This window comes from Kribbella hippodromi, from assembly GCF_039531045.1.
In the GTDB taxonomy this organism is placed as follows: Bacteria; Actinomycetota; Actinomycetes; order Propionibacteriales; family Kribbellaceae; genus Kribbella; species Kribbella hippodromi.
Genome location: NZ_BAAAPH010000006.1, coordinates 1 through 115343, shown reverse-complemented (window position 1 = coordinate 115343; position 115343 = coordinate 1). Strand labels below are relative to the sequence as shown.

The 115343-nt window shown below is 68.3% G+C and carries 108 protein-coding genes, 1 pseudogene and 1 riboswitch (1 of these 110 running past the window's edge); of the genes and pseudogenes, 60 read left to right on the top strand and 49 right to left on the bottom strand.

The features are described 5' to 3' along the window. The 5 genes in view from ABD260_RS11150 to ABD260_RS11130 are tightly spaced (at most 43 nt apart) and all read left to right on the top strand, a layout consistent with a single transcriptional unit that may run on beyond the window. Positions 1-1440: the 3' portion of a DNA gyrase/topoisomerase IV subunit A gene (locus ABD260_RS11150; RefSeq protein WP_344233343.1), read on the top strand. The gene continues 1008 nt to the left of window position 1, outside the view; only the last 1440 of its 2448 coding nucleotides appear in the window; its start codon lies beyond the left edge, outside the window; it ends in the stop codon at positions 1438-1440. Positions 1441-1444: 4 nt separating this feature from the next. Further along, positions 1445-2158: an LppX_LprAFG lipoprotein gene (locus tag ABD260_RS11145; RefSeq protein ID WP_344233342.1), complete on the top strand. Its 714-nt coding sequence runs from the start codon at positions 1445-1447 to the stop codon at positions 2156-2158. 8 nt (positions 2159-2166) lie between these two features. Further along, the gene (locus tag ABD260_RS11140; protein ID WP_344233341.1) at positions 2167-3831 is read left to right on the top strand and encodes an MFS transporter; all 1665 of its coding nucleotides are present in this window, start codon (positions 2167-2169) and stop codon (positions 3829-3831) included. A 43-nt stretch (positions 3832-3874) separates the two neighbouring features. Next, positions 3875-4843 (top strand): ferredoxin family protein, encoded by a 969-nt coding sequence (locus tag ABD260_RS11135; RefSeq protein ID WP_344233340.1) that lies wholly within the window; start codon positions 3875-3877, stop codon positions 4841-4843. After that, positions 4840-5337 (top strand): beta-class carbonic anhydrase, encoded by a 498-nt coding sequence (locus ABD260_RS11130; RefSeq protein ID WP_344233339.1) that lies wholly within the window; start codon positions 4840-4842, stop codon positions 5335-5337. Before ABD260_RS11135 ends, ABD260_RS11130 begins: the two co-directional genes overlap by 4 nt. Here ABD260_RS11130 and ABD260_RS11125 read toward each other — a convergent pair. Continuing rightward, on the bottom strand, positions 5321-6217 hold the full coding sequence (locus ABD260_RS11125) for a TetR/AcrR family transcriptional regulator C-terminal domain-containing protein (protein WP_344233338.1): 897 nt from the start codon (positions 6215-6217) through the stop codon (positions 5321-5323). The two genes, ABD260_RS11130 and ABD260_RS11125, sit on opposite strands and share 17 nt — an antisense overlap. Before the next feature lie 93 nt (positions 6218-6310). Here ABD260_RS11125 and ABD260_RS11120 point away from each other — a divergent pair, with 93 nt between their 5' ends. Both ABD260_RS11120 and ABD260_RS11115 read left to right on the top strand, forming a co-directional pair. Beyond that, positions 6311-6880, top strand: a complete 570-nt coding sequence (locus ABD260_RS11120; protein ID WP_344233337.1) for a GNAT family N-acetyltransferase — start codon at positions 6311-6313, stop codon at positions 6878-6880. Then, complete coding sequence (locus tag ABD260_RS11115) at positions 6880-7716, top strand: alpha/beta fold hydrolase (protein ID WP_344233336.1); 837 nt, start codon at positions 6880-6882, stop codon at positions 7714-7716. Before ABD260_RS11120 ends, ABD260_RS11115 begins: the two co-directional genes overlap by 1 nt. 98 nt (positions 7717-7814) lie before the next feature. Here ABD260_RS11115 and ABD260_RS11110 read toward each other — a convergent pair whose 3' ends face one another. Then, on the bottom strand, positions 7815-8465 hold the full coding sequence (locus ABD260_RS11110; RefSeq protein ID WP_344233335.1) for a DsbA family oxidoreductase: 651 nt from the start codon (positions 8463-8465) through the stop codon (positions 7815-7817). Positions 8466-8528: 63 nt separating this feature from the next. Here ABD260_RS11110 and ABD260_RS11105 point away from each other — a divergent pair, with 63 nt between their 5' ends. Then, on the top strand, positions 8529-8939 hold the full coding sequence (locus tag ABD260_RS11105) for a winged helix-turn-helix transcriptional regulator (protein ID WP_344233334.1): 411 nt from the start codon (positions 8529-8531) through the stop codon (positions 8937-8939). Between the two features lie 237 nt (positions 8940-9176). Here the strand turns inward: ABD260_RS11105 and ABD260_RS11100 are convergent, their stop codons facing one another. Beyond that, positions 9177-9797, bottom strand: coding sequence for an HAD family hydrolase (locus ABD260_RS11100; RefSeq protein ID WP_344233333.1), 621 nt, complete (start codon positions 9795-9797; stop codon positions 9177-9179). A gap of 79 nt (positions 9798-9876) precedes the next feature. Further along, positions 9877-11961 (bottom strand): DNA gyrase/topoisomerase IV subunit B, encoded by a 2085-nt coding sequence (locus ABD260_RS11095; protein ID WP_344233332.1) that lies wholly within the window; start codon positions 11959-11961, stop codon positions 9877-9879. A gap of 391 nt (positions 11962-12352) precedes the next feature. Here ABD260_RS11095 and ABD260_RS11090 point away from each other — a divergent pair, with 391 nt between their 5' ends. Beyond that, a complete protein-coding gene (locus tag ABD260_RS11090; RefSeq protein WP_344233331.1) occupies positions 12353-12583 on the top strand; it encodes a DUF7455 domain-containing protein in 231 nt (76 codons plus the stop codon). 166 nt (positions 12584-12749) lie between these two features. Here the strand turns inward: ABD260_RS11090 and ABD260_RS11085 are convergent, their stop codons facing one another. After that, the gene (locus tag ABD260_RS11085) at positions 12750-14234 is read right to left on the bottom strand and encodes an aminotransferase-like domain-containing protein (protein ID WP_344233330.1); all 1485 of its coding nucleotides are present in this window, start codon (positions 14232-14234) and stop codon (positions 12750-12752) included. An 89-nt stretch (positions 14235-14323) separates the two neighbouring features. Here ABD260_RS11085 and ABD260_RS11080 point away from each other — a divergent pair, with 89 nt between their 5' ends. Beyond that, positions 14324-14953 (top strand): LysE family translocator, encoded by a 630-nt coding sequence (locus tag ABD260_RS11080; RefSeq protein ID WP_344233329.1) that lies wholly within the window; start codon positions 14324-14326, stop codon positions 14951-14953. Positions 14954-14978: 25 nt separating this feature from the next. Here ABD260_RS11080 and ABD260_RS11075 read toward each other — a convergent pair whose 3' ends face one another. Further along, positions 14979-16952: an amylo-alpha-1,6-glucosidase gene (locus ABD260_RS11075; protein ID WP_344233328.1), complete on the bottom strand. Its 1974-nt coding sequence runs from the start codon at positions 16950-16952 to the stop codon at positions 14979-14981. A 23-nt stretch (positions 16953-16975) separates the two neighbouring features. On the opposite strand from ABD260_RS11075, the gene ABD260_RS11070 reads away from it, so the two are divergent. From ABD260_RS11070 to ABD260_RS11055, 4 genes are all read left to right on the top strand, one after another. Continuing rightward, a complete protein-coding gene (locus tag ABD260_RS11070; protein ID WP_344233327.1) occupies positions 16976-17479 on the top strand; it encodes a DUF456 domain-containing protein in 504 nt (167 codons plus the stop codon). 62 nt (positions 17480-17541) lie between these two features. After that, positions 17542-18066: a hypothetical protein gene (locus tag ABD260_RS11065; RefSeq protein WP_344233326.1), complete on the top strand. Its 525-nt coding sequence runs from the start codon at positions 17542-17544 to the stop codon at positions 18064-18066. Between the two features lie 86 nt (positions 18067-18152). Beyond that, entirely contained in the window at positions 18153-18854 is a 702-nt protein-coding gene (locus ABD260_RS11060; protein WP_344233325.1) for a response regulator transcription factor, read from the top strand. After that, positions 18854-20371 carry a sensor histidine kinase gene (locus ABD260_RS11055; protein ID WP_344233324.1) on the top strand — a complete coding sequence of 506 codons (1518 nt, stop codon included), beginning with the start codon at positions 18854-18856 and terminating at the stop codon, positions 20369-20371. The genes ABD260_RS11060 and ABD260_RS11055 overlap by 1 nt, the downstream gene beginning before the upstream one ends. On the opposite strand, the gene ppk2 (ABD260_RS11050) is transcribed toward ABD260_RS11055, so the two are convergent. Then, entirely contained in the window at positions 20368-21276 is a 909-nt protein-coding gene (gene ppk2, locus ABD260_RS11050) for a polyphosphate kinase 2 (RefSeq protein ID WP_344233322.1), read from the bottom strand. The two genes, ABD260_RS11055 and ppk2 (ABD260_RS11050), sit on opposite strands and share 4 nt — an antisense overlap. Positions 21277-21286: 10 nt before the next feature. Beyond that, positions 21287-22624: an MFS transporter gene (locus ABD260_RS11045; RefSeq protein ID WP_344233321.1), complete on the bottom strand. Its 1338-nt coding sequence runs from the start codon at positions 22622-22624 to the stop codon at positions 21287-21289. A 93-nt stretch (positions 22625-22717) separates the two neighbouring features. On the opposite strand from ABD260_RS11045, the gene ABD260_RS11040 reads away from it, so the two are divergent. Beyond that, complete coding sequence (locus ABD260_RS11040; protein ID WP_344233320.1) at positions 22718-23527, top strand: hypothetical protein; 810 nt, start codon at positions 22718-22720, stop codon at positions 23525-23527. A 29-nt stretch (positions 23528-23556) separates the two neighbouring features. Further along, positions 23557-23682 carry a hypothetical protein gene (locus ABD260_RS11035; protein WP_344233319.1) on the top strand — a complete coding sequence of 42 codons (126 nt, stop codon included), beginning with the start codon at positions 23557-23559 and terminating at the stop codon, positions 23680-23682. A gap of 10 nt (positions 23683-23692) precedes the next feature. On the opposite strand, the gene ABD260_RS11030 is transcribed toward ABD260_RS11035, so the two are convergent. Further along, positions 23693-24934: a coiled-coil domain-containing protein gene (locus tag ABD260_RS11030; RefSeq protein WP_344233318.1), complete on the bottom strand. Its 1242-nt coding sequence runs from the start codon at positions 24932-24934 to the stop codon at positions 23693-23695. Positions 24935-25061: 127 nt separating this feature from the next. On the opposite strand from ABD260_RS11030, the gene ABD260_RS11025 reads away from it, so the two are divergent. Then, a complete protein-coding gene (locus ABD260_RS11025) occupies positions 25062-26177 on the top strand; it encodes a tyrosine-type recombinase/integrase (protein WP_344233317.1) in 1116 nt (371 codons plus the stop codon). 671 nt (positions 26178-26848) lie between these two features. Here the strand turns inward: ABD260_RS11025 and ABD260_RS11020 are convergent. Further along, positions 26849-28345 carry an MFS transporter gene (locus tag ABD260_RS11020; RefSeq protein WP_344233316.1) on the bottom strand — a complete coding sequence of 499 codons (1497 nt, stop codon included), beginning with the start codon at positions 28343-28345 and terminating at the stop codon, positions 26849-26851. A gap of 130 nt (positions 28346-28475) precedes the next feature. Between ABD260_RS11020 and ABD260_RS11015 the strand changes: the two genes are divergently transcribed. Then, on the top strand, positions 28476-29207 hold the full coding sequence (locus ABD260_RS11015) for a TetR/AcrR family transcriptional regulator (RefSeq protein ID WP_344233315.1): 732 nt from the start codon (positions 28476-28478) through the stop codon (positions 29205-29207). Between the two features lie 19 nt (positions 29208-29226). Here the strand turns inward: ABD260_RS11015 and ABD260_RS11010 are convergent, their stop codons facing one another. The 9 genes from ABD260_RS11010 to ABD260_RS10970 form a co-directional block, all read right to left on the bottom strand. Continuing rightward, the gene (locus ABD260_RS11010) at positions 29227-30279 is read right to left on the bottom strand and encodes a Gfo/Idh/MocA family protein (protein ID WP_344233314.1); all 1053 of its coding nucleotides are present in this window, start codon (positions 30277-30279) and stop codon (positions 29227-29229) included. A gap of 1 nt (position 30280) precedes the next feature. Beyond that, a complete protein-coding gene (locus ABD260_RS11005) occupies positions 30281-31126 on the bottom strand; it encodes a sugar phosphate isomerase/epimerase family protein (RefSeq protein WP_344233313.1) in 846 nt (281 codons plus the stop codon). After that, positions 31123-32280 (bottom strand): ROK family transcriptional regulator, encoded by a 1158-nt coding sequence (locus ABD260_RS11000; protein WP_344233312.1) that lies wholly within the window; start codon positions 32278-32280, stop codon positions 31123-31125. Before ABD260_RS11000 ends, ABD260_RS11005 begins: the two co-directional genes overlap by 4 nt. A 71-nt stretch (positions 32281-32351) precedes the next feature. Continuing rightward, positions 32352-33029, bottom strand: a complete 678-nt coding sequence (locus tag ABD260_RS10995) for a YidC/Oxa1 family membrane protein insertase (protein WP_344233311.1) — start codon at positions 33027-33029, stop codon at positions 32352-32354. Positions 33030-33092: 63 nt separating this feature from the next. Continuing rightward, positions 33093-33359 (bottom strand): DUF6412 domain-containing protein, encoded by a 267-nt coding sequence (locus ABD260_RS10990; RefSeq protein ID WP_344233310.1) that lies wholly within the window; start codon positions 33357-33359, stop codon positions 33093-33095. 3 nt (positions 33360-33362) lie between these two features. Next, entirely contained in the window at positions 33363-34679 is a 1317-nt protein-coding gene (locus tag ABD260_RS10985) for an RNA polymerase sigma factor (RefSeq protein WP_344233309.1), read from the bottom strand. Positions 34680-34884: 205 nt separating this feature from the next. Next, positions 34885-35505 carry an HhH-GPD-type base excision DNA repair protein gene (locus ABD260_RS10980; protein ID WP_344233308.1) on the bottom strand — a complete coding sequence of 207 codons (621 nt, stop codon included), beginning with the start codon at positions 35503-35505 and terminating at the stop codon, positions 34885-34887. Position 35506: 1 nt separating this feature from the next. Further along, positions 35507-35935, bottom strand: a complete 429-nt coding sequence (locus tag ABD260_RS10975; RefSeq protein WP_344233307.1) for a universal stress protein — start codon at positions 35933-35935, stop codon at positions 35507-35509. Between the two features lie 304 nt (positions 35936-36239). Continuing rightward, positions 36240-37718 carry a glutamate-cysteine ligase family protein gene (locus ABD260_RS10970; protein WP_344233306.1) on the bottom strand — a complete coding sequence of 493 codons (1479 nt, stop codon included), beginning with the start codon at positions 37716-37718 and terminating at the stop codon, positions 36240-36242. A 130-nt stretch (positions 37719-37848) separates the two neighbouring features. On the opposite strand from ABD260_RS10970, the gene ABD260_RS10965 reads away from it, so the two are divergent. Both ABD260_RS10965 and ABD260_RS10960 read left to right on the top strand, forming a co-directional pair. Then, on the top strand, positions 37849-39216 hold the full coding sequence (locus tag ABD260_RS10965; RefSeq protein WP_344233305.1) for a DNA polymerase IV: 1368 nt from the start codon (positions 37849-37851) through the stop codon (positions 39214-39216). After that, positions 39209-40147, top strand: a complete 939-nt coding sequence (locus ABD260_RS10960) for a tetratricopeptide repeat protein (RefSeq protein WP_344233304.1) — start codon at positions 39209-39211, stop codon at positions 40145-40147. Before ABD260_RS10965 ends, ABD260_RS10960 begins: the two co-directional genes overlap by 8 nt. Before the next feature lie 72 nt (positions 40148-40219). Here ABD260_RS10960 and ABD260_RS10955 read toward each other — a convergent pair whose 3' ends face one another. From ABD260_RS10955 to ABD260_RS10940, 4 genes are read right to left on the bottom strand one after another with little or no spacing between them, the layout of a single operon-like run. Continuing rightward, positions 40220-40612 (bottom strand): YccF domain-containing protein, encoded by a 393-nt coding sequence (locus tag ABD260_RS10955; protein ID WP_344233303.1) that lies wholly within the window; start codon positions 40610-40612, stop codon positions 40220-40222. After that, positions 40609-41460, bottom strand: a complete 852-nt coding sequence (locus ABD260_RS10950; RefSeq protein WP_344233302.1) for an alpha/beta fold hydrolase — start codon at positions 41458-41460, stop codon at positions 40609-40611. Before ABD260_RS10950 ends, ABD260_RS10955 begins: the two co-directional genes overlap by 4 nt. Next, positions 41432-42568: a saccharopine dehydrogenase family protein gene (locus ABD260_RS10945; RefSeq protein WP_344233301.1), complete on the bottom strand. Its 1137-nt coding sequence runs from the start codon at positions 42566-42568 to the stop codon at positions 41432-41434. The genes ABD260_RS10950 and ABD260_RS10945 overlap by 29 nt, the downstream gene beginning before the upstream one ends. Beyond that, entirely contained in the window at positions 42565-43449 is an 885-nt protein-coding gene (locus ABD260_RS10940; RefSeq protein WP_344233300.1) for an SDR family oxidoreductase, read from the bottom strand. The genes ABD260_RS10945 and ABD260_RS10940 overlap by 4 nt, the downstream gene beginning before the upstream one ends. Before the next feature lie 73 nt (positions 43450-43522). Between ABD260_RS10940 and ABD260_RS10935 the strand changes: the two genes are divergently transcribed. The 8 genes and pseudogenes from ABD260_RS10935 to ABD260_RS10905 all read left to right on the top strand — a co-directional run bounded on the left by ABD260_RS10935 (position 43523) and on the right by ABD260_RS10905 (position 50438). Next, the gene (locus ABD260_RS10935; RefSeq protein WP_344233299.1) at positions 43523-44107 is read left to right on the top strand and encodes a TetR/AcrR family transcriptional regulator; all 585 of its coding nucleotides are present in this window, start codon (positions 43523-43525) and stop codon (positions 44105-44107) included. 5 nt (positions 44108-44112) lie between these two features. Further along, entirely contained in the window at positions 44113-44577 is a 465-nt protein-coding gene (locus ABD260_RS10930; protein ID WP_344233298.1) for a DUF2269 family protein, read from the top strand. A gap of 9 nt (positions 44578-44586) precedes the next feature. Beyond that, positions 44587-45390, top strand: a complete 804-nt coding sequence (locus ABD260_RS10925; protein ID WP_344233297.1) for an exodeoxyribonuclease III — start codon at positions 44587-44589, stop codon at positions 45388-45390. Positions 45391-45556: 166 nt separating this feature from the next. After that, positions 45557-45700 carry a hypothetical protein gene (locus ABD260_RS10920; RefSeq protein ID WP_344233296.1) on the top strand — a complete coding sequence of 48 codons (144 nt, stop codon included), beginning with the start codon at positions 45557-45559 and terminating at the stop codon, positions 45698-45700. Further along, positions 45697-47037: an IS607 family element RNA-guided endonuclease TnpB gene (gene tnpB / locus ABD260_RS10915; RefSeq protein ID WP_344233295.1), complete on the top strand. Its 1341-nt coding sequence runs from the start codon at positions 45697-45699 to the stop codon at positions 47035-47037. The genes ABD260_RS10920 and tnpB overlap by 4 nt, the downstream gene beginning before the upstream one ends. A gap of 26 nt (positions 47038-47063) precedes the next feature. Beyond that, a complete protein-coding gene (locus ABD260_RS10910) occupies positions 47064-49148 on the top strand; it encodes a S9 family peptidase (RefSeq protein ID WP_344233294.1) in 2085 nt (694 codons plus the stop codon). Positions 49149-49510: 362 nt separating this feature from the next. Then, positions 49511-49585, top strand: a pseudogene (locus ABD260_RS37790) (hypothetical protein); the annotation flags it as partial. Continuing rightward, positions 49557-50438 (top strand): sigma-70 family RNA polymerase sigma factor, encoded by an 882-nt coding sequence (locus tag ABD260_RS10905; RefSeq protein ID WP_486327068.1) that lies wholly within the window; start codon positions 49557-49559, stop codon positions 50436-50438. The pseudogene ABD260_RS37790 and the gene ABD260_RS10905, both read left to right, overlap by 29 nt. 116 nt (positions 50439-50554) lie before the next feature. Here the strand turns inward: ABD260_RS10905 and ABD260_RS10900 are convergent, their stop codons facing one another. The 3 genes from ABD260_RS10900 to ABD260_RS10890 all read right to left on the bottom strand — a co-directional run bounded on the left by ABD260_RS10900 (position 50555) and on the right by ABD260_RS10890 (position 53560). Continuing rightward, on the bottom strand, positions 50555-51481 hold the full coding sequence (locus ABD260_RS10900) for an endonuclease/exonuclease/phosphatase family protein (protein ID WP_344233293.1): 927 nt from the start codon (positions 51479-51481) through the stop codon (positions 50555-50557). A 100-nt stretch (positions 51482-51581) separates the two neighbouring features. Continuing rightward, positions 51582-52298 (bottom strand): HAD family hydrolase, encoded by a 717-nt coding sequence (locus ABD260_RS10895; RefSeq protein ID WP_344233292.1) that lies wholly within the window; start codon positions 52296-52298, stop codon positions 51582-51584. Between the two features lie 53 nt (positions 52299-52351). Further along, positions 52352-53560: a CPBP family intramembrane glutamic endopeptidase gene (locus tag ABD260_RS10890; RefSeq protein WP_344233291.1), complete on the bottom strand. Its 1209-nt coding sequence runs from the start codon at positions 53558-53560 to the stop codon at positions 52352-52354. Positions 53561-53606: 46 nt separating this feature from the next. On the opposite strand from ABD260_RS10890, the gene ABD260_RS10885 reads away from it, so the two are divergent. The 4 genes from ABD260_RS10885 to ABD260_RS10870 all read left to right on the top strand — a co-directional run bounded on the left by ABD260_RS10885 (position 53607) and on the right by ABD260_RS10870 (position 58024). Continuing rightward, complete coding sequence (locus tag ABD260_RS10885; RefSeq protein WP_344233289.1) at positions 53607-54575, top strand: Dyp-type peroxidase; 969 nt, start codon at positions 53607-53609, stop codon at positions 54573-54575. A gap of 32 nt (positions 54576-54607) precedes the next feature. Continuing rightward, positions 54608-56179: an ATP-dependent DNA ligase gene (locus ABD260_RS10880; protein WP_344233288.1), complete on the top strand. Its 1572-nt coding sequence runs from the start codon at positions 54608-54610 to the stop codon at positions 56177-56179. After that, on the top strand, positions 56172-56945 hold the full coding sequence (locus tag ABD260_RS10875; protein ID WP_344233287.1) for a class I SAM-dependent methyltransferase: 774 nt from the start codon (positions 56172-56174) through the stop codon (positions 56943-56945). The genes ABD260_RS10880 and ABD260_RS10875 overlap by 8 nt, the downstream gene beginning before the upstream one ends. Positions 56946-57154: 209 nt before the next feature. Then, on the top strand, positions 57155-58024 hold the full coding sequence (locus ABD260_RS10870; protein ID WP_344233286.1) for a helix-turn-helix domain-containing protein: 870 nt from the start codon (positions 57155-57157) through the stop codon (positions 58022-58024). Here ABD260_RS10870 and ctaD read toward each other — a convergent pair. The 4 genes from ctaD to ABD260_RS10850 form a co-directional block, all read right to left on the bottom strand. Continuing rightward, positions 58021-59706, bottom strand: coding sequence for an aa3-type cytochrome oxidase subunit I (gene ctaD / locus ABD260_RS10865; RefSeq protein ID WP_344233285.1), 1686 nt, complete (start codon positions 59704-59706; stop codon positions 58021-58023). The genes ABD260_RS10870 and ctaD overlap by 4 nt on opposite strands. A gap of 80 nt (positions 59707-59786) precedes the next feature. Then, entirely contained in the window at positions 59787-60308 is a 522-nt protein-coding gene (locus ABD260_RS10860; RefSeq protein ID WP_344233284.1) for a type 1 glutamine amidotransferase domain-containing protein, read from the bottom strand. 70 nt (positions 60309-60378) lie between these two features. Continuing rightward, positions 60379-61179, bottom strand: coding sequence for an LLM class flavin-dependent oxidoreductase (locus ABD260_RS10855; RefSeq protein WP_344233283.1), 801 nt, complete (start codon positions 61177-61179; stop codon positions 60379-60381). An 18-nt stretch (positions 61180-61197) separates the two neighbouring features. Further along, positions 61198-62019: an alpha/beta fold hydrolase gene (locus ABD260_RS10850; protein WP_344233282.1), complete on the bottom strand. Its 822-nt coding sequence runs from the start codon at positions 62017-62019 to the stop codon at positions 61198-61200. 84 nt (positions 62020-62103) lie between these two features. Here ABD260_RS10850 and ABD260_RS10845 point away from each other — a divergent pair, with 84 nt between their 5' ends. Beyond that, positions 62104-62979 carry a LysR family transcriptional regulator gene (locus ABD260_RS10845; protein ID WP_344233281.1) on the top strand — a complete coding sequence of 292 codons (876 nt, stop codon included), beginning with the start codon at positions 62104-62106 and terminating at the stop codon, positions 62977-62979. Here ABD260_RS10845 and ABD260_RS10840 read toward each other — a convergent pair. After that, positions 62972-65011, bottom strand: coding sequence for a glycoside hydrolase domain-containing protein (locus ABD260_RS10840; protein WP_344233280.1), 2040 nt, complete (start codon positions 65009-65011; stop codon positions 62972-62974). The genes ABD260_RS10845 and ABD260_RS10840 overlap by 8 nt on opposite strands. Before the next feature lie 150 nt (positions 65012-65161). Between ABD260_RS10840 and ABD260_RS10835 the strand changes: the two genes are divergently transcribed. Then, positions 65162-65737, top strand: a complete 576-nt coding sequence (locus tag ABD260_RS10835) for a TetR/AcrR family transcriptional regulator (protein WP_344233279.1) — start codon at positions 65162-65164, stop codon at positions 65735-65737. A gap of 70 nt (positions 65738-65807) precedes the next feature. Then, a complete protein-coding gene (locus tag ABD260_RS10830; protein ID WP_344233278.1) occupies positions 65808-66995 on the top strand; it encodes a Cmx/CmrA family chloramphenicol efflux MFS transporter in 1188 nt (395 codons plus the stop codon). On the opposite strand, the gene ABD260_RS10825 is transcribed toward ABD260_RS10830, so the two are convergent. After that, positions 66982-67611 (bottom strand): phosphotransferase, encoded by a 630-nt coding sequence (locus ABD260_RS10825; protein ID WP_344233277.1) that lies wholly within the window; start codon positions 67609-67611, stop codon positions 66982-66984. The two genes, ABD260_RS10830 and ABD260_RS10825, sit on opposite strands and share 14 nt — an antisense overlap. A 40-nt stretch (positions 67612-67651) precedes the next feature. Beyond that, positions 67652-71149 carry a DNA polymerase III subunit alpha gene (dnaE, locus tag ABD260_RS10820; RefSeq protein ID WP_344233276.1) on the bottom strand — a complete coding sequence of 1166 codons (3498 nt, stop codon included), beginning with the start codon at positions 71147-71149 and terminating at the stop codon, positions 67652-67654. Between the two features lie 113 nt (positions 71150-71262). On the opposite strand from dnaE, the gene ABD260_RS10815 reads away from it, so the two are divergent. Both ABD260_RS10815 and lexA read left to right on the top strand, forming a co-directional pair. Further along, complete coding sequence (locus ABD260_RS10815; protein WP_344233275.1) at positions 71263-72234, top strand: LysR family transcriptional regulator; 972 nt, start codon at positions 71263-71265, stop codon at positions 72232-72234. After that, positions 72231-72881: a transcriptional repressor LexA gene (gene lexA, locus ABD260_RS10810; RefSeq protein WP_344233274.1), complete on the top strand. Its 651-nt coding sequence runs from the start codon at positions 72231-72233 to the stop codon at positions 72879-72881. Before ABD260_RS10815 ends, lexA begins: the two co-directional genes overlap by 4 nt. Before the next feature lie 73 nt (positions 72882-72954). Here the strand turns inward: lexA and ABD260_RS10805 are convergent, their stop codons facing one another. From ABD260_RS10805 to ABD260_RS10795, 3 genes are read right to left on the bottom strand one after another with little or no spacing between them, the layout of a single operon-like run. Continuing rightward, positions 72955-74196, bottom strand: a complete 1242-nt coding sequence (locus ABD260_RS10805; RefSeq protein WP_344233273.1) for an RNA polymerase sigma factor — start codon at positions 74194-74196, stop codon at positions 72955-72957. Beyond that, the gene (locus tag ABD260_RS10800; protein WP_344233272.1) at positions 74193-74537 is read right to left on the bottom strand and encodes a YciI family protein; all 345 of its coding nucleotides are present in this window, start codon (positions 74535-74537) and stop codon (positions 74193-74195) included. The genes ABD260_RS10805 and ABD260_RS10800 overlap by 4 nt, the downstream gene beginning before the upstream one ends. A gap of 28 nt (positions 74538-74565) precedes the next feature. Further along, positions 74566-74829: a VOC family protein gene (locus tag ABD260_RS10795; RefSeq protein ID WP_344233271.1), complete on the bottom strand. Its 264-nt coding sequence runs from the start codon at positions 74827-74829 to the stop codon at positions 74566-74568. Between the two features lie 98 nt (positions 74830-74927). On the opposite strand from ABD260_RS10795, the gene ABD260_RS10790 reads away from it, so the two are divergent. Beyond that, positions 74928-75557 carry a class I SAM-dependent methyltransferase gene (locus tag ABD260_RS10790; RefSeq protein WP_344233270.1) on the top strand — a complete coding sequence of 210 codons (630 nt, stop codon included), beginning with the start codon at positions 74928-74930 and terminating at the stop codon, positions 75555-75557. Between the two features lie 116 nt (positions 75558-75673). On the opposite strand, the gene ABD260_RS10785 is transcribed toward ABD260_RS10790, so the two are convergent. Further along, positions 75674-76114, bottom strand: coding sequence for a YybH family protein (locus ABD260_RS10785; RefSeq protein WP_344233269.1), 441 nt, complete (start codon positions 76112-76114; stop codon positions 75674-75676). 89 nt (positions 76115-76203) lie between these two features. Between ABD260_RS10785 and sigJ the strand changes: the two genes are divergently transcribed. After that, positions 76204-77097, top strand: coding sequence for an RNA polymerase sigma factor SigJ (sigJ, locus tag ABD260_RS10780; protein ID WP_344233268.1), 894 nt, complete (start codon positions 76204-76206; stop codon positions 77095-77097). Here sigJ and ABD260_RS10775 read toward each other — a convergent pair. Continuing rightward, complete coding sequence (locus ABD260_RS10775) at positions 77060-78367, bottom strand: FAD-dependent oxidoreductase (protein ID WP_425553323.1); 1308 nt, start codon at positions 78365-78367, stop codon at positions 77060-77062. The two genes, sigJ and ABD260_RS10775, sit on opposite strands and share 38 nt — an antisense overlap. 61 nt (positions 78368-78428) lie before the next feature. Continuing rightward, positions 78429-79295 (bottom strand): AurF N-oxygenase family protein, encoded by an 867-nt coding sequence (locus ABD260_RS10770; protein ID WP_344233264.1) that lies wholly within the window; start codon positions 79293-79295, stop codon positions 78429-78431. 113 nt (positions 79296-79408) lie between these two features. Between ABD260_RS10770 and ABD260_RS10765 the strand changes: the two genes are divergently transcribed. From ABD260_RS10765 to ABD260_RS10745, 5 genes are all read left to right on the top strand, one after another. Next, entirely contained in the window at positions 79409-79960 is a 552-nt protein-coding gene (locus ABD260_RS10765) for a Chromate resistance protein ChrB (RefSeq protein ID WP_344233263.1), read from the top strand. Continuing rightward, positions 79957-81105 (top strand): MFS transporter, encoded by a 1149-nt coding sequence (locus ABD260_RS10760; protein ID WP_344233262.1) that lies wholly within the window; start codon positions 79957-79959, stop codon positions 81103-81105. The genes ABD260_RS10765 and ABD260_RS10760 overlap by 4 nt, the downstream gene beginning before the upstream one ends. An 84-nt stretch (positions 81106-81189) precedes the next feature. After that, on the top strand, positions 81190-82098 hold the full coding sequence (locus ABD260_RS10755) for a DUF929 family protein (protein WP_344233261.1): 909 nt from the start codon (positions 81190-81192) through the stop codon (positions 82096-82098). A gap of 1 nt (position 82099) precedes the next feature. Next, entirely contained in the window at positions 82100-82585 is a 486-nt protein-coding gene (locus ABD260_RS10750) for a vitamin K epoxide reductase family protein (RefSeq protein WP_344233260.1), read from the top strand. A 29-nt stretch (positions 82586-82614) separates the two neighbouring features. Next, positions 82615-83223: a UdgX family uracil-DNA binding protein gene (locus ABD260_RS10745; RefSeq protein WP_344233259.1), complete on the top strand. Its 609-nt coding sequence runs from the start codon at positions 82615-82617 to the stop codon at positions 83221-83223. A gap of 3 nt (positions 83224-83226) precedes the next feature. On the opposite strand, the gene ABD260_RS10740 is transcribed toward ABD260_RS10745, so the two are convergent. Together ABD260_RS10740 and ABD260_RS10735 are read right to left on the bottom strand one after the other, a co-directional pair. Then, entirely contained in the window at positions 83227-85590 is a 2364-nt protein-coding gene (locus ABD260_RS10740) for a phosphoketolase family protein (protein WP_344233258.1), read from the bottom strand. 10 nt (positions 85591-85600) lie between these two features. After that, positions 85601-85924 carry a plasmid stabilization protein gene (locus tag ABD260_RS10735; protein ID WP_344233257.1) on the bottom strand — a complete coding sequence of 108 codons (324 nt, stop codon included), beginning with the start codon at positions 85922-85924 and terminating at the stop codon, positions 85601-85603. Positions 85925-86032: 108 nt separating this feature from the next. On the opposite strand from ABD260_RS10735, the gene ABD260_RS10730 reads away from it, so the two are divergent. Further along, entirely contained in the window at positions 86033-87322 is a 1290-nt protein-coding gene (locus tag ABD260_RS10730) for a cytochrome P450 (protein WP_344233256.1), read from the top strand. Here ABD260_RS10730 and ABD260_RS10725 read toward each other — a convergent pair whose 3' ends face one another. Genes ABD260_RS10725 through ABD260_RS10715 form a run of 3 tightly spaced genes read right to left on the bottom strand, consistent with a single transcriptional unit; the run spans position 87323 to position 93091 of the window. Further along, a complete protein-coding gene (locus ABD260_RS10725) occupies positions 87323-88411 on the bottom strand; it encodes an enolase C-terminal domain-like protein (protein WP_344233255.1) in 1089 nt (362 codons plus the stop codon). Further along, entirely contained in the window at positions 88408-90198 is a 1791-nt protein-coding gene (locus ABD260_RS10720) for a thiamine pyrophosphate-requiring protein (RefSeq protein ID WP_344233254.1), read from the bottom strand. The genes ABD260_RS10725 and ABD260_RS10720 overlap by 4 nt, the downstream gene beginning before the upstream one ends. 1 nt (position 90199) lies before the next feature. Continuing rightward, entirely contained in the window at positions 90200-93091 is a 2892-nt protein-coding gene (locus tag ABD260_RS10715; protein WP_344233253.1) for an FAD-binding and (Fe-S)-binding domain-containing protein, read from the bottom strand. A 130-nt stretch (positions 93092-93221) separates the two neighbouring features. Between ABD260_RS10715 and ABD260_RS10710 the strand changes: the two genes are divergently transcribed. Continuing rightward, positions 93222-94211 carry an SDR family oxidoreductase gene (locus tag ABD260_RS10710; protein ID WP_344233252.1) on the top strand — a complete coding sequence of 330 codons (990 nt, stop codon included), beginning with the start codon at positions 93222-93224 and terminating at the stop codon, positions 94209-94211. A gap of 16 nt (positions 94212-94227) precedes the next feature. Here the strand turns inward: ABD260_RS10710 and ABD260_RS10705 are convergent, their stop codons facing one another. Then, complete coding sequence (locus tag ABD260_RS10705; RefSeq protein ID WP_344233251.1) at positions 94228-95685, bottom strand: alpha-amylase family glycosyl hydrolase; 1458 nt, start codon at positions 95683-95685, stop codon at positions 94228-94230. 92 nt (positions 95686-95777) lie between these two features. Between ABD260_RS10705 and ABD260_RS10700 the strand changes: the two genes are divergently transcribed. From ABD260_RS10700 to ABD260_RS10690, 3 genes are all read left to right on the top strand, one after another. Further along, complete coding sequence (locus ABD260_RS10700) at positions 95778-96755, top strand: TIGR03557 family F420-dependent LLM class oxidoreductase (protein WP_344233250.1); 978 nt, start codon at positions 95778-95780, stop codon at positions 96753-96755. Beyond that, a complete protein-coding gene (locus tag ABD260_RS10695) occupies positions 96748-97206 on the top strand; it encodes an SRPBCC family protein (protein WP_344233249.1) in 459 nt (152 codons plus the stop codon). The genes ABD260_RS10700 and ABD260_RS10695 overlap by 8 nt, the downstream gene beginning before the upstream one ends. Before the next feature lie 312 nt (positions 97207-97518). Continuing rightward, the gene (locus ABD260_RS10690) at positions 97519-99573 is read left to right on the top strand and encodes a DEAD/DEAH box helicase (RefSeq protein ID WP_344233248.1); all 2055 of its coding nucleotides are present in this window, start codon (positions 97519-97521) and stop codon (positions 99571-99573) included. Positions 99574-99576: 3 nt separating this feature from the next. Here ABD260_RS10690 and ABD260_RS10685 read toward each other — a convergent pair whose 3' ends face one another. Continuing rightward, entirely contained in the window at positions 99577-100239 is a 663-nt protein-coding gene (locus ABD260_RS10685) for a transglycosylase SLT domain-containing protein (RefSeq protein ID WP_344233247.1), read from the bottom strand. Between the two features lie 176 nt (positions 100240-100415). On the opposite strand from ABD260_RS10685, the gene ABD260_RS10680 reads away from it, so the two are divergent. Then, positions 100416-101153, top strand: coding sequence for a GAF and ANTAR domain-containing protein (locus ABD260_RS10680; protein WP_425553328.1), 738 nt, complete (start codon positions 100416-100418; stop codon positions 101151-101153). On the opposite strand, the gene ABD260_RS10675 is transcribed toward ABD260_RS10680, so the two are convergent. After that, positions 101150-102097, bottom strand: coding sequence for an AraC family transcriptional regulator (locus ABD260_RS10675; protein WP_344233245.1), 948 nt, complete (start codon positions 102095-102097; stop codon positions 101150-101152). The two genes, ABD260_RS10680 and ABD260_RS10675, sit on opposite strands and share 4 nt — an antisense overlap. A gap of 232 nt (positions 102098-102329) precedes the next feature. On the opposite strand from ABD260_RS10675, the gene ABD260_RS10670 reads away from it, so the two are divergent. Together ABD260_RS10670 and ABD260_RS10665 are read left to right on the top strand one after the other, a co-directional pair. Continuing rightward, positions 102330-102905, top strand: coding sequence for a dihydrofolate reductase family protein (locus tag ABD260_RS10670; RefSeq protein WP_344233244.1), 576 nt, complete (start codon positions 102330-102332; stop codon positions 102903-102905). Between the two features lie 35 nt (positions 102906-102940). Next, positions 102941-103513 carry a GNAT family N-acetyltransferase gene (locus tag ABD260_RS10665; RefSeq protein ID WP_344233243.1) on the top strand — a complete coding sequence of 191 codons (573 nt, stop codon included), beginning with the start codon at positions 102941-102943 and terminating at the stop codon, positions 103511-103513. 47 nt (positions 103514-103560) lie between these two features. Here ABD260_RS10665 and ABD260_RS10660 read toward each other — a convergent pair whose 3' ends face one another. Together ABD260_RS10660 and ABD260_RS10655 are read right to left on the bottom strand one after the other, a co-directional pair. Next, positions 103561-103932, bottom strand: coding sequence for a hypothetical protein (locus ABD260_RS10660; RefSeq protein ID WP_344233242.1), 372 nt, complete (start codon positions 103930-103932; stop codon positions 103561-103563). 36 nt (positions 103933-103968) lie between these two features. Further along, positions 103969-105678 (bottom strand): cation:proton antiporter, encoded by a 1710-nt coding sequence (locus tag ABD260_RS10655; protein ID WP_344233241.1) that lies wholly within the window; start codon positions 105676-105678, stop codon positions 103969-103971. A 110-nt stretch (positions 105679-105788) separates the two neighbouring features. On the opposite strand from ABD260_RS10655, the gene ABD260_RS10650 reads away from it, so the two are divergent. From ABD260_RS10650 to ppk2 (ABD260_RS10615), 8 genes are all read left to right on the top strand, one after another. After that, a complete protein-coding gene (locus ABD260_RS10650) occupies positions 105789-106226 on the top strand; it encodes a VOC family protein (protein WP_344233240.1) in 438 nt (145 codons plus the stop codon). Positions 106227-106263: 37 nt separating this feature from the next. Then, a riboswitch (cobalamin riboswitch) is annotated at positions 106264-106485 on the top strand. Positions 106486-106629: 144 nt separating this feature from the next. Further along, complete coding sequence (gene metE, locus ABD260_RS10645; RefSeq protein ID WP_344233239.1) at positions 106630-108882, top strand: 5-methyltetrahydropteroyltriglutamate--homocysteine S-methyltransferase; 2253 nt, start codon at positions 106630-106632, stop codon at positions 108880-108882. A gap of 29 nt (positions 108883-108911) precedes the next feature. Further along, entirely contained in the window at positions 108912-109643 is a 732-nt protein-coding gene (locus ABD260_RS10640; protein ID WP_344233238.1) for a helix-turn-helix transcriptional regulator, read from the top strand. A 65-nt stretch (positions 109644-109708) separates the two neighbouring features. Then, entirely contained in the window at positions 109709-110077 is a 369-nt protein-coding gene (locus ABD260_RS10635) for a VOC family protein (RefSeq protein ID WP_344233237.1), read from the top strand. Between the two features lie 111 nt (positions 110078-110188). After that, positions 110189-112273: a phosphate acetyltransferase gene (pta, locus tag ABD260_RS10630; RefSeq protein WP_344233236.1), complete on the top strand. Its 2085-nt coding sequence runs from the start codon at positions 110189-110191 to the stop codon at positions 112271-112273. Beyond that, positions 112270-113457 (top strand): acetate/propionate family kinase, encoded by a 1188-nt coding sequence (locus ABD260_RS10625; RefSeq protein WP_344233235.1) that lies wholly within the window; start codon positions 112270-112272, stop codon positions 113455-113457. Before pta ends, ABD260_RS10625 begins: the two co-directional genes overlap by 4 nt. Before the next feature lie 99 nt (positions 113458-113556). Next, entirely contained in the window at positions 113557-114432 is an 876-nt protein-coding gene (locus ABD260_RS10620) for a universal stress protein (RefSeq protein WP_344233234.1), read from the top strand. Between the two features lie 6 nt (positions 114433-114438). Continuing rightward, positions 114439-115245, top strand: a complete 807-nt coding sequence (gene ppk2, locus ABD260_RS10615; protein ID WP_344233233.1) for a polyphosphate kinase 2 — start codon at positions 114439-114441, stop codon at positions 115243-115245. Positions 115246-115343 lie beyond the last annotated feature (98 nt).

Below are 115343 nucleotides of genomic sequence, written 5' to 3'. Positions count from 1 at the left end.
TCGTTCCACGTCAACAACGTCTGCCTGGTCGAGGGCCAGCCGCGGACGCTCGGCCTGAAGCAGCTGCTCGAGGTCTACCTCCAGCACCGGTACGACGTGGTCAAGCGGCGCAGTGAGTTCCGCCGGCAGAAGGCCCAGGACCGGCTGCACATCGTCGAGGGCATGCTGATCGCGATCCTCGACATCGACGAGGTCATCCAGGTGATCCGGAGCAGCGATGACACCGCTGCCGCGCGGGCCCGGCTGATCGAGATCTACGACTTGTCCGAGATCCAGGCCAACTACATCCTGGACATGCCGCTGCGCCGGCTGACCAAGTTCTCCAAGCTCGAGCTGGAGACCGAGAAGGGTGAGCTGGAGCGCGAGATCGAGGCCCTGACCGCGATCATCGAGAACCAGGACCTGCTCCGCAAGACCGTCTCCGACGAGCTCGCCGAGGTCGCCAAGACGTACGGCACGCCGCGCCGGACCGTACTGCTGGAGTCGTCCGGCGCCACCAAGACCGCGGCCGTGCCGCTCGAGGTCAGCGACGACCCGTGCTGGATCCTGATGAGCTCGACCGGGCTGCTCGCGCGGACCAACGGGGTCGAGCCGTTCGGCCCGAGCGACGCCCGGGCCAAGCACGACGCGATCGTGTCCGTGATCAAGAGCACCGCGCGTGGTCAGTACGGGCTGGTCACCAGCGCAGGCCGGTTGATCCGGCTCGAGTCGCTCGATCTTCCGGCTGTGCCGACGACGGCCAGCGCGCCGAACTTGCAGGGCGGCGCGCCGATCGCCGAGTTCGTCTCGCTGGAGCCGGGTGAGCGGGCGCTGGCGCTGACCACGATGGATCCCGAGTCGGTGGGTGTCGCGCTGGGTACGGCGGGCGGCGTGGTGAAGCGGGTCGTGCCGGATCACCTGTCCAACCGTGACTCGTGGGAGATCGTCGGTCTGAAGGACGGCGACGAGGTGGTCGGCGCGGTCGAGCTGACGACGGGCGAGGAGGAGTTGTGCTTCATCACGTCCGACGCGCAGCTCCTGCACTTCCCCGCCTCCGCCGTACGCCCGCAGGGCCGGACCGCCGGCGGTATGGCGGGTGTCCGGTTGAGCAGTGGGGCGAAGGTGGTCTTCTTCGGGGCCGTTGACACTGGTCGCGAGGCGCACGTGCTCACGATCGCGGGTACGTCATCAGCACTGCCCGGGACCGAGGTCGGCGCCGTAAAGGTGACTCCCTTCAGCGAGTACCCAGGTAAGGGCCGCGGGACCGGTGGCGTGCGCTGCCAGCGACTGCTCAAGGGCGAGGACGGGTTGCTGCTCGGCTACATCGGCGCCGCGCCGCTGAAGGCGAGTGCCAGCAGCGGTGCCCCGGTGGACCTGCCGCCGATCGACCCGCGGCGGGACGGCTCCGGCATCCCGGTCGCGCAACCGATCGCTGCCTGCGCCGCCGATCTGGCAGGCTGATCCCGTGAAGAGACTGCTCGCGCTCGGCGCGACCGTTGTCCTGGCGTTGACGCTGACGAGCTGCAACGGCAAGAAGGACAGCGGCGGTGGCGGCCAGTCGGGTGGTGGCGACGCCGTCACCCTGCTGACCGAGGCCAAGAAGTCCATCGACGACGCCGCCAGCGTGCACATCGTGCTGACCGGCCGTGACCTGCCGGACAACGCGCAGACCCTCGCCAGCGGTGACGGTGTCGCGACGCACGCACCGGCCTTCAAGGGCAAGCTGACCGTACGGTCCGGTGGCTCGCCGATCGACGCCGAGGTGATCGCCGTCGGCAGCAAGGTGTACGCGAAGCTGTCCTTCACGCCGGCGTACATCGAGCTGCCACCGTCCCAGCTCGACAAGCTGGGCGCGCCGGACCCTGCCCTGCTGCTTGACCCAACCAAGGGCTTGACCGCGGTGCTGCCTGGGCTGACCGACCCGAAGATCAAGGGCGAGACCCGGCAGGGCTCGAAGGTGCTGACCGAGATCACCGGCTCCGTCCCGGGCAAGGCGCTGCAGGGCATCTTCCCGAAGGCGCCTGCTGACGGGAAGTTCGACGGCACGTTCAAGATCGACAAGGACGCGCAGCAGCTGGTCGCGGCCACCATCACCGGGCCGTTCTACTCAGGCTCCACCAGCAGCTACGACGTCACCCTGGACAAGTACGGCGAGACGGTCGAGATCACCAAGCCGTGAGGCCGGTGGTGAGCAACCCCAGGACCCACCTCACCCTGGCGTCGATCGCGGTCGCCTTCGCGGCCGCCGACACGTACGTGGTCGTGCTCGCGCTGCCGGACATGATGTCCGGCGTCGGGCTGTCCGCGGACGAGCTGCAGCGGGCCGCGCCGATCATCTCCGGGTTCCTGCTCGGGTACATCGCCGTGCTGCCGCTGATCGGCCGGATCGCGGACGTGGTCGGGCGTACGCCAGTGCTGGTCGGCGCGCTGCTGCTCTTCGCGGTCGGATCGCTCGTCACGGCCGGCGCGTACGACCTCTCCCTGGTGGTAACCGGTCGGTTTCTTCAGGGCGTCGGCGGTGGTGGGCTGGTCCCGGCGACGCTCGCGCTGGTCGCTGATCTGTGGCCGGCTGAGCGGCGTGGACTGCCGCTCGGTGTGGTCGGTGCGGTGCAGGAGCTCGGCTCGGTGCTCGGTCCGCTCCTGGGCGCGGCGGTGCTCGCGGTGGCTGACTGGCGGTACATCTTCTGGCTCAACCTGACCGTCGCGATCGTCCTCGCGTTGCTGCTTCGCGGGCGAAGATGGCCTCCGCTGTCGGGCATCGTCGGCGTACTCGCCTGTGTCGCGCTTGGCCTGACGCTGACCGCGCCGCAGCGGCTCGCGTCAGGTGTCACGCTCGGCCTGCCGTTCGTACCGTTCACCGGCACGTCGCGGCTGTTGACGCCGATCGGCGTGGTCACGCTGGTGCTCGCGCTGGCCTGGCTCGGGCTCGTCCTGTGGCGCACTCGCGGTGTTCTGCCGGGCGTACTGGCGCAGGTCGATCTCGTCGGCGCGCTGCTGGTCGCGCTCGCGCTGGCCGGTGTCGTACTCGCCTTCGCGACGGCTGATCCCGAGAAGCACCTGATGTCGCCGGCCGGGCCGTGGCTGCTGGTCGCGGCCGCCGTCTTCGCGGTGGCGTTCGGGTTGTGGCAGCGGCGCACGAAGGCCGCGATTGTGCCGCGGGGTCTGCTCGGCGCGCGTCCGGCGTGGGGCTCCCTGGTGGTCAGTTTTCTGATCGGTTGTGCGTTGATCGCGGCGCTGGTCGACGTACCCGTCTTCGCGCGGACCACCCAAGGTGGTGGGCAGCTGGCGGCGGCGCTGGTTCTCGTACGCTTCCTGATCGCACTTCCGGTCGGTGCGGTCGTCGGCGGCTCGCTGACCCGCCGGTACGGGCTGGGGCTGATCACGGGCGCCGGACTGGGGCTGTCCGGGGCAATGTTCGTGGTGATGGCGTACTGGAGCCGTACGGCGCTGGATCACTGGCCCGCGACCGTCGTACTGCTCGCTTGCGGTTTCGGTTTCGGGCTCGCGCTTTCGCCCTTGAACACGGCGATGCTGGGTGCGACGCCGGCCGGCAGCCACGGACTGGTGAGTGCGCTGGTCGTGGTCGCGCGGATGGTCGGCATGCTGGTCGGGGTTTCGGCGCTGACCGCGATCGGCCTGCGGCGGTACTACGCGATCGCCGACCACATCAAGTCACCGAACGAACTCTGCCCGGACTCCCCCGGCACCTGCCGGCCGTTCGTGGACGCACTCCGCGACGCGGCCGTTTCACAAGTTCACGCGATCTTCGCCGGAGCCGCCGCGTGTGCGTTCCTGGCGGCTCTGCTGGCCGTGTTACTGCTCGGTCGGCGTGGTGTTGTGCACACATCCTGATCAGCATGAGGGACTGGCGTCTCACCTCGCGTACGGTGATGCTGTGCCTTCAGTGCCCCCAGCGCCCTCAGTGACCCACGCGCCCGACGCGACCGGCCGGCCGGGTCTGTGCTCGACGTACTGCCGCGTGCTGGGCGAGCCGCTGGCGGGCACCGCGGTCGTGGCCGCCGGCTGGGTCGTCGTCGAGCAGCCCGGGCCCTGGGGCGCGAAGGCACCGACGCAGAGTCACCTCGATCCGGTGTTCGGCGGGGCGTACGACGCGAAGTGCAAGAAGGCCGACGTACGGTTCGGGCTGATCCGCTCCCCTGGACGGCACGCGGACGCGGTGGAACGGGCCCATCAGGTCTTCGTCGCCTCGACCCGCCCAGGGCGTACCTGGCTGCTCGGCGGCCGGATCGCCGACCCAGCAGAGCTGACCGACCTTGATCTCGCCGCGGTGGCCCGGGGCGACCGTACGGCCGCCCTCGCCTCGTTGCCTGCCCTGCAGGTAGTGGACGAGCCGATCGTGCTGGTGTGTACGAACGGCAAACGCGACGAATGCTGCGCTCTGCTCGGCCGGCCGTTGGTGTCGGCGCTCGCGGAGCGGGCACCGGGGCGCGTGTGGGAGGCCAATCACCTCGGCGGACACCGGTTCGCGCCGACCGCTACGTACCTGCCGGCCGGCACCATGCACGGGCACCTCACCGCCGGCACCGCGGTCGAGGCGCTCGCCGCCGCCACCCGCGGCGAAACCATCCTGACCGGGCTCCGCGGTCGGTCCACCTGGACCAAGCGCGGTCAGGCCGCGGAGGTCGCCGTCCGCGCGCTCATCGGCGAGCTCGCGCTCGAGGCCTTGACCGTCACCGACGAGGGTCCGGAACTCGTCACCGTACGGCACGCCGACGGCCGGTCCTGGACCGTGCCGGTCACCAGTGCGCCCGCAGATCCACCCCGTCCGGACTCGTGTGGAAAGGAACCGTTCGCGATGTCGATCCTGCAAACCGGTACCCCAATCTCAGGTGGCGTGCGATGAGCGGCGGGTTCGACGACCTGCTCGCCGCGAACGCCGAGTACGTCGCCGACTTCCACTACGGCGGGTTCGACGGGATCGCCCACGCCGGCATCGGCCTGGTCACCTGTATGGACTCCCGGATCCCGCCGCTGGAAATGCTCGGCCTCAAACCCGGCGACGCCAAGGTCCTCCGCTCGGCCGGCGGCCGGGTCACCGAGATCACCCTGACCGGCCTCGTCCTCGGCGTCCAGCTGCTCGGCGTCCGCCGGATCATGATCATCCCGCACACTCGCTGCGCGATGGCCGCGATGTCCGAAGACGAGCTCCGCGCCAAGGTCGAACTCGCCGCCGGGAAGCCGGCCGGTTACCTGCCGATCTCGGTCATCCCCGACCAGCTGGAAGCTCTCCGCCGCGACGTCGCCGCGGTCCGCGAGCACCCGCTGATCGGCGACGAGATCCTGGTCGGCGGCTTCATGTACGACGTCGACAACGGGAAGCTCACCCAGATCGACTGACCAGCATCCCGAAGCCGTCGAGGTGCCTTGCCAGGCTGTACTCGAACAGTTCACCCAGATCGGCCACAGCGTCGCCTGGGACAGCTGCCAGCAGCGGGAAACGTCCGTCGGCGAGCAGGTCGTCGGCGCGACGTTGCTTGTCCATCCACCACCGGTCGAGGCTGACACCGGTTTCCTGTTCAGCCTCGACCTCATCAGCCATCGCCCGGGCCGCCGCGATCACCAAACCGTGCAGGCTCAGCGCTTCCCGTACCCGGTCCTCGATCGGTAGGTCCAAGCCGTCGAGGGCGCGCATGGTCCACTCGGTTTGCGCGGTCAGATTCGGTACCAGCAGCGGGCGGGTGAACGAGACTGTTGCCGCCAGCCACAAATGCCGGCGGCACAGCTCCCATTGCCGGCGGGCGATCAGCTCGAGCTTGGGCCGCCAGCCGTCCGGGCCTGGGTCGGGGAGCTCGTACTCCCCGAACACCGCGTCGACCATCTCGGTCAGCAACTCGTCCTTGCCCTGGACGTGGCGGTAGAGCGACATCGTCCCGACTCCGAGCTCAACCGCCACCCGCCGCATCGATACTGCCTGCACCCCTTCGCCATCCGCCACCGACACAGCAGCCCGCAGCACCTGCCCCTTGGTCAGCACCGCCCGTCCTTCTCGACGCGCCGGCGGCCGGCGAGGCGCTGCGACGACGGTGCCTGAACCAACCTTGGATTCGACCAGTCCGGCATCGCGGAGTACGCCGATCACTTTGGTGGCCGTTGCGATCGCGATCCCCCATCGGCGCGAGATCTCCCGCACCGAAGGCACCCGGTCTCCCGGGCGCAACTCCCCACTCAGAATCAACATCCGCAGTTCGCGGGCAACGACCTCGTACCGGGCTTCCACCGCTCAAGTGTACTAGTTCACTCGGCCTGCGTGTGGAACACTTTCGTCTTTGTGTGTAAGCGTTTTCGAGTAGTGCGTGAGTACGGTGTACGCATGATCCGCCGTGCCACCTCCGCCGAGTACGAGACAGTCGTCAACGTACTGAGCGACGCCTTCACCACCGACCCACTCACTCGCTGGCTCTTTCCCGACACCATCGAGCTCGCCACGACGTTCTACTTCCACCCGCTCCTGGCTCACCCCGCCGCCGAAGCCGACCTCACACCAGGCAACACGGCCGCCTCAATTTGGCTCCACCTCAACCGCGGCCAATCCGCATACGGCGAGCCGTCCAAGCGACCTATACCCGCCGCTGCGCACCGATTGCAGGCGCTCGGCGGGGCACTCGCACCAAGACATCCACGCGACCAGGCGTACATCTATCTCCCCTGCATGGGCGTCGCCCCTGCGCACCGCGGGACCGGCCTCGGATCAGCCATGCTCCGGCACCGCCTTGCCTGGGCCGACTCGCTCGGGCTCGGCACGTACCTGGAGGCCAGCTCACCCCGCAGCCGAGCGCTCTACCTCCGCCACGGCTTCCACGACCACAGCGAACCGATCCGCCTCGCCGACAGCCTGAGCATCTGGCCGATGTCGCGACCTACAGCAACAGGAGAACTCTGATGACCAACTTTGTCTTCGTTCATGGCACCCACTCGTCCTCGGGTGCCTGGACTGATCTCGTCAACGAGCTCACGCTTCGCGGGCATCGGTGCGTGACCGTCGACCTGCCGGGCCACGGTACGAGCGGCTACTTCCCGCCCGCGTACCAGGCGCCGCAGGACCTTCGCGCGCTCGCCACGGAGCCTTCCCCGCTCGCAAGCATCACGCTCGACGACTACGTCGACCACACGATCGCTGTCGTACGCCGAGCCCACGAACACGGGCCGGTCGTCCTCGTCGGCGCGAGCCAGGGTGGGGTCACGGTCAGCCGCGTCGGCAACGCCGTACCGGAACTGCTGCAGCGGGTCGTGTACGTGGCGGCGTACTGCTGCGTCGACCTGCCGAGCATGGCCGCGTACTTCGCCACCCCCGAAAACAGCGAGAGCCTCGTCGACCAGGTCACCAAGGCAGTCGCCGGTGATCCCGCGGTGCTCGGTGTGGCCCGGGTCAACTGGCGTACGGCCGACCCGGACCTTATCGCCGGTATCAAGGAATGCCTGGCCGACGACTTCACCGACGAGGCGATGCACAACCTCCTGAACCACTTCCAGCCCGACGAGCCCGCCGCGATCCCCCTCGCCGACGCCCGCGGCCACGCCGACACGTGGGGCCGCATCCCCCGCACGTACATCCGTTTCACCAACGACCGCCTGATCCCACCGGCCCTCCAAACCCGCTTCATCACCGAAGCCGACCGCCTCACCCCCACCAACCCCACCGACGTCCACGACCTCCCCCTCCCCCACGCCGGCCCCATGAACCACCCCGCCCTAATCCCCCTCTTCACCCACCTCTGACCTGGCAGCTTCTCCACCCGTGTTGTGGGTTCTCCACCGGTATACGGGTGGAGAACCCACAAGAGCGATGGATATCCACTCTTGTGCACGTGCTTGGGTCAGGGGGTTAGGCGGGTGAGGGTGGTGGCCAGGGCTTGGGGTGGTTGGTTGAGGTTGATGGGCTGCGGTGCCGTGGAGGCGTTTGCTAGCAGGGCGGGGACTGCGCGGATGCCGGTTTGGGTGGCTAGGTGCTGGTCGTGGTGGAGCTCGTTGGTCAGGGCGGGGCTGTTGAGGGTTCGCTCGACTTCGGTGGGGTTCAGGCCGGCGGCGGTGGCGAAGGCTGTCAGGGCGGATCGGTCCGCGATGGGGAGGCCCTCGGACCAGTACGCCTTGTACAGCTGGAGCGCGATTTCCGTGTCTCGGCCGGATTGTCTGGCCAGGTGTACGAGGCGATGGGCGTCTGTGGTGTTCCCTGGGCGGGCGAGGTCGGGGTTGAAAGGCAGTCCGTCCGCTGTCGCGATGGTCTTGATGTACTCCATCGCCGCGCGACCGGCGGCGCGGCTGCCGTTGAACTGGGCCAGGTAGTCGTACAGATCCCCCGATGGCCGCTCGGCGGCGGGGCGTGGGTCCAGCTGGAAGCTCCGGAACCGCAGCCGGTACAGCTCCGGCTTGTCGACAAGCTCGAGCGCGTCGGCGATCCGGCGGGTGCCGTAGTAGCAGTGGCCGCAGACGAAGTCCGACCATAGGTCAAGGGCGAGGTGGTTCGGCATGGGGTGACCGTAGGTTCCATGGCTAACTATTCGCTAGCGCATACCCGAGGGTAAGCTCCGGACATGAAGGAAGGCTCGCAGCTCACGGCAGACTCGGCCGACGACCCGTGTGACGTGTTCAACAGCGACTGCCCCGGCCGCGAGGTACTGAACCACCTGACCAGCCGCTGGGCCTCGCTCATCCTCGTTGCCCTGCGCAACGGCCCACTGCGCTTCCACGAGCTCCGCGGAATCGTGGGCGGGATCAGCGAGAAGATGCTCTCGCAGAACCTGCGTACGCTCGTCCGCGATGGCTTACTGTCCCGCGAGGTGCTCCCGTCCGTACCACCCAGCGTCCGCTACGACCTGACTCCCCTGGGCGCCGACGCCGTCGTCCCGCTGATCGCGATGGTCAAGTGGGTACGCACCAACACCCCCACAGTCCTGGCCGCCCAACAAAACCACGACCACACCACCATCACCCGCCGTACATGATCACTATCCTGATCACCCCCACCCAACCCCGATCAGAATCCTGACCACTTTGCCACCACCCTCCACTTTTTGGGGCCCGCCCCTGAGCTGAAGGGTTGGCCCCTGAAAATCCGAGGGGTCAACCCACCTTCTCGAGGGCTGGCCCCCGAGAAGACGGCGTGCTGGAATGTCGACTTTTCGATATTTAGGTGATCAGTTGAGTGACGATCGCCGGGCGGTGGGTGATCAGAATTGTGCTCAGTGGATCAGCGCGAAGGCCTCGACGACCGTACTGACGTGGTGGTCCGCGGGCGGGGCCGGGTGGTGGTTGCCCACTTGGACGGTTGTCAGGCCAGCCGCCTTACCGCCTGCGGTGTCGTACGCGGGGTGATCGCCGACCATCCAACCGCCGGCCAGACTGGCACCGGCTCCTTCGGCAGCGATGGCGAAGATTCGCGGATCCGGTTTGCGTACGCCGACGGCTTCCGAAATGCAGCAGTAGTCGACGGCGTCCGCGATGCCGGTGTGGGTGAGCTTGCCGGTTTGCTGTACTACCGCCCCGTTGGTGACCACCGCCAACCGCCAACCGGCTGCGCGCAACGAAGCCAGCCCGGCCAGCACCGCGTCGTCGACCCAGGTGAACGTCGGATGGTCGCGGTCGTACTCGTCCACCGAGATCCGCACACCGAACCGCTGCTCGAAACCCGCGAACAGCTCAGCGCGCGGGCGGTAGCCACCGTTGTCGTGGGCAACTAACCATTCGTACGCGTCCGCGCCGAAGCCGGCGCGGTCGGTCCACCATCGCGCCCAGCTCCGGAACGCACCATCCCGGTCGATCAGGGTGTTGTCCAGATCGAAACACACCAGCCGATTCGTCACGAACAAGCCCTTTCCACCAAGGCCCGGCCGCAGGACGAAGGCTCTTCCCCCGCTTGCAGGGGAAGAGTGGCCGGTGGCGTCAGACGTCGATGCGGGTTTCGTCCAGTTCGTACGCGCCCTGGACGATGAACTCCTTGCGTGGCGCGACCTCGTTGCCCATCAGGAGGTCGAAGACCTGCGCGGCCGCTTCGCTGTCGTCGACGGTGATGCGGCGCAACGTCCGGTGCCGTGGGTCCATCGTGGTTTCGGCCAGCTGATCGGCGTCCATCTCACCAAGCCCCTTGTACCGCTGCGGTGGCTCTTTCCAGCGGACGCCCTTCTTCATCAGCTCGGCCGTCTTCCGCTGGTACTCCGCGTCGCTGTACGTGTACAGGTACTTGTCCTGGCCCTTCTTCGGGTTCGTCAGCTCGAACCGGTGCAGCGGCGGCACGGCCGTGTACACCCGCCCGGCCTCCACCAGCGGCCGCATGTACCGGAAGAAGAGCGTGGCCAGCAGCGTACGGATGTGTGCGCCGTCCGAATCCGCATCGGCCATGAAAATGATCTTGCCGTACCGCGCCTGCTCGAGATCGAACGTCCGCCCCGACCCGGCCCCGACGACCTGGATGATCGACGCGCACTCGACGTTCTTCAGCATGTCGCCGACCGACGCCTTCTGCACGTTCAGGATCTTGCCCCGGATCGGCAGCAGCGCCTGGAACTCCGAACTCCGGGCCAGCTTCGCCGTACCCAGCGCCGAGTCACCCTCGACGATGAACAGCTCGGACCGATCCACGTCATTGCTGCGGCAGTCGGCCAGCTTCGCCGGCAGCGCCGACGACTCCAGCGCCGTCTTCCGGCGCTGCAACTCCCGGTGCTGACGGGCGGCCACCCGAGTCCGCGACGCCGCCACGACCTTTTCCAGTACGGCCCGCGCCTGCGCTTTGAACTCACGCTTCGTCGAGGTCAGGAACGCCTCGAGCTCGGACTGCACCACCTTCGCCACGATCCGCGACGCGGCCGGTGTGCCGAGCACCTCCTTGGTCTGCCCATCGAACTGCGGCTCGGCCAGCCGCACCGTGACGACCGCGGTCAGACCTTCGAGGACGTCGTCCTTGATGACTTCCTCGCCGCTCTTCAGCAGCCGGGTGCCGTCGAGCGCACTGGTGAAACTCTTCGACAGCGCGCGCTCGAAGCCGGCCACGTGCGTGCCGCCCTTCGGCGTCGCGACGATGTTCACGAAGGAGCGCAGCTCGGTCTCGTACCCGTCGCCCCACCGCACCGCGATGTCGACGTCCAGGTCGCGCTCGACGTCGGTCGGCGTCATGTGGCCGGCGTCGTCCAGCATCGGCACGGTCTCGGTGAAGTGACCGGTGCCGGCCAGCCGGACCACGTCGGTGACCTTCTGGTCGGTGGCCAGGAACTCGCAGAACTCGCTGATCCCGCCGTCGTGCTTGAAGTGCTCCTCGGTCGGCTCCTCGCCGCGCTCGTCCCGGATCACCAGCTCCAGGCCCGGCACCAGGAAGGAGGTCTGCCGCGCCCGGGTGACCAGCTCGTCGTAGTTGAAGCTGGCGTCCTTGGTGAAGATCTGCCGATCCGCCCAGTAGCGAATCCGCGTACCCGTCACGCCCTTCTTCGCCCGGCCGGCTTTGCGCAGGCCCTTCGCAGGCGTGAACGACGCGTTCGCCCCGTCGCCGTCGAACTCACCGGCGACACCGCGCCGGAACGAAGTGGTCCAGACCGTTCCGCCGCGATCCACCTCGACGTCGAGCCGCGCCGACAGCGCGTTCACCACCGAGGCGCCGACGCCGTGCAGACCACCGGAGGCGTTGTACGAACCGCCGCCGAACTTTCCGCCGGCGTGCAGCTTGGTGAAGACCACCTCGACGCCGCTGAGCTTGGTCTTCGGCTCGATGTCCACCGGGATGCCGCGCGCACGGTCCCGCACCTCGACCGAACCGTCCTGGTGCAGCACCACGTCGATCCGCTCGCCGTGCCCGGCCAGCGCCTCGTCCACGGCGTTGTCGATGATCTCCCACAGGCAATGCATCAGACCGCGGCTGTCGGTGGACCCGATGTACATGCCGGGCCGCTTCCGGACCGCCTCGAGTCCTTCGAGGACGAGCAGGTTGCGGGCGTTGTACGTCGGGTCGAGCTCGGTACTGCGAGGCGTCGGGGCGGCCACTTGGCTCCTTCACTGGTTCACGCACTGACCCGCACAGCCTATGCGGCGCCACCCCCAAAACCGTGCAGGCGGGTCCGGTGGCCACATGCGGCCGGGTACCGGAGATCCATGCCGGGACAGATATCGATCCGGACTCGATTATGAGTGGCCTCCGACACTCCGGAATCGAGCAGACGGTGACCGGAAGATGGCGCACAGTGAGAGATAGAGCACTCCACCACCGTGGCTCAGCAGAAATCCGCCTGGATCCGAAACGATTCCCTGTCAGCAAACGTCATAGCAGGACAGGTGGTTCGTCTCACATACGGACACGTTGTCCCCACCGGGAAGCGATCCGCATGTCAGGATGTTGCTATCTGGTGAGTACGGAACTAGATGAGATGAGGCCTCAATGACTACAGCACTCGCCCCGAGTTCGGCCCTGTCGGCCGCGGATCGTTGTGACCGCTGCGGTGCGCAGGCCTACGTCCGCGTCACTCTGACCAGTGGTGGGGAGCTGCTCTTCTGCGCCCACCACGGCCGGGAGCACTCGGAGAAGCTGCGCGACATCGCGATCACGATCCACGACGAGACCGGGCGGCTCGAAGCCACCCCGGCAGCCGCCGCGGAAGAAGAGCGGTAACAGCACAGGTTGTCCTAAACGCGCCAATGGCGGCGCCAAAGTCATACAGGCTTCGATGGCGGTTCACCTGGTTCGGGTGACCGCCATCCTTCTGTGTCAGGCAACGGTCACCCAGCTCAACGGTCACCCCAGCTCAACGGCCATCCAGCTCGACGGCCGGGCCGGCTCAGACGACAGGCACGTCCGGAGCCGGCCCGTGCCGCCGCAGCTCCTGCCAGGCCCGCGCCAGCCGGCCGACCGCGTCGTCAAGCACTTGCTCGGAGTAAGCAAACGGCACCCTTAAGTAGTCGTCATGGTTCCCCGACGGATCCATCGCCTGCCCCGCCACCACCTCGACGCCATGCCGCAACGCGACCTGTGCAAAGACCCGCGCATCGGTGTCCGGCAGTCTGATCCACAACGCCGACCCGCCGGTCGGTGCACTCCACTCCCACTCGGGTAGTCGCTCCGTCAGCAACTCCCCCATCAGCTTCTTCCGAGCCGTCGCCAGCCGCCCCCGCCGCGCCGTCAACTCGGTCAGCCGCGGCAACAGCCGAGCTGTCAGTGCCTGATCGATCACCGGACTCCCCAGGTCGGCCAGCGCCTTGTGCCGGGCGAGTCGCTCGGCGAGCGGACGCGACGCCCGAATCCACCCGATCCGCAACCCGCCCCACACTGCCTTCGACACCGACCCGATCGTCAGCACCTCCGCGTCATCCGGCGCGTACGCCGCGAGTGGTGGCGGGATCTCCGGACCGGCCGGATCCCACGCCGAGTACGCGTTGTCCTCGACCAGTACGACGCCGTGCCGCGCGGCGAGCTCGGCCACCTGGCGCCGGCGATTCGCCGACATGAGCAGTCCGGTCGGGTTATGGAACGTCGGCATCACGAAGGCCATTGCCGGCTGATGTTCGGCGAAAGCAGCGGCCAGCAGATCGGGGCGTACGCCGGCGTCGTCCAGCGGTACGCCGACCACCCGCCCGCCGGCCGCACCGAACAGGTCGAAACAACCAGGCCAACTGGGCCGCTCGATCACGACCGAGGCACCGTTGCGCAAGTACATCTGGGTCGCCAGCGCGATCGCCTGATGCGCGCCCGTGGTCACGACGATCTCGTCGGATGACGTCGGCAGGCCTGACTCGGTGAAATGCTCCGCGATCCGCTCACGCAGTACCGGGAGGCCGCGCGGGTGATACCCGACGTCGCCGAGCAGCGCGGGCAAGTCGGTCGACGCCAGCTCGGACAGCTCCGACGACAACTCGGGCAGCCCGGGATCGACGGCGTACGTGAGGGAGATGACCTCCCCCGGACCGACCGTGATGCGATGAAAGAGCGATTCCGCGTACCCGGTGGTCATCCGCTTGTCCGCTCGTGAACGCCCGCGACCGGCGGCGCGGGCGACCGTCGTACCGCTGCCGCGGCGGCTTTCGACCAGGCCGCGGGCGCGCAGCTCGTCGTACGCCGAGACGACTGTCGAGCGGCTGATCGCCAACGACTCGGCGAGCCGCCGCTCGGCCGGGAGCCGGGCGCCGACCGGCAGCTCGGCCGAACCGATCAGCGCGGCGATCTCGTCGGCCAGCCGCCGGTACAACCCGCCGCCCCGGCCGGTCAGCCGGTGCCCGATCAGGTCAGCCAGCGCGGCCGGATCGAAACCTTCCCCAGAACGGTCCACTTCTCCTCGGATTGGCTCGGGTGGACTGCTATTCGCCTGGCCAGACTAATGCCTGTCAGCAGTCCAGTTCACAAAGGAGACACCGGCAGATGGGGATCGGACAGGTGCTGGGATTCGCCGGCGCGACGGCGGTGGTGGCCGGGGTGCCCGGCCCGAACAACCTCTACATCTCGCTCCGCAGCCTGACCCAGGGACGGCGCGCAGGGGTCGTGTCCGCCTTGGCGATCGAGAGCGCCTCGCTGGTCTACGTCGTCGTCACCGCGCTCGGTCTCGCCACGCTGGTCAAGGCCGCACCGGCGCTGTTCACCACGATCACGGTCAGCGGCGCGCTCTATCTCGCGTACCTCGGGGTGAAGATGCTGCGAGCACCCGTCAGCGAGCAGCCCGGCGGTCTCGTCGCAGCGCCGCTCAGCCGGGTCTTCCGGGACGGCGTCGTGGTGAACCTGCTGAACCCGAAGGCGATGCTGTTCTTCCTCGCGTTTCTCCCGCAGTTCACCACCCGCGGCGCCGGACCCGATCAGCTCCGCACCGAACTGCTGCTGCTCGGCGCCGGCGCGGCAACGATCGGGCTCGTCTTCGACCTCTGCTACGCCGTCGGTGCGGACGCGATCGGCCGCCGGCTCGGCTCCGCCCGGAAGACAAGCCGGCGGCGCAACCTGGTCGTCGCCGCGATCTACCTCGGGTTGTCCGTCTTCGCCCTCGTCAGCGCGCTGCAATGAGCGCGCTGTGATGAGCTCGCTGTGATCAGCCCGCTTTGGTCACGGTCGCCTTGCCGTCGGCGAATCGCACCGACAGGACCTCGGTCCCCACGCGCAGACCGGTCAGTTCGAGTGTCCGCCACGGCGTGGACTCCCCCGGCGTGACCGTCAACGTCCCACCCGGCACGTCCGGTTCGAGGCCGAGCGACGCGATCAGCACGGCGACAGCGGATGCCGCGGCCCACGCCTGCGGTCGGCACGACAGCGGGTAGGGCGTTGGCGTACGCTCCGCGCTCACGCCCCGCCCGCCGTACAGCTCAGGCAACCGGTACTCGAATGCTTCCGCCGCCCGAACCAGACCCTCGGCGTACGAAGCAGCAACCTCGAACTGGCCCGCCGCGTACAACCCCTGCACCGTCATCGCCGTGTCGTGCGGCCAGACGCTGCCGGTGTGGTAGCCGAGCGGGTTGAACCGGGTCATTGCCGTCGACAACGTTCGGAGCCCGAAGCCGCTGTTGAGATCCGCGCCCGCAAGCACTTCTGCGACCGTCTGCTCCTCGTCCGCGTCCAACAGACCGGTGCCGAGCAGATGACCCATGTTCGAAGCACGCCCGGCGACCGGGTTCTTCGCACCGTCGAGCGCGATCGCCGGATAGCCATCCACCCAGAAGGTCTCGCGGAACCGTCCCTGAAGAGCGGCAGCCCATTCACGCCACTCGTCGCCAGACTCCCCGTACGCCTCGAGCAGTTCGGCGCCCTTGATCGCGGCCGCGTACGCGTACCCCTGCACTTCGCAGAGCGCGATCGGCGCCGTCGCCAGCGTGCCGTCCGGCCACTGCACCGCGTCGTTCGAGTCCTTCCAGCCTTGATTCGCCAGGCCGTGACCGGACTCGTCGATGTACTCCAGGAATCCGTCGCCGTCCGGGTCGGCGTACTCCTTCATCCAGTTCAACGCACGCTTCAGATTGGGCAGCAAGTCGCTGACCTGGTCGGACGGCATCCCCCAGCGCCACGCCTTGTGCAGTGTGATGATCCAGAGCTGCGTGGCGTCGTGCGTGCCGTAGTACACCGGCGGAAGGACCAGGCCGCCGCCGTGATCGGCGACTTCGGCACGCAGTTCGTGCGGGATCTTGCCCGGCTGCTCGGCCGACCCAGCATCGACCTTCGTACCCTGCCGGGCGGCCAGCGCGCGCAGCGTACCGGCGGCGAGATCCGGGTCGACCGGGATCAGCATGCCGGCCGAGATCAGCGAGTCGCGACCGAAGAGCGTCAAGTACCAGGGCGGGCCGGCGCCCAAGTAGCGGTCGTCCTCGGTCGCGAGTTGCAGGGCGCGTACGTCGTCGAGTGACCGTTCCAGCCAGCGCTCGACGCGCTTGTCGTCACAGCTGACGGTGATGTCGTACACCGGGCGATCGGTCGGCGGCTCGATCGAGAAGCCGGTGGTGGACTTCGGGAAGTCGGCGGTGACGTGGAGCGTGAGTGTGTACTCCGTACCCGGCTCGAGTTGCGGCGTCGCGACGAAACCGGGATCGGCCGTCACGACGACGCGGGTGTCGTCGCTCTCCCAGCGGATCCGGCTCGGGCCGTCCGGGAGCGGGGCGAGCTGGGGCAGGCTGGTCGCGGCGCCGCTGCGGACCGCCGCCGTACCGGCCAGATCGGTGCCGAGGGCAACCTCCAGCCGGCATTCAATTGTGGTACGGGACCGGTTGACCAGCGTGATCTGCTCGGTCATGCCATCGGATTCGACCGTCCGGGTCCGGTAGAGCATCACGGTCGGGTCGTGCCGGGTGTCGCCGAGTCCCTCGACCTGCGCGACGTACTCATGGGTGGCCGCGTCCCGTTCGTCGGCATGCACCGGGACCGGTTCGCGCCCGTCGACGGTGACGGCGAGGCGGGACAGGATCCGCCGGTCCCGCGCGTACACCCCCTCGGCGCCGGAGCCGGTGAGCTGCCCGGAGCGCGGCGAGAGGACCACCCAAGGGGCAGCGAGTGCGGTAACGAGTTCGTGCAAGCGAGACATGTCTTCACCCTAAAGGTCTGCCGATGCGGCAGAGTGGCGGTGTGCAGAGCGCGGTGACGGTACTGGCCGGGGTGGCGATCTTCGTAGGCATCATCGGGATCGTGCTGCCGATCCTGCCCGGGGCGATCCTCAGCCTGGCGGCGATCCTGGTCTGGGCGATCGTCCAGCGCACCACCACCGGCTGGGTCGTGTTCGGCATCGCGCTGGTGCTGATCGGGGCCAGTCAGGTGATCAAGTACGTCGTACCGGAGCGACGGCTCCGCGAGGCGGGCGTCCCGCGCCGATCGATGGTGGTCGGCGTACTGCTCGGCATCGTCGGGTTCTTCGTGATCCCGGTGGTCGGGATGTTCGTCGGATTCCCGGTCGGCGTGTACGTGTCCGAGCTGCAGCGACTGCGGACGCACTCCGCGGCGTGGACCTCCACCAAGCACGCACTGCGCGAAACCGGCGTCTCGATGCTGATCGAGCTAGCCGGTACCTGCTTGGCCGCCGCGGTCTGGCTGGTGGCGGTCCTGTTCTTCAGGTGATTGCCAGGCTCTTCTTAGCCGCATTGAAGCTTCGTTTCAGGACCGGCGGGCAGTGTGGTGCTATGAAACTCTCACAGAAGCAATGGCGCGTGGTCGGGACCATCGCGGCGGTGGCCGCGACGACCACCGCGGGTGGTGTCGCTTGGGCGGCCAGCAGCGCGGACCCGACACCCTCAGCGTCACCGTCCACGCCCTCGACCCCTGGGCAGCAGCAGAAGCCGAACGGTCCGGGTAAGGGCGGCTTCCGGGGCGAGTTCGGGCTCGGCGGTGCACTGCACGGTGAGTTCGTGGTGCAGAAGGAGGGCGGCGGCTACCAGACCATGGCGATGCAGCGCGGTCAGGTCACTGCCGTCAGCAAGGACTCCATCACGGTGAAGAGCAGTGACGGGTACAGCCGTACGTACACACTGACCGCCGACACGCTGGTCAACGCCGCCCGGGACGGCATCTCCGACGTGAAGACCGGTAACACCGTACGGGTGACTGCGGTCGTGACGAACGGTAACGCGACCGCCAGCTCGGTGAACGACGGGACAGTGCGCCAGGCGGCCGGCCAGAAGTGGGGATTCAAGCACGGACCGCGCTGACTGGCGCTGACCAGGGGTCCGGGACTCACAGCGGATTGCCAGGAAGCTTCCAGGATTCGCACGGAGTCCGGCTGCACACTGTGAGCATGAGTCCGCACCTGCTGGTCGTCGACGACGAGCCGAACATCGTCGAGCTGCTGTCCGCGAGCCTGCGCTTCGCCGGGTACGAGGTGACCACGGCAACGCACGGCGCCGAGGCGCTGCGCAAGGCGCGGGACGTGGAGCCGGACCTGGTCGTGCTGGACGTGATGATGCCCGGACTGGACGGCTTCGAGGTGGTACGCCGCCTGCGTGGTGAGGACCGGCATGTACCAGTGCTGTTCCTGACTGCCCGTGACGCGGTCGAGGACAAGGTGCTCGGCCTGCAGACCGGTGGGGACGACTACGTGACCAAGCCGTTCAGTCTGGACGAGTTGGTCGCCCGCGTACGCGCGCTGCTCCGCCGGTCCGGTCACCGCGAACAGATCGCGACCGAAGCCGCCGTACTGCGCTATGCGGACCTGGAGCTGAACGAGGACAGCTATGAGGTGTTCAAGGCAGGTCATGCGGTCCAGCTGTCCCTGACCGAGTTCAAGCTGTTGCGGTGCCTGCTAGAGAACGCGGAGCGGGTGATGTCCAAGGGGCAGATCCTCTCCGCGGTGTGGAACTACGACTTCGCCGGTGACGCGGGCGTGGTGGAGTCGTACATGTCGTACCTGCGCCGTAAGGTCGACACCGGCGACCAAAAGCTGCTCCACACCGTCCGCGGGGTCGGCTACGTGCTACGTACTCCGCGAGGGCCCAACTGATGCAACAGCCCCACCAGCGGTTCGCCGACCGGTATCCACTGCGCGTCACCATCGTCGTCGTACTCCTGGCGCTGGTGGCGATCGCGCTGGCCGGGTCCGGCGTACTGGCGACCACCATCATGCGTGGGTACCTGATCGACCGCGTGGATGAGCAGTTGCAACAGACAGCCGCACCGCTGTCGCACGTACCAGCGGACCGGCGGCCGCTGCCCCCTGGTGCCGGACCGGGGCGCCGGCAGCTGCCTAGTCAGTTCGTAGTGCAGTTCAGTGACTCCGGTGGGGCCAGCGACAACGGACCGGTCAACTCACGCCTCGCGGAGACAGAGCCGCTACCGAAGCTGCCGGCGCTCGACCTGAACCAGGTACGCCTACTGGATGGGCGTCCCTTCAACGTCGACGCCCAGTCCGGCGGGGCGACCTGGCGCGTACTGGCGATACCGACCGAGGACGGCACCGGTTCGGTGATGGTGGCGCAGAGCCTGAAGGACATGGACCACACCATCCAGCGGCTGATCGGCATCCAGGTCGCGGCCGGCGTCATTCTGCTGGTACTGCTGGCCGGCGTCGGCACGTATGTCGTACGCCGGAGTCTGCGCGGGCTGGAAGATGTCGAACACACCGCTGTGGCGATCGCCGGCGGTGACCTGAGCCGGCGCGTACCGCAGCGTGATCCGCGGACTGAGGTCGGCCGCTTGTCGCTCGCACTGAACCAGATGCTCGGACAGATCGAGAACGCGTTCGCGCAGCGTACGGCGTCGGAGTGGGCTGCCCGTAGTTCAGAGGATGTGGCACGGCGCTCCGAGGAGGCGGCGCGCCAGTCCGAAGAGGCGGCGCGACAGTCGGAGGACCGGATGCGGCGGTTCGTGGCGGACGCTTCACACGAGCTGCGTACGCCGCTGACGTCGATTCGCGGGTTCGCGGAGTTGGCGCGGCAGCGTGGTGACCTGACGGACAGCGACACGATGCGCCGGATCGAGGACGAGGCCAAGCGGATGGGCCTGCTGGTCGACGACCTGCTGCTGCTCGCGCGACTGGATCAGCAGCGCCCCTTGCGGATGGAGTCCGTCGACTTGCTGCCGATCGCTGCGGACGCACTGCACAACGCACAGGCCGTACAGCCTGATCGGCACCTGTCGCTGACGATCCTGCCCGACTCGCAGGCTCCTGTTGTCCAAGGAGACGAGGCCCGCCTGCGCCAGGTACTGGGCAACCTGGTCAGCAATGCACTCAACTACACGCCGGTGGATGCACCAGTCACGGTCTCCGTCGGTACGCGCGGCAACGAAGCTGTTCTTGAGGTAAGCGACACCGGCCCTGGTCTGTCCGACGAGCAGAAGGCGCGTGTCTTCGAACGCTTCTACCGGGCCGACACTGCCCGTACCCGCACCACCGGCGGCTCCGGACTGGGCTTGTCCATCGTTGCGGCTCTAGTGGCCGCGCATGGCGGACGGGTGACGACCAGCAACACCGAACCGCACGGCGCCACCTTTACCGTTTACCTTCCCCTACCCACCTAGAGCGTGGGGAACTGACGTGTAGCGGACTCGCCGTGTTCGAGGACCTCAGCGGCCGGACCGAGGATCTTCGGGTCCGGACTGCCGACCAGTTCGACGTCCTTGTCGGTGTAGTCGAACAGGGACAGCACGTGCCGCATCGCCTCCAGCCGGGCGCGCTTCTTGTCGTTGCTCTTCACAACAGTCCAGGGAGCGTGGGCCGTGTCGGTGTAGTGGAACATGGCTTCCTTGGCCTCGGTGTACGCGGACCAGTTGTCCAGGGAGGCCAGGTCAGTCGGTGAGAGCTTCCACTGCCGTACCGGATCGATCTGCCGGATCGTGAAGCGAGTCTGCTGCTCCGCATGCGACACCGAGAACCACAGCTTCACCAGCAGGATCCCCGACCGGACCAGCATCCGCTCGAACTCCGGAGCCTGCCGCATGAACTCCTCGTACTGCTCCTGGTTGCAGTAGCCCATCACATGCTCGACACAGGCGCGGTTGTACCAGGACCGGTCGAACAGCGTCATCTCACCGGCAGCCGGCAAGTGCGCTACGTACCGCTGGAAGTACCACTGGGTCTGCTCACGCTCGGTCGGCTTCTCCAGAGCGACGATGCTGGCGCCACGTGGGTTCAAGTGCTCCATGAACCGCTTGATCGTCCCGCCCTTACCGGCCGCGTCGCGTCCCTCGAAGACGAGTACTACCCGTTGCTTCGATCGCTTCACCCAGTACTGCAGTTTCAGCAGCTCGATTTGGAGCAGCCGCTTGTCCCGGTCGTAGATCTCCCGCGGCAGGCGCTCGGCGTACGGGTAGCCCTCGCGCCACGTGTCGACCGGCGTACCGTCGGCCCGGAGTAGTACCGGGTCGTCGTCCTCTTCGTCCAGCACCCGGAAGCCAAGCTCTTGGACCAGATCAGGCGTACTCATGCTCCAAGAGTCAGCCCCCTTGATGACGGACAGGTGAACTGTCCCGGACCGGCAGCGGTTCGGCTGTCCCGACCACGAACGCGTACGTCAGCGCACCGATCACCGCGACCACCCCGGCCAGCGCGAACGCGGGCAGGTACGAGCCGTGGTAGATGTCGAGCAGCAGCCCGAACACGTACGGGCTGATGATGCCCGCGATGTTCGAGGCGAAGTTCTGGATGCCGCCGATCGACGCCACGTGCCGCGAACTCGGCGCCACATCACCCGGCAGGGACCAGATCCCGGTCGCCGCGATCGCCAGGCTCGCGTAGGAGATGGCGAGGAAGAGCAGCGCGACGTACACGGACTTGGCGGGTGCCGCGAAGACGATCGCCGCTCCACCGAGCAGGCCCCCGACCATCACAGTCTTGCGTACGCGAGTCACGTCCGCGCCGGCCCGGATGCGCCGGTCGGCGACGATGCCCGCGATCCAGCCGCCGGCGATCGCGGTGATGCCGGGCAGGGTGCCGAGCGTCCCGAGCTGCGCGAGGTCGAGCCCGCGGGCGTCCTTCAGGTACGACGGGAACCAGGTCAGGAAGAAGTAGATGACGAAGTTGAGGCAGAAGAAGCCGAGCATCATGCCGCGGATCGTCCGGTACCGGAACAGGTCCCGCCAGCGCACCTGCGCGGCCGCCTCGGTGTCGTTCTCGTCCAGGCGCGCGCCGTTCGCCGCGATGTACTCCCGCTCCGCCGCGTTCGCGTGCCGGTGCTCGCCCGGGTCGCGGTAGTACCAGTACCAGACCGCGGCGAGCATGATCCCGAGTACGCCCAGGACGACGAACGAGAAGTGCCAGCTCACCAGCGCGATCAGGCCAGTCACCACCGGCAGCGAGAGGACTGTCCCGACCCGCGAGCCGGAGTCGATCACCGCGCTCGCGAACGCCCGCTCGTGCGCCGGGAACCAGCGGGACGCCGCCTTGGTCGCGCTCGGGTACGCCGGCGCCTCCCCCGCGCCGAGCGCGAACCGGAACGCGAACAGCGACCAGAACCCGCGCGCCAGCGGAGTCAGCGCGGTGACGATGCTCCACCACAAGGCGGCGAACGTGAACGCCTTGCGCGCTCCGACCTTGTCGGCGAACCAGCCGGCCGCGAGCATCGCGCCGTCGTACGCCCAGAAGAACGCGCCGAGAATCAGGCCCTTCTCGGCGTTGCTCAGCTCGAGGTGCAGATCGTCCTGGATGAACGGGAGCGCGACGCTCAGGTTCGCCCGGTCCAGGTAATTCAGGGAGAGACCGACGAACGCGAGCCCTAGGATCAGGTACCGCGTACGGCTGGCGCCCGGCGGTGCTTTCAGAGGAGTGGCGGTCACTCTGTGCCTCCGATCGATGGCGGATCGTGGCAGGGTAGTTCGGCGGATCGTATCGTGTATACCAACGTCTTAGTGAGTGGAATGAGGCCGGGGATGCTGGAGGACGGCGAGGAGATCCCGCTGCTCGGCGGCGACGTGACCGACGGTCTGGTACGCGTCGGTGGCACCGTACGGCGACCCCCTGGCGAGCGGGACGAGCTTGTCCGGGACGTGCTGCTGCACTTGGAGCACGTCGGTTTCGAGGGTGCTCCGCGGTTCCTGGGCGTCGATTCGGCGGGGCGGCAGGCGCTTACGTACATCGAGGGCGAAGTGGCGGGGCGGCCGCGGCCGGCGTGGATCGCGGACGAGGAGCGGATGGTGTCGGTCGCGCGGTTGCTGCGTGCGTACAACGATGCCGTCGAGCCCTTCGGGATCCCGGCGAACGCGCCGGCACCGATCGAGCCGCCCGGTCTGCCTGAGCTGGATGATCCCCCGGAGCTGGTCGGGCATCAGGACGTCACACCGGAGAACGTCGTGTTCCGGGCGGGGCGCGCGTACGCGCTGATCGACTTCGACCTGGCCCGCCCGGTAAGCCGGACCCGCGAGGTGGTGAACCTGATGCTGTGGTGGGCACCGTTGGGCCCCGACGAGGACCTAGACCCAGAGCTCCGCGGCCTGGACCGCCCCCACCGCTGCCGCCTACTGGCCGACGCCTACAACCTCCCGGAGCCCGACCGCCACCGCCTGATGAACCTGACCATCGCCCTCAACACCCGCGCCTGGCACACCATGAACCACCGCGCCAAAACCCTAGGCGGCGGCTGGGCCCGCATGTGGTCCGAAGGCGTAGGCGACAAGATCACCCACCGCCAAACCTGGCTGGAGTCCAACGCCAACGCAATAACCACAGCCCTACTCACCTAACCGGACTGGACAGCGAAATGGTTCTGCTCGTGAACAGAACCAGTGCGCTGGCTGCCAACCACCAGCGCCTTGCGAAGCTGGTCAGGAACCCGGCCGTGCAGGTGATCGATGCGCATGATCCCCGAGTGCTGGCCGCGGCCGTCGCGGCGGGGTAAGGCGGCTCACTCAATGTGGGCGGTCGGCTCCGTCGTGCTCCTGCGGACGCCCCGGCGCGGGATCGCCCTGTTCGGCTGTGCCACTGCCGGCCGGGTGGATCGGAGCGGGGACGGCCGGCGATGAGCCGGGCTGTGGCTGGTCGGTTTGAAGTTGGTGGGTTTTCAGTTGGTGGCGCAGGGCTTCGGCGACCTGTTCGGCTGCGTGCTGGGCGGCGGTGAGGGCGATGACACGGTCTTCGGCAGCCCTCTTCACGTCGGCCAGTTGTGCCTGGTGGTCGGTGCGTAGTTGTTCGCGGTCGGTCCGATGCTCGCTGCGTAGGGTGTCCAGCTCGGCCCGGTGCCGGTCGCGCTCCTGGCTCAGCTCGCTACGCAGCTGGTCGGCGACGGCCTGCGCGGTCTGTCGCTCGGTCTCGGCCGCTGCCTGGGCGGTCCGAGCAGCCTCGACCTCGCTCCGCGCCTGGCGAAGCTGTTCGTCGGCGGTCGCCTGAAGGCCACTGATCCGCTCCTCGGCCTCGGCGCGCACCCGCTCCAGCTCCACCGCCGCGGACTCACGGGCCGCGGCGAGCTCCTGCCGGAGCTGCTCGAGCTCACCCGCAGCACTCTCCCGGATGGCCTCGCCCTCCCGCCGAGCCTGCTCAGCCGCTTGCTCGGCAACCGCCACATCCACGCGAGCCTCGTCCAGCGCCGCCACCGCTTCCCGGGCCGCCTCGTCCGCCTCGTCGCGGGCATCCTCAGCCTCGGCCGCCTGCTGCTCGGCCTGCCGGCGGCGGTGCTCTTCCTGTCCGCGGCGCCGTTCGGCATCAGCCAGCTCTGCCCGCGACGCAGCCTGAAGCTGTTCGACCTCGGCCGCGACCGCCTCGGCATCGCCGTACGTCCGGACCGCTTCCGCAATCTGCGCCAGGTATCCCTCCAGCTCCTCGACCAGGCGCGGCAGGTTGCCCTTCATCAGCTGCTCGAGAGTCACACGGGCAGCCGTCACCGGACCGGTCACCGGCACCCCCGGCGGTCCGGAGGTCACTCCGGCACCGTCGCGGCGGACGGGCTGTCTCGCCAGCCGGTTCTTCGCGGCCCAGGCGTTCGCCTTGTTGTGCACGACCGCGTTCCCGTCGACGCCCGCTCCTTCCCTGCCGCAGTACTTCGGCGGGCGGCCCGGCGTCCCCGGATCAGTCTGCTTCGGGTTCGCACAGGTCACGCCAGGGAACTCGCACAGCCCTTGCCGGGACCGAGAGACCGGCTCTGCCTCCGTCGTCATAGTTGCCACTCTAGCCGATTTCGTCCATAAAGTTCCCCTTTGAGTTTCGTTTCCGTCAGTGTCTTTAGACTTAACAAAACCAAACCGAAATAGCGCATAATCCCTGTTATGCGCTAGGCTTCAGATTGTGGACAATCTGCCGGCGCCGTTGGTGTTCAGACCGGATGAGACGGCCGTAGAACTACCCCCGCCGGATCCGAGCACCGAAGCCGCTGTGCGACGGACGCTGGGAAACCGTCGGCCGCTGCGGGCGCCACAGAGTGCCCCGAGCGTCGACCGGCTCGATTTGCTGGCCGCCGCGCTGACACCGGAGCTGACCGCGTTGGTCGTGCTGTGGCTGGGAGGCACCCGGCGTGGCAGCCGTGACACCCGGATTGCGTACGCCGATGACCTGCTCCTCTGGGCCGACTGGGCCCGCCGGGAGCTGGGCCGCGAGCGATTCGGCCTGGACCTGCGCCGCGGCGACATCACGATGTGGCTGACCGGGCAGCAGGACGCGGGCGCGGCTGACTCCTCGATCTCCCGGCGATTGTCGACAATCTCCAGCCTGTACCGGTATGCGGCGAGCTGGGGTCTGCCGGTCGTCTCCCCCATTTCCGTGGACGACCACCGGCCGCGGATCGAGCGCGGGCGGCGGGCGACATCCGCTCGCGTACTGGTTGCCGACCAGGTGATGGCGATGCTCGCGGCCGCGAGTGATGTCCGCGATGCGCTCGTGGTCGGCTTGTTGTTCACCGACGCGCTCCGGGTCTCCGGGATCTGCGCGGCCAACGACGAGGACCGGCGTGATGAGGGCCGGCGGACCTGGCTGAAGGTCACCGTGAAGGGCGGGAAGACGAAGCTGGTCCCGCTGGAGACGACGGTCGCGGAGCTGCTCGACCAGTACCTCGCGACCCGGCCGGCCTGGAACGGACCGGGGCCGGCGCCGCTGATCGTCGACGCGGCCGGCAATCGGATCGACCGCCACGACGTCACCCGGATGCTGCGCCGACTGGCCCGGGCAGCAGGCATCCCGCGCCCCGAGAAGGTCACCCCGCACTCACTACGCGCCTCCGCCGTCACCGACCAGAAACGCCGCGGCCTGGCCGCCGAGGACATCCAGGAACTCACCATCCACGCCGACGTCCGCACGGTCATGATCTACGTAGACGACGACGGCCGCAACGAACGCGTAGCCGCCATCACCGACGACCTCGGCCGCGTTATGAAAGCCGTCCCCACCCACCTCCGCCACCCCACCTGACCCCCTCTCCCCAGCTCCACACCAGATCCGTTTCAGGGGTTGACCCCTGAGCTGCACTGAGTCGGCAGCCAGTTCGGCGGCGCGGTGGACTTCGTCAAGCAGGCGCTGAAGACCGGGGTTGCTGGTGACCCCAAACCGGTTTGGGGTGGTTCTGCACGTGGTGCGGGGAGCGTTGCACCCCTGATGCGGGCGGTTAGGTGCCCCAAACCGGTTTGGGAGGGAAACAGCTGCCCGCCGTGCGGAGCAGGCGCACCAGGGGCTGACGTGCTGGGGCCGACCGAGGTCCGGGACGCCGAGGGTCCGGGGCGCCGAGGGGCCGGGGTGCCGAGCGGGACTGCGGCACGGCGGCGTGCCTAGCGGGACTGCGGGGTGGGCGGGCCAGGGGTGCGCCTTGTGCTGGTGAGGCGAGTGCCTGGGCTTGCCGAGTGGATGTGCTTGCTGGTGGAGCCTTTTCCTGGAATGGCGCTGGAGAGGCTCCTGCCCAGTGCGGAAAACGCTCCTGCGACGGTGCAGTGTCGTGTTGTGGGCGCGGTGTGGGCTGTGGTGTTCGTTCGGTGGCTTGACTGTGCGTATATCCCCACTGCCCTGGCTCCAGTCGCATCGGGCGCCTGTGGGCCGGCGCGGTGGGCGTATACGTACTGTCGAGCTGCCGGTTTCGGTGATGCCGTGGGCTAGGGGGCTGGGATGGATTCGGGGTTGTTCTGGTCGGTGGGTGCGGGGGTTTTCTTGTCTTGTAGGAGGAGGTGGGCGATTAGGGCTGAGCCCAGGACTGCGAAGGCGCTGACGAGGAAGGTGCCGGACATGGCGTGGGTGAAGGCGGTTTTTGCGTGTTCGAGGAGTGTGCTGTCTCCGGTGGAAACTGCCACGCCGAGCGCCTGGCCGATTGACTTGCGCGCCTCCCTCGGTGCGTCGCTCGGCATTGCGGCGGTGAAGTTGTGGGCCAGCGCGCTCCCCAGGATCGCGATGCCCAACGCGGCGCCGGCCTGTTGGACCGTGTCGTTCAGCGCTGACCCGACACCCGCATGCTCGTGCGGCACCGCACTCATTAGCGCGGCAGTCGCGGCCGGCTGAGCCAGACCTGCACCGACACCGAACACCCCCAGCGCCACAGTCACCATCCCGAAGCCGTCCTCAGCCGACAGCGTCGCCAAGATCCCGAAGCCACCGGCCAGCACCACCAGACCAACCACCGTCAACGGCCGGTTCCCGATCTTCTGCCCGAGCGTCGCGCCCAGCCCGTTCACCACGATGACCGCGACAGCCATCGGCGCCATCGCCAACCCGGCCTCGGTCGGCGAGAACCCCAGAACGAACTGCAAGTACTGCGTCAGCGCCAGAATCAACCCACCATTGGCGATCTGAACCAGCACCAGCGACAAGCTGCCCCCACTGAAGTTCCGGCTGCGGAACAGATCCAGCGGCACCATCGGCACCGGCGTCCGCAGCTCCCACCAGACGAACGCGGCCAGTCCACTCACAGCCACCACGAGCATCGGCCACGAAACCCCGCGCTCGGGCAGTTCGATGATCACCCACACCAGCGCGACCAGCCCGATCATCGACAGCACCGCGCCGATCGGGTCCGGCTTCCGCGCCGGTGCCTTCGACTCGGGCATCAGGATCAGCGCCGCCGCGATCGCCAGTACGACGACCGGCACGTTGATCAGGAACACCGAGCCCCACCAGAACCGCGCGATCAGCGCGCCGCCGAGGACCGGGCCGCCGATCAGCCCGACCATCAGCACCGAGCTCCAGATCGACATCGCCTTCCGGCGCTCCTCGTCGTCGAACACGGTGATCACGATCGACAGCGTGCTCGGCATCACGATCGCTCCCCCGATGCCCATCAGCACCCGGCCGGCGATCAGGGTTTCCGGGCTCCCGGCGTACGTCGCGACCAGCGAGGCCGCGCCGAAGATCGCCAGCCCGATGATCATCACCTTCTTGCGTCCGTACCGGTCGGACAGGCTGCCCGCGGTCAGCAGCAGGCCGGCGAACACCAGGATGTAGCTCGCGACGATCCACTGGATCTGCTGCGCAGTCGCGCCGAGCTCCTCGGTCAGGACCGGGATGGCGACGTTCAGCACGCCGTTGTCCAGGACCAGCACGAGCGTGCTCAGGCAGAGCACGATCAGGATCAGCCATCTGCGCGGATGCCTGGCGGTCATCGCACACCTCCAAGAATTGAACATCGTTCAACGGACATGAACAGTGTGCAATTCAACCTGAACACCAGTCAAGTCCTGCACATCGTTCAATAAATCCGCTACGCTGGCCCCCAAAGAGGGAGGTACGACGATGGCGACCGACGAGTACACGTCCGTCTGGACCCGGCCGAAGCGGGGCCGCCGGCGCGAGCAGCCGGCGCTGACCCAGGAGCAGATCGTCACCGAGGCGATCCGGATACTCGACGCCGACGGCATGGAGGCGCTGACGATGCGCAAGCTCGGCGCCGCTCTCGGTGCGGTCGCCACCGCCGTGTACTGGCACGTGGCGAACAAGGACGAACTACTCGAGCTGGTCGTCGATCACGTGTACGGAGAGGTGGACGTGCCGGAAGTCACGGATCGCGCCGAGTGGCGACCGGCCGCGGAGCACGCGGCCCGGAGCCTGCGCGCGATGATCGTCCGGCACCCGTGGGTGGCGGCGACGCTCGCCGACGTCGGCATGAACTACCTCGGCCCCAACGTGATGCGCGGTTCCGACGCCATGCTCGGCGTGTACCTGGCCGCCGGGTTCGAGCTGAACGAGGCGGATCAGGCCTCGAAGACCGTGCTCGGCTACGTGATCGGGTTCGCGTCGATCGAGGCGGCGACGGTCAGCAAACTGAAGCGCAGCGGCCTGGACATGGCCGCGTGGCAGGCGGAGGTCTGGCCGGTCGCGGTCCGGGCCGCCGAGCCGTACGCCCGGTTGCGCGCGTTGTACGCCGCCAACAGCGGCAGTGATCTCGAGGCCGGCGGCGAGGACACCTTCAGCTACGGCCTGACCAGCATCCTGGACGGCCTGGAAGCCCGGTCGGCCTCCAGCTGAAGGCCGACCGGGGTGCAACTCAGCGGGTGATCTTCACCTCGGAGCCGGTCTTGGCCGACTCGTAGATCGCGGTCAGGATCCGGGCCATCTCCAGGCCCTGCTCCGCAGTCGCGTCGGCCGGGATCTCGCGGCGGACGATCTTCAGGAAGTGGTCGATCTGGTTCGCGAAGCCGACCTTGAAGTCGAAGCCGAGCGAGTCGATCTGCGGCTGGATGTGCAGCAGCGTGTCGTGCCGCTCGGTCACCATCAGCAGCTCGGGCTCGATCTCCGCGCCGCCCTTGTCACCGTGAATCCGGACGCTGATCTCGTTCCGCGCGTGCAGCGAGAAGGACGTGTCCACGTCCAGCACCGCGCCGTTGTCGAAGCGGATCTGCGCGGTCGCGTAGTCCTCGACCGTGTTCGGCCGGGCCGCCGAGGCAGCCTTGTACCGGGTCAGGTTCTGGATGTTGTCGCGGGCGCCGAGCGGCGCGAACGTCGCACCGGACGCGGACACCGCCTTCGGCATCCCCATCAGGTACCAGCACAGGTCGATGATGTGCACGCCGAGGTCGATCAGCGGGCCGCCACCGGACAGTTCCACGTCACCGAACCAGCCGCCGGGGTTGCCGGCCGTACGCAGCAGGGTGGCGCGCGCCGAGTAGATGTCACCGAACTCGCCGGCGTCCAGGAACCGCTTCGTCACCAGTGCGTTCGGCGCGTACCGCCGGACGTACCCGACCTGCAGCGCCTGCCCGGTCTCCTCGACCGCGCGGACCAGCGCCTCGGCCTCGCTGACCGTGACGGTCATCGGCTTCTCGACCAGTACGTCCTTGCCGGCCCGCAGCGCCGCCTCGGCGATCTGCGCGTGCACCGTGTTCGGTACGCAGACGCTGACCGCGTCGATCTCCGCGTCGGACAGGATCTCCTCGACGTTCCCGGTCGCCCGGGTGCCGTACTCGTCCGCGCGCGCCTTGGCCCGCTCCAGGTCGATGTCGCAGACCGCAACCAGCTCGGCCTGTGGGTTCTTCTGGTACGCGCTCAGGTGCTCGCCGGCGATCGAACCGAGGCCGATCACCGCAACTCGCGTGGTCATGTCAGGCCGCACCTTCCGTCAGGGCGATGATGTTGTTCAGCGAACGCTCGATCGCGTACGGGGTCGCCTCCAGGCCCTCGAACTCGAGGCTCACCGGTACGTCCGGCTTGGCCGAGATCAGCTTGATCAGCCCCGGCAGATCCACGTCGCCGTGGCCCGCGACCGTACCGAGCAGGTAGTCGCCCGCAAGGGTCTTCAGCCAGCCGTCGCCGGCCGAGCGGCGGATGTGGAAGTCCTTGATGCCGATCGAGGCGGAGACGTCGAGCAGGGTGGACGCGGTCTTGCCCGGCACCTCGCCGACGCAGAGGCCGTTGCCGAGGTCGAGGGTGACCCGGAAGTTCGGCCGGTCGACCGCGTGGACGAGGCGCGCCAGCCGCTCGCCGCCGTTCATGAAGAACCCGTGGTTCTCGATCGTGGACACGATGCCGAGCCCGGCGGCGTGGTCCGCGACCGCGCGGCAGCCCTCGACAACCTTCGCGAAGGTCGTCTCGAACTCCCCCGGGTCCTGCTCGCGCCAGGCCCACGGCGCGACGTCGTGCCGGAAGATCCGCGCCCCGAACGCGTGCGCGACGTCCAGCTGGCGACGCAACCGGTCGATCTCGGCGCTGTCGGCGGTCCGCAGATCACCGCTGACCAGGTAGTTCACGATCGGTACGTCGATCTCCGCCGAGTGCTTCGCGGCGGCGCTGACGACGTCCGGGTTCTCCACGTAGTACTCGCCGTCCATCGCGGCGACCTCGATGTGCCCGGCGGGCGACTTCGCGACCCAGTCCAGCACCCCGATCAGATCCATCTCGCCGTTCTGCATCAACTGGCGGAAGCAGTACGAGCTGACTCCTAGCTTCACCTGGTGGTCCTCTCCACATTAGTGATGCGGTGCCACGGACTGGGATAGTCGTGGACGCCGTAGATACCTGAGCTGTACCGGTCGAACGCGGTGCCGACCGCCCCGAGGACCACCGCTTCCCGGCCGAGGGCCGAGGCGACGAACGGTGGGTGTTCGGGGAAGATCAATTGCTGCCGCACGGCGGCCGCGAGTGGGCGGAGCAGTGCGTCGCTGTATTGCGTGGGTCCGCAGCGGACGACGACGATCTCGGGGTCGACGACCAGCAGCACCGCGGTGACCCGCCCGGCGATCTGGTCGCAGAAGTCGTCGATCTCGGCCTGGGCGTCCGCGTCACCGGCGGCGGCCGCTTTCAGTACCGCGGCGCCGGTCGGCTGCGACGACCAGACCAGCTGTCCGCGCTGCGCGTTGCGGGTCCAGCGCATGCCCCGCTGCGCACCGAGTTCGCCGGCGAGCCGATGCCGTCCCTGCCGGATGACGCCATTCAGGACGATCGACACCGACAGCCGGTGACCGATCTGGAGATAGACGACATCGGAGTACCCGCGCCCGGCGCCGCCGCGCTGCTCGGCCAGCGCCGCGAGCTTGATGTCGTTGTCCACCGCCACCGGACGGTCGAGCTCCGCGGACAGCACCTCCGCGACCGGAACACCGACCAGGTCCGGCAGCGCCAAGCTGACCCGCAGACTTCCGTCCGCCTCGACCACACCCGGCAACCCGACGCCGACCGCCCGGATGCGCTTCGGGTCCAGCGAGCTCTCGTCCGCCGCCGCGGACAGAGTGCGCTGGATGAGCGCGAGATCGACTGCCCCTTCGCCCGCCAGTTCCGTGTACCCGACCCGCTGACCGGCGAGGTCGCAGATCACGGCGCGGGCGCCGCGCGGGCCGAGGTCGACGCCGGCGACCAGTCCGGCCTCGCGCGCGAACCGGAACGCCTTCGCCGGCCGCCCCGGTCCGGCGATCGCCGGGTTCGTCGACTCGACCAGACCGAGGTCCACCAGGTCGTCGAGCACCGCGTGGACGGTCGGCCGGGACAGGCCGGTGTCCGCGCTGAGCGCTCCGACCGTACGCGCCGTGTCCGCGTCGGCGAGCGCGCGCAGGCAGGCAACCTGGTTCGCAGATCGCTCCGCCTGGGCGGCGCCTCGTACAGTGTCCATCGACCCCAACCCATTATGGAACCGGCTTTAATAAAGACCGTAGCAGAACGGGTCGGGCGGCGGCAATGGAACTACCTGAGCAAAACGGTGCGTTCGGCCACGGTCCACGCGGTTGTCGTCAACAGGTACAGCCCGGCCGCGAGCGGCAGGAACGCCGCGCTCAGCAACGTCCCGAACGGCAGCAGCCGCGCGATCCGGCGCGACATCGGCGTCGCCGTCTCGTCCAGCTGACGAAGCTGCAACCGCGCCGAGAAGAACGCGACCACGGTCAAGAGCACGGCAAGTACGAGGAACGCCGGCGTACCGCTGAACACCGGCCAATGCACGCCGAGCGGAGCACCGAGCAGGCTGCCGCTGATCAACCGGTTCGCCTCCCCCGCGACCGTCGGATGCGAGAACAGCGTGTACATCAGCCAGAAGAACGGCAACTGCGCGAACATCGGCAGGAACCCGGCGAACAAGGACGTACCGGACTCGGACTGTAGTTTCGCGACCTCACGCTGCAACCGCTCCGGGTTGTCACGATGACGCTCGGTCAACTGTTTCAGCTGCGGCATCAACGCCGCGCGCGCTTTCATTCCGCGTTGCGCGCGGACCGACAGCGGTACGAGACACAGCCGTACGACGACCGTGCACACGACGATCGCGATCACCGCGGCGTACGCGCCGGTGAGCGGCTGGAGGGATGAGACGAGTGCGGTGAGGACGTGATAGGCACCGGCGACCGGTGCCTCCAGGAAAGAAGGCACAGCAGGACTCCACGAGTGAGAAGGAACGGGTAAGCGAGCGCACTGCCTCAGCAGCGCGTGGCGTTACCGTCCCGGTGCTCGTGGACGCGGACGACCGGCCGCGTCGGGATCCCGCAGCCGGAGGAACCTGGTCTGCTCGTCACGGTCCCGGACCGAGGCGGCCCGGGCGAGCACCGGCGTGGCCCAGGAACCGGACAACCGCGCGGACGACCGCGCGACCACGACCAGTGCCAACAGCAAGGCCGCTGCCGTGATCACGGCAGCGGCCAAGGAGGCTGTTTCGAAGACAGGGATCACCAGCGCGACGGCGCCGGCGATCCACTGGGTCATCGGTCAGTCCAGGTAGTCCCGCAGGACCTGCGAGCGCGACGGGTGCCGCAGCTTCGACATGGTCTTGGACTCGATCTGGCGGATCCGCTCGCGGGTCACGCCGTACACCTTGCCGATCTCGTCCAGCGTCTTCGGCTGGCCGTCGGTCAGACCGAACCGCATCGAGACCACGCCGGCCTCGCGCTCGGACAGCGTGTCCAGCACCGCGTGCAGCTGCTCCTGGAGCAGCGTGAACGAGACCGCCTCGGCCGGCACGATCGCCTCGGAGTCCTCGATCAGGTCACCGAACTCGGAGTCGCCGTCCTCACCGAGCGGCGTGTGCAGCGAGATCGGCTCGCGACCGTACTTCTGCACCTCGATGACCTTCTCCGGGGTCATGTCGAGCTCCTTGGCGAGCTCTTCCGGAGTGGGTTCGCGGCCGAGGTCCTGCAGCATCTGCCGCTGGACGCGGGCCAGCTTGTTGATCACCTCGACCATGTGCACCGGGATCCGGATGGTCCGGGCCTGGTCGGCCATCGCCCGGGTGATCGCCTGCCGGATCCACCAGGTCGCGTACGTGGAGAACTTGTAGCCCTTGGTGTAGTCGAACTTCTCGACCGCGCGGATCAGACCGAGGTTGCCCTCCTGGATCAGGTCCAGGAACAGCATGCCGCGGCCGGTGTAGCGCTTGGCCAGCGACACCACCAGCCGCAGGTTGGCCTCGAGCAGGTGGTTCTTGGCGCGGCGGCCGTCCTCGGAGATCCACTCGTACTCGTCGCGGACCTTCTCCTTGAGCTTGGCCGCCTCGTCGGCGATCTGCTCCTCGGCGAACAGGCCGGCCTCGATCCGCTTCGCGAGCTCGACCTCCTGCTCGGCGTTCAGCAGCGGGACCTTGCCGATCTGCTTCAGGTAGTCCTTGACCGGGTCGGCGGTGGCACCGGCGACCATCACCTGCTGCTCGGGCTCGTCGGTCTCGTCGGCCTCGGAGACGATGAAGCCCTGGTCCTCGGTGAGCTCCTTCTCCAGCGGCTTGACCGCATCGGGGCTGAAGTCCGCCTCGTCCACGTCGTCCAGCGCGCGCGGCTTGCCGGTCTTCGGGTCGATCGAAAGACCCGCCTCGGACACTGCCTTCTTCGCCGTAGCCTTCTTGGCAGCGGCCTTCTTCGCGGGGATACCGTCCTCCTTGGTGCCGGCGGGCTTCACTGCCGCCTTCTTCGCCGCCGCCTTGTTGGCAGCGGCCTCGGTGACTCGGGCGCTGGTCCTCGGAGCCGTGCTGCGGGCGGTGGCGGCCACGGCCCGGGCCGGCTCGGCGGGAAGATTCTCGGACGAGCTGGACGACACGAATTACCTCTCGTCTGACGCAGGGTTTGTACGGCGGTACGGCGTTGTGTTGCTGAGTCTTTGGGTACTGCGGTGTGTGGCTGCTCGCTGGTCAGGCGGCGGCAACAGTCCATTGTAATCCGCGAACCAAGCTCAGGCGTCGCACGACCCCCCGCCGGGCCCGTTTCCGGAGCCGTTCGCGAGGGGCCGCCGACCGCATCGCTACTCAACCGTTACGTGTCTTCCGCAGTGGCCGCGCGACCACCCGTTGCCGGACCAGCTGCTGCTCCTGCTTGAACTGCCGGACCTTCACCAGCGACGCCACGTCGATCACGTCGGCGACGGATCTGAACGCGCCGTCCTCTCCGTACGGCTCGGAGGCCTCGCGCCAGCCGCGCGGGCGGACCTTGAGCTGTTTGCCGAGCAGCGCGACGAAGATCTTCGCCTTCTGCGCGCCGAAGCCGGGCAGCGCGGACAGCCGGGCCAGCAGGTCGTCGCCGGACTTCACGTCCGACCACAGGCCGGAGGCGTTGCCGGAGTACTGCTCGTCCAGATGCTTGGCCAGGGTCTGGATCCGGGCCGCCATCGCGGTCGGGAACCGGTGCACGGCGGGCGGGCCGGCCACGATCTCGACGAAGGCATCGGGGTCGTACTGCGCCACTGTGGACGGGTCGAAGGGGCCGGCCATCCGCTGCGCGATCGCGACCGGGCCGGCGAAGGCCCGTTCCATCGGGATCTGCTGGTCGAGCAACATCCCCACCAGCAGGGCGAACGGATCTCTGCTCAGCATCTCGTCGGCGTCCGGCTGCTGCGCCAGGCACAGCTTCCGGCTGCGTGTTGAAGTCACCTCAGTCCTCCTCCCCTTCAGACAACTCAGGCTCGGCCTTCACGGCCAGCACCGGACACGGCGCATCGAGCAGCACCCGCTGCGCGTTGCTGCCGAGGATGAGCTTGCCGACCGGTGACCGGCGCCGCAGCCCGATCACAATGAACTCCGCCTGCACCTGTTCGGCGACGGCCACCAGGTCCTCCGCCGGATCGAGTCCACGGACCAGCTGCCGCACCTCGTACGGCACGCCGGTCGAGTCGAGCTGCTCCCGTACTTCCGTCAGCGCGGCGTCGTTGGCCGCCGCCTCGTCTTTGTCGTAACCACGTCCGCCGCGGTGTGAGTTCACCACCACCAGCTTGGCGTCGCGCAGCGCTGCCTCCTCGGCCGCACGCCGAAGAGCCGCCCGGCCTTCCGCCTTCGGCACATAACCCACGACGATGGTCGTCATCGCCCTGCCTCACCTCCGGGTGTGTGTCGACCCGTCTCGAACGATACTGCTCCCGACCGCGGTCGGCATCCGCTGCATTTGCACTTGTTGTGTCGCTGTGGTGACGGAAAGCAGTGCCCGTGTACTACCCTGCCCGGGCCCTTCTAACCTTCCGGTGCGCACACCTTTGCAGGGCTGTCACCGAATGCGCCACCCCTGTAGTCCGGGTCGTTATCGAACTCGTTACCGAACCGGCGCACCGCGGGCAGCACGGAATCCCGGGCCCCGTTGCCCAAGGCAAGTTGGACGGACAGGACTAACCGGTTCAGTCGATCGGCCATTCGTGCACGGGAGTGTTCGCATGCATGTGATCGCGATAGCGGCGGAGCATTCCGCGCAACGCGTCCCGGCGGCCGTGCGACCCCTTTGTATACAGCACATGGAACTGCTCGGCCTGCCACGACGCGCCGTTGCGTCCGGACAGGCAGCGCTGCTCGATGATGCCGAGCAACCGGTCACGCACCGCGACATCCACACCCCACGCGTCCAGACCGCGAACCGCCAACGGCAGCAGGCGTCTGAGCACCAGCTCGGTCGCCCGCGCGGTCCCGACGCCGGGCCAGAACACCTCGGCCTCGATGCCGTTCCGGGCCGCGGTGTGGAAGTTCTCCTCGGCCGCGCTGAACGACATCTGCGACCAGATCGGGCGTTCGTCGTCGGCAAGTGCCCGGACCAGTCCGAAATAGAAGGCGCCGTTGGCAATCGTGTCGACGACGGTCGGTCCGGCCGGCAGGACGCGATTCTCCACGCGCAAGTGCGGTTTCTCCCGGACAACGTCGTACACCGGGCGGTTCCAGCGATAGATCGTCCCGTTGTGCAGCCGCAATTCCGAAAGCGCCGGGGTGTCGCCACGGTCCAGTACGGCGATCGGATCCTCGTCGGAGGTGACCGGCAGCAGCGCCGGGTAGTACCGCGAGTTCTCCTCGAAGAGGTCGAAGATCGAGGTGATCCAGCGTTCGCCGAACCAGACCCGGGGGCGTACGCCCTGCGTCTTCAGCTCATGTGTACGAGTGTCCGCGGCCTGCTCGAACAACGCGATCCGGGTTTCGCGCAGCAACTCCTTGCCGAACAGGAACGGCGAGTTGGCGCCGACCGCGAGCTGTACGCCGGAGATTGCCTGCGCCGCGTTCCAGTAGCGCGGGAAGGCTTCCGGCGTGACCTGGAGATGGAACTGCGTCGACGTGCACGCGGCTTCCGGCACAATGCTGTCCGCGGTCACCCGCAATCGTTCGATGCCGTCGATGGAGATCTCGACGTCCTCACCGCGGGCGGCGAAGATCTGGTCGTTCAGCAACGCGTACCGCGGGTTCGTACTGAGTGCGTCCCGCCGGATGTGCTCGGTCAGCAGTGTCGGCAGGATCCCGACGACCACCATCGACGAACCGGTCCGGGCCGCCTTCTCCTCGGCCGCGTTCAGGCTGTCGCGGATGTTCGACTCCATCGTGTCCAGCCCGAGCCCGTCGATCTGCCCGGGTGGCACGTTGATCTCGATGTTGAACTGGCCGAGCTCGGTCTGGAACGCGTCGTCCTCGATCGCGCTCAGCACTTCGGAGTTCTTGAACGCCGGGTCGCAGCGCTCGTCGACCAGGTTCAGCTCGATCTCGATCCCGGTCATCGGCCGTTCCGGTGCGAACCGGGCTTCGCGCAGCATCCGCGCGAAGGCGTCCAGGTTGCGGTGCACCTGCTCGCGGAACGCGGTCCGGTCCGCCCGGGTGAACTCGACCCGGTCGACTTCCTCACCCATCAGCGCCTCCCCTGCTGGCTCCTTCGCTCAGTGTGCCTGAAGTGCCCGCTCCCGGGCGGCTCAATCGCGTGGCTTTGCCGTCAGCAACTGTCAGCCGGCAACTGTCGGTGCGGCCTGCGAGACTGATTCGGTGCGTGGGGAACCTTCGGTGCTGCATGTCGATCTGGACGCGTTCTTCGCGGCCGTCGAGCAGCGGGACAAGCCGTCGCTGCGGGGCAAGCCCGTGGTCGTCGGCGGCGTCGGCGTCCGCGGCGTCGTCTCCACCGCGTCGTACGAAGCACGCAAGTACGGCGTCCGGTCCGCGATGTCGACGGCCGAAGCGCGATCCCGCTGCCCGCACGCCGCGTACCTGGGTCCGCGCTTCGAGGTCTACCGGCAGAGCAGCCGCGCGGTGATGGCGGAGATGCGGGCGCTGTCTCCACTGGTCGAGCCGTTGTCGCTCGACGAGGCGTTCATCGATCTCGCCGCGAGCGGGCTGACCGGGCTGACGGTCGACGACGTGGAAGCGATCGCGAACGACCTGAAGACGGCGATCCGGAAGGTGTCCGGCGGCCTCACCGCCTCGGTCGGCGCCGGGACGTCGAAGCTGATCGCCAAGATCGCCAGCGACCTGGACAAGCCCGACGGCGTGGTCGTCGTGCCGGCCGGCACCGAGGCGGAGTTCCTTGCACCGATGCAGGTCACGGTCATCCCCGGCGTCGGGCCGGCCACCACGCAACGACTCAATCTCGCCGGTGTACGTACGGTCGCCGACCTGCAGCAGCTGGACGAGGACGAGCTGATCCGCCAAATCGGATCGGCGCATGGCAGCAGTCTGTACCGGCTGGCCGTCGCGGCTGACGAACGTCCGGTGGTGAGCGATCGCGAGACCAAGTCGGTCAGCGTCGAGGACACGTTCGAGACCGACCTGATCGATCGCGCGGTGCTGACGCTGATCAGTGACCGGATGGCGCATCGGGTCGGTGAGCGGTTGCGGAAGGCGCAATTGTCCGGCCGGACCGTGACGGTCAAGACCCGGATGCACGACTTCACCACGCACACCCGCTCGTCGACGCTGGCCGGCCCGACCGACGATCCCCGGGTGATCGCGCGGGTCGCGCGCCGGCTGCTCGAGGAGAGCGACCTCGGCGGTGGCATCCGATTGCTCGGCGTAGGCGTTTCGTCACTGGCCGACTGGATTCAGGACGACCTGTTCACCGAGGAGGAGTTCGCCGCGGCTGAGTCGGCCGGGTCGGTCGAGGTGGTCGAGCTGCCGTCCCGGCCGCGCGACCAGCGCGGCTATCACCCCGGTCAGGACGTCGAGCATGCGGAGCACGGCCGCGGCTGGGTCTGGGGCTCGGGCCGCGGCCGGGTGACGGTCCGGTTCGAGACCGCCGAGACTCCCCCGGGCCCGGTCCGCACGTTCTCGGTGGACGATCCGGCGCTGACAAAAGTCGTCCACGCCGGGGCGGATGCTGACGGCGAACCCCAAACTGACCACAATGGGCCAGGTGAATGAGGAACGGCGGGGGGTCTACCCGTTCTGCGCGTCGTGTACGGCCTCCTCGGTGGCCTGGCGGGTCACCGACACGTCCGGCCCGGCGAGCGGCCACTTCTACGGACACCGCGACACGTGTCCGGACTGCGGTTCCTCGATCCGGACGCTGTACCACACCGTGCTCTGGGTGCCGGTGTCGAAGCTCGGCGAGTACCGGGTCATTTCGACCGGCGGCCGGAGCTACATCGGCCGCAAGCTGCTCGCCCACCCGGTGCAATCCGTCGTACGCGGTGAGCCGATGTCCGCGATCGCGGAGCATCCCGAGCTCGAGGCGGCGTCGGAGTACCGAACGGCCGAGGCGTACTGGGAGGACAGCGAGCCGGGTGAGGCGTTGCCGTTCTACCAGGCCGCGCTGGTCGAACGGGAGAAGGTCCTTCGCGCCGACGACCCGGCGACGTTGCGAGTGCGCTTGCGCGTCGCACAAGGCCTACTGGCGACGGCGAACTACGGCCGGGCGATCGCGTGGTTCGAGCTGGTGACGCCGGAGCTGATCGACGTGTTCGGTCCGCATCACGACCTGACCCACGCCGCGACCGAGGCGGTCACGGGTGCGCGGTTGATGGTCGGTGGTCCGCGCGCGGAGGCGCAGTTGCTCGCGAACGTCGTCGCCGCGGACGAGCAAAGCGTCGGTCCGGCTGATCCGCAGGTGCTGCGGGACCGGGCCGCGTTGGGCAAGGCGTTGCTGGCCTGCGGCGAGATCTCGGAGGCGCTCTACGCGCTCAGCCGAGTCGTCCGCGACGCGCCGCGCGGGCATCCGGACACCGCTGTGTACCGGGCCGCGCTGCTGGAGGCCTGCGAGGTCGCCGAGGCCCGCGGCAAGCGGCGCGAGATGCTCCTGGCCGAGACAGCCCGCCAAGTGCTCAGCGACGAATCCACACCAACAAACACCTAGCCAACAAGACCGGGGAGTCGTGCAGCCCAGATCAGGTGGGCAGAGCGCCCCAAACCGGTTTGGGGCGGTGGGTCAGCGAACGGCGAACGGCTGGTTGGTCGGGACGATCTCCTTGCCCAGTGGGAGCAGCGAGACCGGGATCAGTTTGAAGTTCGCGACGCCGAGCGGGATGCCGATGATGGTCAGGCAGAGCGCGATGCCGGTGGTCAGGTGCCCCAAGGCGAGCCACCAGCCGGCGAAGATGATCCAGATCAGGTTGCCGAGCAATGCGCCCGCGCCGGCGTCGCGCCGGTCGACCACGGTCCGGCCGAACGGCCACAGCGTGTACCCGGCGATCCGGAACGACGCGATCCCGAACGGGATGGTGATGATCAGCACGCAACAGATGATCCCGGCGATGGCGTACCCGACCGCCAGCCAGAACCCGGCGAGCACCAGCCAGATCAGGTTGAGGAGCGTCTTCATGTCCCCCAGCCTGCCACCTCACGGGTGTGTTTCCGGACCAGTTCGGCGACAAGTCCGGGATTCTTCCGGGGCATCCAGTGGCCACCCCTGATCACCTCGACCGTGACGTTCGGGGCCCAGCGCGTCACCTCGGTTTGCAGCGGTGTGGTGACGAACGGATCGTCCTCCGGCGATACAGCCAGCACAGGTACGTCCGTACGCCGCTCGGACGGACGGATCAGCCGGGACACGACGTTCGCGCGGTACAGCTTCATGCCGTTCACGTAGTCGCCGATCGATCGGCCGCCGGCGTCCTGCTTCTCCAGCCGATCGAACACCCGGTGCGCCCAGCCCCTCCGCCACGCGAGCTCCGGGAACCACGGCAGGTGGAAGTAGAAGATGTACCAGGAGTGCAGCAACTGCCGCAGCGCCGCCTGGCTTCGCTGCCGGAGGAAGTACCCGGCGTGATCGAGGGACGGCCCGGAGATGGACGTGAAGGACGCGATCCGATCGGTCAGAGCCGGATCGGTGACGAAGTGCCAGGCCTGGATCGATCCCCAGTCATGCGCCAGTACGTGGACCGGCCGATCGGGTGACACCGCATCGATCACAGCGCGGAAGTCTTGCTGCAAACGATCCAGCGCGTACGCGGACGTGCTGCTCGGCTGATCGGACTCGCCCGCGCCGCGCACGTCGTACGCGATCACGTGGAACTCTTCCGCAAGGAGATCCGCGACCGGTCCCCACATCGCCGCGTTGTCCGGATAGCCGTGGATGCAGATCAGTACAGGCGCCTCGGCGTTGCCGTAGTCGTAGACGGCGAGCCGGGTGCCGTCCGCGCTAGTAGTAGTCGACGTCGAGGGTGGCAAAGGTCATCCCCGCTTTCACCAGTCGCTCGCGCAGAGCGGCGCCCATCGCGGCGGCGGTCGTGGTCTGTCCTGCTGTCCGCGGCAGATCGTCCAGCGCCAGGCAGAGGGCGCTTTCGCCGAGCATCTTCGCGGTCTCGTCGTACCCGGGGTCGCGGCCGGCCACCTCGGTGATCACCTGCTTGCCGCCGCCGCGTCCGATGAAGCGCACGTTGAACCACGACCGCGCCCGCTGCTCAGCACTCGGACCGTCACCCGGCTGCAATCGGTTCAGCAACGCCTTGCGTACCGGCGGGATCTGGGCGCCGGCGATCAGCAGACCCATCCCGCCCACGCCCGCGGCGACGGTCGGGAGGCGCCTGAGCGCGGCGTAGTGGCCGTAGCGGAAGTCGGGTCCGTAGCGGTCGAGCAGGCGCGCGGAGTACCCGACGATCTGCGGATCGATCGTCGGCAGCGGAACAGCCCAGAACCCTTGCCGGCGGTGGATTCGGCCCGCGACCGCGCGCGCCTTCCGCCCCTCCGGACGCGGTTCGGCCGTACGCCGGGCGCGATGCGCTTCGAGGTTCTGCTTCGGCCGGGAGAAGGCGGTGATGGCGGTATGGAACGTCCCGCCGGACGGCCGTCCACCGGCCCGCAACAGCCCGTCGACCTGGATCGGTACGTTCTCCGGCAATTGCTCGACGGTGTACTGCACGCCCAGGTCGTACGGGATCGAGTCGAAACCACACGCATGGATGATCCGCGCACCGGTCTGCGTCGCGCGCTCGTGGTAGCGCACGTACATCCGGTCCAGGAACTCGGGCTCACCGGTCAGATCGAGGTAATCGGTACCGGCTTCGGCGCAGGCCGCGACGAGCGGTTCGCCGTGCTGGATGTACGGGCCGACGGTCGTGGCGACGACCTTCGTGGACTCGGCCAGCTCCCGGAGCGACGCCGGATCGGTCACGTCCGCATAGAGCACGTCCTTGCCGAACCGTTCCAGCTTCTGTTTGTTGCGTCCGGCAACGGCCCAGCGCAGTCCCGCCGGCGCGTTCTTCGCCAGGTACTCCGCGGTCAACGCACCGGTGAAGCCGCTCGCACCGAGCAGCACGATGTCGTACGAACGGCTCATCGGCGGCCTGCTTTCGCACTGTCCGCGTGTCCACCCGCACCGGCCGGCCGTGACGATTCCTCGGCGCCGCGGGCCTCGATGTCCGCGAGCGCGGCCGCGTCGGCCTTCGGCACGCTGAACCGCGAACCCAGCTCGATCACATGCGGGATCACCCAGCGGAACACCTTCAGCGCGCCGATCCAGCCCGGTACGTGCACGGTCCGCGAGCGCTTCGTGATCCCGTCGACGAACTTGTCCACCGCGAACTCCAGCGGGTACGTCTTGCTCGCCAGCGGAATGCCCGTCCGGACCCGGCCGAACACCGGGTGCTCGTCGGCGCCGCGCACCATGTCGGTGTCGACGAAGGTCATGTGCGCGACACCGACCCGGACGCCGAGATGCTTCAGTTCCGGCCGCAGCGTGTCCCCCATCGCCTCGACGCCGGCCTTCGCCACGTTGTACGAAGCCAGGCCGGGGATGTGCACGATCGCGGCCAAGGAGGACACGAGTAAAAGGTAGCCCTTGCTCTCCAGCAAGTACGGCAGCGTGGTGTGGACCGTACGCCAGACGCCGAGCAGGTCGACCTCGATCACCCGCTCCCAGGCGTTCGGGTCCATGCTGCGGCTGAAGCCCGGCGCGGCGATGCCCGCGTTCGCCATCACCACGTCGATCCGGCCGTAGCGCGCGACGATCGCCTCGACCGCGGCGCGCAGCGAGTCGGTGTCGGTCACGTCGGCCTCCCACCAGCCGGCCTCCGGACCGCAATCCGCGGCGACCTGCTTCAGCTCGTCCGGCTCCAGCCCGACCAGCGCGAGCGTGGCACCGCGGGCCGCCAGCTTCCGGGCCACCGCGGCGCCGATCCCGCGCGAGGCACCGGTGATGAGGACGACTTGACCACGCATCTGGACCTCCAGCTTGTTGAGTGGATACTCAACAGTAAGTGCTTGTTGACCAGATACTCAATAGACTGCCGCTATGACCCAGGCCTCCCGGTTGCGCCCCGACGAACGGCGGGCACAGATTCTCGCGGCCGCTCGCCGAGTCCTGCTCGCGGATCCGCACCGGGAGCTGACGGTCGAGCGGGTCGCGGCCGAGGCCGGCGTCTCCCCCGCGCTGCTCTTCCACTACTTCGGCTCGAAGAAGAAGTTCCGGTACGCGGTGATCGAGGAAGCCGCCGCCGAAGTCATGCTGCGGACCGCCCCGGACCCTTCCCTGCCACCGGACGAGCAACTCCGGTCGGGCATCCGCGCCTTCGTCCGCGCCGTCTTGGAGGCTCCACAGCTGTACCGGGCGACGCTGCTGATGTCCGCGGCCGGCGACCCGGAGATCCGCGCACTGCACTCCGATCTGCGGCGCGTGTTCAGCCAATGGGTGATCAGCGCGGTCGCCGAGCGTGGCATCGAGGTCACCCCGGTGGTGCAGTTGGCCTGCTATGGCTGGCAGGGTTACGTCGAACAGACCCTCCTGGTGTGGATCGACAATCCGGCTGTCTCGCCCGAGGCGCTCGAGCATCTCTGCGAGCAGTCGCTGGACGCGATCCTCTCGACGACCTCCGAGTGAGCGTGATGAACGACTTCTTCCTGACCGTCCACATCCTCGCGGCCATCCTCTGCGTCGGCCCGGTGACCATCGCGGCCAGCATGTTCCCGCCGATCGCCCGCCGCGTCCTGACCTCCGACTCCCCCGACGCCGGCGCTCTCCGGATCCTGCACCGGATCAGCCGGGTGTACGCGTGGGCCAGCCTGGCCGTACCGGTCTTCGGCTTCGCGCTCGCGGGCAGCAAGCAGATGACCGGCGAGCGCTGGCTGATCATCTCGATCGTCCTGACCGTGGCCGCCGCGCTGGTGCTCGGATTCTTGGTCGTACCGGCGCAGGCGAGTGTGCTGGCCGTTGCCGACGGCGCGGCCGAAATGCGCAACGAGGTACTGCCGAAGGCGAAGCAGCTCTCGATGACGACCGGGATCTTCTCGCTGCTCTGGCTGGTCGTCCTGGTGCTGATGGTTGTCCGCCCGGGGCACCACAACGGGTAAGGTTCCCGCGTGCTGACGGTTGCCACGGTGAATGTGAACGGGATCAGGGCCGCCTTCCGGCGCGGGATGGCGCCCTGGCTGGAGACCACCGATCCGGACTTGCTGCTCCTGCAGGAAGTCCGGGCGACCGACGAGGTACTCCGCGACCTGCTCGGTGCCGAGTGGAACCTCACGCACGCCGAGCCCACGATCGACGGGCACAAGGGCCGGGCCGGTGTCGCGGTGGCGAGCCGCCGGCCGATCAAGGACGAGCGCGGCGAGATCGGCCCGGAGCGGTTCGCCGGAACCGGGCGCTGGGTCGAAGCCGATGTCGTACTGGATGACGGTTCGACGCTGACCGCGGTGAGTACGTACGTGTTCACCGGTGAGTTCGAGACGCCGCCGCGGCAGGAGGAGAAGTACGCGTTCCTCGACGCGATCACCGCGCGGCTGACCGAGCTGCGCGCGGACGGCCGGCACGTACTCGTCTGTGGCGATCTGAACATCGCGCACCGGGAAGAGGACCTCAAGGCCTGGAAGGCGAACCGGAAGAAGAGCGGCTTTCTGCCCGAGGAGCGGGCTTGGCTGGACCGGTTGTTCGCGGCCGGCTGGGTCGATCTCGGGCGGCGCTTCGGCGGTGACGGACCCGGCCCGTACTCGTGGTGGTCGTGGCGCGGCAAGGCATTCGACAACGACGCCGGCTGGCGGATCGACTACCAGATCGCGTCACCCGAGCTGGCCGCCGCGGCGACCTCATGTGCGGTGCATCGGGCGCCCACGTACGCCGAGCGCTGGAGCGATCACGCGCCGGTGGTCGCGACGTACGGCGCCTAGTGCCGGATTGGCTCGGCAGCCCTTTCAGCAGGGGCCTGGTTCGCTCATGCCCGATGACGCGGTTTATGACGGCAGCTGGCTAGGACGAGGTCGTGGCGACCTTGGATTGATGTCCGCCGGGCGCCGCCGACCGATTTGTGTCGGTGGGGACTATGAGACTGCGTGTATGCCTGGCGATACTGTTTTGCTCGACGACCACTTCGCGTTCCTGGCGACTATCGCGGTGCGGTCCGACCTGGTAGTGCCGCGGACCATGCCCGGCGCACCGTCGCGCCCGCGTCCGACCCGGCGGTTCGGGGATCCGTCGTGACGCTGCGCGCGTACAAATACGCGCTGAAGCCCACCCGCCGCCAGGCGCGATACCTGGATGGGCACTGTGGTGCAGCGCGTAAGGCGTTCAATTGGGGCCTCGGTCGGGTCAAAGCCGTGATGGACCAGCGAGCGGCGGAAGCCACTTACGGCATCGCCGCGGAGCTGATGACTCCGGCGATCTCGTGGACGATGTACTCTTTTCGCAAGGAATGGAACCAGGTCAAGGACGCCGTTGCGCCGTGGTGGGCGGAGTACTCGAAGGAGGCCTACGCCTGCGGCCTGACCCAACTCGCCGCCGCGCTGAAGAACTGGGGCGCCTCGCGCACGGGTAGGCGCGCTGGGCGTGTGATGGGGTTCCCGCGGTTCAAGTCCAAACGCAAGGCAGTCAAGTCATGCCGGTTCACGACCGGCCCCCTGGGTTGCGAAGACCGGTACGCAGTCCTGCCGCGGATCGGCCGCGTCCGGCTGCACGAGAGACCAGCCTCGGAGCTCATCGACGGTACCGCCCGGATCGTAGCCGCGACGATCCGCTGGGAGCGTGGCCGTTGGTTCGTTTCGTTCACCGTCGAGCAGGATGCGCCCGCCCAGACTCCGAACCGGCCCGACGCTGTAGTCGGTGTGGATCTCGGGATCAAGTCCCTTGCCGTCCTGGCCGAACCTCTTGGTGAGCCACACACGCTGCCGAACCCAAGGCACCTGGAGGGTTCGCTGCGCAAGCTCGGCAAGACGTCGCGTCGCGTATCCCGCCGCGTTGGCCCAGACCGCCGGACAGGTCGGGTGGCGTCGAACCGGTGGAAGCGCGCCAACGCCCAGCGCAACAAGGTGGATCACCGGATCGCGTACCAGCGAGCCGACACTCTGCACAAGCTGACGACGGCGGTCGCTCGCGAGTACGGGACTGTTGTGTTGGAGGATCTGAATGTCGCCGGGATGCTCAAGAACCGGCGTCTTGCCCGCCGGATCGGGGATGCAGCTTTCGGTGAGATCCGGCGGCAGTTGACGTACAAGACTGAGTGGAACGGCGGGCGGCTGGTCATGGCCGACCGCTGGTTTCCTTCCAGCAAGACCTGTTCCGGTTGTGGAGTGGTGAAAGCCAAGCTGCTCTTGTCCGAGCGCGAGTACGTTTGTGACTCCTGCGGTCTATGCATGGACCGTGATGAGAACGCGGCGAGGAACCTTGCCGTACTGGCCGTCGCCGCGAGTGGTGCGGAGACGTTAAACGGACGTGGAGCCGACCAGAAGACCCGGCCTGCCGGGCAGGTGGCTGTGAAACGTCTACCCGGCAACCCTGTGCGTAAGACCGGGACCGCCTTGCCAGAGGCTGTGAGTGTATGACTCACTTGCAACGGTAGTCTCGCGGCATGTCTGAGACTTCATCTTCCGCGGTGCCACCGGTCGCCGCCCGGAAGCCGGTAGAGCGCGTCCATCACGGCGACACCTTCGCCGACGACTACGAGTGGCTGCGGGACAAGACCGACGACGAGGTCCTCGGGTACCTGCGGGCCGAGAACGCGTACACCGAGGCTCGTACCGCGCACCTGGAACCGTTGCGCGAGGCAATCTTCAAGGAGATCTCCGACCGGACGCTGCAGACCGATCTGAGCGTCCCGGCGCGGCACGGCGGGTACTGGTACTACTCGCGCACGATCGAGGGCAAGCAGTACGCGCTGCACTGCCGGGTCAAGGCCGACGGCGACCAGCCGCCCGCGACCGACGGCGCGATCGCGGGCGAGGAGGTGCTGCTCGACGGCAACGAGGTGGCCGGCGACTCCGAGTTCTTCTCGCTCGGCACCGTCGACGTCTCCCCGGACGGGCGGCTGCTGGCGTACTCGGTCGACCTCAAGGGCGACGAGCGGTTCACGCTGCGGGTCAAGGACCTGAGCACCGGCGAGCTGCTCCCGGACGAGCTGCCCGAAGTGCACTACGGCTCGGCCTGGTCCGCGGACGGCTCGACCATCTTCTACACGAAGGTGGACGACGCCTGGCGCCCGTACCAGGTCTGGCGGCACGCCCTCGGCGCGTCCGACGACGTGCTGGTGATGGAGGAGCCGGACGAGCGGTTCTGGGTCGGCGTCGACCTGACCCGCAACGAGCAGGCGATCATGATCGCCCTCGGCAGCAAGCTGACCAGCGAGGTCTGGCTGCTCGACGCCCGGAACCCGGCCGGCGATCCGGTCGTGGTCGCGCCGCGCCGCGAAGGTGTCGAGTACGACGTCGAGCACGCCGGTGACCAGCTGCTGATCACCCACAACGCCGACGCGGCGAACTTCTCGCTGGCGTCTGCCCCGCTCGACGCTCCGGGCAATTGGACGACCCTGCTGGAAGGCGACGAGACGAGCCGGCTGCTCGGGACAGACGCGTTCGCGGACCACGTCATCCTGTACCGGCGGCGTGACGCGCTGACCGAGCTGGCGATCATGCGCCGCACCGGTGACGGCTTCGGTGCACCCGAGGCGCTGGAGTTCGACGAGCCGATCTACACGGTGTCCCCCGGTCGCAACGATGAATGGCACGACACCCGGTACCGGTTCGGGTACACGTCACTCGTCACGCCAGGTACGACGTACGACGTGGAGGTCGCGACCGGAGAGCGCCGGCTGCTCAAGCAGCAGCCCGTACTCGGCGGGGTCGACCTCGGCGCGTACACGCAGTACCGCGAGTGGGCGACCGCGCCGGACGGGACGAAGGTACCGATCTCGATGGTCGCCCGGAAGGACGTGGCGAAGGACGGGAACGCGCCGGTCGTGCTGTACGGCTACGGGTCGTACGAGAGCTCGATGGACCCGTGGTTCTCGATTCCGCGGCTGTCGCTGCTCGACCGTGGCGTGGTGTTCGCGATCGCGCATGTCCGGGGTGGCGGCGAGCTCGGGCGGCACTGGTACGACGACGGCAAGATGCTGGCCAAGCGGAACACTTTCACCGACTTCATCGCGGCCGCGGAGCACCTGGTCGCGGCCGGGTGGACCAAGCCGGAACGGATCGTCGCGCAGGGCGGCAGCGCCGGCGGACTGCTGATGGGCGCGGTCGCCAATCTCGCGCCGCGGGCGTTCGGTGGAATCGTCGCCGAAGTACCGTTCGTGGACGCGCTGACGACGATTCTCGATCCGTCCCTGCCGCTGACCGTGATCGAGTGGGAGGAATGGGGCAATCCGCTCGAGGACGCCGCTGTGTACGAGTACATGAAGTCGTACTCGCCGTACGAAAACGTCACCTCGCAGGAGTATCCGCGAATCCTGGCGATCACGAGTTTGAACGACACCCGGGTGTTCTACGTCGAGCCGGCCAAATGGGTGGCCAAACTCCGCGCCACCGCCACCGGTACGCCGGACGTGCTGCTGAAGACCGAGATGGAAGCGGGGCACGGCGGCCGGAGCGGGCGGTACGACGCGTGGCGCGAGGTCGCGTTCTCGCTGTCGTGGGAGCTCGACACCCTCGGGCTGAGCTGACTGCCTGAGCTGACTGCCTGAGCTGCACGGATCGGGCCGACGGAATGGCCGGGAAACCGGCCGGGGACCGGAATTTTTGCCCCCGGAGCTGTGTTGTGCAACACATCCGGGGGCACCGGAACGTTTGATTTCTGGACAGATTCTCAGGTTCCCCGGCGCGTGTCGGGCCGAATCGCAGGCCGATCCCGGGACGAGGGGCCCGGACACCGATTTCCAGCGCGTTTGCCTGTTGGGAACTCTCAGGGAACGTTCAGGGTGTTTACACACTCGTGCTGGAATCTTGAACCCTACTCGAGCGTTGCTCTCCATGTAACGACGAAGGGAGTTTCGGTGGCTCGCATGGCTCGTGTCCGCAGCACGGACGACGGTATCGACGGCAAGGACAGTGTCGGTCTCTACCTCGAAGAGATCGCACGCACGCCCCTGCTGACGGCTGAGGAAGAGGTCGAGCTCGCTGAGACGGTCGAGGCAGGACTCCTGGCGGAGCAACTGCTGGCCGAGGGGCGGGTTGGACGCAAGAAGGGCGGAGCGCCCAAATATGCGACGGAGGATGAGCTGGAGTGGCTGGCCGCGGAAGGCCGGCGGGCTCAGCAGCGGTTCGTGACCGCGAACCTCCGGCTGGTGGTGTCGATCGCGCGCCGGTACGGACGATCCCAGATGCCCTTGCTGGACCTGGTCCAGGAAGGCAACACGGGACTGATCCGGGCGGTGGAGAAGTTCGACTACCGGAAGGGATTCAAGTTCTCGACGTACGCGACGTGGTGGGTGCGGCAGGCGATCACCCGCGGCATCGCGCAGCAGGCCCGCGTGGTCCGGCTGCCGGTGCACGTGGTGGAGCAGCTGAACCAGATCGGATCGGCGCGGCGCACGCTGGAGCGCAAGCTCGGGCGCGAGCCGGAGATCGACGAGATCGCCGCCGAGCTGAACCTGGACGAAGAGCGGGTGACCGAACTGATCCGCATCGGCCGGGACCACATCAGCCTGAACAGCCCGGTCGACGACGAGGGTGAGACCTCGCTGGGCGACCTGATCGCGGCCGAGACCGCGCCGGGTCCGGACCAGCTGGTCGCCGACGCTTCGGACCGTTCGGGCCTGTTCAGCCTGGTGGACCAGCTCGACCCCCGGTCCGCCGACGTGATCCGCCGCCGATACGGCCTGCACGACGGCCGGCAGGCCAAGCTGGCCGACATCGGCGCGGTGCACGGCATCTCGGCGGAGCGAGTCCGCCAGATCGAGCGTGAGGCGCTGGGCCGCCTGCGCCTGATGGCAGACCCGACCCTCGCCGCGTAACACCCACTCCGAAACCCCTCAGGACCCCCGAGCCACGACCTGGCCCGGGGGTCCTTCGGTTTCCCATCAGTTCAGCGGGGTCAGCGGGGTCAGCGGGGTCAGCGGGGTCAGCGGGGTCAGCGGGTCAGGGTGATCCAGGACTCGACCGGGAGGTGGTCGCTCGGGAACTGGCCGTTCTTGCTGAAGGTGTTGATGCTCGCCTTCTGGACACGCAGGCCGGGCGTGGTGAGGATCCAGTCGATCCGGTCGCCGTTCGGCGTCAGCGGCTTGTAGCCGTGGAACGTCGCGTACAGGGCACTGCGCCGCTCGGCCGTTGCCCAGCTGTCGGCGAACTTCCCGCTGGTGACCAGCTTGTCGTACACGGGCAGCCCCGGCTTGGCGGCCTCGTTGTAGTCCGCGGTGAGGATGACCGGCAGGCTCTGGTCGAAGCCGGCGATGCGCTGCAGGATCAGATCGGCGGACTTGGCGCGGGCGGGCGCGGAGTACGCCTCCAGGTGAGTGTTGACGGCGTAGAACTCCTGCCCGGTCGCCTTGTCCTTGAAGTGCACCCAGGTGACCATCCGCGGGCAGCAGCCGCCCCAGGTCTGCGAACCGACCACGTCCGGGGTGTCCGACAACCAGAAGTGGTCGTACTCGAGCGGCTGCAGCCGGCGCTGGTCGTAGAAGACCATCATGAACTCGCCTTTGCTGCCGCCCTCCCGCCCGAGCCCGATCGAGGCGTACGTAGACCCCAGATCGGCCTGAATGTCCTGCAGCTGGGAGTACAGGCCCTCCTGGGTGCCGATCAGTGCCGGCCGCGCCTTCTTCAGTTGTTCCCGCATCACCGGCCGCCGCTCCGGCCAGCTGTTGGGCGGCGTCGCGCTTGCGTACCGCAGGTTGTACGACATCACATGCAGCGGAACACCGGCGGCTGCCGTCCCGGCGGTGGTCGCGGGCGTTCCGGTTGCTTCGGTAGGTGCTGCCTGGGAGACGCCACTGGTCAGGGTCAGGCCGGCAACGGCCGCCGCGACGAGCGCGGCGAACCGACGGCGAGTGGTGAACATGTGAAAAACCTCCAAGGGCGGTTAGCAAGGAGGTAGGACGTTAACCACCCCAGGTAACCATCCGCCAACCGAAGCGAGTCGCCCACATGACACACCAGCTCTAAGCAGCCTTGTCGTTCCAGCTGTCGATCAGGGCCGGTAGCTCTGCCAGGCGCTGGATGGTGGCTTCGGGGGTGCCCTCGGTGTGGCCGATCTGTTCCAGGGGGATGGCGCTGTGGGGCAGGTGGGCGGCTCGCATGCCGGCGTTCTGAGCGCCCCAGACGTCGTCGAACAGGCGGTCCCCCACGAACAGGCAGCGGGACGGATCGGTCACCCCGACCGCGGCCATCGCCGCCAGGAACGCCTCCGGGTGCGGCTTGGTGTGCGCGATCTCGCTCGTGTACACCGCGCCGTCCAGCAACTCCAGCACTCCGTCGCGCGCGAAGATCGCCTCATGCCGTCGCCGCGACCAGATCGTGTTCGACAGCACGCCGACCTTCAGACCACGCTCTCGCAGTGCACGCAGCGTGTCGATCGCATCCGGCTCGAGCACGGTATGCGGGTCCCACTGCCGCTCATACTCCGCGAGTGCCTCCGCCGACAGCACCACCTCGGCCAGTACGCACACCTCCTCCAGGGTGCTGCTGCGGTGCTCATCCCGTGAGCGCCGCCAGACAGAACCCTCGGCCGCCACCAGGCGCGCCGCGAGCTCCTCGGCGCGGGGCTCGTCGAGGACGGTCGTCACCGCCCGCCAGGTGTTGTGCAGGTCGATGTCATGCCAGGTGGCAAGCGTCCCACCCCAGTCGAAGAGGACGGCTTCGATGTTCGCGTCAGTCACAGGCGCAACCCTGCCAGAGCCCGCCGACAGTTTCAGCTGGGTTCAGCCGGGTTTCAGCTCAGGGTCGCGACCTGTTTCCGTTTCGCCAGCCAGAGCACCGCGAACGCGTAGAACGCCAGGCACGGGATGTCGGACACCAGCAGCGTCCACGGCGCCCCGCCCTGCTCGTCCCAGCCGCCCAGCTGACCCATTGCCGCAGGCAACAGAAACGCGGACAGGTTGTTCAGCGAGTGCAGCGCGATCCCGGACTCCAGTCCCCCGGTGCGTACCGTCAGCCAGCCGACGACGACCGCGAACAGGAACACGTCGGCCATCGCCCAGCCGGTGTACCCGTGCGCCGAGACGAACGCCAGCCCACCGATCACGATCCCCGGCCACGGCGTACGGAAGATCGTCCGCAGCCACCGCATCCGCCCGTGCGGCTGATCCGGCCCGTACGCGCCGATCGCCTGGATCAGCCAGCCGCGGAACACGAACTCCTCCGCCGCGGACTGGAACGGCACCAGCGCGATGATCACCAGCGCCGGGGCGATGAACGCACCGAGGCCGACCCACGACCCGCCTTCCTGGCCGATCGCGTCGTTCGACGGGAACACCGCGTCGACCAGGATGCCCATCAAGTACGTCAGCAGGATGTACCCGAGACCGGGCAGGCAGCACCAGAGCAGCCAGCGCCAGCGAATCCGGTTCAGTACCGAGGCAACGCTCCAGAACGGCCGGCGCTGCACGATCCAGGCGACCAGTCCGACAGCCGGGGTCAGGATGCCGAGCAGGACCAGGTTGAGCGCGAGGTTCTCGGTCTCGTTCGAGAACCAGTTCGAGCCGCTCACGGCCGGCAGCGGGCCGATGAAGATCCGGTGCGCGATCATCCAGCCGACCGCCACGATGCCGGTCAGGACGATCGCCATCGCGCCGAGCAGCAGCGTCCCGGTCAGCGGGCGCCACCAGGCGTGCTTGGGGGTCCGGGCAAGGCGGTGGAAGGGGGTGCCCTGCGGTGCCGGGATGATTCGCGGCTCGCGATACCCGAACTGACCCGGGTACGACGGCGGTGCGCCCCACGGTTGCGGGTACGGTCCCGGATACTGCTGACTGTGCGGCTGCGGATACGGCTGCACGTACGGACCCGGCGGGTACGGCCCAGGCTGCTGGGGGCCCGGCTGCTGCGGGCCTGGTGGGTACGGTCCCGGCTGCTGCGGGTACGGTCCCGGCTGGTGCGGGTACGGGCCCGGCTGGGAAGGTGGTCCGGGCTGTTGCGGGTCCATGACTGGACTCTAGAAGATCGGGCCAAGTCGACGGAGGGAGAACACGGTGGTTACTGGACCGGCACCGGGGGCGGCGGCCGCGACTCGAGCTCTGCCGCAGTCGGTACTGATGCCGCTGACCGGCTCGGCGATCTTTCTGGTCGTCGCGATCGAGCCAGGCGGCGAGGAGGCCACCCGTGACCTGCTCGAGGACGTCAGCGGCCTGGTGCGCTCGGTCGGCTTCCGGGTCCCGACCGGCAGCCTGTCCTGCGTGACCAGCATCGGTGCCGACGTCTGGGACCGGCTGTTCAGCGGCCCCAAACCGGCCGAGCTGCATCCGTTCGTCGAGCTCCACGGCGGCAAGCACCACGCGCCGTCCACACCCGGCGACCTGCTGTTCCACATCCGCGCCGCCCACCTCGATCAGTGTTTCGAGCTGGCGAACCAGATCATGAACGCGCTCGACGGCGCCGCGACAGTCGTCGACGAAGTACACGGCTTCAAGTACTTCGAGATGCGCGACCTGCTCGGCTTCGTGGACGGTACGGAGAACCCGACCGGGGCGACCGCGTCGGACGCCGTACTGATCGGCTCCGAGGACCCGGCCTTCGCGGGCGGGAGCTATGTGATCGTGCAGAAGTACCTGCACGACATGAAGGCCTGGAACACGCTGAGCGTCGAGCAGCAGGAGCACGTGATCGGCCGCACCAAGCTGGACGACATCGAGCTGTCCGACGACAAGAAGCCCAGCAACGCGCACATCGCGCTGAACGTGATCGAGGACGAGGACGGCAACGAGCTGAAGATCCTCCGCGACAACATGCCGTTCGGCACGGTCGGTACGCAGGAGTTCGGCACGTACTTCATCGGGTACGCGAAGACGCCGTCCGTGACCGAGCTGATGCTGCGCCGGATGTTCCTCGGTGAGCCGGCCGGGAACTACGACCGGATCCTCGACTTCTCCACCGCGGTCACCGGTGGGCTGTTCTTCACCCCGTCGGCGGACTTCCTGGACGATCTGCCGCCGGCGCCCTGACCCCTCACGCGCTTCCGGAAACTGTCCGGGGCATGAGTGACACTGGGGTCATGTTGCTGAGTGAGGTGGTCGCGACGTCGGCGGCGCTGGCCGGGACGCGGTCGCGGCTGAAGAAGGCCGAGTTCATCGCCGGATTGTTGTCGAAGGCCACCGAATTCGGCCGGCCGGCGGTGACCGAGATCGTCGTCACCTACCTGTCCGGTGAGCTTCGCCAACGGCGTACGGGCGTGGGCTGGCGGACCTTGCAGGACGCGCCCGAGCCGGCTGCGGAGGCTTCGCTGACCGTTGAAGAGGTGGACGCGGCGTTCGCCGAGCTGGCAGAGATGTCCGGCGCCGGTGTGCAGGCGCGGCGGCGGGCGGCCGTCGACGCGCTGTTCGGGCGGGCGACGGCGGATGAGCAGTGGTTCCTCCGGCAGCTGGTCGGCGGCGAGCTGCGGCAGGGCGCGCTGGACGGCGTGATGGCCGATGCGGTTGCTCGCGCAACCGGGATCCCGCTGGTGAAGATCCGGGCGGCGACGATGCTCCGTGGAGCGGCTGCTCCGGTTGCGGTCGCGGTGCTGACCGAGGGTGAGGCGGGGCTGGCGCAGTTCGGGCTCGAGGTCGGGCGGGGCGTGCAGCCGATGCTGGCGCAGTCCGCGACCACGGTTGCGGAGGCCTTGGCCAAGACGGGTACGCCCGCCGCGCTCGAGTGGAAGCTGGACGGGATTCGTATCCAGGCGCACCGGAACGGCGATCAGGTGGTCGTGTACACGCGGACGCTCGACGACATCACGGCGCGGGTACCGGAAGTGGTCAGTGCCGTACGCGCCTTGGATGCGCAGCAGGTCGTGCTCGACGGTGAGCTGATCGCGCTGCGCGCGGACGGGCGGCCGGAGCCGTTTCAGGTGACTGGATCGCGAACGGCGACGCGCTCGGCGACCGGGCCGGACACGGTTCCGTTGACGCCGTACTTCTTCGACATCCTGCACCAGGACGGTCAGGATCTGCTTGGCCTGGAGAGCACTGCACGGCACGAGTGGCTCGCGAAGCTCGTTCCGGAAGAGCGCCGCGTACCGCGATTGGTGACCGATGACGCGGAGGCCGGGCAGGAGTTCTTCGCGGACGCTGTCCGGCGCGGGCATGAAGGCGTGATGGTGAAGTCGCTGACGGTTCCGTACGAGGCCGGCCGGCGCGGGTCCGGCTGGGTGAAGGTCAAGCAGACGCATACGCTCGATCTGCTTGTTCTCGCGGCCGAGTGGGGTCACGGGCGGCGTACTGGCTGGCTGTCGAACTTGCATCTCGGGGCGCGGGACGAGGAGACGGGCGAGTTCGTGATGCTCGGGAAGACGTTCAAGGGGCTGACCGACGAGCTGTTGCGGTGGCAGACCGAGCGGTTCCAGGAGATCGCGGCGCGACGCGACGACTGGGTGGTGTACGTACGTCCGGAGATCGTGGTCGAGATCGCGTTCGACGGGGTGCAGACGTCACCGCGGTACCCGGCCGGGATGGCGCTGCGGTTCGCCCGGGTGCTGCGCTATCGCGAAGACAAGTCGCCCGCTGACGTCGACACGATCCAGACCGTCCGCTCGATTCAGCTCGGACCTGAGAGTGTGGAGCATGGCTGAAGATCCTGATGTCGTGTCCCGCCAAACCGAAGACGCTGACGTGGCGTCCCGGCGAGCCGATGATCCTGATGTCGTGTCCCGGCGGCTGGCGCGCGAATCGCTGGACCGTGACGATGCGACCGGTTGGTTCGAAAACTTGTATGCGGCCGCGGCCGACGGCGAGGCGGTGGTCCCCTGGGATCGCGGGACCGCGCATCAACTCCTGGTCGATTGGATCGACGAGGCGCAGCCCGACGGGACCGGCAAGACCGCGGTGGTAGTCGGCGCCGGCACCGGTTGGGACGCCGAGCTGGTAGCCGACCGCGGGTACGACACCACCGCCTTCGACATCTCCCCTAGTGCGATCGAGACTGCCCGCCGGAACCACCCGGGCTCCCGCGCGCACTACCTGGTCGCCGACCTCCTCAACCCACCCGCCGACTGGCACCAGGCTTTCGACCTGGTGGTGGAGATCTACACCGTCCAGGCCCTCCCCCGCCCCCTCCAACCAACCGCCATCCACCAGGTAACCACCCTCGTAGCCCCCGGCGGCACCCTCCTAGTAATCGCCGCCGCAGCCCCAGACACCACCTCCCCCACCGCCGCACCCTCCACTCACGCCGAGGCCCAGTCCGATGCGGTGTCCGACGAGGCCCAGGGTCCGCCCTGGCCGCTCAGTCGCGCCACCATCCAGTCCTTCAGCACCCCGGACCTGCACCTGATCCAGCTAGACCGCACCCCCAGCCCCACCATCCTCCGCTGGCGAGCCGAATACCTCCGCGACTAGCCCCGCCCCACACAGCCTGCTCGACTGCGATGCCGCTGGCGGGTTGTTTCGCGGCTGGCGCGCTATAACACGTCAGCGGTGAAACAAGCCGCCAGTCCGTCGTGCGGATGGTCGACGTCGCGGGCAGTCCGGCGGCCTGTCCGTCAGCGGCGGCAAGCAGGGTGGGATTGCATGGGAACATTTGTTCGATAATGATGTAGAGTGGGGGTATGGCGGGGCGTGGGGTGGTGGGGCCGACGGCTTTGCGGATGATGTTGGGGAGTCATCTGCGGGAGTTGCGTGAGCGCGCCGGGGTTTCGCGTACGGACGCCGGCTGGGCGATCCGTGCTTCGGAGTCGAAGATCAGCCGGCTGGAGCTCGGGCGGGTCGGCTTCAAGCAGCGGGATGTGTCCGACCTGCTCAGCTTGTACGGGGTGGCGGACGCCCGCGAGCGGGAGCGTCTGCTCGACCTGGCGAGAGAAGCGAACGACCCGGGCTGGTGGCACCGCTACGGTGACGTCACCCCGGACTGGTTCGACGCGTACCTGGGGCTCGAGGTGACCGCCGACCTGATCCGCAGCTACGAGATCCAGTTCGTACCAGGCCTGCTGCAAACTGCCGCGTACGCGCGGGCCGTGGCGCAACTGACGCCCGGCGGACCACGCACCGACGCTGAGATCGAGCGCGTCGTCGCCCTCCGCACTCGCCGCCAGCGCGTACTCGACCGCGAACCGCCGCTCAAGTTCTGGGCGGTCATCGAGGAAGCCGTCCTGCACCGCCCGATCGGCGGCCCCGGCGTGCTCCGCGAGCAACTGACCGCCCTCCGCCAAGCCATCACCCGGCCGAACGTGACGATCCAGATCATCCCGCTCCACAGCACCGGCCATGCGGCGACCGGTGGAGCATTCTCACTGCTCCGGTTCCCGCAGCGCGACCTCCCGGACATCGTCTACCTGGAGCATCTGACCAGCGCGCTCTACCTCGACAAGCGCGACGACGTCGAGGCGTACACCCAAGCGCTCGCCCTGCTCGCCTCCACCAGCCCGTCGCCCCAGCGCACCAACCAGGAGCTGACGCGCCTCCTGAGCGAGCTCCCCTAAAGCTCGATCGATCGCCGATGGGCGTACGGCGCGAGCTCCGGATGGTGCAGATCGAACGCCGGCGACTCGGACCGGATCCGCGGCAGCGACACGAAGTTGTGCCGCGGCGGCGGACAACTGGTTGCCCACTCCAACGATCTCCCCCAGCCCCACGGATCGTCCACCTCGACCCGCGGACTGCGCCGCGACTTGTACACGTTGTAGAAGAACGGCAGCATCGACATACCCAAGATGAACGCGCCGACGCTCGACACCTCGTTCAGCGTCGTGAAGCCGTCCGCCGGGCTGTAGTCCGCGTACCGCCGCGGCATGCCCTCAACCCCCAGCCAGTGCTGGACGAGGAACGTGGTGTGGAAGCCGATGAACAGCAACCAGAAGTGCAGCTTCCCCAGCTTCTCGTCGAGCATCCGCCCGGTCATCTTCGGCCACCAGAAATAGAACCCGGCGAACATCGCGAACACCACCGTGCCGAAGACCACGTAGTGGAAGTGCGCAACGACGAAGTACGAATCCTGCAACTGGTAATCCAATGACGGCGACGCCAGGATCACCCCGGTCAGACCACCGAACAGGAACGTGACCAGGAAGCCGATCGACCACAGCATCGGCGTTTCGAGCGACACCGCACCGCCCCACATCGTGCCGATCCAGTTGAAGAACTTCACCCCGGTCGGCACGGCGATCAGGAACGTCATGAACGAGAAGAACGGCAGCGCGACCGCGCCGGTGGTGAACATGTGGTGCGCCCAGACCGCGATCGACAACGCGCCGATGCCCATCGTGGCGGCGACCAGACCCATGTACCCGAACACCGGTTTGCGACTGAACACGGGCAGCACTTCGGTGACGATCCCGAAGAACGGCAGCGCGATGATGTACACCTCTGGATGCCCGAAGAACCAGAACAGGTGCTGCCAAAGTATCGGCCCACCATTGGCAGCATCGAAGACATGCGCCCCAAGCGATCGATCCGCTTCCAGTACGAGCAGCGCTGCCGCCAAGATCGGGAATGCGATCAGTACCAGGATCGACGTGACCAGGACGTTCCAGCAAAAGATCGGGAGCCGGAACATGGTCATGCCCGGCGCGCGCATGGTGATGATCGTGGTGACGAAGTTGACGCCGCCGAGGATCGTCCCCAGACCGGCCATGTACAGGCCCATGATCCACATGTCACCGCCGACGCCCGGCGATCGGATCGCGTTCGACAGCGGCGAGTACGCGGTCCAGCCGAAGTCCGCCGCTCCGCCGGGGGTGAGGAACGCGCCGAGCGTGATCAGGCCGCCGAACAGGAACAGCCAATAGCTGAACATGTTCAGCCGCGGGAACGCCACATCGGGCGAACCGATCTGCACCGGCATGATGACATTGGCAAAGCCAACGAACAGCGGCGTCGCGAACAACAGCAGCATGATCGTGCCGTGCATCGTGAAGAGCTGGTTGTAGACCTCTTCGTTGACGAACTGCAGGCCCGGCTTGGCCAGCTCCGCCCGGATGATCAGCGCCATCACACCGCCGATCAGGAAGAAGCAGAACGACGTGATCAGGTACAGCTGGCCGATCACCTTGTGATCGGTTGTCGACAGCACCCGTCCGATCGCCCGCCCGAGCTGTCGCCGCTGTGGTGCGGCGGCCGGTCCGGTGCGTGCAGCGATCCCGGCCTGTCCACCCACAGTCGCCATGCGGACCTCCCGAACTACCGCAACCCTTTCGATTAGACACCTGAACCCGCGGCAGCAAAACCCCCGTCAGCCGGGAACAGTCAGCCGAGAGCCGCCAGCAACGTCTTCCCGAACACCGGCAGATCGTCCGGTTTGCGGCTGGTGATCAGGTTCCCGTCGGTGACCACGCTCTTGTCGACCCAGTTCGCGCCGGCGTTGCGGAGATCGGTCTGCAGACTCGGCCAGGACGTCATCGTCCGCCCGCGCACCACGTCCGCCTCCACCAGCGTCCACGGCGCGTGACAGATCGCCGCGACCGGCTTCCCGGAGTCCATGAAGGCCTTCACGAACCGGACCGCGTCAGCGTCGGTCCGCAACGCATCCGGATTCGCGACTCCGCCTGGCAGCACCAGCGCGGCGTAGTCGTCGACCGAGGCCTTCTTGACGACCTGGTCCACCTTCGCGGTTTCCGCGGCGGTCAGGTGATTGAACGTCTGCACCTCTCCGGCTTCCGGACTGAGCAGTACTGGTTCATGTCCGGCATCGCTGACGGCCTTCCACGGCTCGGTCAGCTCAACCCGCTCGGTCCCCTCGCCGGCGACCAGGAATGCGATCTTCGACATTGTCGGCTCCTTTCGGTGACCGCGTTCGGTACCCAGGCAGCCGCTCGCCTAACTGCTTTGGTCCGCCTGACTACTGCGGCGGGCCGGCCGTGATGATCGCGCGGGCGTCGGCGAGCCGGAGCGTCTCGGGATCGGTGTCCGTCAGCCACCAGGTCGCCCCAGCGGCGGCGTACGGGCGGGGGTCGGTGCCCTGTTCCGGCGCGATCGCGACGTCGTAGCCGTCCAGGCTGCCACGCAGCGAGCGGATCACCTCGGCCGCGTCGGCGAGTTGCTCCGCCGACGTGAGGTGCACCGGAAAGAACCCGTCATACCGTGCCGCCCGGCGGACCGGCTTTGCGCTGCCAGGAAAAGCCGCCGCCCAGATGGGTACGCGACCAGCCACCGGCCGCGGCAGGAACCGCACGTCATCAACCACGTGATGCTTGCCGTGATGCTGCACCGGCTCCCCGGTCCACCCCGCGGTCAGGATGTCCAGTGTCTCGTCCATTTGCTCGGCCCGGATCCGGTCGTTCAGTTCTTCGCCGGTTTTCGAGTACTCCTGCGCGAACCGGTCGCTGCCCAACCCGATCCCGAGGATCAACCGCCCGGCCGACAACTGATCCAGAGTCGTTGTCTCGCGCAACAGTTTCGTCGGCCGGCGGCGCGCGACCGGCGTGACCATCGGACCGATCCGCAGCCGTTCGGTCGCGGCCGCGATCGCGCTCATCGTGATCCATGGGTCCGCGACCTCGCGTACGGGCGCCCGCCACCACAACTGATCCCACACGAAGAACCCGTCCCACCCGGACTCCTCGGCCGCGGCAGCCAGCCGCGCCACCTGCACCGGATCAGCCAATTCGTCGAACAACGGCACCCAAACCGCGTACTTCATTCATCGCTCCTAGTGTCATCAACGCGTGTGCTCGAGGACCGCGGCCACGAACGCGTCCCAGTACGGCTCCGACAACCCATGCCCCATCCCAGGCATCACCAACCACCTCGCGCCCGGCACCGCGTCCCGAATCGCCGCACCGTGCGGTAGCGGAAGGAGCGGGTCCGCGTCGCCATGGATCACGAGCACCGGCTGGGTCAGCTCGCCGAACCCGCCGTGCCGCGGACCGTCGAATGTCATCGCGTAGTGGTTCGTCATCGCGGCCTCGTAATCCCGCGTCCGCGCCAGGTCCGCGCGGACCAGCGCCCGCGCCGACGCCTCGTCGAACTGTCCTGCCGCCTCCGCCTCGATCGCCCGGACGACGTACTCCTCGACGGCCGCCCGGTCGCCGAAATCCGGAGCCTCCACCCGTGGCATCGTCGGCACGGGCGGCGGCAGCCCTTCGTCGCCGGTGCTCGACGAAACGATGGTCAACGACGCGACCCGGTCCGGGTGATCGACGCCGAGGATGAGTGCGATCCCGCCGGACATCGACTGCGCGATCACATGTGCTTGCTCGACCCCAAGGGCATCGAGCAGCGCGGCGGCGTCGGCGGCCAGGTCGCTCATCGCGTACTGCGGCGCGCCGACCGGATACGAGGTCGATCGGCCGGTGTCGCGCTGGTCGTACCGGATGACGTACCGGCCGTGCTCGGCGAGCCGGCCGCAGAGTCGGTCGTCCCACCAGATCATCGAGGCGCCGGCGCCGTGGATCAGCAGGATCGCCGGGTCGGCCGGAGCCCCGAACGTCTCCGCGCACAGTTCCACGCCGTTGAGGCGGTAGAGCTTCTCAGTGGTCATGAAACGACCGTAGAAGCTGGCCAGCGATCATGAAAAGCGATTGATTCCGATCAAACCGATCGTCCACGGCGATAGACTCCGGTCATGTACGAGCTACGCCACCTCGCCACCCTCGCAGCAGTCGCGGACGAAGGCACGTTCGGGCGCGCCGCGCACCGGCTCGGGTACACGCAGTCGAGCGTCAGCCAGCAGATCGCCGTTCTGGAGAAGGCGGCGGGCGGCGCACTGTTCGATCGTCCGGGCGGGCCGAAGCCGGTCCGGATCACGCAGCTCGGCGCCGTCGTGCTGCGGCACGGACGAGACCTGTTGCGCCGCGCCGACGAGCTGGCCGACGGGATCGAGCGCTTCCGGGCGGGCGACAGCCGGATCGACATCGGTACGTTCCAGACCGTCTCGAACACCTTGCTGCCACCGATGATCCGCGAGCTCCGCGACGCGCATCCGGGCTGTGACATCCGCCTGTTCGAGGAGGAAACCGACGATCCGGACCTGTCCGGCCTCGACCTGATGTTCTTCGATGGCCCAGCCGGCGACGGCCTCGAGGACCTCAAGCTGCTCGACGACCCGTACGTACTCGTGGCGCGCCCCGGCGACTTCCCGGCCGGCCCGGTCCCGCTCAAAACCCTCCACCAGCTGTCGCTGGTCGCGCATCCGGCGATCTGTCACCAGGTCGTGGTCGAGGATTTCCTGCGTACGCGCGACATCCACCCGCGATTCGTGTTCCGTACGGAAGGCAACGAGGCACTACTCGCCATGGTCCGCGCCGGGCTCGGTGCGGCACTCGCCCCGCGGCTCGCCGTGCTCCGCGACGACCCGGCCTTGGCGCTGCACGACCTGACTCCGGAGCTCCCGCCCCGCGAGATCTTCTTGCTGTGGCAGGCCGGCCGCACGCACTCCCCGCTCGCGGCGCACGCGATCGAACTCGCGCGGAGTGCGGCGGCCGACCTCCTTATCAGCTGACTGTCAGGACCTTCGACGCCGTCTGCGTACCTTGGTGGTCGGCGTCCGCGAGCCACACCACGCGGTACGTGTATGTGCCCCGAGCCGTCGGCTTGATGCTGAACGCGAACTTCCCGTTCGTGGTGAGCTTCCCAGTTGTCACGGCCGCCCACGAAGTACCCGACCGCCGCTGCAGGTACGCGGTCATGCCCGCGTGCGGCGGGTTCAGATACCCGTACAACAACGTCGATGCGCCGAGCTTGATCGCGCCGGGCGTCAGGTACGCCGACATCGCCGGTCGTACCTCTACCAGCGTCGCCGCACTACGCGTACCGAGCAGGCCGACCGCGCCGTTGTAGCCCCACATGTAGTACGTGGACACGGCCGGCTTCTGCGCAGTCGTCACGACCCCGTTGGCATCCGACTTGAACGATCCGACCGTCGACCACTTCGTCGCGTTCTTCGCCTTCGAGTACAGCACCACCGGTACGCCGGCCAGCTTCGCGGCGCCGTCCAGCCGGGTCACGGTCGTCGACACCGTCACCGCACCCGTGTACATCACCGAGGCCGGCGTCGCACCGATCGTTGCCTTCGTACCAACGAGACGTACGTCGACACCGGGCCCGATCTTGCCCTTGCTGTCCTTCACCCACACGCGGTACGCGTAGCTGGCCGAGTTCGACAGGCCGGTCTGGGTGAACATGCTCGCCGTGCCGTTGTACACCGCCGTACCCGAGATCGGCAGCGGCGGCGGAGTCGAGCCGACCGCCCGGCGGACCATGATCTGACCCAGCGTGGTGTTGGCCGGCTTGGTCCAGCGCAGCGTGGCAGCCGCGACCCCACCGGTAACACTGGCGCTCGACACAGGCGGCGGCGGTGCGGTCAGGTTGACGTAGTTCCGGTCGATCTTCATCGTCACGCCACCGTTGGTTTCGGACTGATCGCCCGCGAACTGGTGCACCCGCTGGTGGTTGTTCCAGTACGTCGCCGGGATGTACTTGCTCGTCCCGACCGGCACCGATCCCCAGTGGGCGAACCAGATGTTGTCCGGCCGCGTGTACGCCGTGCTCGTGTACGCGCTCGCGAGATCCGCCCCACCGGACGCGGCGCTGACGTACGCCCCGCCGACATACCCACGCGAGTTGAGCTCCTGCGTCCAACCGCTCAAGTACGACAGCACAGCCGCCTTGCACGCCGCGGTGGAGGGATAGTCCTCGATGTCGCTGTAAATCGCACTGCGCTGGGCGAACCCGAGTGCCTGCGCGGCGGCGACCGAGTTGATCGCGGCGTTCCGGCCCTGCGACAGCGCGGTCGCCGCGACGGCCGACATCCGGTTCGAGGCCGAGAACCGCGTCGAGCACGGCGCTTGCAGGCCAACGTCGAGGAGCTGGAACTGCCAGCCCTTGGCCGCATTCGCCGACACCCAGGCAGGCGTCAGATTCGGCTGCGTGGCACACGTCCGGACCGAACCGCTGATGTAGATGCCGACGCCCTGGTAGGTCGGGCGCCACGCGTCCATCGTGGCCTGGGTCGGCGCGTCGCAGGCGTCGAAGCCATATCCAGCGAAGTTGCCGGTGGCAACGATTGAGGGGGTCACGGCGAGCGGCCGGGCAACCGCCGCGTGGCCCGAAGGCGTCTTGGTGACCACCCGGCCGGCGGCGAGCAGTCCGTTCGCGGCAGCCTCGGCGCCCGGCGGGTAGTACGCGGTCGCGAGTACGCCCGCGGCGGTGATCTGGCGGCGCAGCAGTCCGTCGGTCGACGGCTGCGCGGTGGTCAGTGGCTCCAGGATCAGGCCTGAGCTCCGGCCAACCAGGTGGGCGGGGCAGTCGGACTGTGCCGTGCTGCGGCCCAGGTAGACGGCCGGCCGGTCGAGCCGTACGCACGCGGTCGGGTTGGCGGCCAGGTCGACCACGGGCCACGATGCCGGAACGGTTATTTGGTAGCCGCGGTAGGAGACCGTTCTGGTCTCGTCGGCGGCCGCCGGGCCGGTAGCGGTGATTCCCGCTACCAGCGCGAGGGCGAGTACCAGCCCCCCAGGTCTGAACAACCTCACGATGCTCCCCAGTTGCTTGTCGGACAACGCCCCCGAGTGAAACCGAGCGGCGGTCCCGTTGTCGAAGAGCCGCTGCCACTCGTCTCGATGCGCAGATGCTATCGGGGGTATTTTGGATAGATCAGTCCAGAACGTGCTACGGTCGGAGACATGGCCAGACCACGGACGTTCGACGAGGACAGTGCGGTGGAGGCCGCGATGCGGGTCTTCTGGCGCACTGGCTACGAGGCGACCTCGACGCAGGACCTGTGCGAGGCGACCGGGCTCGGGCGGAGCAGCATCTACAACACCTTCACCAGCAAGCACGCCCTGTTCGATCGGGCCCTCCGGCGGTATGCCGAGCGCTTCACCGCCGTCCAGCTCGAGGCCATCCAGGACAGCACGCTGCCGATCCGGGAGCGGGTCCGGCGGATTCTGTGGTCGGCGGTCGAGCCGCTTCCGGACGACCCGGCCGGGTGCTTCGTGATCAACACCATCGTCGAGCTGGGCCCGAAGGACGCGGAGCTGACCGCGCTGATCGACCGCGACCAGGAGCTCAAGATCGACGCTCTGACCAGCGCGATCGCGGCGGCCCAGGCGACCGGCGAGCTCGACCCGGCCCAGGACGCGGCCGGCCTGGCGAACTACGTGTTCACCGTCCTCGGCGGGCTCCGGGTCGCCGCCCGCCGGAACGCGCCGCGCGCCCAGCAGCAGGCGGTCGTCGAAACGGCCCTTCGACTGTTCTGAGCTGCTGGAGCGAGCCTTGACGCTTGCCCAGGTTTTGTACTGATCATTCCACTAGCGAGAGGAGTCACTGATGCCCCGCGCTGTCTATCTCCTCGGTGCGGCGATCTTCGCCCAAGGGACCTCCGAGCTGATGCTGGCGGGTCTGCTACCCGAGATCGCCGGTGAGCTGCACGTCACGATCCCCGCCGCCGGACTGCTGATCTCCGCGTTCGCGGTCGGCATGCTGGTCGGCGCGCCGATTCTCGCCGTCACCACACTGCGCTGGTCGCGACGTGCGGCAATGCTCGCGTTCCTCGCGATTTTCGCGCTCACCCATGTGGCCGGCGCGCTCACCTCGTCGTACGGCGTCCTGCTCGCGACCCGCGTCGCCGGGGCTTTCGTGTACGCGGGGTTCTGGGCGGTCGCGTCCGTGACCGCGGTCGAACTCGCCGGTCCGGCCGCCCGGGCGAAGGCGATGAGCATCCTGGCCGGCGGCCTCACCGTCGCGACCAGCATCGGCCTGCCCGCCGGTACGCTGCTCGGCCAGCACCTCGGCTGGCGGTCGGCGTTCTGGGCAGTCGCCATCCTCTCGGTCCTCGCGATCGCCGGTGTCCTCGCCACGATCCCGGGCGGCCACGCGGAGTCGGCACCCGAACTGCGGGCAGAGCTGAAGAACATGGCGAAACCGCAGCTCTGGCTCGCGTACTCGACGACCGCGCTGTCGACCGGCGCGATCCTGGTGATCTTCAGCTATCTCGCTCCCCTGCTCACCCAGACCACTGGCCTGTCCGCGGGCTGGGTGCCGGTCGTCCTCGCCCTGTACGGCCTGGGCGCGCTGATCGGGATCACGATCAGCGGCCGCACCGCCGACGACCGTCCGTTCGGCACCCTCGCGGTGGGCCTGATCGGCCTGATCCTCGCGGCGATCGTCCTGGCCCTGACCACCAGCACACCGTGGCTGGCAATCCCCGCGATCATCGGCATCGGCACCTTCGGCTTCGCCACCAACCCCGCCGTGAACTCGCGCGTCTTCAGCATCGCCGGCGACGCCCCCACCCTCGCGGCCGCTTTCAACATCTCCGCCTTCAACGTCGGCATCACCGTCGGCCCTTGGCTCGGCGGCCTATCCCTCAACGCCGGCACCGGCTACCCCGCAGTCGGCTGGATCGGCGCCGCCCTAGCTATCCTCGCCCTCACCACCATCCCGCTAGCCCGCCGCGCAGCAGCCCGTACCACTCAGCCAACGTACGAGGCCGCCACCTCGATCACAGGCGCATAGGCGGCCCGCACAGCGCGTCCGCCACCGCTACGGCCGCAGCCCAGGACGGCGGGCGCCAATACACAGGCCAGTCGATGATCGCGGGCGGCTGCCCGTCAGCGAACATCACATTCCCCGGCAGATCTCCGTGCACCACCTGCGACCTCAGCTCCACCGGCCGCCGCGCCGCCACGAGCGGTCCGACCAGGTCGGTGTACGCCGTACTCCCACCTACTGACTGCTCGCCCCATGCAACCCGGTCGCCTGCTGCCCAGGGGTCGTTTCGGGCGTCGATGAAATCCGGCCGGCCCAACCCGGACACCGCCTCATGAAACGCGGCCCCTGCCACCAGCACCTCGTCTTGCCGTCGCACGTCGGTGGCGCCGGCCAGCAGCTCGCTCGCCTCCCAGCCGAACGCGACCCACTCGCCCGTTCGGCTGGGTACCGGTCGCGCCACCCGAAAGACCTTCGATTCCGGGAGGTCACTCAGCACACCTGCGCGCCACGTGCTCTCCAGGTCAGCCCGCTTGAGCACAACGGTGCCTGAGCACCAGGTCTCGCCCTGGCCGCCGGAGAGGCGGACGGGAGGATCGTTCAGGCCGAAGGCGGCCAGTACCTGACTCGACGGACCATCCATAGGCGCACTCTTCCATCGGTCGAGCGCCGATCGCGAACGCTTATCGGTGTGCGCGGACTGACGCGAGGTCGGCTTTGAGGTCGGACCAGAATTCTGGGGTTGGGTTGATGTGGAAGGCCAGGCGGTAAGTGGTTGTGGTTGCTGGGCCGCGGACGCGGAGGTGGACTTCGGACGAGCCGGGGTGGGCGGCGAGGATGTCGCGGAGTTGGTTGACCGTGCGGGGGACGACGTTGGCTTGGGTCATCTCCAGTTTGACGATGCCCGCCGCGGTCAGCTCGGGGATGGTGAGGTCGGAGCCGATCAGGCGCGGTACGTCGTCGCGCTTGTCGAGGCGGCCTTTGATCACGACGACTGTGTCCTGGAGTAGGCGGCCGGATATCAGTTGGTAGGTGGCTGGGAAGAACAGGCACTCGACTGAGCCGGCCAGGTCCTCGACGGTTGCGGTTGCCCAGGGGTCGCCCTTCTTGGTGATGCGGCGTTGCAGGCTGGAGATGATGCCGCCGATGGTGACGACCGAACCGTCGGGGCGGTCCGATAGCTGGGCGATCGCCGCGTCAGAGCGGTCGGCGAGTACGTGTTCCAGGCCGAAAAGCGGATGGTCCGAGACGTACAGACCGAGCATCTCGCGTTCGCGGGCGAGCAGGGTGGGCTTGTCCCATTCGTCCGGAGCGAAATGTTCATCCACGGCGAAGACGGGCGTCTCGGCCGTACCGAACAAGTCGAACTGGCCTTCGGCTTCCTTGCGCTTCACCGCGACCGCGTTCTCGACCAGCTCCTCGTGCCGGGCCAGCAAACCCTTCCGCGTATGCCCAAGCGTGTCGAAAGCACCGGCCTGGATCAGCGACTCGATCGCCCGCTTGCTGCAGCCTGCGCTGTCGACCTTCGCGAGAAAGTCCGGGAAGGACGTGTACCGGCCGCGCTCCCGGCTGCGCGTGATCGCATCGACGACTCCGGTACCCACGTTGCGGACCGCTGACAGCCCGAACAGCACCACGTCATCGCCTTGCGCCGCGAAGTTCGCCACTGATTCGTTCACGTCCGGCGGGAGTACCTTGATCCCCATCCGCCGGCATTCGTTCAGGTACACGGCGGACTTGTCCTTGTCGTCCTGCACCGACGTCAGCAAGGCGGCCATGTACTCGGCCGGATGGTTCGCCTTCAGGTACGCGGTCCAGTACGACACCAGCGCGTACGCCGCCGCATGCGCCTTGTTGTACGCGTACCCGGCGAACGGCACCAACACGTCCCAAACAGCCTGCGTCGCCGCATCCGAGAATCCATGCTTCCGGCAACCATCCCGGAACGGCACGAACTCCTGATCGAGCACCTCCTTCTTCTTCTTACCCATCGCCCGCCGCAGCAGATCGGCTTGACCAAGGCTGTACCCGGCCAGGATCTGCGCCGCCTTCTGCACCTGCTCCTGGTACACCACCAGCCCGTACGTGATCCCGAGCACCTCGCGCAGCGGCTCCTCCAGCTCGGGATGAATCGGCGTGATCTCCTGGAGCCCGTTCTTCCGCAGCGCGTAGTTGTTGTGCGAGTTCATCGCCATCGGCCCCGGTCGGTACAGCGCGGTCACGGCCGTGATGTCCTCGAACCGGTCGGGCCGCATCAACCGCAGCAGCGCCCGCATCGCCGTACCGTCGAACTGGAACACCCCCAGCGTGTCACCGCGACCGAGCAGCTGGAACGTACGAGCATCATCCAACGGCAACCGCAGCAACTCGATCTCGACGCCCCGCGTCGCCCGGACCATCTTCACCGCGTCGTCGATGATCGTCAGGTTGCGCAGCCCGAGGAAGTCCATCTTGAGCAGCCCGAGCGACTCGCAACTCGGGTAGTCCCACTGGGTGATCGTGACGCCGTCGGTGTGCCGGACCCAGACCGGCACATGGTCGACAACGGGCTCGCTGGACATGATCACGCCGGCCGCGTGCACGCCCATCTGCCGGACCAGGCCCTCGACGCCCTTCGCGGTGTCGATCACGGTCCGCACATCCGGCTCGTTCTCGTACATGGTCCGGACCTGAACGGCCTCGTCGTACCGCGGATGCGCCGGGTCGGTGATCCCGGTCAGGCCGATCCCGGCGCCGCCGACGTCGGGCGGCATCGCCTTGGTGATCCGGTCACCGGTCGCGTACGGGAAGCCGAGGACGCGCGCCGAGTCCTTGATCGCGTTCTTCGCCTTGATGGTGCCGTACGTGCCGATCATCGCGACCTTGTCCGCGCCGTACTTCTCGGTCACGTACCGGATCACCTCGACCCGGCGGCGCTCGTCGAAGTCGATGTCGACATCCGGCATCGAGACCCGCTCCGGGTTCAGGAACCGCTCGAAGATCAGCCCGTGCTCGATCGGGTCCAGGTCGGTGATGCCGAGCGCGTACGAAACCAGCGACCCGGCCGCCGAGCCGCGCCCCGGACCGACCGCGATGTCGTTGTCCTTGGCCCACATGATGAAGTCCGCGACCACCAGGAAGTACCCCGGGAAGCCCATCTGGACGATCACGTCCTGCTCGTACTCGGCCAGCTGCTGGTATCGCTCGCTCCATCCGTCCGGGAACCGCCGCCGCATCCCGCGCAGCACCTCTTCCTTGAACCAGGTCACCTCGGTGAACCCGTCCGGTACGGCGAACCGCGGCATCAGGTCCTGCTTGGTGAACATCTCGTCCGGATCGATGCGCTCGGCAACGACCATGGTGTTCCGGCAACCCTCCTGCCAGGCGTCCGAGGAGTCCACCGCGTACATCTCGGCGGCGGACTTGAGGTAGTACCCGGAGCCGTCGAACCGGAAGCGGTCCGGCTCGGCCAAGGTCTTGCCGGTCTGGATGCACAGCAGGACGTCATGCGCTTTCGCCTCATCAGCACGCGTGTAATGCGAGTCGTTCGTGACCAGCGGCGGAATGCCGAGCCGGCGGCCGACCGCGAGCAGGTCGTCGCGGACCCGCCGCTCGATGTCGATGCCGTGGTCCATCAGCTCGAGGAAATAGTTCTCCTTGCCGAAGATGTCCTGGTACTCCCCCGCTGCCGCGACCGCCTCGTCGAACTGACCAAGCCGCAGCCGCGTCTGCACTTCACCCGACGGGCATCCGGTCGACGCGATCAGCCCTTCTGACCATTGCGCCAGGCTCTCCTTGTCCATCCGCGGCCATTTCGTCAGCCAGCCCTCCTGGTAGGCGTCGGAGGACAGCCGGAACAGGTTGTGCAGGCCGGTCGCATCGCGCGCCCAGATCGTCTTGTGCGTGTAGCCGCCCGATCCGGACACATCGTCGCGTTTCTGGTGCGGCTGGCCCCAAAGGACGCGTTGCTTCGTACGCCGTGAACCGGGCGCGACGTACGCCTCGATGCCGATGATCGGGGTGATCCCGCTCTTCCGCGCCTGATGGAAGAAGTCGTACGCGCCGTGCAGGTTGCCGTGGTCGGAGATGGCGAGATGGGTCATGCCGTGCTCGGCGCAGGCGGCGAAGAGGTCCTTCAGCCGCGCGGCGCCGTCGAGCAGCGAGTACTGCGTGTGTACGTGCAGATGTGTGAACGAAGACACCCGGGCTCCACAACTCTCAGTTGTCTGGAGTCCTCATCCAAATCCTGGTTCTCAGTTGTGATCAAACAACCCGACACGCGGCTCGACAACCAACGGTTGTACTGTCTGGTCTCGTGAATCTCGACAGCCTGCGGGCGTTCGTGGCCGTCGCCGAGGAAGGGCAGTTCCGGTACGCCGCCGATCGGCTCGAGCTCAGCCAGCAGGCAGTGTCGAAGCGGATCGCGGCGCTGGAGGCCTCGCTCGGCGTTGTCTTGTTCGACCGGGTGCCGACCGGCGCGACCTTGACCGAGCAAGGACGGCGGCTCCTGCCGCACGCGCACTCGGTGCTGATCGCTGTGCGGCATGCGGTCGAGTCGGTGCAGAGCGAGGTGCGGCCGTTGCGCGTCGACATCCTCGGTTCCCGGCTGCTGCCCGCCGTACTCATGCTCGACTTCCATCAGACGCATCCCGAGCTCGCGCTCAAGACGCTGGTCCTGCGTGGTCTGAACGCCGCGGTGCCGGCCTTGATCGGCGGTGAGATCGATGCGACCTTCGCGTACCACCCGGAGCCGCTCCCGTCGGGGCTGGAGAGCATGGTGGCGTACCTGGAACCACATGAGGTGATCGTCGGCGACCGGCATCCGCTCGCGAACCGTACGACGGTTCCGCTGGACGAGTTGCGCGCGTACACGATCTGGATTCCGGGGATCATCGACGGCAGCGAGTGGGGCGCGTTCTATCGCGAGCTGTCCGCGGACTTCGGGCTGACGATCGACTCGACCGGGCCGAACTTCGGGTTCGAGGACCTGGTCGAGACGGTGGCCGAGTCGAAGTCGCTCGTGACGTTCTGGGGAGAGCGGACGCGCGAGGCCGGGCCATGGCTGCGGAACCTGCGCCGGCTGCGAGTGGTGGACCCGACGCCGGTGTACCCGTGGTCGCTGATCTGGCTGCGAGCCAACAAGCACCCGGATCTGACAACACTGATCGAGCACATCCGTGACCACCACCCCCGGCCCACCGACACCACCTCGCTCTGGCTCCCAGACCAACTCCGCCGCGGGTCGGAGCCGGGTTTACAGCGGCGGGCGTCTAGGATTTCGCGGTGACTGATCTTGACCTGTTCGGCGACCTCGACCTTGCGGCTCTTCCAGAGCGGCAGCAGCAGATCCTGGTGGTGATCCGGGACTGGGTGACCCAGCACGGTTATCCGCCGAGCAGCCGGCAGATCGGCGACGCGGTCGGGTTGCGGTCGTCCTCGTCGGTGTCGAGGCACCTGGCAGGCCTTGAAGACAAGGGCTTCCTGCGCCGCAGCCCGTCGGTGTCGCGGCCGATCGACGTGCGGATGTTCTTGCGGGAGCCGGCCGCGCGGGACAACGGCGACAACGTTCCGGTGCCGGTGGTCGGTGACATCGCGGCCGGTACGCCGATCTCCGCGGTCGAGCATGTGGACGACGTACTGCAACTCCCTCGCGGTCTGACCGGGCGCGGCACTGTGTTCGGGTTGCGGGTCCGTGGTGAGTCGATGATCGACGCCGCGATCTGCGACGGCGACATCGTCGTGGTCCGGCAGCAGTCCGAGGCACACTCCGGGCAGATCGTCGCCGCGATGATCGACGAAGAAGCGACGGTCAAGGTGTACCGCCGGCGCAACGGGCACGTGTACTTGGAGCCGCGCAACCCGGCGTACGAGGTGATCGACGGCGACAACGCGACCGTACTTGGAGTCGTGGTGTCGGTGCTGCGCAGCGTCTGACTCGCCGCGACGACGCGGGTGTGCTGGACGTCGCTGTGCGTTCCTCGGACTGGAGTGCGCAGCACGTGAGTCCTCAGCCCGGGTGGTTGGACAGGCGTTCGTGCAGCAGCTCCAGCTGGGCCGGGTTCGTGGTCAGGTCGGCCGCGCGCTCGTCGGCCGTTCGGGCCTCGTCGTCCCGGCCGAGTTCACGGAGGAACTGCGCCCGGGTCGCGTGGAAGAGCGGGTACGCGGTCAGGTCGTCGCTCAGACGGTCCAGGTCGGCGAGTGCGGTTGCCGGGCCGTCGACGTACGACGTGGCGACCGCGCGGTGCAGTTCCGTGACGGGGCTCGGCTGAAGTACCAGGAGCATGTCGTACAGGACGCGGATCTGCGGCCAGTCCGTCTCGGACCAGGTCGCGGCTTCGCTGTGACAGGCAGCGATGGCGGCTTGCAGCTGGTACGGACCGGGCGCGTGGTGACGCCGGGCGGTCCGGGTCAGCAGCCCGGTCGCGGCGGCGATCGCGTCGTGATCCCAGAGCGCTCGATCCTGATCGGCGAGCAGGACGAGCTCGCCGGTTGGTGTGAAGCGGGTCCGCGTACGAGCGCGATGCAGGCGGATGAGTGCGAGGAGACCCGCGACCTCGGGTTCGTTGGGCAGTAGGCCGTGCAGGAGAGCGGTGAGCCATTCGGCGTCGTCGACCAGGTCGCGGGAGTGGGCGCGTTCGGCCGTACTCGACAGGTAGCCCTCGTTGAAGAGCAGGTAGATAACCGTGAGGACCTCGGTCAGACGCTCGGGGAGTTCGTCGTCACGTGGGATGCGGTACGGGATGCCGGCGTCGGTGATCTTGCGTTTGGCCCGGGTGATGCGCTGGGAGACGGCTGACTCGGAGGCGAGAAACGCGGCCGCGATCTGAGCCGTCGTCAGACCGCACACGACTCGGAGCGTCAGGGCGACCTGCGCCTCGCGAGCCAGTGCCGGGTGGCAGCAGGTGAAGATGAGTCGCAAACGGTCGTCCGGTGGCGGCTGGACGGGCGCCTGGTACTCGGCGAGCTTGGCGCGATAGTTCTGCTGCCGGCGCAGGACGTCCAGGCCGCGGCGCTTCGCGACCGTGAACAGCCACGCGTCCGGCCGGTCCGGGATCCCTTCGACCGGCCAGCGTTTGAGCGCGACCTCGACCGCGTCCTGCACCAGATCCTCAGCCGCGGCGAAGTCCCCGAGCAACGACACCAGCGATCCGGCAAGCCGCCCCGCATGATCCCGCACCACCCGGGCCAACTCATCCTCGCTCCGCACCGGCTCGCGCCGCGCCGAGCCGCCCTCGGTGTGCACCGTCACATGTCCGCGACCGGGCGGATCTCCACGATCGGGCAGGCGGGCCAGGTCTTCACCATCCGCAGGGCCTCGTCCAGGTCCGCGACCTCGATCTCGCTGAACCCGGAGATCACCTCCTTGCCCTCGATGAACGGCCCATCGGTCGTCATCGGCGCACCATCCCCGAACCGCACCGTCGTCGCCGTCGCCGCACCCTGCAGCTTGCTGCCGCCGGTGATCTTGTCCTTGTGGTCGTCGAACCACTGATACACCTGCGCGTACGCCTTCTCGCGCTCCTCCGGAGACTTCGCCTCGAGCTCCTTGGCGAACTCCTCGGTCTCGATGAACATCAACACGAACTTCACCCGACTACCTCCTTTCCGACAGTCTGACTCAGGACGCCGACAGGTTCGCGTACAGATCGACACCGTTTCCGGACGGATCGGCCACGGTCGCGTACCGCATCCCCCACGGCGCGTCGAAGGGCGATTGCAGGCTGGTCACGCCGGCGGCGATCAGCTCTTCGTACGCGGCGTCGACTTCCGCCGGGGCGTCGTACTCGATGGTCAGGAAGGCCCGGCCGACCGACGGCGGTGTCCAGCCCTCGGTGGACAGATCGGACACGACGATGTCGATGGCTTTCACGGTGGTGGCCACGGTGCTTCTCCTCGTTGGTCGACTGAGTTGTCATAGAGGAGACGATCGGCGTACGCCGCGATCCGACAGTTCTGCACGGGTCTGACAAGGTAGGTGCCATGAAGCGGCCGATCTTTGCCCGGATGTACGCGCGGGTGCGCCCGACTCTGGACCAGCACGGCGCGGCCGAGCACCGGCGGCGGATGCTGGCCGGGGTGGTCGGCGAGGTGATCGAGGTCGGTGCCGGCGACGGCGGCAACTTCGCGCACTATCCGGCCGGGGTCTCGCATGTGCTGGCGGTTGAGCCGGAGCCCTTCCTTCGCTCTCACGCCGAGCAGGCGGCGGCCAAGGCGCCGGTTCGCGTGGAGGTCGTCGAAGGGACGGCCAACCAGCTCCCGGCGCCTGACGCGTCAGTGGACGTGGTCGTGGTTTCGCTGGTCCTGTGCTCGGTGCCCGACCAGAGCATCGCGCTCGCGGAAGCCCGGCGCGTCCTGCGACCTGGTGGCGAGCTCCGCTTCTACGAACACGTCGCCGCCGAACCGGGCCGCCGGCTCGCGACCGTACAACGCGCCCTGGACGCAACCATCTGGCCATTCTTCGTCGGCGGCTGCCACACCCACCGCGACACCGCCACCGCCATCACCACAGCCGGCTTCACCATCGAAGAACTCGACGCCTTCGACTTCCCGCCCGACCAGAAAACCCCCGCCGCTCCACACATCCTCGGCCGCGCGATCCGGACCGGCTGAGTTTGTCGGCAGCTCGACAGTACGTATATGCCCACGGCGCAGCGGCGCGGGCGGGACGCCCGCCTGAAGTGCTGGGCGGTGGGCGGATACGTACTGTCGAGCTGCCGATTGATCAGCTACGGGGTGAGGTCGGTGGCGGCTCGGCCTTCGGGGAAGTGCATGGGGACGGAGACTTGGTCGTGGACGATGCGCCAGGTGCCGTTGATGCGTCGCCAGGCGGCGGTCCAGCGGACCCACATGCCGGCTTCCGCACCGGTCGCGAGGGTTCCGCTGAGTCGGTTCACGGCGTAGGTGACGGCCAGATCGCCGTCGACAAGGACAGTCAGGTCGCGTACTTCGTACCCGATGGGGAGCTGGTAGAGGGTGAAGATCTGCTCCCAGCTGGCCAGTTTCACCTCCGCGCCGAGGTGCCGTAGTGGGGGCTGGACGTCGAACGAGACCAGGTCCGGCGCGAAGATCGTCTTCAGCGCGCCGAGGTCGCCGGTGCGTACGCCGGTCAGCAGGTTGTCGATCCGCTCCCGGATCTCGATTTCGGAAACTGCGTTCGGTGTGCTCATGATCGGTCCGACGGGACAGGCCGGGTGAGTGTCAGGCCTGACGTTTCGGCAGGCTGTCCCGTCGGACCGGTATGGACGAGAGGATCGAGATGACCGACCCAGGCCTGAGCGCGATCATGAGCGAGCGGCGGCAGCTGATCAACCTCGCGTACCGGCTGCTCGGTTCGCTGGCGGACGCGGAGGACGTGGTCCAGGAGACGTACGCGCGCTGGTACGCGATGACGCCCGCGGATCAGCAGGCGATCGACAACCCGGCCGCGTGGCTGACCCGGGTGGCGAGCCGGATCTGCCTGGACCAGCTCCGGTCGGCGCGCGCCCGGCGGGAGCGGTACGTCGGCGAGTGGATCCCGGAGCCGCTGCCGGAGAGCACCGAGTGGCACAGCGGCCAGGGCGGCGCGGACCCGGCGGATCGGGTGACGCTGGACGAGTCGGTGAACATGGCGTTCCTGGTGGTGCTGGACTCGATGACACCGGCCGAGCGGGTCGCGTTCATCCTGCACGACGTGTTCCGGTACCCGTTCGCGGAGGTGGCCGAGATCGTCGGGCGTACGCCGGCCGCGTGCCGCCAGCTGGCGTCGTCGGCGCGGCGGCGGATCGATGCGGCGCAGTCGCCGACTCCCCCGTCGGCCCGGCGCGCCGAGCTCGTGCGCGAGTTCAAGGCGGCTTGGGAGGCGACCGACATCCAGGCGCTGGTGAGCATTCTGGACCCGGACATCACCGCGGTCGCCGACGGTGGCGGGATCGTGCCGGCGATGCTCGAGCCGGTCCGCGGGACGGATCAGGTCGCGCAGTACTTCTCGAAGCTCACGCTGGTGCTGCACGGTCGGAAGATCCTGGAGCGTACGGTCAACGGTCAGCCTGGTTTGGTTGTGCAGTTCGAAGGGGTGACCGAGACGGTGTTCGCGTTCGGGTTCACCGGGGAGCGGATTTCGAACATCTGGGCAGTCAGGAACCCGGAGAAACTGCACCCCTGGACGAGTTGACCAACGTTTGTACGGTTTCCTGGGCGCACGCCTTGTTCACACCGATACCACCGCGTGCGCCCCGCTTGATCCACCCCGCCACGAAATGCCCCGGCCGACCGACAACCGCACCGCGCACATTCGGCACAATCCCCCGCGCATCATCAAACGGCAATCCATCAATCGGCTCTCCCACAAACCCGACCGCAGTCACCAACGTCCCAGCCGAAATCAACTCCCCGTCCTCAAGCCTGAGGTCGGTGCCATCCCAAGCAACTGGATTTGCGTGGTACTTGAGGGTGACCCGGCCGCCGGACATCGCTTGGAGTTCTTCCAGTGCGGACTCCGTGTACGCGGCATCTTCCGGACCGCGCCGCCCGAGCAGCACGACCTCCCGAATCCCGCTCGACGCAAGCACCCGCCGCACCCCAGCCGAAATCTCCATCGAACGCAACCGCTCATCATCACTCACCAGCAACCGCGCCACATCCAGCGCGACATTCCCGTTGCCCACCACAACCGCCCGCGGCCCCTTCAACTCAACCGGCGAGGCCCCCGGCCGCCCATTGCACCAGGCAACAAACTCCTCAGCCGTACAAGCCGACTCCTCCCCCACAATCCCCACCCACCGACTCCGCCAAGCCCCCACCGCATGCACCACCGCATCAAATCCACCGGGCAACTGCCCAACCGGCATCACTGCACTATCGGAGGAGACGGGTTGCGGCCCCGCCCCATCCCGGCTGGACGAGTCGCGGGCGCCGCGCTGCCTGGACGGCGCGTCCGCGCGAGGGCGGCCGAGCAACTCGTCTGCTGTGGTGCCTGGGCGCCAGCGGACCCGGGGATGCCGGAGGATGCGTTCGAAGGTGTGGATGATTTGTTTGGTGTTTGGGTGGTCGGGGGCGACGCCGAAGCGGACCAGGCCGCCGACGTCGGCTAGGCGGTCTACGAGGGTGATTTCGGCGTCTGTGCGGAGTAGCAGTTCGCGGGTTGCGTAGATGCCGGCTGGGCCTGCGCCGATGACCAGCACTCGGCGTGGGCCGCCGCCCCAGAGCTGGTACTCGGGTGGGTCCCAAGTGTCCAGATCCATCGCCGCGAGCGGCTCCGAGTCGGCGAAGTACGCGGCGTTCCGCAGTACGTCTTCAGGCGTCGAGCGGTCGGCCGGTTTGGCGGCGTCTACCGGGCAGATGTCTGCGCACGCACCACAGTCAATGCACGTCCGCGGATCGATGAACAGACTCACGCCCGTACCGAACCCGGGCTCACCCGGTGACGGGTGGATGCTGTTCATCGGGCACACCGCGACGCAGCTGGCGTCCGAGCAGCACTCCCCCGAGATCGCGAACGTCATCTCACAGCAGTCCGGTCCGCCGATACACCCGAGCCGCCGCCGGCGTCAGCAGGCCGACCGACCCGAGAAAGTCCATCAGATTCGCGCAACTGGTCCGCAGCAACGACCGATGGTGCTCGTTCCGCCGCGCCTCCCGCACCGCACGATCCACATCCAGACCGACGTTCGCGTACACCTGCGGACTGACCATGCTCGACACGATCATGTCCGCGGCGATCGCAATCACCAGCGCACTCACCCAGCGCCGCCCGCGCCCGGCCGAAGCCAGCCGCTCCCGCGTCTCCTCGCGGGCGAACACCATGTGCCGCGACTCCTCCACGACATGGATGTGATTGACCGTCCGCACCAGCGGCGCGACCCGCCGGTCCCGCATCCAGTCGCGCTGCATCACGTCGAGCACCTCTTCGGCGACCAGGATCGCGGCGTACGCGGCCTCACCGGTCGCGACGGTCTTGAACATCCGCCCGAGCTCGCGCGCCAGCAACCGCGGCCGGTACGCGGGGTCCACCAGCTTCGCCGACGCCCGCGCGAACATGATCGAGTGCCGGCACTCGTCGGCGATCTCGGTCAGCGCCCACTGGAACTCGGCGCTCCGCGGCGGCTTGTCATAGATGTCCCGCAGGATCATCTGCTGCAGGATCATTTCGAACCAGATCCCGGTCGTCGCCACCGACGCGGACTCGTGCCGGGTCAGCTCCCGGCGCTGGTCCGCGGGCAGCTCGTCCCAGTACGACGTCCCGTAGAGCGTGCTCCACTCCGGCGACAACCCGTACCCGTCGCCGACCGGCGCGTCCCAGTCGATCTCCGTCTCCGGGTCCCGGGACAGCCGGTCCGCCGACCCGAGCAACCGCTGCGCGGTCTCGTTCATCCGACACCTCCGCACTATCTGACATCGTCTATGTAACATAACTGCTGTCCCAACCACCGCACAAGGCACCCCGCGGATGGGATCACGATGTAACGCGCGATACATTGAGCAATGTGACGGATCGCTGGCTGGTCTTACTCGTCCGGATTCCCGCCGAACCCTCGCGCCACCGGGTGGCGGTGTGGCGGGAGCTCCGCAAAGCCGGAGCGTTGTCGCTCGGCCAGGGCGTGTGGGCGGTGCCCGAGCTGCCCGTCTTCGAGGCCGCCGTGCAGCGCACCACCGAGCTGGTGGCGCGCGCCGAGGGCGAGGTGACCATGCTCGCCGCCGCCGGAAGGGACGCCACAGACGGTGAACGACTCAGAGGCCTGTACGACGAAGCGCGCCGCGCGGACTGGACCGAGTTCCTCGCCGACTGCGCCAAGTTCGAAGCCGAGATCGCCAAGGAGATCCGGATCGAGAAGTTCACGCTGGCCGAGCTGGAGGAAGAAGAGCAAAGCCTCGAACGCCTTCGTCGCTGGCATCGCGACCTGACCAGCCGGGACGTGTTCGGCACGCCGCAAGCCGCCGAGGCGACAGCCCGCCTCAAGGAGTGCGTCGCGTGCTGCGAGGCGTACGCCGAACTGGTCTTCCAGGCGCTGCACCAGCTACCCGGAGAAGCCCCGTGAAGAGGCAGATGTGGCCGCTCTACGCAGCAGGATTCACCACCGCGTTCGGCGCCCACGCAGTCGCGGCGAACCTGGGCGGCTCGTCATCCGACGCCGTCACCTCGCTGCTCACGCTCGGTGCCTTGCTCGCCTTGTACGACGGCGCGGAGGTACTGCTCAAGCCGGTGTTCGGCTCAATCGCGGACCGGATCGGCGCACGACCGGTGCTGCTGCTCGGGCTGATCGGGTTCGCGGTTGCCTCAAGCACCTATGTGATCGCGGACCGTCCAGGCTGGCTGTGGGTCGCGCGGCTCGGCCAAGGCGCGGCGGCGTCGGCCTTCTCCCCCGCCGCGTCGACGCTGGTCGCACGGTTGAATCCGGCGGCGAAGCACGGGCGGGCGTTTGGTAGCTACGGGTTCTACAAGAGCCTCGGGTACACGGCTGGGCCGCTCCTTGGTGGCGGGTTGGTGTGGCTCGGGGACTTCCGGTTGCTGTTCACGGTGATGACCGTGTTGGCGCTCGTCGTCGCGGTGTGGGCGCTGGTGGTTGTACCGGAGGTGCCGCCATTGCCTCGACGCCGGCAAACGGTGGTGGATCTCGCTCGGCGGATCACGGACCCGCGGTTCCTGCGGCCGACCTTGGCGCTGGCTGCCGCGACGGCGGCGTTGTCGGTTGGCGTCGGGTTCCTGCCGGTGACCGGCGCGTCCGATGGGCTAGGGACGATCGCGACCGGCGCGGCGGTTTCGTTGCTGGCGGCTACGGCGGCGGTTGTGCAGCCGCGCGCCGGGCGTGCGCTCGACGCCGGCCGGTTGAGCAGCCGGACCGGGATCGCCGTCGGCCTGGGGTTGGCTGCCGCCGGTTTCGTCTGCGCCGCGTTGCCGGGCGTCGTGTTCTTGCTGATCGCCGCCGCGCTGATCGGTGCGGGAACGGGCGTCATCACCCCGCTCGGTTTCGCCGCCCTGGCCGCGAGCACACCCCCGGAGCGCCTCGGCCAAACGATGGGCACGGCAGAACTAGGCCGCGAACTCGGCGACGCCGGCGGCCCACTCCTGCTCGCGACAGTCGCCACCATCGCCGTACTCGACGCCGGCTATCTGGTCCTCGCGGCGCTCCTGATTGTCGCCCTGCTCACCCTCCGCCCAACCCGAACCATGTCGGAGGAGTAATCTCGCCGTGACGTACAGGCAGGAACTTCCGGGGCCGATGCATAGTTGATCTTGCGGAGCCTGGACGCGAGTTGGAGGAGAGTCATGGCAAGGCGAGTCGAACAGAAGGCTGCGGCCCGGGAGCGGATCGCAGCGCAGCTGGCCGCGCAACAGCAGGCCGAGCGGCGCCGGCGCCTCCTGCTCGCGGTCGGAGCCGTGGTGCTCGTGGTAGTCATCGTCGGCGGCCTGGTCACCATCCGGCTGGTCGGCGGCGGCAAGAAGACCGCGACCAACCCGAGCGGGTCCGCGGACGCCCAGATCGTGAACGCCCTGTCCTCGATCCCCGACTCCGCCTTCGCGACCGTCGGCAGCGCCGACGTCCAGGCCGCGCCGAACGCGATCAAGGGCACTCCCCTGACCGCCGACGGCAAGCCGAAGGTGCTCTACATCGGCGCCGAGTTCTGCCCGTACTGCGCGGCCGAGCGCTGGCCGGTCACGGTCGCGCTGTCCCGGTTCGGCAAGTTCACCAACCTGGGCACGACGCACTCGTCCGGCAGCGACGTCTTCCCGAACACCGCGACGCTGTCCTTCCACGGCGCGTCGTACACGAGTCAGTACCTGGCCTTCACCGGCGTCGAGACCACCACGAACCAGCAGGTCGGCGGCCAGTACGCGCCGCTCGACACGCCGACCGCCGAGGACCAGAAGACCTTCGACACGTACAACAAGCCGCCGTACGTTTCGAGCAGCGGCTCGATCCCCTTCGTCGATCTCGGCGGCAAGTACGTGTCGTCCGGCGCGACGTTCACGCCCGAGGTGCTGACCGGCAAGACCCAGGCCCAGATCGCCGACGCGCTGAAGGACCCGTCGAACCCGATCAGCAAGGCCGTGCTGGCCTCCGCGAACGTGTTCACCGCCGCGATCTGCAAGCTGACGAACAACCAGCCCGCAGGAGTCTGCTCCACCGAGGCGGTCACCGGCGCGGCCTCGAAGCTCGGCGCCGAGAAGGGCTGACGTGAGCAAGACAGCGCAGCCGACCACACAAGCGGGGCAGCCGTCCGGCGGCCTCGGCGCGATCCCGTGGGCCACCCTCGCCGTCTCGATCGCCGGGCTGGCGGTCGCGGCGTACCTGACCTACGAGCACTTCACCGCCGGGACGACGCTCGCCTGCCCCGACACGGGCGTGGTGAACTGCGCGAAGGTCACCAGCAGCCAGTACTCGAAACTGTTCGGCATCCCGGTCGCACTACTCGGCCTGGCGTTCTTCGTCGGCATGACAGCGCTCTCCGTCCCGCCGATGTGGCGGACGGGCTCCCCGTGGCCGGCCCGGCTGCGGCTGGCCGGCGTACTCGTCGGCGTGGTGTTCGTGTGCTACCTGATCTGGGCCGAGCTCTTCCAGATCGACGCCATCTGCCTGTGGTGCACGGTCGTCCACGCCCTCACGCTGGTCCTCTTCGCCCTCGTCATCGTCCGCCAGGCCCTCCTGCCGCCCACCTCATGAACTAGGCCGCAATCGGGCACCGGGCCTGTATGACCAGCGCCGAGGAGTGGGTGCCGCACGACGGCGGGATGCGGAAAGTACGGTCGACGCTGCCGGAGTGCCGCGGATGTGAGCTGTGGGAAGACGCCACCCAGGTGGTGGCCGGCGAGGGCCCGGTGCGGGCGCGGATGATGCTGGTCGGCGAAACACCGGGCGACCACGAGGACAAGGAAGGGCATGTTTTCGTCGGTCCGGCCGGGCGGTTGCTCGACAGGGCGTTCGACGAGGCCGGGATCGATCGGTCGGAGGTGTACCTGACCAATGCGGTCAAGCACTTCCGGTTCGAGCGGGAGGGCAAGCGCCGGATTCACAAGACGCCGTCGGCCGGGCAGATCACCGCTTGCCGGCCGTGGGTGCTGCGCGAGTTGGAGATCGTGAAGCCGGACGTCCTCGTCGTCCTGGGCGCGGTCGCGGCGCGCGCGTTGCTGGGTACGGGGTTCCGCGTGACGCAACAGCGCGGCGAGAAGGTGGAACTGCCGGACGGGCGTACGGCAGTGGCGACCGTACATCCGTCCGCCGTAGTGCGCTCCCAGGAATTCACCCGCGACCTGGAGCGCTTCGTCGCCGATCTCCGGGTCGCGGTGAAACTGCTCGGATAAGCCCTAGGGCGTCCACCGCCAGTCGCGGACCTCCGGAAGATCCTCGCCGTACGTGGTCACATGCGCATGATGCCGCTGCCGCTGATCGGCGAAGTACTGTCGCGTGCTCGCCGCCCGAGTGCCCAACGCCGGAACGCGGTCGATCACATCCATCGCCAGGTGGTACCGATCCAGGTTGTTCCGGACCACCATGTCGAAGGGCGTGGTCGTCGTACCCTCCTCGATGTACCCGCGGACATGCAGATTCGCGTGCCCGTTCCGCCGATAGGTGAGGCGATGAATCAGCCACGGATAGCCGTGGTACGCGAAGATGACCGGCTTGTCCGTAGTGAACAATGCGTCGAACTCCGCATCCGGAAGCCCGTGCGGATGTTCGGTCGCATCCTGCAACCGCATCAGGTCCACCACGTTCACGACCCGGATGCGCAACTCCGGAAGATGCTGCCGCAGCAGATCCACCGCCGCCAACGTCTCCATCGTCGGTACGTCGCCCGCGCAGGCCATCACGACATCGGGATCGCCTTCGTCGTTGCTGGCGAAGTCCCAGATGCCGGCGCCGCGGGCGCAGTGCAGCGCGGCGTCCTCCCAGTCCAGCCAGTTCGGCTGCGGTTGCTTGCCTGCGACAACAACATTTATGTAGTTCCGCGTCCGCAAGCAGTGGTTCATCGTGGACAGCAAGGTGTTCGTGTCCGGTGGCAGGTACACCCGGACGACCTCGGCCTTCTTGTTCACGACGTGGTCGATGAAGCCGGGATCCTGGTGCGAGAAGCCGTTGTGGTCCTGCCGCCAGACGTGCGAGGTCAGCAGGTAGTTCAGCGACGGGATGCGCCGCCGCCACTCCAGCCGGTTGATCGTCTTCAGCCACTTGGCGTGCTGGTTCACCATCGAGTCGACGATGTGCACAAACGCCTCGTACGAGGAGAACACGCCGTGCCGCCCGGTCAGCAGGTACCCCTCGAGCCAGCCCTGACAGGTGTGTTCGCTGAGGATCTCCAGCACCCGGCCGTCCCGCGCGAGGTGGTTGTCGCCGTCGCGCAGTTCGCCGAGCCAGCGCTTTCCGGTCACCTCGTACACGGCGCTCAGCCGGTTCGACTCGGTCTCGTCCGGGCCGAAGAGGCGCAGGTTCTCCGGGTTGAGCGTGAACGCGTCCCGCAGGTACGCGCCGAACACCTTGGTCGGCTCCCCGTCCTCCGCGCCCGGAACCTTCACCGGTACGGCGTAGTCGGCCACTGCCGGCAGTTCGAGGTCGCGGCTGACTTCCCCACCGTTCGCGTGCGGGCTCGATCCCATCCGCCGCTGCGGTCCGGGCGCCAGCTCGACAATCGATGCGACCGGCCGTCCCTCCGCGTCGAACAGCTCTTCCGGCCGGTAGCTGCGCAGCCACGATTCGAGTTGGCGCAGGTGGTCCGGGTTCGTCCGTACGCCGGACAGTGGGACCTGGTGCGCCCGCCACGTACCTTCGACCTGCTCGCCGTCGACGGTGTGCGGCCCGGTCCAGCCTTTCGGTGTCCGGAACACGATCATCGGCCAGGCCGGCCGGCTGGGCGACGCCTCGGAGCGGGCCTCACGCTGGATCTCGTCGATCCGCTGCATGCACTGGTCGAGCGTCGCCGCCAGCGCCTGATGCACCGCCTCCGGCTCGGACCCGGCAACCAAGTACGGCTCGTACCCGTACCCGCGGAACAGCGCGGTCAGCTCCTCGTCACCGATCCGGGCGAGCACCGCCGGGTTCGCGATCTTGTAGCCGTTCAGATGCAGGATCGGGAGTACGGCACCATCGCGCGCCGGGTCGAGGAACTTGTTCGAGTGCCACGACGCCGCGAGCGGCCCGGTTTCCGCTTCCCCGTCACCGACCACGCACGCGACGACCAGGTCCGGGTTGTCGGCCGCCGCGCCGTACGCATGACTCAGCGAATAGCCGAGCTCGCCGCCCTCGTTGATCGACCCCGGTACGTCCGCGGCCACATGGCTCGGTATCCCGCCCGGAAACGAGAACTGCTTGAACAGCCGGGCCATGCCGACCTCGTCCTGGGTGGTGTTCGGGTACGCGGCGGTCCAACTGCCCTCGAGCCAGGTGTTCGCCACCAATGCCGGACCGCCATGACCCGGACCGGTCACGAACAGTACGTCGCGTTCGCGCTGCCGGATCACCCGGTTGAGGTGCGCGTAGAGCAGGTTGAGCCCGGGCGTCGTACCCCAATGACCGAGCAGCCGGGGCTTGATGTGCTCCGGCTGCAACGGCTCGCGGAGCAGCGGGTTGGCGAGCAAGTAGATTTGCCCGACGGACAGGTAGTTCGCGGCCCGCCAGTACGCGTCGATCCCGTGCAGTTCCGCGTCGGTCAGCGGGCTGGTGCCTAGCTGCTCCACAGTCCCCCCTTTAGCGTCCGACCGCCTTGGCGAGTTGTTCCTTGGTCATTGTCGACCGGCCCTTGATGTTCTTGGCCTTCGCCTCGTTGTACAGCTGTTCCTTCGTACGCCCCTTGGACCCGCTGTGCGAGCGCAATCCACCGCGGCGGCTCGACGAGATGTCGTGGGTCGACGAACGGCTCTTCTGCTTGGCTTCACCGGAGCGCGCGCGTTCCTTGTTCACGGTCCGCGCCGCGATCTCCTCCGCGGTGTCCTCGCTCCGCCCGCGCTTCTTCAGCCCGGACTTGATGTGCTCGTACTGCCGTTCCCGCTTCTTGCTCGATCCTGCCGGCATGACGGCTCCTTTCGTCAGCCCAGCCAGTACCCGATGGCGTACGCCGCAATCGGCTCCCCGCCGGGTGTGCCCGCGGGAACGGGCGGGCACCGGATGACCATGCCGATCATGTTGCCGACAGCCTCAGCTCTCGACTCCGGACTCGCCCTCCGGGACGTACTCCTGCCGATCGTGGCGCAAGGCCCGATCCTGCGGCGGCCCCAGCTCGGGACGGTCGCGGAACGGTTGCGCGTCGACGACCGGGCGCTGGCCCGCGTACGCCGGCTGCGGGAGAAGTACGGCGACGGGCCGCTGATGCTCCGCGTACCCGGCCGGTCCATCGCGCTCGTACTCGCTGCCGCCGACGTCCATCGCCTGCTGGACGAGACGCCGGAACCGTTCGCCGCGGCGACCACCGAGAAGAACGGCGCCCTGTCACACTTCCAGCCGCACGCGGTCCTGGTCACCGATCCCCCGCTGCGCGCACCCCGCCGCGAGCTCAACGAGCAGGCCCTGGACAGCCACCAGCCGGTACACCGCCACGGGCATCGGATGCTGGAGGTCGTCCGCGAAGAGCTCAGTACGCTGACCGGAACGTACGGCTGGGACGACTTCCGGGCGATCTGGTCACGGATCGTACGCCGGATCGTCCTCGGCGATCGGGCCCGTGACGACACTGGAATCACCGCGGACCTCGACCAGCTCCGCGCCGACGCGAACTGGGCCGACTTCCACCCCCGCCGGGACGCCGTCCGACAGCACTTCCTGGCCAGCCTCACCGGCTACGTGACCAAACCCGAACCGGACGCCCTGGTAGCAGGACTGCAGGACGCGCCGCACGAACTCGATCCGGTCGGGCAGGTCCCGCACTGGCTGTTCGCCTTCGACGCGGCCGGGATCGCGGTGTGGCGTACGTTCGCGCTGCTCGCCGCCCATCCCGATGAGATCCCGCCAATCGTCACGGAAGCACGCCACCCCGATGTCTCCCCACTGCTCGCCCGGGCTGGCGCCGCTGTCCAGGAATCGCTCCGGCTCTGGCCGACCACCCTCGTCATCCTCCGCGAATCGCGCATCCCGACCGACTGGAACGGCCACACCGCGCCGGCTGGTACCGAGTTCGCCATCGTCAGCTCGGTCTTCCACCGCGACCCCGAGGCGATCGACTTCGCGAACCGGTTCGAGCCCGCGGTCTGGCTCGACGGTCGCGACGACACGCCCTGGCCGCTGATCCCGTTCAGCGACGGCCCGGCGATCTGCCCAGGACGCAACGTCGTCCTGCTTACCACCAGCACCGCGGTCAGCCACGTCGCGACGAACTATGACTTGGACCTCGATCCGGCCACTCGCGCCAAACTGACCGGCGAGCTGCCCACGACGCTCAACCACGCCCCGATCCGCGTCGCCTTCTGGCCGAAGTGATCAACTGACCCGGTACTTGGCTGCCGCGTCCGGCAGCCAAGTGAGGCCATGACCCGGGGCGTTCGGCGGAGTGGCGGCGCCCTTGGACGGCGTCGGCAGGCCCTCGAACAGCATCGATTCGATCCTGGTGTGGTCGTGGAACCATTCGAGGTGGCGCAGGTTGGGGATTGCGGTCAGCGGCGCGAGGTGCAGGCCGGGGGCGCAGTGCCCGGACAGCTGGAGGCCGTGGGCTTCGGCGAGCGCGGCGATTCGGAGCAGTTCGGTGATTCCGCCGCAGCGGGTCACGTCGGCCTGGACGCAGTCGACCACGGGGCACAGCCGCTGGAAGTACGCGAGGTCGTACCCGTACTCCCCCGCGGTCACGTCGATCGTGGTCTGATCCCGGACGGTCCGCAAACCGGCGAGGTCGTCGGACGACACCGGCTCCTCGAACCACTTCACGTCGTACGCGGACAGCCACGACGCCACCCGCTGTGCTTGCCCGACCGTGTAACCGCCGTTGGCGTCCACGAACAGCTCGGTGGACTGCCCAACGATTTCACGGGCCTGCGCGACGCGCCGCCGGTCGCGGTCCTCGACGGTACCGCTGCTCTCCCCAATCTTGATCTTGACCCGTGGAATCCCCTGCCCGTCGACCCATCCACTCAGCTGCTCGGTCAGCTGCCGCTCGTCGTACGTGGTGAATCCCCCGCTGCCGTACACCGGCACGCTCTCGTGCACCGCTCCCAGTAATCGGTGCAACGGCATGTCCAGCAACCGTGCCTTGAGGTCCCACAGCGCGCAGTCCACTGCCGACAGCGCCATCCCGGCCACCCCCGGCCGGCCGATGTTCCGCAGCGCCGCGCGCATCACGTTCCAGCACCCGACGACGTCCTCGACCTCGTGGCCCTCGATCCGGGGCGCGAGATCGTGCGTCACCACCGTCGCGCAGGCCGGCGACCCGTACGTCCACCCCGTGCCGGTGCGCCCACCGCCGACCACCTCGACCAGTACGAGCGTCGTACTGTCCCAGGCGAACGTCCCGTCCCCTTCCGGTGCATCGGTCGGGATGGTGTACGCGGACGCGCGCACCGCCTCGAGCTTGGTCACGACTTGCCACCGGGCAGGAACTCCTGGACCTTCGACTTCACCCCTTCCTTGATCATCGCCGTCCGGTCGCTGTCTCCGCGGACGATCGACTCCAGCGCCTTCTCGATCTGGTCCCAGGTCGCGTGCGGCGGGATCGGCGGCACGGCCGGATCAGTGCGGAACTCGACCACACACGGCCGGTCCGCGCGCAGTGCTTCCTCCCACGCCGGTACGACATCCTCCGGCTTCTCGGCGGTCACCCCATGCAGCCCGATCAGCTTCGCGTACGCGGCGTACGGGAACTCCGGCAACTCCTGCGACGGCAGGAACTGCGGCGAACCGCCCATCGCCCGCAACTCCCAGGTCACTTGGTTCAGGTCGTTGTTGTGCAGGACCGCGATCACCAGCCGCGGATCGGCCCACTCCTGCCAGTACTTCGAGATCGTGATCAGCTCGTTCAGCCCGTTCATCTGCATCGCGCCGTCACCCACCAGCGCGTACGCCGGCCGGTTCGGCTGCCCGAACTTGGCGCCGATCACGTACGGCACACCCGGCCCCATCGTGGCCAACGTCCCGGACAGCGAACCCCGGATGTCGCCGCGAATCCGGATGTGCCGCGCGTACCAGTTCGCCGCCGAGCCCGAGTCCGAGGCGAGGATCGCGTTCTCCGGCAGCCGCGGTGACAACTCGTGGAAGACCAACTCGGGGTTGATCGGGTCCGCGGAGGTCTTCGCGCGGCGCTCCATCACTTCCCACCAGCGCTCGACGTTCTGCTCGATCCCAGACCGCCAGGACCGATCCGTCTTCCGGTGCACCAGCGGAATCAGCGCCTGCAGCGTACGGGCCGCGTCGCCGACCAGGTTCACCTCGAACGGGTACCGCATCCCGATCATGGTCGGATCGAGGTCGATCTGGATCGCCCGCGCCGAGCCGAACTTCGGCAGGAACTGGCTGTACGGGAAGTTCGACCCGACCACCAGCAGCGTGTCGCAATCCATCATCAGCTCGTACGACGGCCGCGTACCGAGCAACCCGATCGAACCGGTCACCCACGGCAGCTCGTCAGGCAGCACGTCCTTGCCCAGCAGCGCCTTCGCGACGCCGCCCAGCGTCAGCTCCGCGAGCTCGGTGACCTCGTCGGCCGCACCGCGCGCGCCCTGCCCGACCAGGATCGCGACGCGGCTCCCCGCGTTCAGGATCTCGGCGGCCCGGTCGAGCTGATCCGCCGCCGGAACCGGCGCCGACCAGCTCAGATCCGTACTCGACGGCACCATCTTGAACGCGTGCGACGGCGCCGTGTACTCCAGCTCCTGCAGGTCCGACGGGATGATCAAGGCGGTCACGGTGTGCCGGGCCGCCGCGATCCGCATCGCCCGGTCGAGTACGTTCGGAAGCTGCTCCGGAACCATCACCGTCTGGCAGTACTCGGACGCGACGTCCTTGTACAGCGACTGCAGGTCGACCTCCTGCTGGTAGTTCCCGCCCATCGCGGTACGAGCCGTCTGCCCGACGATCGCCACCACCGGTACATGGTCGAGTTTCGCGTCGTACAGGCCGTTCAGGAGGTGGATCGCGCCCGGGCCACTGGTTGCCGTACACACCCCGACCTTGCCGGTGAACTTCGCGTACCCGACCGCTTCGAACGCGGCCATCTCCTCGTGCCGCGCCTGGATGAAGCGCGGCTGGTCGCCCGCCTTCTGCCAGGACGCCAGCAGTCCGTTGATCCCGTCACCCGCGTACCCGAAGACATGCTCGACGTTCCAGTCGCGCAGTCGCTGGAGTACGAAGTCGCCGACTGTGGTGCTCATGTCACTCCTCCTGTAGGCCGGTGGCCAAGAGTTCGGCGAGATGTACGGCCCGCCGATCGGTCGCTTGCTCGATCTGGGTACGGCAGCTGAAACCGTCCGCGACAATCACGCTCGACGCATCGGCGGCACGGACCCGCGGCAGGAGTACGCGCTCACCGGCCGCAATGGACACGTCGTAGTGGCCGCGTTCGAAGCCGAAGTTGCCGGCCAGACCGCAACACCCGGAGTCCAGCTGTTCGCGGCCGATCCCGGCCCGCTTCATCAGGTCGGCCTCGGCGTCCGAGGTCAGTACGGCGTGCTCGTGACAGTGCGTTTGCACCAACGCGTGCACATCGAGCTGTGGCGGCTCCCAGTCCCGCAACAACTCGGCGAACGTGACGAACTGGCGGGACAGCCGCCGGATGTCCTCGTCGTCAGGCAGCAGCTCAGCAGCGTCGGAGCGGAACACCGCGCCACACGACGGCTCCAGCCCGACGATCGGTACGCCCGCCCGGATCTCGTCCCGGAGTACGCCGATGGTCCGCCGCAGCACGCGCTTCGCGATGCCTAGTTGCCCGGTCGAGATCCAGGTCAGCCCGCAGCACACCGGCCGCTCCGGCAGCGCGACCTCGTACCCGGCCGATTCCAGCACCGCGACGGCCGACCGCCCGATCGCCGGATGGAAGTAGTTGGTGAACGTGTCCGGCCACAGCACCACGCGCTTACCGGATTTGGGCGTGCGATCCTTCCACCAATCGGTCATCGTCTGCTCGGCGAACCGCGGTATCTGCCGCTCGGGCGCGATTCCACCAGCACGTTTCAGTACCCGAGCCGCGAGTGGCGCCTGCGTCACCGCGTTCACCAGCTTGGGCGCTCGGCTCGCCAGCAGCGCCGCCACCGGCAGCCAGCCCATCGAGTAGTGCGCCATCGGCCGCAATCGGTGCCGGTAGTGATGCGACATGAACTCGGCCTTGTACGTGGCGACGTCCACGCCGACCGGGCAGTCCACCTTGCAGCCCTTGCAGGCCAAGCACAGGTCGAGCGCGTCCCGTACCTCCTTCGATCGCCAGCCGTCCGGGATCACCTCGCCGCGCACCATCTCGAACAGCAGCCGCGACCGCCCGCGCGGCGAGTGCTCCTCCTCGCGCGTGACCAGGTACGAAGGGCACATCACCTCGCCGCTCGCCGAGGACGACTGCCGGCACTTCCCGATCCCGACGCAGCGCATCGCCGCCTTGCTGAACTTCCCGTCGTCCTTCGGGTACGCGAACTCGGTCGGGAACGGCCGATGCGCGAACTCGGTACCGAGCCGCAAATGCGAGTCGAGCGGATTCGGGTCGACGATCTTGCCCGGATTCATCCGGTTCCCGGGATCGAAGAGCGCCTTCAGTTCACCGAACGCGCCGACCAGCTCCGGGCCGAACATCGTGGTCAGCAATTCGCCCCGGGACTGACCGTCCCCGTGCTCGCCGGACAGCGAGCCACCGTACTTCGTCGTTACCAGTTGGGCGGCCTCCTGGACGAATTCGCGATAATGCGAGATCCCGTCGGCCGTACGCAGCTCGAACGGAATCCTGGTGTGTACGCAGCCTTGCCCGAAATGCCCGTACAGCGACGTCTCGGATTCGTCGTACCCGAAGCGGTTGAGCAAGTCGCGGAGGTCGTGCAGGTAGTCACCCAGATCGTTCGGGTGCACCGCGGAGTCCTCCCAGCCCTCCCAGTTCTCGTGCTGGGCGGCCGGGTGCGCGGTCGCGCCGAGACCGGCCTCGCGCAACTCGATCAACTGTTGCTCGCGGCCCGGATCGTCCAGATAGCTGACGGTCGCGTCGCTGCCGTGCAGGTCGTCCATCAGCTGGTGCGCGGCCTGATCCGCTTCGTCGAACGTGTCGCCCGCGAACTGCACAGTCAGCCAGGCGCGCCCGCTGGGCAGCCGTTCGATGGCGGTGTCGACGGTGTGCTCCGAATGTTCGAGGTTGATCAGCACCTCGTCGAGGCCTTCGAGCTGCCACGGCTTGTGCGGCAGGATTCGCTTGACCGCGCGACCCGCTTCCTCCAGGTTCGGAAAGCCCAGGACGACCATTGTCTGGTACGCAGGGACGCGCACCAGCTCCAGCTCGGCCTGCAGGACCGTGATCAGCGTGCCTTCGCTGCCGACCAGCGCCTTCGCCACGTTGAACCCGTTCTCGGGGAGCAGCGAGTCCAGGTTGTAACCCGAGACGCGGCGCGGGATCTTCGGGTAGCCGGTGCGGATCGCGGCCAGATGCCGGTCCCGCAGCTCACGCATCCCGCGGTACAGCTCCGCGCGCCGGTCGTTGCCAGCGGCAATCTCGTCCAGCTCGCTGTCGGTCGTTGGCCCGACCCACATCCGGGTGCCGTCGTAGGTCAGGACGTTCAGCCGGCGGACGTTGTCGACCGTCTTCCCGTACGCCTGCGCGCTGGCGCCGCACGAGTTGTTGCCGACCATCCCGCCGATCGTGCAGCTCTGGTGCGTCGACGGTTTCGGGCCGAACATCAGCTTGTCCTTCGCGAGCGCGCGGTTCAGGTCGTCCAGCGCGATCCCGGGCTCGACCACGCAGGTCCGGGCGGACGCATCGACGGAAATCACCTGGTTGCAGTACTTGGTCCAATCGATCACGACCGCCGCGTTGGTGCTCTGACCGGCCAGACTCGTGCCGCCGCCGCGGGACAGCACCGGCACGTCGGCCTGGCGGCACACCCGGATCGCGGCGACCGCGGCGCTCACGGACCGCGGTACGACGACCCCGAGCGGTATCTGCCGATAGTTCGACGAGTCGCAGGAGTACGCCGCGAGCGACCCCGCATCGAAGCGCACTTCGCCGTCGACGGCCGCGCGCAACGTGTCCGCGAACCCCGCGGGCGTCCGCGGGCCCTCGATCTCCACTTGTACCGCCACTCCTGACCTCCAAGCGTCGCCCGGACCGGTCGGTACCCGGCGCATCCCGAGGCAAACCGGGACAAACAGGGTTTCAACCGGGCCGCTGCGGTCACCGGAATCGCGGAACTGCGGGGCCGAGGAGGAGCAGATGCAACAGGTCGTAGTGGTGACCGGGGCAAGCGGTGGCATCGGGCGGGCGAGCGCGGTCGCGTTCGGCCGGCGCGGGGCGAAGGTCGCGCTGCTGGCGCGCGGCGAGACCGGGCTCGCGGCTGCGGTCCGGGACGTCGAGGACGCCGGTGGTACGGCGTTGCCGATCGAGGTCGATGTGGCCGACCACCACCAGGTCGAGGCGGCCGCCGACCGGGTCGAGTCCGAACTCGGGCCGATCGACGTCTGGGTGAATGTCGCGTTCAGTTCGGTCTTCGCGCCGTTCACCGAGATCGAGCCGGACGAGTTCGCCCGGGTGACCGAGGTGACGTACCTGGGATATGTGTACGGCACCCGTGCGGCGCTGGACCGGATGAAGCCGCGGAACCACGGCGCGATCGTCCAGGTCGGGTCGGCGTTGGCGTACCGGGGCATCCCGCTGCAGTCCGCGTACTGCGGCGCGAAGCATGCGATCCAGGGTTTCCACGACTCGCTGCGGTGCGAGCTGCTGCACGACCGGTCGCGGGTGCGGGTGACGATGGTGCAGATGCCCGCGGTCAACACGCCGCAGTTCTCCTGGGTGTTGTCCCGGCTGCCGAAGCACCCGCAGCCCGTACCGCCGATCTTCGAGCCCGAGGTCGCGGCCGACGCGGTCGTGTACGCCGCTGATCACCCGCGGCGCCGCGAGTACTTGGTCGGCGCGCCGACTACCGCGACGGTCGTCGCGAACAAGTTCGTACCAGGGCTGCTCGATCACTATCTCGCCCGGACCGGGTACAAGTCGCAGCAGACCGACGACCCGGTCGAGCACACCGCGAACCTGTGGGCTCCCGCCGACGAGGACCGTGACTACGGCGCCCACGGCATCTTCGACGATCGGTCGACCAGCCGCAGCTACCAGGTCTGGGCCTCCCGCCACCGCGGCCTGATCGGAGCCGCGACCGCGGGCGCCGCCGCGCTGACCATGTACCTCGCCCGCGGCCGCCGGTAGCTCCTCGGGGGCCTGGCTACTTGATGCGCAGCCAGCGGTAGCCGTACGCGCCGAGCCGGACTTCGTCGCCGGCCGGTTCATAGGTGCGATCCGCGACCAGGTCGGCCTTGACGTCGGTGTCGAGCTGGATGGTGACTTCTTCCTCGGACAGGTTCGCCAGCATCAGGATCGCGTGGTCCGCGCGCTGATGCCGCAGCCCGACGACGGCCGGCGCCGAGAGCTCGACCGGGTCGCAGTCGTCCGGCGGGAGCGGACCGAGGTCTTCACGCCGGTGGACCAGCTGCGCGACCCGGCTCAGCAACGACCCCGGCTCCAGCTCCTGCTTCTCGGCCGCCGCCCAGTCCATCGGATTCCGCACCGCGTTTCGCTCTGGCAGCGAAAGATCGTCGTCCATGCCGATGTCCTCGCCGTACCGCACGATCGGCACGCCCGGCAGCGACATCATCAGCGCATGCGCCATCGCGATCCGGCGCTCGTCACCGTTCAGCATCGGCGCCAGCCGGCGGCGGATGCCCCGCCCGAAGACCCGCATCTCCTCGTCCGGCGCGAACGCGTCCATCACCTCGTCGCGTTCGTCGTCGGCCAGCAGCGAGAGATTCAGCTCGTCGTGGTTGCGCAGCCAGTTCAGGTACGTACAGCCCGCGGGCGGTTTCGGCTGCGCTCGGAGCGCGCGCAGCAAAGGTTCAGCCGTACGCCGCGCGAGCGCGAGGAAGAGCAGGTTGTTGGTCCAGAAATCGAGGATCCCGGTCAGCCGGTCGCCAGTACCGAAGTAGTCCGGGTACGACGGCGGGCCGTCGTCCACCTCGCCGACCAAGAGCGCGCCATTGGCGGCTTCGGACAGCTCGGACAGGAACCAGAAGCCGCGATCCCGATCATCGGTGACCGCGGCCTGGCGGATCATGTGCGGTACGGCGTCGACGCGGAACCCGTCCACGCCGTGATCCAGCCAGAACCGGATCGTCGCCGCGATGTCCTCGCGGACCTTCGGATGGCCGACGTCCAGGTCGGGCTGGTGCCAGTAGAAGGCGTGCCGGTAGTACCTCCGGGCGTGCTCGTCGTACGCCCAGATCGAATCCTCCTCGCCCTCGAACACCGGCTCCCCCACGACATCGTCCTCGTGCGGCTCGGCCGCCCAGATGTAGTGGTCGCGGTACGGCGACGCCGGATCGTCCCGCGCGGAGCGGAACCACGGGTGGTCGATCGAAGTGTGCTGGACGATCAGCCCGACAATGACCCGGAGACCGAGTTCGTGGCAGCGCGCAACCAGGTCGTCGAAGTCCGCCAGCGTCCCGAAGCGCTGCGACACGCCGCGGTGGTCCACCACGTCGTACCCGGAGTCGCGGTACGGCGAGACGTAGAACGGCTGCAGCCAGACGGTGTCGGCGCCGACCGCACGAATGTGGTCGAGCCGCCGCCGTACGCCGGCCAGCCCTTCGTCGGAGAACGTCGCCGCGTCCAGTTGGTAGATCGTCACCCCGGTTCGGTACCCGGTGGCAGAGACCGCATTCGGGCCGATTGCGGTCCGCGACAGCGGGCACCCGACAGGTGAGCAACCAGGAGGTGCACGTGAAGATCGGATATTTCCTCTCCAGCGAGGAGTACTCCCCGGCCGAGCTGATCGAACAGGCCCGGCTGGCGGAGGAAGCCGGGTTCGACGGGTTGTGGATCAGTGACCACTTCCATCCCTGGAACGACGAGCAGGGCGAGAGCGCGTTCGTCTGGTCGACGATCGGCGCGATCTCCCAGGTCTGTGAGCTGCCGGTGACGACAGCCGTGACCTGTCCGACGGTCCGGATTCATCCGGCGGTGATCGCGCAGGCCGCGGCCACCAGCGCGGTACTGCTGAACGGGCGGTTCCGGCTCGGCGTCGGTACCGGCGAGGCGCTGAACGAGCATGTCCTCGGCTCCGGCTGGCCGACGCTGGACGTCCGCCTGGAGATGCTCGAGGAGGCCGTCGAGATCATGCGCCGGCTGTGGACCGAGGACGGCTTCGTCAACCACCACGGCAAGCACTACACGGTCGACACGGCCCGGATCTACACCCGGCCGCAGGAGCCGCTGCCGATCTACATGTCCGGCTTCGGCCCGGAAGCGACCGACGTCGCCGCTCGGATCGCCGACGGCTACCTGACCACGTCGCCGGATCCGGAGTTGCTGCGCCGGTTCCGCGAGCACGGCGGCGGCGAGAAGCCGGCCCAGGCCGGATTCAAGGTCAGCTACGCCCCGACCGCGGAGGAGGGCGTCGAACAGGCGCACCGGATCTGGCCCAACGCCGGCCTGCCCGGTGAGCTGGCCCAGGTGCTGCCCTCGCCGCGGCATTTCGAGCAGGCCAGTCAGCTGGTCACCAAGGAGTCCACCGCCCAGTCCGTCGCTGCCGGTCCGAAGGCGGACGCCCACGTCGAGGCCTTCAAGCCGTACGCCGACGCCGGGTTCGACGAGGTGTACGTCGCCAACATCGGCCCGTACAGCGTCGACATGATGAACCTGTACCGCACGGAGGTCCTGCCGGAGCTCCGGCTTGGGAAGGAGCGCTCTCATGGGTGAACACGAAGCGTGGACCACGATCGACGTCGCGCCGAATCTCGTCTTCGACCGGCTGTCGGACCTGGACCGGCTGCCCGAGTACCTGCCGTGGATGCGCGCGGTCCGGCGGACCTCGGCCCGGCCCGCGGAAGCGCAGGGGCCGGAAGCACGGCGGCCGCGGCAGGCCGTACACGAGGAGGTGGCAGTCACCACCGCGGACGCCCGCTCGCAGGAAGGGTGGATCGACGTCGTGGACGAGGCCCGGGTACTGCGCTGGGGCGCAGCCGGACCGCATGACTACGCCGGTGAGCTCGCGGTGGACTTCGTCGCGGACGGGACGTCGCGGCTGACCGTACGGGTCCGGACTAATCACGACGACGCCGTGGACGCCGAGCTGGCGGAGGTGCTGACCGGGCTGAAGACCACGCTCGAGCGCGAGAACGAGGCGCCGAAGGACGACCCGGAGGCGTGAACTTCGCATCGATTGGGGTCCGGTAGCAGTCGCGTGGACCGAGTAAGGGTAGGATTGAATCTCGATCGCGCTCACAGGAGCGGTGAATTCTGAGCCGTGTTCCTGGAGGACCCTCTGGACGGCTCCGCGTGACGTCTCGTCTGCGGGCCGGTCCTCGTGCGGTCTGGCGTTCCGCCGCGGCTCCGTCGTGGCACGACACAGGAGGAAACGTTGGCCCGACGAGGTCAGCGCCAGCCCGGCGCTACCCGTTCCGCAGCAGCACCCCGTCGACGGCGTCGTACCCGCGACGGAGAGTCGGACGGTCTGATCCAGGTGCTCGCCCAGGCGGTGCGCGAGGTCGAGGGCGCGGTCACCCGGGCCGCGACCAAGCCGTCGACCCGGACCAAGTTCCAGGTCGTCGCCCTGCTGGTCCGCGAGGAGCGGGCCCGCGTGAACGGTGACACGGCCGCGACCGAGGCGTACCGGACCGAGCAGCTCCGGCGGCTCGACGGGATCGCCACGATCCTGGCCAAGACCGCCGCGCTGGACCCGTCGCTGCTCGGCCTGCTGGCCGAGGATGCGGTGATCTCCGAGGCGGCCGCCGCGCTGCGCCGGCAGATGCTGGCCGACGCCGGGATGGAGCTGCCCGAGGAGCCTGAACCGGTCCAGCCCGAGATCGCCCCGGAAACCACGTCCCGGCGGGTCGTACCGCAGGCGGTGGTCTCGCGGCAGCTGGCCAACCCGTTCCTGACCCCGGACTTCTCCGCCGTCCCACCCCGCCCAGCGCACTCCGGCCGGCTGGCCGGCTGGGAGCTGATCGGGCCGCTGCTGCGCTCGTTCGAGCACGCCGCGGCGTCGGCCACCATGAACCTGCCGGACCCGCTGTCGATGCGGCTGGCCGGCGGCATCGATGCGCTCCGGCTCCGCGGCCTGGAGCTGATGCCGCACCAGGCCCGGCTGATCGCCGCCGCGGCCGAGGGACACCGGACCTTCCTGCTCGCCGACGAGCCCGGCCTCGGCAAAACCGCCCAGGCGCTGCTCGCGGCCCAGGCGGCCGACGCCTATCCCCTGCTGGCCGTCGTCCCGAACGTCGTGAAGACGAACTGGGCCCGCGAGGCCGGCCTGTGGACCCCGCGCCGGACGCCGACCGTGATCCACGGTGACGGCGACTCGATCGACGGCTTCGCCGACATCGTGGTGGTCAACTACGAGGTGCTCGACCGGCACGTCGGCTGGCTCGGCGACCTCGGCTTCCGCGGCATGGTCGTGGACGAGGCGCACTTCATCAAGAACAAGAAGTCGCAGCGCTCCCGGAACGTGCTCGACCTGTCCAACCGGATTCGCTCCCGGGCCGGGCGCCCGCTGCTGATGGCCCTCACCGGTACGCCGCTGATCAACTCGATCGAGGACTTCACCGCGATCTGGGAGTTCCTCGGCTGGGTCGACGAGAAGGCGCCGCGGCCGGAGCTGATGGCGAAGCTGGACGACACCGACCTGACCCCGGCCGACCCGGGGTTCGCCGCCGCCGCGCGGGCCGCGGTGATCGACATGGGCATCGTCCGCCGGCGCAAGGTGGACGTGGCCGCCGACATCCCGGCCCGCCGGATCGCCGATCTGCCGGTCGAGCTGGACGGCGCCGTCGGCCGCTCGATCCGGGCCGCCGAGCGGGAGCTCGCGGACCGGCTGGTCGAGCGCTACCGGACCGCGCTGGAGACCCGCCGCTCCGGAGTGGTCGTGGACGGGATCGACCACGACCTGGTCCGCCAGGTGGCCGGCTGGGAACGCACCGAGATGGCGGCCAAGAAGACCGGCGAGAACGTCTTCAGCCTGTTCCGCCGGATCGGTCAGGCGAAGGCCGGGCTGGCCGCCGACTACGCCGCCCAGCTGGCGCAGAACGTCGGCAAGGTGGTGTTCTTCGCCCGGCACATCGAGGTGATGGACGCCGCCGAGGAGCTGTTCGCCGAGCGCGGCATCCGGTACTCCTCGATCCGGGGTGACCAGACCGCGCGGACCCGGCAGAAGAACATCGATGCCTTCGTCAACGACCCGGAGGTGGCGATCGCGGTCTGTTCGCTGCTCACCGCCGGCGTCGGCCTGAACCTGCAGGTCTCCTCGAACGTCGTCCTGGCCGAGCTGTCCTGGACGAACGCCGAGCAGACCCAGGCGATCGACCGGGTGCACCGGATCGGCCAGGACGAGCCGGTGACGGCCTGGCGGATCATCGCCGCGCAGACCATCGACACCCGGGTCGCCGACCTGATCGACGCCAAGGCCGGGCTGGCCGCGAAGGCGCTGGACGGGTCGGACGAAGAGGTCGGCCAGTCCGCGGACTTCCAGCTCGAGGCGCTCGCCGCCCTGCTCACCAGGGCGCTGGAGGCTTCGGCCTGACGGTCAGTTCTTGAGGGCCTCGGCCGCCGTCGGCCAGTACTTGTGCAGGCGGTCGAGGTACGACTGCGCCTGCGCACCGGCCTTCCGGCCGCGGGCGAAGATCCGCATGTTGCCGCCGCCGGCGTTGTAGCCGAGGGCAAGCAGTTCGTCCTTGGTGTACAGGTCGGCGCGCTTGCTGGGCAGCCGTTTCGCCAGGTCGTGCAGGTGCCAGGCGGCGGCCTCGATCGCCAGCGCCGGGTTGTCCGGCAGCTCCGACCACTGCCGCTTGGCGAAGGTGCGGCCGCGTTTCGTCTCGTTGAACGCGGCCTCGTGCATGTTCGCGATCCCGAACGCCGGGTTCGAGTCCACCTCCGCCCACTGCCGCTCGAACTTCGGATCATGCGGCTTGTACGACTCGTTGTACAGGATCGCCATCAGCAACTGCGGATTGATCCCGGCCGCCTTCGCGTACTTGCGCACCTCGGCCGCGAAGTGCGCCGGGTCGTAGTCGTCGTACCAGGGCTTGCTCGCGGTCGCTGTCGCTGTCGCTGTCGGTGCCGGCTTGGTCGCGGTCGGCTGTGGTTTCGGCGCCGAACCGGTCTTGGGGTTCTGGTCCGAACAGGCCGCCCACACTCCCACCAGCAGCGCCCCGGCCACTACCCACGACCACCGCTTCGCCACCTGCACCCCTCCAACTTATCCGTACGGCGCACCCGGCTTGTCCAGGGAACGCAATTTCTCCACGAAGCGCGCCGAAACTGGACGCAAACCGGCCGACGCACCGCATGATTTACCCAACGGAAGACGAGGTCCCGCCGGAGGGGCACTCGCGCCGGTACGTCAGGAGGCGCGGGATGACTGTCATCGACCCCAGTGAGGAACGTACTGTCAGGAGTTTCAACGACGACGTCAACACAACCATCAACAGCGCGTCGGACTTCGCCCGGCTCGCCGTCGAACTGCACGACGCGCCCGGCGTCGAGGAGACCGTCGACGCCGTCGTGGAGTTCGCGTTGCAGGCGCTGAACTGTACGTACGCCGGGGTCGCCTTCTCGGCGCGCGGCTCTCGGCCGGAGGTCGTCGCCGTCACCGACCCGGTCGTCGCGGAGGTGTACGAACTGCAGCTCAGCAGCCAGGACGGTCCGCTGGTGACCGCGATGCGGGAGCGTAAGCCGGTGCTGATCCGCGACACCGCCGCGGACGACCGGTGGCCGCAGTGGGCCGGCAAGGTGGCCGCGCTCGGCGTACGCAGTGTGCTGGACGTACCGCTCGCGACCGGCGCCGACCCACGCCAGACCGTCGGCGTACTCGGCCTGTACAGCCCGGAGGCGGACGCCTTCGACGCTGATGGACAGGCGATCGCGCACATCCTGGCCCGGCATGCCTCCGTCGCGCTGGCGTCCGCGCGGCACGAGGCGGCGATGGCGCAGGCGATCGACGCCCGGAAACTGGTCGGCCAGGCGATGGGGATCCTGATGGAGCGCTACGACATGGATGCCGACCGGGCGTTCGCGGTGCTGAAGCGGTACTCGCAGGACACCAACACCAAGCTGCGCGACGTCGCCCAGCGGCTGATCGACACCCGCCGGCTGCCGACCTAGCGGGCGAGCGTCGTGCTGGGCAGCTCGCCGTAGAGCTCCTGGTACGCCGCCGCCATCCGGCCGTGGTGGTGGAAGCCCCAGCGCGCCGCCACGTCGGCGACGGTGCTCTCCGACGGATCGGCCGCCTGCAGCTCCGCGCGCACCTCGGCCAGCCGGAGCTGCCGGAGGTGGTTCAGCGGCGTGGTGCCGAGGTGCCGCTGGAACGCCGTCTGGACCGCACGGACCGTGACGCCGGCCGCGGTGGCGATCTCGGCGACCCCGATCGCCTGGTCCAGGTTCGACTCCATGAACGCGAGCGCCCGGCGGACCGTCGTCGGCCGCGCGTCCCGGCCGGCCAGGTCGTCGCGATCCGTCATCGCGGTGTTCGGGAAGGCGGCGAGCACGCTCGAAGCGAGTAGCTGGGTGACGGAGGCGAGCAGCAACGGTGATGCCTGGACGGCCGGGTTGGCCAGCACCTCATCACCCAGGTACGCGATCGTGCGGGACAGATGGCGCGCCGCGGCCGGTGAGTGCGGGCGGTGGTGCAGTAGCCGTACCGGCGTGTTGCCCTTCCGGCCGGCGCCGACGACCCGGGTCAGCAGCGCCGGGTCGAACATCGTGATGGTGTAGGTGGACCGGCACACCTTGCCCTTGTACGGGCGGTCCGACGGCGCGAAGTACGCCAGGTCCCCGGTCCCGAAGTCGTCCTGCCAACCGTCGGTGGCGTGGTCCTCGATGGTCCCGGAGGTCACTTCGCACAGGCAGATCTTGCCGAGCGGGTCGGCGTCGTAGCTCATCTCGAAACCGATCTCGATCCGGTCGATACTGATCGACTCCGCCGCTGCGCGCGAGACCCGGGTCCGGACCTCCTTCGGCACCCCACCGATCTGCATCTTCGTGTACGCCCGGTTGAGGAACTCCTCGGTCCTCCCCAGGTCCCTGCTCTCGAACAGCAACTGCTCCATCCCCCCATCCTGCCTCGCCACCCGCCCCTGAACGAGGCAGCCACCCCCGGGCCGAGCCGAACCGGGAGCCGTAAACCGTCAGCTGACGCACTTTCCGTAGGTCCCCGCAACAGTCAGTCGCAGCGCACACCGCGATGAGTGACCTGGATCACACAATTAGGGTGTCGAGTGGTTCGGTTGCCGCTCGACGCATGGGCAAGCAGGCAAGATCACGGACTCCAAGGAGCAGCAGATGCGTACCCTCATCACCACCGCGTTCATCTCCCTCGACGGTGTCGTCGAGGCGCCCGGCGGCGAGCCGGGCTACCGGAACTCCGGCTGGACCTTCAAGGGCATCCCGTTCGACGAAGCGAGCTTCGAGCTGAAGGGCCGTGAACAGGTCGAGGCGTCCGCGATGATGATGGGCCGGGTCAGCTACCAGGCGTTCTCGCCGGTCTGGCCGGGCATGACGAAGGACTTCGCCGGCTACAACGCGATGCCGAAGTACGTCGTCTCCACCACCCTGCAGGACAGCGACCTGGTGTCGAACTGGGCCGAGACGACCATCCTTCGCTCCCTCGACGACGTCGCCGCGCTCAAGCAGACCGACGGGGGCCCGATCATCGTTCACGGCAGCGCGACGCTGAACCGGAATCTCTCCGACGCGGGCCTGATCGACCGGTACCACCTGCTGGTCTTCCCGGTCCTCCTCGGTGCCGGCAAGCGCCTGTTCAGCGGCACCGACAAGGACCAGCTCAACCTGAAACTCACCGAATCCGAGTCCTACCCCAACGGCATTCAAAAACTCGTCTACGACGTCCAGCACTGACCAAACCTGTCCTAGCTCCGTACTACCGTGCGGACATGGCGATCGAGGTGCGGGCGGCTGAGGTGTTCGAGGATGTGCGGGCGGTGGTCGGGCCCAAGTCGCCGACAGCCAATGTGTGTTTTTGCCTCAGCTATCGGGTGTCATCGGCGGTGAACAACTCGTTGCGGGGGCCGGCGCGGGGTGAGTACATGGCGGGGCTGGTGCGGGAGAAGCCGGCTCCGGGGGTGCTCGCGTACGACGAGGAGACACCGGTGGGGTGGGCGGCGGTGGCGCCGCGAGCGGTGACGGCGTTCGCGCGGAACCGGAAGATTCCGCACCTGGACGAGCTGCCGGCGTGGTCGCTGTGGTGCATCCGGGTTCGGCCGGGGCATCGGAAGCAAGGGATCTCGCATGCGCTGATCGCGGGAGCCGTCGAGTTCGCGCGGGAGAACGGGGCGCCGGTGCTGGAGGCGTACCCATTGGACAACGGGGACAGCAAGGTCGATCTGACGATGGCGTACGCGGGACTGCGGAAGAACTTCGAGCGGGCCGGCTTCCACAAGGCGGCCGACACGACCTCAGTCCTCGCCGGTCACCCGCGAATCCTCATGCGCCTCGACCTGCGCTGATCCGGCAGGAGCCACCACGTCCCGCCTGACCAGCCGAGCGACGTCCGCTAGTCCGGCGGGCGGGTCAGCCAGCGGGCGGCGGCGTTGTACGTGTCGGCCGGCCCGTCATTGAAGGCGATCGCGGCATCCGGTGCATGCTGCCGGACCAGGTTCACCACCGACTCGAACAGGTCCAGCGAACCCCGGATCCCGCCGCCGATCACCACGCACTCCCACGACCGCGACGCCAGCGCGTCACGGATCACGGCCTCGACGTCGTCGCTCCCGTCCAGCCCGACCAGGCACGTTTGTACACAAACGTCATGCATCACGAACTGGTCCATCCCGGCCTGAATCCCGGTGGCCACCGGCTCCGGGTCCCACGGCCCCGGCACCCGGTACGGATCGAGGCCGATCACCAGTACACGCGGTGTCTCCATGCTCGGACCATACGCCCGCCCGGTCCCAACCCCGCGCTATCCGAAGCCCCGCTCGACCGTGTCCAGGAACGATTCGACCTGGCGGTACGTGGCTGAGCTGTACCCGCCGATGCTCCGTTCGGCTTGGAGTGCTTCGCGCATCGCGTCCAGGTACCGGCGTTGCAGGACCGCCATTTGCTCGCGGGTGTCCGGCTTGGTGTCGCGCAATTGCCGGCCGCCGGACATCAACCGCGGCACGATCCGCTCCTTGAGGGCACTCACCGCCGCCGGATCGAGCGGTTCGCCGTCGACCGTTTGTTCGTCCAACGGACCGAGCGCGTCGATCGCGGCCTCGCCGATCTGCCGCATCAACGCCTGGACGGAGTCACGCTTGTCCTCGGCGCTCTCCGAGCTGAACCGCATCCGCGCGATCACCGCCGGCAGCGTCAACCCGAACAGCACCAGCGTGATCAGCGCGACGATGAATGCGGCCAGTACGACAGTGGCGCGATGCGGCGTACCGGCCGGAATGGTCTGCACGGCGGCGACCGTGACAACGCCGCGCATGCCGGCCCAGGCGAGGACGAGCAGTCCACGGCCGGTGATCGGCTCGCGTTCCTCGAAGTCGATGTCGGCGTGGCTGCGGGCGAGCCGTTTGCGCGCCCACGCGAGCCGGTTCTCCTCGCGCTCCCCCGACGGTTCCATCGCGTCGAGGCGTTCGCCCATCTCGCTCAGCCTGGCCCGGAGCTGATCGTTGCGATCGTCCGACCCGAACCGGCTCTGCAGTGCGGGCCAGGCGAGTCCGAGGAAGCGCAGCACGATCAACAGCACGACCACCAGCAGTACGAGCAGGGTGATCTCGCCGAAGCTCGTCTCGACGCGAGCGTCATCCACCAGCTCCGGAAGCTGGTACCCCATCGCGAGGAAGACACCGCTTTCCAGGATGAAGCTGATGGTCGTCCAGGTCGTGGCCTGGGTCTGCCGGTCCCGCGCGCTGAACCGCCGGCTTCCGAGCGCACCGGTGAGCAGCCCGGCGATCACCACCGCGAGTACGCCCGACGCGTGCACGCCCTCGGCCGGGAAGTACGCGAGGAACGGTACGGCGAACGAAATCGTCGTGTTCAGGACCGGATCATCGAGCCGCTGCCGCAGCAGTGCCGTCAGCAGGCCGACCGCGCCGCCGATCAGGATCGCGCCGACGACCGCCCAGGCGAAGTCGAGCACGGTGTGCCCGAGGCTGAAGTGCGTGGTGACCGCGAGCGCCGCCAGCGCGGTCCGCAGCACCACCAGCGCCGACGCGTCGTTGACGAGGCTCTCCCCTTCGAGCACGGTCATCAACCGTGGTGGCAGCCCGACCCGGTGCCCGATCGCGGTCGCCGCGACCGCGTCCGTCGGGCTCACCACCGCTCCGAGCGCGACCGCCAGCGCGAACGAGATGCTCGGGAAGGCAGCGTGCACGAGCGCGCCGATCACCAGCGCGGACACGATCACCATCACGACCGACAACCACGAGATCAACCCGAAGTTCCGGCGTACGTCCAGCACCGGCAACTGCACCGCGGCCGAGTAGAGCAGCGGCGGCAGCACGCCCGCGAGGATGATCTCCGGCTCGATGTGGATGGCCGGCGTGCTCGGCAGGTAACTCGCCCCGATGCCCAGCGCGACCAGCAGCAACGGCGCCGCCACGCCCGTCCGGCGCGCGAACACCGAGGCCGCGATCATGATCGCGAGCCCGCAGCCGGCGATCAGGACAATCTGATGATCCACGTCTCCGCACCTTAGGCCACCGATCCACAAAATCCGCGGACCTGGATGTAGAGAACGCCGAGGCAGCCTCGTCCTCCGGTCAGAAGCAACCCCGACCCGAGGAGCCAGTCATGACGATCAAGCGGATGGACCACGTAGGCGTAGTCGTGGACGACCTGGAAGCCGCGACCGCGTTCTTCCTCGAACTCGGCATGACGGAGGTCGGCCGCGCACCGATCGCCGGCCCGTGGGTCGACGGCGTCTCCGGCATGACCGACGTCCACGCGGAGATCGTCTTCCTTCGCACCCCCGACGGCCACGGTCAGCTCGAGCTGACCACCTACACCCACCCCGTCGCCACCACCGCCGAGCCGTCCGCGCCCCCGAACACGATCGGCCTCCGCAACCTGATGTTCGCCGTCGAGGACCTCGACGACACCGTCGCCCGCCTGAAACCCCACGGCGCCGAACTCATCGGCCGCATCGAGCAATACGAAACCGCCCACCGCCTCTGCTACCTGCGCGGTCCCGCCGGCATCATCATCGCCCTGGCCGAAGATCTCGACTGACCTGTGGACAACCGCTCGCGCGACGTCGCGGAGCGCTATCCTCTGAGGTGCCGACGGTTCGCCAGGGTCATGCGGTTCGTGGCCCGGCGAGGCAAGAGGGAACCTGGTGTGAATCCAGGACTGCCCCGCAGCGGTGAACGGGAACGACCGCCGTCAACAGCACTGGACGCGAGTCCGGGAAGCGACGGCCAGTAGGTCCACCGGTTGTCCGACCGGTCCGCCCGTGAGTCCGAAGACCTGCCGCCGGTCCGCGTACCACCCGGTGCGCGGCGGATCGGATGTCCCGTGGGAGGACCCGCCCGGCCCCGCGGCAGCACCGGTCGTCCCGGACAGCGGTCGTGGCCGGCACGTCGTACCCGCGAGACCCGCCGATCCCTCGGCACACGCTCGCGAGGAGAGAGACGTGAACACCCTCACCACGGTCCTGGGATACCCGCGCATCGGCCCCAGGCGCGAACTGAAGCACGCCCTGGAAACGTACTGGCGCACCGGCGACCAGGATGCGCTCGAGACGACCGCCCGCCGGCTCCGGACGCAGACCTGGCAGCAACTGCAAGGTCTCGATTCGATCCCCGGCAACACCTTCTCGTACTACGACCAGATGCTGGACCACGTCCAGCTGTTCGATCTCACCCCGGACCGCTTCCGCGACCTCGGCCTGTCGCCGCTCGACACGTACTTCGCGATGGCCCGCGGCCGGGACGACGTCGCGCCGCTGGAGCTGACCAAGTGGTTCGACACGAACTACCACTACCTGGTGCCGGAGCTCGACGAGACCACGACGTTCGGGCTGGAACCGGGCAAGGTGCTCGGTGAGCTCGCGGAGGCGCGGGCACTCGGCGTCGAGCTGCGGCCCGTACTGATCGGTCCGCTCACCTTCTTGTTGTTGTCGAAAGCAACCAGGCCGGGCGTGAACGTGCTGACCTTGCTCGATCCACTGGTGGACCGGTACCTCGAGCTGCTCGCCGTACTCGACCAGGCCGGCGCCGACTGGGTCCAGCTCGACGAACCAGCGCTCGCCCAGGACCGTACGCCGGCCGAACTGGATGCGCTGCTCCGCGCCTATGACCGGCTCGCGACCGCCGTCGACCGCCCGGATCTCCTGGTCGCCACGTACTTCGGCGACCCCGGCAACGCCCTGCCCGTGCTCGCCGCAACTTCGGTCGAGGCACTTGCCGTCGACCTGGTGTCCGCGCCGAGTCTGGTGCGGCGGATCGCCGAGCTCCCGTCGCTGCGCCGCAAGACGGTGTACGCCGGGCTGGTCGACGGCCGCAACGTGTGGCGGACCCGGCTCGGCGACGCGGTCTCGACCTGTGCCGACCTGCGCACCGCGGTCGGCCGGCTCGGCATCTCCACCTCCTGCTCGCTCCTGCACGTCCCGTACGACCTGGATGTCGAGGACGAGCTTGACCCCGCCGTCCGGGACCGGCTGGCGTTTGCGCGGCAGAAGGTGGACGAGGTCGTCCTGCTCGGCCGGGCGATCAACGAGGACTACGGCGTGCTCGTCGATCTGGAGCGGGTCAAGCGCCGGCTCCCGAGCGAGTCCGATCTCATCCGGGATCAGGCGGTCCGTGCGCGGGCGGCCGGCGTACGCGCCGAGGACCGGCAGCGGGCGCCGTACGAGGAGCGTCGCGCGGCGCAACAGGCGCTCGGGCTGCCAGCACTGCCGACGACGACGATCGGATCGTTTCCGCAGACCGCCGACGTTCGCAGGATCCGTACCGATCTCCGGGCCGGGCGGATCACCCAGGCCGAGCACGACGACCGGCTGCGTACGGAGATCCGGCGCGCGATCGAGCTCCAGGAGGAACTGGAGCTGGACGTCCTGGTCCACGGTGAGCCCGAGCGCAACGACATGGTTCAGTACTTCGCCGAGCGGCTGGACGGCTTTGCGACGACACGGCTCGGCTGGGTGCAGTCATACGGCAGCCGCTGCGTCCGGCCGCCGATCCTGCACGGCGACGTGTCCCGGCCGGCCCCGATGACCGTCGGCTGGACGTCGTACGCCCAGTCGCTGACCGATCGCCCGGTCAAGGGCATGCTGACCGGGCCGGTGACGATCCTCGCCTGGTCGTTCGTCCGCGACGATCAGCCGCCGGCAACGACCGCCGACCAGGTCGCGCTGGCGCTCCGGGACGAGGTGACCGAGCTGGTCACGGCCGGGACCCGGATCGTCCAGGTCGACGAGCCGGCACTGCGCGAACTGCTCCCGCTCCGCGAGGCGGACCGCAAGGCGTACCTGGACTGGTCGGTCGGAGCGTTCCGGCTCGCGACCGGCGGTGCCCCGGCGGCGGTGCAGGTCCATACCCACCTCTGCTACTCCGAGTTCGGGGCAGTCATCACCGGAATCGACGGCCTGGACGCGGACGTGACCACGATCGAGGCGGCCCGGTCCCGGATGGAGGTGCTCGACGATCTCGACACGATCGGCTTCGGCCGGGGTGTCGGACCAGGCGTGTACGACATCCACTCGCCGCGCGTGCCGACTGCCGACGAGGTCCGCTCGCTGATCCGCGCGGCGCTCGCGGTCGTCCCGGCAGAGCGGCTGTGGGTCAATCCGGACTGCGGCCTCAAGACCCGCGACTGGCCCGAGGTCCAGGAGTCGCTGCGCAACCTGGTGGCCGCCACCCGGGAGGTACGCGCAACCCTGGCCTGATTGTCGGCGCTGCCGTTTAGCCTGCGGGTATGAATCGGATGGATCGGTTGTACGCGCTCGTGGAGGAGCTTCGGGCGGCGGGGCCGCGGGGGCGGACGGCGCGGCAGCTGGCTGAGCGGTTCGAGGTCAGCGCGCGGACGATCGAGCGGGATCTGAGCGCGCTCGGCCAGGCCGGGGTGCCGTTGGCAACCAAACAGGGGCGTACCGGCGGGTACTCGGTGGATCGGGCGATGACCTTGCCGCCGCTCAACTTCACTCCGCGCGAGGCGATGGCGGTCGCGGTCGCGCTGAGCCGGACCGAGCACGTGCTGTTCGCGAAGGACGCCCGGAGCGCCTTGCGGAAGATCGTGGCCGCGATGCCGGCGAAGGATCTGGAGGAGGCGCGGGCGGCCGCGGGCAAGGTGCGGCTGCTCGTACGGCCCGCGCCGCCCGATCCGGACGGTGAGATCGCCGAGCAGATCTGGCGGGCGATCAGCGACAACGCGGTGCTCCGGATCACCTACACCGACACGAACGGCGCCGGGACCGAGCGGGACGTCGAGCCGCAGCATGTGGTGGTCGCGCAGAACGGTTCGTACCTGACCGCCTGGTGCCACCTCCGCCAGGAGGACCGGATCTTCCGGATGGACCGGATCGTCCGCGCGGAGCGTACGCCGGTGCCGCGCCGCCGGGAGACCGAGGAGCTGAAGGTGGTGTGCCGGGATCCCGATCTGCCGTACGAGGCACTGCGGCCGGAAGAACTTTTTCCAACACCGACATAGGGCTGTCGCGTCCGGCCGGAATCGTGGCACTCGTTCGACGATCGATTCGATGAAAGCGAGTTCTCATGGCTCTTCCCGGACCCGGCACGCTGGCCTGGTTCGAGGTCGCGACCGACGACCCCGACACCGCCCAGAAGTTCTACGGCAGCCTGTTCGACTGGACCTTCGTGCCCGAGGCGGGCGGTTTCGACTACCGCAACATCACCGCGGCCGGCGCGGACCGTCCGACCGGCGGCATCCTCGGCACCGGCGGCAAGCAGCCGAACCACGCGGTGTTCTACATCGTGGTCGCCGACATCGAGGCGACCTGCGCGGAAGCGGTCCGGCTCGGCGGCTCGGTGATCAGCAAGGAGCTGGACGGCGTACCGGCACTCGCGCACCTCCGCGACCCGGCCGGCAACCACTTCGGCATCTTCACCCAGCCCGGTACCTGACCCGGCAGCTCGCCGGCCGCATGGAAACGCGGCCGGCGAGTTTCCACCCGCGTCAGGTGACCGGTCACGGTCATTCCCCAACTTGCCCGGACGTCCGTATCGTCAGCCGGCATGGAACGCAGCGTCTACATCGCGTCGGTGGAAGGCACCACCGGGAAGTCGGCCGTCGCACTCGGCGTCCTGCACCAGCTCGGCAAGCATTTCGGCCGGGTGGCGGTGTTCCGGCCGATCGTGCAGGTCAGCGCCGCACGGCACGGCGGTCGCGACCAGTTGCTCGAGTTGCTGCTCACGCAGGACCCGGTCGATCAGGAGTACGCGGACTGCATCGGCGCCAGCTACGCCCAGGTCCACGCCGACCCAGAGGCCGCGCTGGAGCTGATCGTGCAGCGGTATCGCGCGGTCGCCGCACGGGCCGAGGCGGTCCTGGTCGTCGGCAGCGACTACTCCGATGTCTGCGCGCCGACCGAGTTCTCGTACAACGCCAAAATCGCGGCCAACCTCGGGGCCCCGATGGTGCTGGTGGTGAACGGGTTCGAGCGAAGGCCACACGAGTTGCGCGCGCTCGCCGACGTCTCCGTCGCCGAGCTGATCGCCAACCATGCCTCGCTGCTCGGGCTGGCCGCGATCCGGGTCGGCCTCGACCAGAGTGAGCGGGTGATCGCGGCCCTGGACGGCCTCGGGGTTCCGGTCCTCGCGCTGCCGGAGGAAGCGGTGCTCAGCCAGCCGGTGGTTCGCGACCTGCTGGCTCCGATCGGCGGCCGGCTACTCAGCGGCGACCCGGAGCTGCTGACCGAGGAGGTCACCGGCCTGCTGGTCGCGGCGATGACGATGCCACGCGTACTCGATCATGTCTTCGACGGCGCCGCGGTCGTGATCGCGGGCGACCGGCCGGAGGTTATCCTCGGTGTACTGATGGCCAACGCGTCCGGGACCTGCCCGCCGATTTCCGCCGTCGTGGTGAACGGCGGCGTCGAGCTGCCCCCGCAGGTCCGCGAGCTGATCGACTGCTTCGGCTTCGCCCTGCCGATCATCGAAACCAGCCTCGACACCCAGACCACCTCGGCCCAGCTGACCGCGGTCCGTGGGCGGCTGACGAAGGATGCGCCGCGCAAGATCGACACCGCACTCGCGTTGTTCGAGAAGTACGTCGACGGGCAGGCGCTGGTCGATCAGCTCGCGCTCGCGCGGAGCAGTGCGGTGACGCCGTTGATGTTCGAACATCGCCTGGTCGACCGGGCAGTGTCGGACCGGCGGCACATCGTCCTGCCGGAGGGCGATGAGGAACGGATTCTGCGTGCGGCCGACGTACTCCTCCGGCGTGGTGTCGCGGACCTGACGTTGCTGGGCGATCCGGCCGCGATCAGCCAGAAGGCGGCGTCGCTCGGCGTGGACGTGTCGGCGGCGAACGTCGTACACCCGGAGCACAGTGAGTTGAGTGAGCGGTTCGCGGCCGAGTACCACCGGCTGCGGCAGCACCGGGGCGTCGATCTCGACCGGGCGCGTGAGCTGGTCCGGGACGTCTCGTACTTCGGCACGATGATGGTCCAGCTCGGGCTCGCCGACGGCATGGTGTCGGGCGCCGTCCACACCACCGCACACACGATCCGGCCGGCGCTGGAGGTGGTGAAAACCGTCCCGGACGTATCGGTCGTGTCCTCGGTCTTCTTCATGTGCCTGCAGAATCAGGTTCTCGTGTACGGCGACTGCGCCGTGAACCCGGATCCGTCCGCCGAGCAACTCGCGGACATCGCGATCTCGTCCGCGGCCACGGCGGTCGCGTTCGGCGTCGAACCGCGGGTCGCGATGCTCTCGTACTCGACCGGTACGTCCGGCACCGGGACCGATGTGGAAAAGGTGTCCAAGGCAACCACCATCGTCCGGGAGCGCGCGCCGCGGCTGCCGGTGGAGGGACCGATCCAGTACGACGCCGCGATCGATGCCGCTGTCGCGCGGACGAAGCTGCCGGACTCCCCCGTCGCGGGCAAGGCAACGGTGTTCATCTTCCCGGACCTGAACACCGGCAACAACACGTACAAAGCGGTCCAGCGCTCGGCGAACGCGGTCGCCGTCGGACCGGTACTGCAGGGGTTGCGCAAACCTGTCAACGACCTGTCCCGCGGCGCGACCGTCCGGGACATCGTCAACACGGTCGCGATCACCGCGATCCAGGCCCAGCAGGACGGAAGGCTCGAATGACCGAACATGTGCTGGTGATCAATGCGGGCTCGTCGTCGCTGAAGTACAGCCTGGTCGACTCGGCTTCCGGCGAAGCGGCGGCGACCGGGCTGGTGGAGCGGATCGGCGAGCAGAGCAGTCACCACGTACACCATGGTCCGAAGGGTGATTTCGAGGACGACCAACCGGTCGCCAGTCACGAGGAGGCGCTCGAGGCGGCGGTGCGGGCGTTCGACACGCACGGACCTGCGCTGGGTGACGTCGACATCGTGGCGGTCGGGCATCGGGTCGTCCACGGCGGATCGCAGTTCGCGGCGCCGGCCCTGGTCGACGACGCGCTGATCAAGGCGGTGACCGAGCTCGTTCCGCTCGCTCCGCTGCACAATCCGGCGAACCTCGAAGGGATCAAGGTCGCGCGCCGGCTGCTCCCGGATCTTCCGCACGTGGCCGTGTTCGACACCGCGTTTCATCAGACGTTGCCGCCGTACGCCTACCGGTACGCGGTCCCGTTCGACTGGTTGAAGGAGTACGGCATCCGCCGGTACGGGTTCCACGGGACATCGCATGCGTTCGTGTCGGAGCGCGCGGCGCAACTGCTCGGCCGGCGGCTCGATCAGCTCAACGTGATCGTGCTGCACCTCGGCAACGGCTGTTCGGCGGCGGCGATCCGCCGGGGCAATTCGGTCGACACGTCGATGGGGCTGACGCCGCTGGAAGGCCTGGTGATGGGGACCCGATCGGGTGACCTCGACCCGGCGATCCACGGTCACCTCGCCCGGGTCGCCGACCAGTCCGCGGAGGAGACGGACCGCGTACTCAACTCGGAATCCGGGCTCAAGGGGCTGACCGGCGAGAACGACTTCCGCGAGCTGACCCGCCGGCGCGCCGCGGGTGACGACCGGGCCCGGCTCGCGTTCGACCTGTACTGCTACCGGATCAAGAAGTACATCGGCGCGTACTACGCGGTGCTCGGCACAGTCGACGCGATCGTCTTCACCGCCGGCGTCGGCCAGCACTCGGCCGAAGCCCGGGCCGCTGCCCTTTCCGACCTGGACGGCCTCGGCATCCAGCTGGACCCGGTCCGGAACACCGCCACCACCGAGGGCGTGATCTCCGCCGACGACAGCCGCGTCAAGGTGCTCGTGGTGCCGACCAACGAGGAGTGGCAGATCGCCCGCGAGGCCCTGGACGTCATCCACGGCTAGTTGAGGGGTAGCTGACCGGCCTGGGCGGGGTGACTGTTCATTCGCGGCGATCGGAGAGACGCTGGAGATCCGGTTACCCAGAGCACAGGAGGTCACCTCATGTCGTCACAACCCGCTCCCATCGTGATCGGGTACGACGGATCGCCGGGCAGCCGCGCGGCGCTGGACTGGGCAGCGGCGGTCGCGGAGCGTACGGAGGCACCGCTGCGGATCCTTGGCGCCTTCGAAATCATGATCGACACCCAACCCACTCCCGGGTACGTCGTACCGCTCGAGGCCGCCCGCGCCGCCGCCGAGGAAGCACTCATCACGGCCGCGACCGAGCTCCGGGCGGAGCGGCCTGCGTTGCGGGTTGAGAGCGCGCTGGTCGACGGCGGCGCCCCGCAGACCCTGATCGAGGCGTCCCGGGACGCGCGGTCCGTGGTTCTCGGCTCGCGCGGGCTCGGCGGCTGGACCGGTCTCGTCCTCGGCTCGGTGGCGCTCCAGGTGACCGCCCACGCGGAATGCCCAGTCGTGGTGATCCCGCACGGCGTGACCCCGACGGTGCACGACGAGCTGACGGTTGTCGTCGGCGTGGACGGTTCGAAGCCGGCCGAGAAGGCAATCGACTTCGCCTTCGAGCAGGCCGCTGCGGTGCACGCCAAGGTGGTTGCCCTGCACGCGTGGACGAACCCGTTCCTCACGTACGCGAGTGGTGCGGCGATGCTGCAGTTCGATCAGGAGGAAGTCCTGGAGGATTCGCGGCTGCTCGTCTCGGAATCGGTGGCCGGCGCGGCGGCGGAGTATCCGGACGTGGAGTGGACGATCGAGCTTGCCGGTGGCTCCGCGGCCCTCGCGTTGACGGAGCGGTCCGCGACCGCTGATCTGCTGGTCGTCGGCTCCCGCGGACGCGGCGGATTCACCGGCCTGCTGCTCGGCTCGGTCAGCCAAAGCGCCCTGCACCGTACGCGGTGCCCGATCGCCGTCGTCCGCTGATCCGCGATGGGTCAGCCGAAGCGGGTACCGAAGAAGAAGTACGAGAAGGAACTGCTCCGCCTGCAGGCCGAGCTGGTCAAGCTGCAGGAGTGGGTACGGACCGAGCAAGCGCGAGTGGTGGTGATCTTCGAGGGGCGTGATGCGGCCGGGAAGGGCAGCACGATCAAGCGCGTCGCCGAGTACCTGAATCCCCGCATCGCCCGGATCGCGGCGTTGCCGGCACCGACCGAACGGCAGAAGACACAGTGGTACTTCCAGCGGTACGTCGAACATCTGCCGGCCGCCGGCGAGATCGTGCTGTTCGACCGCAGCTGGTACAACCGCGCCGGCGTCGAGCGGGTGATGGGCTTCTGCACGTTCGAGGAGTACGAGCGATTCCTGCAGCAGTGCCCGATCTTCGAGCGGCTGCTGGTCGAGGACGGCGTACTGCTGCGCAAGTACTGGTTCTCGGTCAGCGACAGCGAGCAGGAGAACCGTTTCCGCAGCCGCCTCGAGGACCCGATGCGGCGCTGGAAGCTGTCGCCGATGGACCTGGAGTCGATCACCCGCTGGGAGGACTACTCGCGCGCCAAGGACGAAATGTTCGTCCACACCGACATCCCGGAGGCGCCCTGGTACGTGGTGGAGAGCGAGGACAAACGCTCCGCCCGGCTGAACATGATCGCCCACCTGCTGTCCACGATCGCGTACCACGAAGTCAAGCCACCGGCCCTGGAGCTTCCGGCCCGGCCGCCGTCACAGGGGTACCAGCGTCCGCCCCGGGAACTGCACGCCCAGGTCCCCGACCACGCCGCCGCCTTCCGCCCTAACTGACCCTCAGCACAATCCGCCCCAAACCGGTTTGGGGCGAGCCGACCCCCGGCGGGTTCAGGGGGTGATTGCAACACCTGTCGGTTGAAGGGGTGTTGTGA

What these genes read in the sequence shown, in the direction of transcription:
- ABD260_RS11130 (WP_344233339.1), top strand. Translation starts at nt 4,840, where the DNA reads ATGAGCGGCGGGTTCGACGACCTGCTCGCCGCGAACGCCGAGTACGTC.
- ABD260_RS11120 (WP_344233337.1), top strand. Translation starts at nt 6,311, where the DNA reads ATGATCCGCCGTGCCACCTCCGCCGAGTACGAGACAGTCGTCAACGTA.
- ABD260_RS11115 (WP_344233336.1), top strand. Translation starts at nt 6,880, where the DNA reads ATGACCAACTTTGTCTTCGTTCATGGCACCCACTCGTCCTCGGGTGCC.
- ABD260_RS11110 (WP_344233335.1), bottom strand. Translation starts at nt 8,465, where the DNA reads ATGCCGAACCACCTCGCCCTTGACCTATGGTCGGACTTCGTCTGCGGC.
- ABD260_RS11105 (WP_344233334.1), top strand. Translation starts at nt 8,529, where the DNA reads ATGAAGGAAGGCTCGCAGCTCACGGCAGACTCGGCCGACGACCCGTGT.
- ABD260_RS11090 (WP_344233331.1), top strand. Translation starts at nt 12,353, where the DNA reads ATGACTACAGCACTCGCCCCGAGTTCGGCCCTGTCGGCCGCGGATCGT.
- ABD260_RS11080 (WP_344233329.1), top strand. Translation starts at nt 14,324, where the DNA reads ATGGGGATCGGACAGGTGCTGGGATTCGCCGGCGCGACGGCGGTGGTG.
- ABD260_RS11075 (WP_344233328.1), bottom strand. Translation starts at nt 16,952, where the DNA reads ATGTCTCGCTTGCACGAACTCGTTACCGCACTCGCTGCCCCTTGGGTG.
- ABD260_RS11070 (WP_344233327.1), top strand. Translation starts at nt 16,976, where the DNA reads ATGCGGCAGAGTGGCGGTGTGCAGAGCGCGGTGACGGTACTGGCCGGG.
- ABD260_RS11065 (WP_344233326.1), top strand. Translation starts at nt 17,542, where the DNA reads ATGAAACTCTCACAGAAGCAATGGCGCGTGGTCGGGACCATCGCGGCG.
- ABD260_RS11060 (WP_344233325.1), top strand. Translation starts at nt 18,153, where the DNA reads ATGAGTCCGCACCTGCTGGTCGTCGACGACGAGCCGAACATCGTCGAG.
- ABD260_RS11055 (WP_344233324.1), top strand. Translation starts at nt 18,854, where the DNA reads ATGCAACAGCCCCACCAGCGGTTCGCCGACCGGTATCCACTGCGCGTC.
- ppk2 (WP_344233322.1), bottom strand. Translation starts at nt 21,276, where the DNA reads ATGAGTACGCCTGATCTGGTCCAAGAGCTTGGCTTCCGGGTGCTGGAC.
- ABD260_RS11040 (WP_344233320.1), top strand. Translation starts at nt 22,718, where the DNA reads ATGCTGGAGGACGGCGAGGAGATCCCGCTGCTCGGCGGCGACGTGACC.
- ABD260_RS11030 (WP_344233318.1), bottom strand. Translation starts at nt 24,934, where the DNA reads ATGACGACGGAGGCAGAGCCGGTCTCTCGGTCCCGGCAAGGGCTGTGC.
- ABD260_RS11020 (WP_344233316.1), bottom strand. Translation starts at nt 28,345, where the DNA reads ATGACCGCCAGGCATCCGCGCAGATGGCTGATCCTGATCGTGCTCTGC.
- ABD260_RS11015 (WP_344233315.1), top strand. Translation starts at nt 28,476, where the DNA reads ATGGCGACCGACGAGTACACGTCCGTCTGGACCCGGCCGAAGCGGGGC.
- ABD260_RS11010 (WP_344233314.1), bottom strand. Translation starts at nt 30,279, where the DNA reads ATGACCACGCGAGTTGCGGTGATCGGCCTCGGTTCGATCGCCGGCGAG.
- ABD260_RS11000 (WP_344233312.1), bottom strand. Translation starts at nt 32,280, where the DNA reads ATGGACACTGTACGAGGCGCCGCCCAGGCGGAGCGATCTGCGAACCAG.
- ABD260_RS10990 (WP_344233310.1), bottom strand. Translation starts at nt 33,359, where the DNA reads ATGACCCAGTGGATCGCCGGCGCCGTCGCGCTGGTGATCCCTGTCTTC.
- ABD260_RS10975 (WP_344233307.1), bottom strand. Translation starts at nt 35,935, where the DNA reads ATGACGACCATCGTCGTGGGTTATGTGCCGAAGGCGGAAGGCCGGGCG.
- ABD260_RS10970 (WP_344233306.1), bottom strand. Translation starts at nt 37,718, where the DNA reads ATGGGTGAGGAAGTCGACCGGGTCGAGTTCACCCGGGCGGACCGGACC.
- ABD260_RS10955 (WP_344233303.1), bottom strand. Translation starts at nt 40,612, where the DNA reads ATGAAGACGCTCCTCAACCTGATCTGGCTGGTGCTCGCCGGGTTCTGG.
- ABD260_RS10945 (WP_344233301.1), bottom strand. Translation starts at nt 42,568, where the DNA reads ATGAGCCGTTCGTACGACATCGTGCTGCTCGGTGCGAGCGGCTTCACC.
- ABD260_RS10940 (WP_344233300.1), bottom strand. Translation starts at nt 43,449, where the DNA reads ATGCGTGGTCAAGTCGTCCTCATCACCGGTGCCTCGCGCGGGATCGGC.
- ABD260_RS10935 (WP_344233299.1), top strand. Translation starts at nt 43,523, where the DNA reads ATGACCCAGGCCTCCCGGTTGCGCCCCGACGAACGGCGGGCACAGATT.
- ABD260_RS10930 (WP_344233298.1), top strand. Translation starts at nt 44,113, where the DNA reads ATGAACGACTTCTTCCTGACCGTCCACATCCTCGCGGCCATCCTCTGC.
- ABD260_RS10920 (WP_344233296.1), top strand. Translation starts at nt 45,557, where the DNA reads ATGCCTGGCGATACTGTTTTGCTCGACGACCACTTCGCGTTCCTGGCG.
- ABD260_RS10910 (WP_344233294.1), top strand. Translation starts at nt 47,064, where the DNA reads ATGTCTGAGACTTCATCTTCCGCGGTGCCACCGGTCGCCGCCCGGAAG.
- ABD260_RS10900 (WP_344233293.1), bottom strand. Translation starts at nt 51,481, where the DNA reads ATGTTCACCACTCGCCGTCGGTTCGCCGCGCTCGTCGCGGCGGCCGTT.
- ABD260_RS10890 (WP_344233291.1), bottom strand. Translation starts at nt 53,560, where the DNA reads ATGGACCCGCAACAGCCCGGACCACCTTCCCAGCCGGGCCCGTACCCG.
- ABD260_RS10880 (WP_344233288.1), top strand. Translation starts at nt 54,608, where the DNA reads ATGAGTGACACTGGGGTCATGTTGCTGAGTGAGGTGGTCGCGACGTCG.
- ABD260_RS10875 (WP_344233287.1), top strand. Translation starts at nt 56,172, where the DNA reads ATGGCTGAAGATCCTGATGTCGTGTCCCGCCAAACCGAAGACGCTGAC.
- ABD260_RS10870 (WP_344233286.1), top strand. Translation starts at nt 57,155, where the DNA reads ATGGCGGGGCGTGGGGTGGTGGGGCCGACGGCTTTGCGGATGATGTTG.
- ctaD (WP_344233285.1), bottom strand. Translation starts at nt 59,706, where the DNA reads ATGGCGACTGTGGGTGGACAGGCCGGGATCGCTGCACGCACCGGACCG.
- ABD260_RS10860 (WP_344233284.1), bottom strand. Translation starts at nt 60,308, where the DNA reads ATGTCGAAGATCGCATTCCTGGTCGCCGGCGAGGGGACCGAGCGGGTT.
- ABD260_RS10855 (WP_344233283.1), bottom strand. Translation starts at nt 61,179, where the DNA reads ATGAAGTACGCGGTTTGGGTGCCGTTGTTCGACGAATTGGCTGATCCG.
- ABD260_RS10850 (WP_344233282.1), bottom strand. Translation starts at nt 62,019, where the DNA reads ATGACCACTGAGAAGCTCTACCGCCTCAACGGCGTGGAACTGTGCGCG.
- ABD260_RS10845 (WP_344233281.1), top strand. Translation starts at nt 62,104, where the DNA reads ATGTACGAGCTACGCCACCTCGCCACCCTCGCAGCAGTCGCGGACGAA.
- ABD260_RS10835 (WP_344233279.1), top strand. Translation starts at nt 65,162, where the DNA reads ATGGCCAGACCACGGACGTTCGACGAGGACAGTGCGGTGGAGGCCGCG.
- ABD260_RS10830 (WP_344233278.1), top strand. Translation starts at nt 65,808, where the DNA reads ATGCCCCGCGCTGTCTATCTCCTCGGTGCGGCGATCTTCGCCCAAGGG.
- ABD260_RS10825 (WP_344233277.1), bottom strand. Translation starts at nt 67,611, where the DNA reads ATGGATGGTCCGTCGAGTCAGGTACTGGCCGCCTTCGGCCTGAACGAT.
- ABD260_RS10790 (WP_344233270.1), top strand. Translation starts at nt 74,928, where the DNA reads ATGAAGCGGCCGATCTTTGCCCGGATGTACGCGCGGGTGCGCCCGACT.
- ABD260_RS10785 (WP_344233269.1), bottom strand. Translation starts at nt 76,114, where the DNA reads ATGAGCACACCGAACGCAGTTTCCGAAATCGAGATCCGGGAGCGGATC.
- sigJ (WP_344233268.1), top strand. Translation starts at nt 76,204, where the DNA reads ATGACCGACCCAGGCCTGAGCGCGATCATGAGCGAGCGGCGGCAGCTG.
- ABD260_RS10775 (WP_425553323.1), bottom strand. Translation starts at nt 78,367, where the DNA reads ATGAACAGCATCCACCCGTCACCGGGTGAGCCCGGGTTCGGTACGGGC.
- ABD260_RS10770 (WP_344233264.1), bottom strand. Translation starts at nt 79,295, where the DNA reads ATGAACGAGACCGCGCAGCGGTTGCTCGGGTCGGCGGACCGGCTGTCC.
- ABD260_RS10755 (WP_344233261.1), top strand. Translation starts at nt 81,190, where the DNA reads ATGGCAAGGCGAGTCGAACAGAAGGCTGCGGCCCGGGAGCGGATCGCA.
- ABD260_RS10745 (WP_344233259.1), top strand. Translation starts at nt 82,615, where the DNA reads ATGACCAGCGCCGAGGAGTGGGTGCCGCACGACGGCGGGATGCGGAAA.
- ABD260_RS10735 (WP_344233257.1), bottom strand. Translation starts at nt 85,924, where the DNA reads ATGCCGGCAGGATCGAGCAAGAAGCGGGAACGGCAGTACGAGCACATC.
- ABD260_RS10730 (WP_344233256.1), top strand. Translation starts at nt 86,033, where the DNA reads ATGTTGCCGACAGCCTCAGCTCTCGACTCCGGACTCGCCCTCCGGGAC.
- ABD260_RS10720 (WP_344233254.1), bottom strand. Translation starts at nt 90,198, where the DNA reads ATGAGCACCACAGTCGGCGACTTCGTACTCCAGCGACTGCGCGACTGG.
- ABD260_RS10710 (WP_344233252.1), top strand. Translation starts at nt 93,222, where the DNA reads ATGCAACAGGTCGTAGTGGTGACCGGGGCAAGCGGTGGCATCGGGCGG.
- ABD260_RS10695 (WP_344233249.1), top strand. Translation starts at nt 96,748, where the DNA reads ATGGGTGAACACGAAGCGTGGACCACGATCGACGTCGCGCCGAATCTC.
- ABD260_RS10675 (WP_344233245.1), bottom strand. Translation starts at nt 102,097, where the DNA reads ATGGAGCAGTTGCTGTTCGAGAGCAGGGACCTGGGGAGGACCGAGGAG.
- ABD260_RS10670 (WP_344233244.1), top strand. Translation starts at nt 102,330, where the DNA reads ATGCGTACCCTCATCACCACCGCGTTCATCTCCCTCGACGGTGTCGTC.
- ABD260_RS10665 (WP_344233243.1), top strand. Translation starts at nt 102,941, where the DNA reads ATGGCGATCGAGGTGCGGGCGGCTGAGGTGTTCGAGGATGTGCGGGCG.
- ABD260_RS10660 (WP_344233242.1), bottom strand. Translation starts at nt 103,932, where the DNA reads ATGGAGACACCGCGTGTACTGGTGATCGGCCTCGATCCGTACCGGGTG.
- ABD260_RS10650 (WP_344233240.1), top strand. Translation starts at nt 105,789, where the DNA reads ATGACGATCAAGCGGATGGACCACGTAGGCGTAGTCGTGGACGACCTG.
- ABD260_RS10640 (WP_344233238.1), top strand. Translation starts at nt 108,912, where the DNA reads ATGAATCGGATGGATCGGTTGTACGCGCTCGTGGAGGAGCTTCGGGCG.
- ABD260_RS10635 (WP_344233237.1), top strand. Translation starts at nt 109,709, where the DNA reads ATGGCTCTTCCCGGACCCGGCACGCTGGCCTGGTTCGAGGTCGCGACC.
- pta (WP_344233236.1), top strand. Translation starts at nt 110,189, where the DNA reads ATGGAACGCAGCGTCTACATCGCGTCGGTGGAAGGCACCACCGGGAAG.
- ABD260_RS10625 (WP_344233235.1), top strand. Translation starts at nt 112,270, where the DNA reads ATGACCGAACATGTGCTGGTGATCAATGCGGGCTCGTCGTCGCTGAAG.
- ABD260_RS10620 (WP_344233234.1), top strand. Translation starts at nt 113,557, where the DNA reads ATGTCGTCACAACCCGCTCCCATCGTGATCGGGTACGACGGATCGCCG.
- ppk2 (WP_344233233.1), top strand. Translation starts at nt 114,439, where the DNA reads ATGGGTCAGCCGAAGCGGGTACCGAAGAAGAAGTACGAGAAGGAACTG.